Origin of the sequence: Micromonospora sp. CMU55-4, from assembly GCF_011602315.1 — a bacterium.
Classification (GTDB): domain Bacteria; phylum Actinomycetota; class Actinomycetes; order Mycobacteriales; family Micromonosporaceae; genus Micromonospora; species Micromonospora chalcea.
Genome location: NZ_JAAOLH010000019.1, coordinates 1 through 112805 on the forward strand (window position 1 = coordinate 1; position 112805 = coordinate 112805).

At 72.7% G+C, this 112805-nt stretch carries 105 protein-coding genes and 1 pseudogene (1 of these 106 running past the window's edge); 48 read left to right on the plus strand and 58 right to left on the minus strand.

Features of this window, described 5'->3' with window-relative positions; all coding sequences use genetic code 11:
- Nucleotides 1-247: 247 nt before the first annotated feature.
- Nucleotides 248-1294 (plus strand): zinc-dependent alcohol dehydrogenase family protein, encoded by a 1047-nt coding sequence (locus HA073_RS26235; protein WP_166457525.1) that lies wholly within the window; start codon nucleotides 248-250, stop codon nucleotides 1292-1294.
- A 64-nt stretch (nucleotides 1295-1358) separates the two neighbouring features.
- On the opposite strand, the gene HA073_RS26240 is transcribed toward HA073_RS26235, so the two are convergent.
- Together HA073_RS26240 and HA073_RS26245 are read right to left on the minus strand one after the other, a co-directional pair.
- Nucleotides 1359-4589, minus strand: coding sequence for an Ig-like domain-containing protein (locus HA073_RS26240; RefSeq protein ID WP_113973239.1), 3231 nt, complete (start codon nucleotides 4587-4589; stop codon nucleotides 1359-1361).
- Between the two features lie 209 nt (nucleotides 4590-4798).
- Complete coding sequence (locus HA073_RS26245) at nucleotides 4799-5353, minus strand: winged helix-turn-helix domain-containing protein (RefSeq protein ID WP_064447446.1); 555 nt, start codon at nucleotides 5351-5353, stop codon at nucleotides 4799-4801.
- Between the two features lie 261 nt (nucleotides 5354-5614).
- On the opposite strand from HA073_RS26245, the gene HA073_RS26250 reads away from it, so the two are divergent.
- Nucleotides 5615-10015: a S8 family serine peptidase gene (locus tag HA073_RS26250; protein WP_166457526.1), complete on the plus strand. Its 4401-nt coding sequence runs from the start codon at nucleotides 5615-5617 to the stop codon at nucleotides 10013-10015.
- Between the two features lie 192 nt (nucleotides 10016-10207).
- Here the strand turns inward: HA073_RS26250 and HA073_RS26255 are convergent, their stop codons facing one another.
- Nucleotides 10208-10726, minus strand: coding sequence for a winged helix-turn-helix domain-containing protein (locus HA073_RS26255; RefSeq protein WP_043330395.1), 519 nt, complete (start codon nucleotides 10724-10726; stop codon nucleotides 10208-10210).
- Between the two features lie 264 nt (nucleotides 10727-10990).
- Between HA073_RS26255 and HA073_RS30775 the strand changes: the two are divergent.
- Nucleotides 10991-11179, plus strand: a pseudogene (locus HA073_RS30775) (hypothetical protein); the annotation flags it as partial.
- A 30-nt stretch (nucleotides 11180-11209) separates the two neighbouring features.
- Here the strand turns inward: HA073_RS30775 and HA073_RS26265 are convergent.
- Nucleotides 11210-12244 (minus strand): sigma-70 family RNA polymerase sigma factor, encoded by a 1035-nt coding sequence (locus HA073_RS26265; protein WP_043325152.1) that lies wholly within the window; start codon nucleotides 12242-12244, stop codon nucleotides 11210-11212.
- Between the two features lie 95 nt (nucleotides 12245-12339).
- Between HA073_RS26265 and HA073_RS26270 the strand changes: the two genes are divergently transcribed.
- A complete protein-coding gene (locus HA073_RS26270) occupies nucleotides 12340-13167 on the plus strand; it encodes an alpha/beta fold hydrolase (protein ID WP_166457527.1) in 828 nt (275 codons plus the stop codon).
- Between the two features lie 68 nt (nucleotides 13168-13235).
- Nucleotides 13236-13463: a hypothetical protein gene (locus tag HA073_RS26275; RefSeq protein WP_043330397.1), complete on the plus strand. Its 228-nt coding sequence runs from the start codon at nucleotides 13236-13238 to the stop codon at nucleotides 13461-13463.
- Nucleotides 13464-13510: 47 nt separating this feature from the next.
- Here the strand turns inward: HA073_RS26275 and surE are convergent, their stop codons facing one another.
- The 3 genes from surE to HA073_RS26290 are packed head-to-tail and all read right to left on the minus strand — an operon-like array spanning nucleotide 13511 to nucleotide 15527.
- Entirely contained in the window at nucleotides 13511-14341 is an 831-nt protein-coding gene (gene surE, locus HA073_RS26280; protein WP_140946120.1) for a 5'/3'-nucleotidase SurE, read from the minus strand.
- Nucleotides 14331-15272, minus strand: coding sequence for a 1-phosphofructokinase family hexose kinase (locus HA073_RS26285; protein WP_231915565.1), 942 nt, complete (start codon nucleotides 15270-15272; stop codon nucleotides 14331-14333). The genes surE and HA073_RS26285 overlap by 11 nt, the downstream gene beginning before the upstream one ends.
- A 42-nt stretch (nucleotides 15273-15314) precedes the next feature.
- On the minus strand, nucleotides 15315-15527 hold the full coding sequence (locus HA073_RS26290) for a hypothetical protein (protein WP_043325155.1): 213 nt from the start codon (nucleotides 15525-15527) through the stop codon (nucleotides 15315-15317).
- A gap of 179 nt (nucleotides 15528-15706) precedes the next feature.
- Here HA073_RS26290 and HA073_RS26295 point away from each other — a divergent pair, with 179 nt between their 5' ends.
- The gene (locus HA073_RS26295; protein WP_064447441.1) at nucleotides 15707-16411 is read left to right on the plus strand and encodes a hypothetical protein; all 705 of its coding nucleotides are present in this window, start codon (nucleotides 15707-15709) and stop codon (nucleotides 16409-16411) included.
- 9 nt (nucleotides 16412-16420) lie between these two features.
- Here the strand turns inward: HA073_RS26295 and HA073_RS26300 are convergent, their stop codons facing one another.
- Nucleotides 16421-16609, minus strand: coding sequence for a hypothetical protein (locus HA073_RS26300; RefSeq protein ID WP_043325157.1), 189 nt, complete (start codon nucleotides 16607-16609; stop codon nucleotides 16421-16423).
- A 67-nt stretch (nucleotides 16610-16676) separates the two neighbouring features.
- On the opposite strand from HA073_RS26300, the gene HA073_RS26305 reads away from it, so the two are divergent.
- Nucleotides 16677-16958 (plus strand): hypothetical protein, encoded by a 282-nt coding sequence (locus HA073_RS26305; RefSeq protein WP_166457528.1) that lies wholly within the window; start codon nucleotides 16677-16679, stop codon nucleotides 16956-16958.
- A 9-nt stretch (nucleotides 16959-16967) separates the two neighbouring features.
- On the opposite strand, the gene HA073_RS26310 is transcribed toward HA073_RS26305, so the two are convergent.
- Together HA073_RS26310 and HA073_RS26315 are read right to left on the minus strand one after the other, a co-directional pair.
- Nucleotides 16968-17507 carry a hypothetical protein gene (locus HA073_RS26310; protein ID WP_166457529.1) on the minus strand — a complete coding sequence of 180 codons (540 nt, stop codon included), beginning with the start codon at nucleotides 17505-17507 and terminating at the stop codon, nucleotides 16968-16970.
- A 54-nt stretch (nucleotides 17508-17561) separates the two neighbouring features.
- A complete protein-coding gene (locus tag HA073_RS26315; protein WP_166457530.1) occupies nucleotides 17562-18506 on the minus strand; it encodes an FAD-dependent oxidoreductase in 945 nt (314 codons plus the stop codon).
- A 147-nt stretch (nucleotides 18507-18653) separates the two neighbouring features.
- On the opposite strand from HA073_RS26315, the gene HA073_RS26320 reads away from it, so the two are divergent.
- From HA073_RS26320 to HA073_RS26345, 6 genes are read left to right on the plus strand one after another with little or no spacing between them, the layout of a single operon-like run.
- Nucleotides 18654-19067 carry a YbaB/EbfC family nucleoid-associated protein gene (locus HA073_RS26320; RefSeq protein ID WP_043325160.1) on the plus strand — a complete coding sequence of 138 codons (414 nt, stop codon included), beginning with the start codon at nucleotides 18654-18656 and terminating at the stop codon, nucleotides 19065-19067.
- Nucleotides 19064-19393 carry a hypothetical protein gene (locus HA073_RS26325; RefSeq protein WP_043325161.1) on the plus strand — a complete coding sequence of 110 codons (330 nt, stop codon included), beginning with the start codon at nucleotides 19064-19066 and terminating at the stop codon, nucleotides 19391-19393. Before HA073_RS26320 ends, HA073_RS26325 begins: the two co-directional genes overlap by 4 nt.
- Before the next feature lie 3 nt (nucleotides 19394-19396).
- Nucleotides 19397-19891, plus strand: a complete 495-nt coding sequence (locus HA073_RS26330; protein ID WP_043325162.1) for a hypothetical protein — start codon at nucleotides 19397-19399, stop codon at nucleotides 19889-19891.
- Nucleotides 19884-20411, plus strand: a complete 528-nt coding sequence (locus HA073_RS26335) for a hypothetical protein (RefSeq protein ID WP_043325163.1) — start codon at nucleotides 19884-19886, stop codon at nucleotides 20409-20411. The genes HA073_RS26330 and HA073_RS26335 overlap by 8 nt, the downstream gene beginning before the upstream one ends.
- On the plus strand, nucleotides 20408-20953 hold the full coding sequence (locus HA073_RS26340; RefSeq protein WP_166457531.1) for an SUKH-4 family immunity protein: 546 nt from the start codon (nucleotides 20408-20410) through the stop codon (nucleotides 20951-20953). Before HA073_RS26335 ends, HA073_RS26340 begins: the two co-directional genes overlap by 4 nt.
- Nucleotides 20950-21486 (plus strand): SUKH-4 family immunity protein, encoded by a 537-nt coding sequence (locus HA073_RS26345; protein WP_030499656.1) that lies wholly within the window; start codon nucleotides 20950-20952, stop codon nucleotides 21484-21486. Before HA073_RS26340 ends, HA073_RS26345 begins: the two co-directional genes overlap by 4 nt.
- Before the next feature lie 30 nt (nucleotides 21487-21516).
- Here HA073_RS26345 and HA073_RS26350 read toward each other — a convergent pair whose 3' ends face one another.
- The gene (locus HA073_RS26350) at nucleotides 21517-22131 is read right to left on the minus strand and encodes a dihydrofolate reductase family protein (protein WP_043325165.1); all 615 of its coding nucleotides are present in this window, start codon (nucleotides 22129-22131) and stop codon (nucleotides 21517-21519) included.
- A gap of 158 nt (nucleotides 22132-22289) precedes the next feature.
- Here HA073_RS26350 and HA073_RS26355 point away from each other — a divergent pair, with 158 nt between their 5' ends.
- Entirely contained in the window at nucleotides 22290-22652 is a 363-nt protein-coding gene (locus HA073_RS26355; protein ID WP_166457532.1) for an ADP-ribosylation/crystallin J1, read from the plus strand.
- Nucleotides 22653-22700: 48 nt separating this feature from the next.
- Here the strand turns inward: HA073_RS26355 and HA073_RS26360 are convergent, their stop codons facing one another.
- The gene (locus HA073_RS26360; RefSeq protein WP_166457533.1) at nucleotides 22701-23438 is read right to left on the minus strand and encodes a VOC family protein; all 738 of its coding nucleotides are present in this window, start codon (nucleotides 23436-23438) and stop codon (nucleotides 22701-22703) included.
- A 144-nt stretch (nucleotides 23439-23582) separates the two neighbouring features.
- Here HA073_RS26360 and HA073_RS26365 point away from each other — a divergent pair, with 144 nt between their 5' ends.
- A complete protein-coding gene (locus tag HA073_RS26365) occupies nucleotides 23583-24008 on the plus strand; it encodes an iron chaperone (RefSeq protein ID WP_043325168.1) in 426 nt (141 codons plus the stop codon).
- Nucleotides 24009-24016: 8 nt separating this feature from the next.
- On the opposite strand, the gene HA073_RS26370 is transcribed toward HA073_RS26365, so the two are convergent.
- Nucleotides 24017-24970 (minus strand): FAD-dependent oxidoreductase, encoded by a 954-nt coding sequence (locus tag HA073_RS26370; RefSeq protein WP_069089986.1) that lies wholly within the window; start codon nucleotides 24968-24970, stop codon nucleotides 24017-24019.
- A 92-nt stretch (nucleotides 24971-25062) separates the two neighbouring features.
- Nucleotides 25063-25773, minus strand: coding sequence for a hypothetical protein (locus HA073_RS26375; RefSeq protein WP_104115274.1), 711 nt, complete (start codon nucleotides 25771-25773; stop codon nucleotides 25063-25065).
- A gap of 198 nt (nucleotides 25774-25971) precedes the next feature.
- On the opposite strand from HA073_RS26375, the gene HA073_RS26380 reads away from it, so the two are divergent.
- From HA073_RS26380 to HA073_RS26400, 5 genes are all read left to right on the plus strand, one after another.
- Nucleotides 25972-26421 (plus strand): MarR family winged helix-turn-helix transcriptional regulator, encoded by a 450-nt coding sequence (locus tag HA073_RS26380; RefSeq protein ID WP_113973251.1) that lies wholly within the window; start codon nucleotides 25972-25974, stop codon nucleotides 26419-26421.
- Nucleotides 26418-27233 carry an NAD(P)-dependent oxidoreductase gene (locus tag HA073_RS26385; protein WP_166457534.1) on the plus strand — a complete coding sequence of 272 codons (816 nt, stop codon included), beginning with the start codon at nucleotides 26418-26420 and terminating at the stop codon, nucleotides 27231-27233. The genes HA073_RS26380 and HA073_RS26385 overlap by 4 nt, the downstream gene beginning before the upstream one ends.
- Nucleotides 27234-27295: 62 nt before the next feature.
- Nucleotides 27296-27628 (plus strand): helix-turn-helix transcriptional regulator, encoded by a 333-nt coding sequence (locus HA073_RS26390; protein ID WP_064447430.1) that lies wholly within the window; start codon nucleotides 27296-27298, stop codon nucleotides 27626-27628.
- Nucleotides 27625-28101 (plus strand): SRPBCC domain-containing protein, encoded by a 477-nt coding sequence (locus HA073_RS26395; protein WP_166457535.1) that lies wholly within the window; start codon nucleotides 27625-27627, stop codon nucleotides 28099-28101. Before HA073_RS26390 ends, HA073_RS26395 begins: the two co-directional genes overlap by 4 nt.
- Entirely contained in the window at nucleotides 28079-28441 is a 363-nt protein-coding gene (locus tag HA073_RS26400; protein ID WP_043325175.1) for a nuclear transport factor 2 family protein, read from the plus strand. The genes HA073_RS26395 and HA073_RS26400 overlap by 23 nt, the downstream gene beginning before the upstream one ends.
- On the opposite strand, the gene ftrA is transcribed toward HA073_RS26400, so the two are convergent.
- On the minus strand, nucleotides 28414-29406 hold the full coding sequence (gene ftrA / locus HA073_RS26405) for a transcriptional regulator FtrA (protein WP_166457536.1): 993 nt from the start codon (nucleotides 29404-29406) through the stop codon (nucleotides 28414-28416). The genes HA073_RS26400 and ftrA overlap by 28 nt on opposite strands.
- A 62-nt stretch (nucleotides 29407-29468) precedes the next feature.
- Between ftrA and HA073_RS26410 the strand changes: the two genes are divergently transcribed.
- Nucleotides 29469-29933, plus strand: coding sequence for a rhodanese-like domain-containing protein (locus tag HA073_RS26410; RefSeq protein ID WP_166457537.1), 465 nt, complete (start codon nucleotides 29469-29471; stop codon nucleotides 29931-29933).
- Nucleotides 29934-29988: 55 nt separating this feature from the next.
- Nucleotides 29989-30567 carry a dihydrofolate reductase family protein gene (locus HA073_RS26415; protein ID WP_166457538.1) on the plus strand — a complete coding sequence of 193 codons (579 nt, stop codon included), beginning with the start codon at nucleotides 29989-29991 and terminating at the stop codon, nucleotides 30565-30567.
- Here HA073_RS26415 and HA073_RS26420 read toward each other — a convergent pair.
- The gene (locus HA073_RS26420; protein ID WP_166457539.1) at nucleotides 30549-31259 is read right to left on the minus strand and encodes a helix-turn-helix domain-containing protein; all 711 of its coding nucleotides are present in this window, start codon (nucleotides 31257-31259) and stop codon (nucleotides 30549-30551) included. The genes HA073_RS26415 and HA073_RS26420 overlap by 19 nt on opposite strands.
- 21 nt (nucleotides 31260-31280) lie before the next feature.
- Complete coding sequence (locus HA073_RS26425; protein WP_113973256.1) at nucleotides 31281-32156, minus strand: sulfotransferase domain-containing protein; 876 nt, start codon at nucleotides 32154-32156, stop codon at nucleotides 31281-31283.
- 321 nt (nucleotides 32157-32477) lie between these two features.
- Between HA073_RS26425 and HA073_RS30975 the strand changes: the two genes are divergently transcribed.
- Together HA073_RS30975 and HA073_RS26430 are read left to right on the plus strand one after the other, a co-directional pair.
- The gene (locus HA073_RS30975) at nucleotides 32478-32603 is read left to right on the plus strand and encodes a hypothetical protein (RefSeq protein WP_255358599.1); all 126 of its coding nucleotides are present in this window, start codon (nucleotides 32478-32480) and stop codon (nucleotides 32601-32603) included.
- A gap of 45 nt (nucleotides 32604-32648) precedes the next feature.
- Nucleotides 32649-33074, plus strand: coding sequence for a VOC family protein (locus HA073_RS26430; protein WP_166457565.1), 426 nt, complete (start codon nucleotides 32649-32651; stop codon nucleotides 33072-33074).
- 3 nt (nucleotides 33075-33077) lie between these two features.
- Here HA073_RS26430 and HA073_RS26435 read toward each other — a convergent pair whose 3' ends face one another.
- The 3 genes from HA073_RS26435 to HA073_RS26445 are packed head-to-tail and all read right to left on the minus strand — an operon-like array spanning nucleotide 33078 to nucleotide 35718.
- On the minus strand, nucleotides 33078-34052 hold the full coding sequence (locus tag HA073_RS26435; RefSeq protein WP_309228064.1) for a BtrH N-terminal domain-containing protein: 975 nt from the start codon (nucleotides 34050-34052) through the stop codon (nucleotides 33078-33080).
- 11 nt (nucleotides 34053-34063) lie between these two features.
- Nucleotides 34064-35092: a DUF3800 domain-containing protein gene (locus tag HA073_RS26440; RefSeq protein ID WP_166457541.1), complete on the minus strand. Its 1029-nt coding sequence runs from the start codon at nucleotides 35090-35092 to the stop codon at nucleotides 34064-34066.
- A gap of 56 nt (nucleotides 35093-35148) precedes the next feature.
- Complete coding sequence (locus HA073_RS26445) at nucleotides 35149-35718, minus strand: DUF4240 domain-containing protein (protein ID WP_166457542.1); 570 nt, start codon at nucleotides 35716-35718, stop codon at nucleotides 35149-35151.
- 93 nt (nucleotides 35719-35811) lie between these two features.
- On the opposite strand from HA073_RS26445, the gene HA073_RS26450 reads away from it, so the two are divergent.
- Together HA073_RS26450 and HA073_RS26455 are read left to right on the plus strand one after the other, a co-directional pair.
- Nucleotides 35812-36753 carry an ATP-binding cassette domain-containing protein gene (locus HA073_RS26450; protein WP_166457543.1) on the plus strand — a complete coding sequence of 314 codons (942 nt, stop codon included), beginning with the start codon at nucleotides 35812-35814 and terminating at the stop codon, nucleotides 36751-36753.
- A complete protein-coding gene (locus HA073_RS26455; protein WP_166457544.1) occupies nucleotides 36750-37496 on the plus strand; it encodes an ABC transporter permease in 747 nt (248 codons plus the stop codon). Before HA073_RS26450 ends, HA073_RS26455 begins: the two co-directional genes overlap by 4 nt.
- Here HA073_RS26455 and HA073_RS26460 read toward each other — a convergent pair.
- On the minus strand, nucleotides 37480-40605 hold the full coding sequence (locus HA073_RS26460) for a BTAD domain-containing putative transcriptional regulator (RefSeq protein WP_166457545.1): 3126 nt from the start codon (nucleotides 40603-40605) through the stop codon (nucleotides 37480-37482). The genes HA073_RS26455 and HA073_RS26460 overlap by 17 nt on opposite strands.
- A gap of 178 nt (nucleotides 40606-40783) precedes the next feature.
- Here HA073_RS26460 and HA073_RS26465 point away from each other — a divergent pair, with 178 nt between their 5' ends.
- A complete protein-coding gene (locus HA073_RS26465; protein WP_166457546.1) occupies nucleotides 40784-41767 on the plus strand; it encodes a hypothetical protein in 984 nt (327 codons plus the stop codon).
- A gap of 56 nt (nucleotides 41768-41823) precedes the next feature.
- Here HA073_RS26465 and HA073_RS26470 read toward each other — a convergent pair whose 3' ends face one another.
- Genes HA073_RS26470 through HA073_RS26490 form a run of 5 tightly spaced genes read right to left on the minus strand, consistent with a single transcriptional unit; the run spans nucleotide 41824 to nucleotide 47456 of the window.
- Nucleotides 41824-42960 carry an acyl-CoA dehydrogenase family protein gene (locus HA073_RS26470; RefSeq protein ID WP_375336245.1) on the minus strand — a complete coding sequence of 379 codons (1137 nt, stop codon included), beginning with the start codon at nucleotides 42958-42960 and terminating at the stop codon, nucleotides 41824-41826.
- A gap of 38 nt (nucleotides 42961-42998) precedes the next feature.
- A complete protein-coding gene (locus tag HA073_RS26475; protein WP_064447416.1) occupies nucleotides 42999-43946 on the minus strand; it encodes a hydroxyacid dehydrogenase in 948 nt (315 codons plus the stop codon).
- An 8-nt stretch (nucleotides 43947-43954) separates the two neighbouring features.
- Nucleotides 43955-45382 (minus strand): aldehyde dehydrogenase family protein, encoded by a 1428-nt coding sequence (locus tag HA073_RS26480; RefSeq protein WP_166457548.1) that lies wholly within the window; start codon nucleotides 45380-45382, stop codon nucleotides 43955-43957.
- 2 nt (nucleotides 45383-45384) lie between these two features.
- The gene (locus HA073_RS26485) at nucleotides 45385-46422 is read right to left on the minus strand and encodes an ABC transporter ATP-binding protein (protein ID WP_043325187.1); all 1038 of its coding nucleotides are present in this window, start codon (nucleotides 46420-46422) and stop codon (nucleotides 45385-45387) included.
- Complete coding sequence (locus tag HA073_RS26490; RefSeq protein ID WP_043325188.1) at nucleotides 46422-47456, minus strand: ABC transporter ATP-binding protein; 1035 nt, start codon at nucleotides 47454-47456, stop codon at nucleotides 46422-46424. Before HA073_RS26490 ends, HA073_RS26485 begins: the two co-directional genes overlap by 1 nt.
- 120 nt (nucleotides 47457-47576) lie before the next feature.
- On the opposite strand from HA073_RS26490, the gene HA073_RS26495 reads away from it, so the two are divergent.
- From HA073_RS26495 to HA073_RS26510, 4 genes are read left to right on the plus strand one after another with little or no spacing between them, the layout of a single operon-like run.
- On the plus strand, nucleotides 47577-48107 hold the full coding sequence (locus HA073_RS26495; RefSeq protein ID WP_030499629.1) for an Lrp/AsnC family transcriptional regulator: 531 nt from the start codon (nucleotides 47577-47579) through the stop codon (nucleotides 48105-48107).
- A gap of 19 nt (nucleotides 48108-48126) precedes the next feature.
- On the plus strand, nucleotides 48127-49074 hold the full coding sequence (nikB, locus tag HA073_RS26500) for a nickel ABC transporter permease (protein WP_030499628.1): 948 nt from the start codon (nucleotides 48127-48129) through the stop codon (nucleotides 49072-49074).
- A complete protein-coding gene (locus HA073_RS26505) occupies nucleotides 49064-49969 on the plus strand; it encodes an ABC transporter permease (RefSeq protein ID WP_274477921.1) in 906 nt (301 codons plus the stop codon). Before nikB ends, HA073_RS26505 begins: the two co-directional genes overlap by 11 nt.
- A gap of 36 nt (nucleotides 49970-50005) precedes the next feature.
- Complete coding sequence (locus HA073_RS26510) at nucleotides 50006-52192, plus strand: thiamine pyrophosphate-dependent enzyme (RefSeq protein ID WP_375336246.1); 2187 nt, start codon at nucleotides 50006-50008, stop codon at nucleotides 52190-52192.
- Nucleotides 52193-52255: 63 nt separating this feature from the next.
- Here HA073_RS26510 and HA073_RS31215 read toward each other — a convergent pair whose 3' ends face one another.
- From HA073_RS31215 to HA073_RS26535, 5 genes are all read right to left on the minus strand, one after another.
- Nucleotides 52256-53236, minus strand: a complete 981-nt coding sequence (locus HA073_RS31215; protein WP_166457550.1) for a D-2-hydroxyacid dehydrogenase — start codon at nucleotides 53234-53236, stop codon at nucleotides 52256-52258.
- Nucleotides 53233-53433, minus strand: a complete 201-nt coding sequence (locus tag HA073_RS26520) for a tautomerase family protein (RefSeq protein WP_018786431.1) — start codon at nucleotides 53431-53433, stop codon at nucleotides 53233-53235. Before HA073_RS26520 ends, HA073_RS31215 begins: the two co-directional genes overlap by 4 nt.
- A gap of 1 nt (nucleotide 53434) precedes the next feature.
- The gene (locus HA073_RS26525; RefSeq protein ID WP_043325191.1) at nucleotides 53435-54301 is read right to left on the minus strand and encodes a tetratricopeptide repeat protein; all 867 of its coding nucleotides are present in this window, start codon (nucleotides 54299-54301) and stop codon (nucleotides 53435-53437) included.
- A gap of 64 nt (nucleotides 54302-54365) precedes the next feature.
- On the minus strand, nucleotides 54366-55979 hold the full coding sequence (locus tag HA073_RS26530; protein ID WP_158559980.1) for an ABC transporter substrate-binding protein: 1614 nt from the start codon (nucleotides 55977-55979) through the stop codon (nucleotides 54366-54368).
- 31 nt (nucleotides 55980-56010) lie between these two features.
- Nucleotides 56011-57066, minus strand: a complete 1056-nt coding sequence (locus HA073_RS26535; protein WP_043325193.1) for a dipeptidase — start codon at nucleotides 57064-57066, stop codon at nucleotides 56011-56013.
- Nucleotides 57067-57501: 435 nt separating this feature from the next.
- Here HA073_RS26535 and HA073_RS26540 point away from each other — a divergent pair, with 435 nt between their 5' ends.
- Nucleotides 57502-58137, plus strand: a complete 636-nt coding sequence (locus tag HA073_RS26540; RefSeq protein WP_205798699.1) for a helix-turn-helix domain-containing protein — start codon at nucleotides 57502-57504, stop codon at nucleotides 58135-58137.
- A gap of 70 nt (nucleotides 58138-58207) precedes the next feature.
- Here the strand turns inward: HA073_RS26540 and HA073_RS26545 are convergent, their stop codons facing one another.
- The 19 genes from HA073_RS26545 to HA073_RS26635 form a co-directional block, all read right to left on the minus strand.
- A complete protein-coding gene (locus HA073_RS26545) occupies nucleotides 58208-59299 on the minus strand; it encodes an alpha/beta hydrolase (RefSeq protein ID WP_309228065.1) in 1092 nt (363 codons plus the stop codon).
- Between the two features lie 5 nt (nucleotides 59300-59304).
- Nucleotides 59305-60303 (minus strand): LLM class flavin-dependent oxidoreductase, encoded by a 999-nt coding sequence (locus HA073_RS26550; protein WP_043325196.1) that lies wholly within the window; start codon nucleotides 60301-60303, stop codon nucleotides 59305-59307.
- On the minus strand, nucleotides 60300-60629 hold the full coding sequence (locus HA073_RS26555) for a TIGR04076 family protein (RefSeq protein WP_043325197.1): 330 nt from the start codon (nucleotides 60627-60629) through the stop codon (nucleotides 60300-60302). The genes HA073_RS26550 and HA073_RS26555 overlap by 4 nt, the downstream gene beginning before the upstream one ends.
- Complete coding sequence (locus HA073_RS26560) at nucleotides 60626-61630, minus strand: zinc-binding dehydrogenase (protein WP_064447408.1); 1005 nt, start codon at nucleotides 61628-61630, stop codon at nucleotides 60626-60628. The genes HA073_RS26555 and HA073_RS26560 overlap by 4 nt, the downstream gene beginning before the upstream one ends.
- Nucleotides 61627-62040, minus strand: a complete 414-nt coding sequence (locus tag HA073_RS26565; protein WP_064447407.1) for a nuclear transport factor 2 family protein — start codon at nucleotides 62038-62040, stop codon at nucleotides 61627-61629. Before HA073_RS26565 ends, HA073_RS26560 begins: the two co-directional genes overlap by 4 nt.
- Entirely contained in the window at nucleotides 62037-63302 is a 1266-nt protein-coding gene (locus tag HA073_RS26570; protein ID WP_043325200.1) for an amidohydrolase family protein, read from the minus strand. Before HA073_RS26570 ends, HA073_RS26565 begins: the two co-directional genes overlap by 4 nt.
- Complete coding sequence (locus tag HA073_RS26575; protein ID WP_166457552.1) at nucleotides 63299-64969, minus strand: hydantoinase B/oxoprolinase family protein; 1671 nt, start codon at nucleotides 64967-64969, stop codon at nucleotides 63299-63301. Before HA073_RS26575 ends, HA073_RS26570 begins: the two co-directional genes overlap by 4 nt.
- Complete coding sequence (locus HA073_RS26580) at nucleotides 64962-66650, minus strand: hydantoinase B/oxoprolinase family protein (RefSeq protein ID WP_043325202.1); 1689 nt, start codon at nucleotides 66648-66650, stop codon at nucleotides 64962-64964. Before HA073_RS26580 ends, HA073_RS26575 begins: the two co-directional genes overlap by 8 nt.
- On the minus strand, nucleotides 66647-68698 hold the full coding sequence (locus tag HA073_RS26585) for a hydantoinase/oxoprolinase family protein (protein WP_064447405.1): 2052 nt from the start codon (nucleotides 68696-68698) through the stop codon (nucleotides 66647-66649). The genes HA073_RS26580 and HA073_RS26585 overlap by 4 nt, the downstream gene beginning before the upstream one ends.
- Nucleotides 68695-70728 (minus strand): dipeptide ABC transporter ATP-binding protein, encoded by a 2034-nt coding sequence (locus HA073_RS26590; protein ID WP_166457567.1) that lies wholly within the window; start codon nucleotides 70726-70728, stop codon nucleotides 68695-68697. Before HA073_RS26590 ends, HA073_RS26585 begins: the two co-directional genes overlap by 4 nt.
- 2 nt (nucleotides 70729-70730) lie before the next feature.
- Nucleotides 70731-71618, minus strand: a complete 888-nt coding sequence (locus HA073_RS26595) for an ABC transporter permease (RefSeq protein ID WP_064447403.1) — start codon at nucleotides 71616-71618, stop codon at nucleotides 70731-70733.
- Complete coding sequence (locus HA073_RS26600; RefSeq protein ID WP_043325205.1) at nucleotides 71618-72628, minus strand: ABC transporter permease; 1011 nt, start codon at nucleotides 72626-72628, stop codon at nucleotides 71618-71620. Before HA073_RS26600 ends, HA073_RS26595 begins: the two co-directional genes overlap by 1 nt.
- A gap of 15 nt (nucleotides 72629-72643) precedes the next feature.
- On the minus strand, nucleotides 72644-74299 hold the full coding sequence (locus HA073_RS26605; RefSeq protein WP_043325206.1) for an ABC transporter substrate-binding protein: 1656 nt from the start codon (nucleotides 74297-74299) through the stop codon (nucleotides 72644-72646).
- Between the two features lie 310 nt (nucleotides 74300-74609).
- Nucleotides 74610-75398, minus strand: a complete 789-nt coding sequence (locus tag HA073_RS26610; protein ID WP_043325207.1) for an ATP-binding cassette domain-containing protein — start codon at nucleotides 75396-75398, stop codon at nucleotides 74610-74612.
- Nucleotides 75398-76654: an alanine racemase gene (locus HA073_RS26615; RefSeq protein ID WP_064447401.1), complete on the minus strand. Its 1257-nt coding sequence runs from the start codon at nucleotides 76652-76654 to the stop codon at nucleotides 75398-75400. Before HA073_RS26615 ends, HA073_RS26610 begins: the two co-directional genes overlap by 1 nt.
- Nucleotides 76655-76673: 19 nt before the next feature.
- Nucleotides 76674-77654 (minus strand): ABC transporter permease, encoded by a 981-nt coding sequence (locus HA073_RS26620; RefSeq protein ID WP_030499606.1) that lies wholly within the window; start codon nucleotides 77652-77654, stop codon nucleotides 76674-76676.
- Nucleotides 77655-78620, minus strand: coding sequence for an ROK family protein (locus HA073_RS26625; RefSeq protein WP_113973284.1), 966 nt, complete (start codon nucleotides 78618-78620; stop codon nucleotides 77655-77657).
- On the minus strand, nucleotides 78620-79612 hold the full coding sequence (locus tag HA073_RS26630; RefSeq protein ID WP_043325210.1) for a phosphotriesterase: 993 nt from the start codon (nucleotides 79610-79612) through the stop codon (nucleotides 78620-78622). Before HA073_RS26630 ends, HA073_RS26625 begins: the two co-directional genes overlap by 1 nt.
- A 109-nt stretch (nucleotides 79613-79721) precedes the next feature.
- The gene (locus HA073_RS26635; RefSeq protein ID WP_043325211.1) at nucleotides 79722-80837 is read right to left on the minus strand and encodes a substrate-binding domain-containing protein; all 1116 of its coding nucleotides are present in this window, start codon (nucleotides 80835-80837) and stop codon (nucleotides 79722-79724) included.
- A 343-nt stretch (nucleotides 80838-81180) separates the two neighbouring features.
- On the opposite strand from HA073_RS26635, the gene HA073_RS26640 reads away from it, so the two are divergent.
- The 13 genes from HA073_RS26640 (at nucleotide 81181) to HA073_RS26700 (ending at nucleotide 98735) form a co-directional block, all read left to right on the plus strand.
- On the plus strand, nucleotides 81181-82368 hold the full coding sequence (locus HA073_RS26640) for an ROK family transcriptional regulator (RefSeq protein WP_064447530.1): 1188 nt from the start codon (nucleotides 81181-81183) through the stop codon (nucleotides 82366-82368).
- Between the two features lie 353 nt (nucleotides 82369-82721).
- Complete coding sequence (locus tag HA073_RS26645; protein ID WP_113973286.1) at nucleotides 82722-84053, plus strand: cellulose binding domain-containing protein; 1332 nt, start codon at nucleotides 82722-82724, stop codon at nucleotides 84051-84053.
- Between the two features lie 329 nt (nucleotides 84054-84382).
- Nucleotides 84383-85858, plus strand: coding sequence for an arabinofuranosidase catalytic domain-containing protein (locus HA073_RS26650; protein ID WP_043325214.1), 1476 nt, complete (start codon nucleotides 84383-84385; stop codon nucleotides 85856-85858).
- Nucleotides 85859-85908: 50 nt separating this feature from the next.
- The gene (locus tag HA073_RS26655) at nucleotides 85909-88317 is read left to right on the plus strand and encodes a ricin-type beta-trefoil lectin domain protein (protein WP_113973287.1); all 2409 of its coding nucleotides are present in this window, start codon (nucleotides 85909-85911) and stop codon (nucleotides 88315-88317) included.
- Between the two features lie 124 nt (nucleotides 88318-88441).
- The gene (locus HA073_RS26660) at nucleotides 88442-90181 is read left to right on the plus strand and encodes a family 43 glycosylhydrolase (protein WP_166457569.1); all 1740 of its coding nucleotides are present in this window, start codon (nucleotides 88442-88444) and stop codon (nucleotides 90179-90181) included.
- 11 nt (nucleotides 90182-90192) lie between these two features.
- Complete coding sequence (locus HA073_RS26665) at nucleotides 90193-91317, plus strand: RICIN domain-containing protein (protein WP_043325219.1); 1125 nt, start codon at nucleotides 90193-90195, stop codon at nucleotides 91315-91317.
- Nucleotides 91318-91421: 104 nt separating this feature from the next.
- Nucleotides 91422-91838 (plus strand): PPOX class F420-dependent oxidoreductase, encoded by a 417-nt coding sequence (locus tag HA073_RS26670; RefSeq protein ID WP_030499597.1) that lies wholly within the window; start codon nucleotides 91422-91424, stop codon nucleotides 91836-91838.
- Between the two features lie 43 nt (nucleotides 91839-91881).
- Nucleotides 91882-92472: a DinB family protein gene (locus HA073_RS26675; protein WP_166457553.1), complete on the plus strand. Its 591-nt coding sequence runs from the start codon at nucleotides 91882-91884 to the stop codon at nucleotides 92470-92472.
- An 87-nt stretch (nucleotides 92473-92559) separates the two neighbouring features.
- Entirely contained in the window at nucleotides 92560-94371 is a 1812-nt protein-coding gene (locus tag HA073_RS26680) for a hypothetical protein (RefSeq protein WP_166457554.1), read from the plus strand.
- Nucleotides 94372-94426: 55 nt separating this feature from the next.
- A complete protein-coding gene (locus HA073_RS26685; RefSeq protein ID WP_240925981.1) occupies nucleotides 94427-95503 on the plus strand; it encodes a glycosyltransferase family 2 protein in 1077 nt (358 codons plus the stop codon).
- Nucleotides 95504-95617: 114 nt separating this feature from the next.
- Entirely contained in the window at nucleotides 95618-96748 is a 1131-nt protein-coding gene (locus HA073_RS26690) for an SPFH domain-containing protein (protein WP_166457555.1), read from the plus strand.
- Between the two features lie 46 nt (nucleotides 96749-96794).
- Nucleotides 96795-97883, plus strand: a complete 1089-nt coding sequence (locus tag HA073_RS26695) for a hypothetical protein (RefSeq protein ID WP_043325226.1) — start codon at nucleotides 96795-96797, stop codon at nucleotides 97881-97883.
- A 159-nt stretch (nucleotides 97884-98042) separates the two neighbouring features.
- Nucleotides 98043-98735: a DUF4386 domain-containing protein gene (locus HA073_RS26700; RefSeq protein ID WP_069090016.1), complete on the plus strand. Its 693-nt coding sequence runs from the start codon at nucleotides 98043-98045 to the stop codon at nucleotides 98733-98735.
- A 5-nt stretch (nucleotides 98736-98740) separates the two neighbouring features.
- Here the strand turns inward: HA073_RS26700 and HA073_RS26705 are convergent, their stop codons facing one another.
- A complete protein-coding gene (locus tag HA073_RS26705; protein WP_104115323.1) occupies nucleotides 98741-99520 on the minus strand; it encodes an SDR family NAD(P)-dependent oxidoreductase in 780 nt (259 codons plus the stop codon).
- Between the two features lie 86 nt (nucleotides 99521-99606).
- Between HA073_RS26705 and HA073_RS26710 the strand changes: the two genes are divergently transcribed.
- A complete protein-coding gene (locus tag HA073_RS26710) occupies nucleotides 99607-100446 on the plus strand; it encodes a helix-turn-helix transcriptional regulator (protein WP_064447392.1) in 840 nt (279 codons plus the stop codon).
- Between the two features lie 21 nt (nucleotides 100447-100467).
- Here HA073_RS26710 and HA073_RS26715 read toward each other — a convergent pair whose 3' ends face one another.
- The gene (locus tag HA073_RS26715; protein ID WP_166457556.1) at nucleotides 100468-101739 is read right to left on the minus strand and encodes a cellulose-binding domain-containing protein; all 1272 of its coding nucleotides are present in this window, start codon (nucleotides 101737-101739) and stop codon (nucleotides 100468-100470) included.
- A gap of 413 nt (nucleotides 101740-102152) precedes the next feature.
- On the opposite strand from HA073_RS26715, the gene HA073_RS26720 reads away from it, so the two are divergent.
- Nucleotides 102153-103658: a TldD/PmbA family protein gene (locus HA073_RS26720; RefSeq protein WP_166457557.1), complete on the plus strand. Its 1506-nt coding sequence runs from the start codon at nucleotides 102153-102155 to the stop codon at nucleotides 103656-103658.
- A complete protein-coding gene (locus HA073_RS26725) occupies nucleotides 103655-105028 on the plus strand; it encodes a metallopeptidase TldD-related protein (protein WP_166457558.1) in 1374 nt (457 codons plus the stop codon). Before HA073_RS26720 ends, HA073_RS26725 begins: the two co-directional genes overlap by 4 nt.
- Here the strand turns inward: HA073_RS26725 and HA073_RS26730 are convergent.
- The 6 genes in view from HA073_RS26730 to HA073_RS26755 are tightly spaced (at most 11 nt apart) and all read right to left on the minus strand, a layout consistent with a single transcriptional unit that may run on beyond the window.
- A complete protein-coding gene (locus tag HA073_RS26730; RefSeq protein WP_166457559.1) occupies nucleotides 105012-105794 on the minus strand; it encodes a hypothetical protein in 783 nt (260 codons plus the stop codon). The two genes, HA073_RS26725 and HA073_RS26730, sit on opposite strands and share 17 nt — an antisense overlap.
- A gap of 11 nt (nucleotides 105795-105805) precedes the next feature.
- Nucleotides 105806-107533 (minus strand): ABC transporter substrate-binding protein, encoded by a 1728-nt coding sequence (locus HA073_RS26735; RefSeq protein WP_113973290.1) that lies wholly within the window; start codon nucleotides 107531-107533, stop codon nucleotides 105806-105808.
- Nucleotides 107530-109242 carry an ABC transporter substrate-binding protein gene (locus tag HA073_RS26740; RefSeq protein WP_166457560.1) on the minus strand — a complete coding sequence of 571 codons (1713 nt, stop codon included), beginning with the start codon at nucleotides 109240-109242 and terminating at the stop codon, nucleotides 107530-107532. The genes HA073_RS26735 and HA073_RS26740 overlap by 4 nt, the downstream gene beginning before the upstream one ends.
- The gene (locus HA073_RS26745) at nucleotides 109239-110471 is read right to left on the minus strand and encodes a DUF885 domain-containing protein (RefSeq protein ID WP_166457561.1); all 1233 of its coding nucleotides are present in this window, start codon (nucleotides 110469-110471) and stop codon (nucleotides 109239-109241) included. Before HA073_RS26745 ends, HA073_RS26740 begins: the two co-directional genes overlap by 4 nt.
- Complete coding sequence (locus tag HA073_RS26750) at nucleotides 110468-112168, minus strand: ABC transporter substrate-binding protein (RefSeq protein ID WP_166457562.1); 1701 nt, start codon at nucleotides 112166-112168, stop codon at nucleotides 110468-110470. The genes HA073_RS26745 and HA073_RS26750 overlap by 4 nt, the downstream gene beginning before the upstream one ends.
- Nucleotides 112165-112805 carry the 3' portion of an aminotransferase class V-fold PLP-dependent enzyme gene (locus HA073_RS26755; protein WP_064447385.1) on the minus strand. Its footprint extends 697 nt past the window's final position, so only the last 641 of its 1338 coding nucleotides appear in the window; its start codon lies beyond the right edge, outside the window; the stop codon is at nucleotides 112165-112167. The genes HA073_RS26750 and HA073_RS26755 overlap by 4 nt, the downstream gene beginning before the upstream one ends.

A 112805-nucleotide genomic window follows, 5' to 3' on the forward strand; every position in this document is an offset into this window, starting at 1 on the left:
CATGGGGGCGCTCTCGTACCAAGATCTACGACTGCTCCCGGGATACGGACCACGGATCTCGGGCCATGGGAGACCCGACGCGCCTGGGACGGGCAGGCGAGGCTGGCACCGGCCCTCGCCGGCGATCTTGCACTTTCCGCCCGGTCAGATGGGGCATTCAGGACATCTACCGGCCCGCAAGTGCAAGATCGCGGGAGCGGGGAGGGGGCGGGAGGGGGCGCGGGGTGGGGGTGTGAGGATCGGGGGCATGCGTGCTGTGGTGTTCGAGCGGTTCGGGGTGCGGCCGGAGGTTTGCCGGGTGGATGATCCGGTGCCGGCGGCGGACGGGGTGGTCGTCCGGGTCGGCGCTACCGGGTTGTGCCGCAGCGACTGGCACGGCTGGCAGGGCCACGACCCGGACATCCGCCTGCCGCACGTGCCGGGGCACGAGTTCGCCGGCGTCGTCGTGGCGGCCGGCGCGGACGTACGCGGCTGGCGGCCCGGCGACCGGGTCACCGCGCCGTTCGTCTGCGCGTGCGGGCGGTGCCCGTCGTGTCTCGCGGGCGACCAGCAGGTCTGCGAGCGGCAGACGCAGCCGGGCTTCACCGGCTGGGGCTCGTTCGCCGAGCTGGTCGCGGTACGGCACGCCGACGTGAACCTGGTCCGGCTGCCGGACGAGCTGGACGAGGCGGCCGCCGCCGCGCTCGGCTGCCGGTTCGCCACCGCGTTCCGGGCCGTGATCGCGCAGGGCCGGGTGGCCGCCGGTGAGTGGGTGGCGGTGCACGGCTGCGGCGGCGTCGGCCTGTCCGCCGTGATGATCGCGGCGGCGAGCGGGGCGCGGGTGGTGGCGGTGGACGTGTCGCCCGGCGCGCTGGAACTGGCCCGCCGCAGCGGCGCCGCTGTCTGCGTGGACGCGAGCACGCTGGGCGGTCCCGCCGAGGTGGCCGCCGCGATCCGGGACGCCACCGGCGGGGGCGCGCACCTGTCGCTGGACGCGCTGGGCGCTCACGCCACCTGCGTGGCGTCGATCGAGGGCCTGCGCCGGCGCGGCCGGCACGTGCAGGTCGGGCTGCTGCCCGCCGCGCAGGGACGCCCGGCGCTGCCGATGGACCTGGTGATCGCGTACGAGCTGGAGCTGCTCGGCAGCCACGGCATGCCGGCCCACGCGTACCCGGAGATGCTGCGGCTGGTCACCGCCGGGGTGCTGCGCCCGGCCGACCTGGTCACCCGCACCATCGACCTGGACGCCGCGCCGGACGCGCTGGCCACCATGGACCGGCCGGCCGTCGCCGGGATGTGCCTGATCCAGCCCTGAGAACGGGCACGGGCCGGCCCGGCGCCGGGAGACCCGGCGCGGACCGGCCCGCGAGGCCGTCCGGTCAGTCGGTGACGGTCACCGTGACGGTACGAGGCGGCTGCTGGTACTGCCCCCGGTTGTCCATGCCGCGGATCGTCACCGTGTACGTGCCGGCCGGGATCACCGGCGACGTGTACGCGAAGTTCGACCCCGGCGAGCCCGGGCTGGTGAGGAACGTGGCGATCCACGGCCAGCTGGTCGGCGCGCCCGCCCGGCCGAACGTGCCGGCCGAGTTCATGCCCTGCCCGGCGCTGTTGCCGATCTGCACCTCGACCTTCTGCATCCCGCCGTCGTCCACGGCCCGGCCGGTGATCACGATCCGGCCGCCGGTGTACGCCTGGCCCTCGACCGGCGTGATGCTCGGCTCCAGCGTCGGGTCGGTGTCACCCGGGTAGACCAGGTAGCGGGCGGTCGCGCCGCTTGTCGAGTTGTCCTGCTGACCGGCGGTGTCCACGGCCCACGCCTCGACGCTGTACGTGCCCCGGGTGGGCAGGTCGATCGAGAGCGTGAACGCGGTGCTGGTCGCGCCGGGCGAGGCGAGCGTCGCGTCGACAGTGGCGAACGCGGCGGCCATGGTGCCGTTTGGCTGCACGTACCGGCCGGTGTCCAGGTCGCGCAGCGCGATCCGGACCGCCCGTACGCCCTTGTCGTCGGTGGCGGTGCCGGCCAGGTCCAGGTGCAGCTGGTCGATGTCCTGGTTGGTGCCGGTGAAGCTGAGCAACCCGTTGGGGAAGGCGTCGCCGGGCACCTGAGCGGTGACGGTGAGCCGGCCCATGTTGTTGCTGGAGGTGGTCAGGCCGAGCTTGTCGGTGGCGCGTACCCGGAAGTCGTAGACGCCCGGGGTCAGCGGCACGGTGGTGAACGACCAGTCGAACGTCGCGGCGTCGAGGTTGGCCGGGGAGATCCGGTGGTAGCCGGCGACCGAGTCGGCGCCCCAGGTGCCGTCGCTGGCCAGCGCCTCGCGGGTGGTGTTGTTGCGCAGGTAGATCTCCACCGACTTGAGCGCGTCGTCGTCGTTCGCCGTGCCGGCGAACGTGATCGTGCCGCCGGGCGCGACGGTGAGCGGCGCCGGGTTGCCCGGCGGGGTCATCGCCACCGGCGAGGTGATCGCCACTGTGGGCGGTACGCCGTTGGCGGAGACGGTCCAGTCGCGGGTGTCGCCGCGCAGGTCGCTCTGCCCGGTGGTGTCGACGGCGGTGGCGGTCATCTTCCACTGCCCCTCGGTGGGCAGCGTGACCTCGTACTGCCAGGTGGTGGACGTCGCGCCGATCACGTCCGGCTCGCCGCGGAACGTGTTGTAGACGGCGGCGACGGTGCCGTCGTCCTGCAGGTACCTGTTGTCCGGCGTGCGGAACGAGTAGATCAGCGAGTTGACACCCTTGTCGTCGGTGGCGGTGCCGGAGGCCACGAACGTCTGCGTGGCGAGCAAGCCGGCCGACGGTGAGCTGATCCGGGTCGACGGCGGCAGGTCGTCGAAGCGGAACGTCTCGATCTTCTTGACCGCCTTTGTGGTGTCGCCGGCACCGTTGCGGTCGAACGTCTTGGCCTGCAACTGGTAGACGCCGGCCGGCAGCGTCACCGGCAGGCTCCACGTGGTGGAGGTGGCGTTCGGCGCGGCGAGCGTCGTGTTGATCGCCTTGAACGCGCCCCAGGTGGTCATGTCGGCCTGGAGGTACTTGCCGCTGTTGCGGTCCTGGATCTCCAGCTGGACGCGGGCCACTCCGGCGAGGGCGAGCGCCTGGCCGCTGATGGTGAACTCCTCGCCGGCCGGTTTCACCGCGCCCTCGATCGGCGTGGTGACTGTGGTGTCCAGCGGCGCGGGCGCGGGTTCCTTGGAGAGGTCGAAGAAGGCCACCCGGCCGGTGGTCTTGCCGCCCTTGACGTTGCCGTCACCGCCGACGAGCAGGCCGCGCGAGGTGGCGAGCATCGCCTTCTCGCCCTCGTACGAGTTGGAGCCCGGGTTCCACTCCAGCGCGGTGCCGGTGAGCGGGTCCAGCGCGCCGAGGTGGTCGCGGCGGACCACCTGGTCGCCGAGGCCGTAGCCGCTGAGTCCCTGGCCGGTGCCGTAGCCGACGTTGTCCAGGCCGGGCCACGGCACGTTCGACGTGGGCGACTCCTGCCAGCTGAAGTGCCCGCCGACGTAGACGGCGGTGTCGGTGATCGCGACCGAGTAGATGCTGTCGAAGTGCCGGGAGATCCAGAGCGGCTCGACGTGGTCGTTCCCGGTCAGCGGGTACGCGATGGCGGTGTCGTTGATCGGCGGCCGGTCGCCGCCGGAGCCGCTGGTGACCACGAAGTACGAGTCGTCCGGCGCGATGTCACCGGCGAAGACGCGCTGGATGCCGCCGACGAAGGAGAGGTTGTCCTCCCACAGCCGGGTACGCCAGGGCAGCAGCGCCTTGCTGGCCGTACCGATCAGGGCCACGCCGTAGCGGTCCTGGCCGGCGATCTGGCGGCCGGTGTGCACGACGAGCAGCTTGCTGCGGTCGTGGGTGAGCTTGAGCTGCTGCACGGTGAGCATGCCGCCGACGCCGATGCCGCCGGTGAGCGGCAGGTTGAAGCCGGTGTCGACGGCGCCCGTGGTGGGGTTGAGGGCGGCCAGGCCGCTGCGGCTGACCCCGTTGACGGTCGCGAACTGACCGCCGACGTAGACCGCGTTGCCGCTCACCGCGAGCGCGGTGGCCCGCGCGTTGGCGGTGGCGGTGAACGCGGCGATCGGCGCGCCGGTGGTCGGGTTCAGCCGGGCGATCTTGCGCTTGGTGACGCCGTTGATCGTGTTGAACGTGCCGGCGATGTAGAGCGACGAGCCGTCCGGTGACGCCTCCACCGCGGCGACCGCGCCGTCGATGACCGGCTTGAACGCGGTGTCCACCTTGCCGGTGTCCAGGTTGTACGACGCCAGGGACTTCTGCGCGATCGCGGACCCGCCGACGTTCGCGATCGAGGTGAACGTGCCGGCGATGAAGACCCGGTTGCCGATCACCTCGATGTCGGTGATCTCGCCGTTGGTGATCCGCGGCGTGTCGGTGCGGGGCGTGGTCGGCATCAGCCGGGTGTCCCCGGGGGTGACCAGCGCCCGGGTGGCGGTGGTACGCGCGGCGCCGAGCGCGGCGCTGCTCCCGGTCGCCTGGGCGCCGGTCCGGCCGGCCGCGCCGGCGTCCCGCACGACGACGGTGCCGGCGAGCGCCGGTACGCCCACCACCACGACCGCGCCGGCGGCGATGACCGCCACCGCGCGACTCCAAACTCGCATCGAGATGACTCTCCCTGTCCGCCGGGACGGCCCCCCTCGGGTGATTCCCGGGTCCCTCCGTCCGCGTGCCGGACGCCACCGTAGGAGGCAAAGACATTTCGCGATACGTGCCGCACCGGTAATCGACCGGTCGCCATCAATTCCGGCCACACCGGCAGGCCCGCTCCTCCGATCGGACCACGGGTTCCGCCGTCCGGCCGCCGCGGCGTTCAGTCGCCCCGCACCCGGGGGTGGCGGTGGTCGGTGAGCCGCAGGCCGACACCGCGTACCGCCGCGATGGTGACGCCGGTGCCCAGCTCGTCGAGCTTGCGTCGCAACCGCTTCACCAGGGACTGCACGTCGGCCCGGCCGTGCGTCGGCGCGTCGCGCCAGACCGCCCGGTGCAGCTCGGCGTAGCTCCACACCCGTACCGGCTCGGCGGTCAGGCAGGTCAGCAGGTCGCGCTCCAGCCGGGTCAGGGCGGTCTCGCGGTCGCCCCACCGGGCGGTGGAGCGCGCTGCGTCGATCACCAGCGCGCCGTCCGGCGCGGGCTTCGGCTCGGGTACGGGCGGACCCGGCGCGCCGGCCGGGTCCGGCGCGTCCGCTGTGATCAACTCGCGCAGCTCGTCCAGATCGGCGACCATCAACAGTGGCGCGACGCCGTCGAGCAGCTCGGTCAGCCGCAGCCGTTCGGCCGGGGACGACGTCACGCCGATGACGAGCGAGAAGGGCCGCTCCGGCGGCTCGGTGCCGGAGTTCGCCGCGTTCGTGCCGTCAGTCGTCACCGCGCCCCACCGTGACAAAAACTGTCAACAAGCCATCCGGTCCGGGGGCCTGTTGGTGACATGTTGCTCACGTACGGTCATTGATCGTTCCCTCATGTCGATCATAGTGTCCATTCAGGTGACCGGCGTAGACCCGCACGGACACCTAGGGGGCCTGGGGGGTTCTGGTAATACCGGTGCGACCAGTCGGGAGAGCGCGTCTCCTGGCCCTTCTGCCATGGCTCGATCATCAGCGGGTCATCGGAACAGGAGGCAGCACCGATGCTGAGACGTCCACACAGATGGGGCCCGGCCCGGCGGCTGGTGAGCGCGGGCGCCGCCCTGGTGCTCGCCGCGACCGCGCTGGCCGCCACCGGCACTGGAGCACAGGCCGGCACGGGTACCGGCGCGTCGGCCGGCGACAAGATCCGCCCCGAACTCACCCGGCAGCTGGAGGGCAAGAGCGAGGGCGACTTCTGGATTCACTTCTCGGGCAAGGCGGACCTGGGCAAGGCCACCGCGATCAAGGACTGGAACGAGCGCGGCGCCGCCGTCGCGGCGGCGCTGAAGAAGACCGCCGCGGAGAGCCAGGCCAAGATCCGCGCCGAGCTGGACCGCTCGGGCACGAAGTACCAGAGCTTCTGGGCCACCAACGCCATCAAGGTCACCGACGGCTCGCTGACCATGGCGCAGAACTTCGCCGCCCACTCCGAGGTGGACGGCCTGTACGCGCCGATCGAGTACAAGCTCCCCGAGACCATCCCGGGCACCGACGAGAAGTCGGCGAACGCGCTGGAGTGGGGCATCGCCAACATCAACGCCGACGACGTCTGGTCACAGTACGGCGTCAAGGGCGCCGGCATCACGGTGGCCAGCATCGACAGCGGCGTCCAGTTCGACCACCCGGCGCTGGTGAACTCGTACCGCGGCAACAACGGTGACGGCACCTTCGACCACAACTACAACTGGTTCGACGCGGCCGACGAGTGCGCCACCGCGCCGTGCGACTCCGACGGCCACGGCACGCACACCATGGGCACCATGGCCGGCGCCGACGGGGCCAACCAGATCGGTGTCGCCCCCGAGGTCAAGTGGATCGCCGCGAACGGGTGCTGCCCGTCCGACGCCGCGCTGGTCTCCTCCGGCCAGTGGATGCTGGAGCCCACCGATCTCAACGGGCAGAACCCGGACGCCAGCAAGCGGCCGAACATCATCAACAACTCGTGGGGCACCAGGACGCCGTCGAACGAGCCGTTCATGGAGGACGTCACGAACGCCTGGACCGCGTCCGGCATCTTCGGCGTCTGGTCCAACGGCAACAACGGCCCGTCCTGCCAGACCAGCGGCTCGCCGGGCAGCCTGGCCAGCAACTACTCGGCCGGCGCGTACGACGTCAACAACAACATCGCCAGCTTCTCGTCCCGGGGCACCGGGCAGAACGGCGAGATCAAGCCGAACATCTCGGCGCCCGGCGTCAACGTGCGCTCCAGCGTGCCGACCAACTCGTACGCCAGCATCAGCGGCACCTCGATGGCGGCGCCGCACCTGGCCGGCGCGATCGCGCTGCTCTGGTCGGCGGCGCCCACCCTGGTCGGCGACGTCCCGGCGACCCGCGCGCTGCTCGACGACGCGGCGATCGACAAGGGTGACACCCAGTGCGGCGGCACCACCGACGACAACAACGTCTACGGCGAGGGCCGGCTGGACGCGCTCGCACTGCTCGCCGCCGCCCCGATCGGGGACAACGGCACGCTGGCCGGCAAGGTCACCGACGCCGCCACCGGCGCGGGCATCGCCGGCGCCACCGTCACGCTGTCCGGCGCGGCGGACCGCACGCTGACCACCGGCGCCGACGGCACGTACTCCTCGCTGCTGCCGGCCGGCGACTACCAGGTCGTCGTCTCCACCTTCGGGTACGCCACGCGCACGCTGTCCGCGACCGTCACCGCGAACACGACCACCACGCTGGACGTCGCGCTCACCGCGGTGCCGAGCGTGACGGTCAGCGGGCAGGTCACCGACGGGTCCGGGCACGGCTGGCCGCTGTACGCGAAGGTGAGCGTCGAGGGCACGCCGATCTCCGACTACACCACGCCCACCACCGGCCGCTACAGCCTGTCGCTGCCGTCCGGGGCGACCTACCGGCTCACTGTCGAGCCGCAGTACGCCGGCTACCTGACCACCACCAAGGAGGTCACCGTCGGCTCGGGCAACGCTGTCGCCAACATCGCGGTGCAGGCGAACCCCGAGGCGTGCACCACCGCCCCCGGCTACACCGTCAGCTCCGACGGCGAGTACGAGACGTTCGACGGCACCGGCGTGCCGGACGGCTGGACCGTGGTGGACAACGCCGGCACCGGCCAGGTCTGGGAGTTCACCGACGCCGGTGAGCGCGGCAACCTGACCGGCGGCAGCGGCAACTTCGCCATCATCGACAGCGACAACTACGGCAGCGGCGGGCAGCAGGACACCTCGCTGGTCAGCCCGGTCGTCGACCTCACCGGCGTGACCACGCCGGTGATCCGGTTCAACCAGGACTACAACTGGCTCAACAGCGACCGCGCGGACGTCGACCTGAGCCTCGACGGCGGCACCACGTGGAGCAACGTGCTCCGGCAGGCCGCCGACGTGCGCGGCCCGCGGGTGACCGAGGTGCCGATCCCGCAGGCGGCCGGTCAGTCGCAGGTGCGGGTGCGCTTCCACTACTACGAGGCCAGCTGGGAATGGTGGTGGCAGGTCGACAACGTCCTCATCGGCAGCACGCTCGTCTGCAAGCCGGTGAACGGCGGCCTGGTGCTCGGCCACGTCCGCGACAAGAACGACAACAGCTACGTCAACGGCGCCACGGTGACCAGCAAGGACCGCCCGGCGGAGAAGGCCACCACGGTGGCCACGCCTGACGACACCGAACTGCCCGACGGCTTCTACTGGATGTTCTCGTCGCTGACCGGCAAGCACCCGTTCACCGCCGGCGCGGGCAACTACGTGAGCCAGACCAAGCAGGTCACGGTCGAGGAGGACTGGGCTACCGCGGCCAACTTCCAGCTCGCCGCCGGCCGGCTGTCGGTGAAGCCGGCCTCGATCACCGGCACGGTCCGGATGCCCAGCGGGAAGGTCAGCAAGACGTTCACCGTGACGAACACCGGCGGGGCGCCGGTCAACGCCGAGTTCAGCGAACGCGACGGCGGGTTCGTGCTGCAACGGGCCGACGGTTCCCAGTTGTCCCAGCAGGCGCTGCTCGGCTCGACCGGCGCGCCGGTCCAGCGGCTGACCGCCGCCACCTCGTTCGCGGCCCGCTCGTCCGGCAAGTCGTCCACCGGCATCGGCGCGGCGGCGGCCCCGCAGGCGGACCCGTGGACCACCATCCCTGGCTACCCGTCGAACGTGATGGACAACCGGGTCGTCAGCGTCGACGGCAAGATCTACTCCATCGCCGGTGGCGACGGCACCACGTCGAGCGCCAAGAACTACCGGTACGACCCGATCGCCCAGGCGTGGACCGGCATCGCCGACCTGCCCGGCGCGCGTAACGCCATGACGGTCGGGGTGATCGACGGGAAGATCGTCGCCACCGGTGGCTGGGGCGCCGCCGGACCGGACGCCGCCACCTTCTCGTACGACCCGGCGGCGAACACCTGGACCCGCAAGGCCGACAACCCGGCGCCGCGCTCGGCGGCTGGCCAGGCGGTCGCGGACGGCAAGTTGTACGCGATCGGCGGCTGCACCACCGCGAGCTGCACGCCGATGTCCAACTCGGTGGTCCGCTACGACCCGGGCGCGGACACCTGGGAGACGCTGCCCGCGTACCCGAAGTCGGTGGCGTTCCTGTCCTGCGGCGGGATCGACGGCATCGTCTACTGCACCGGCGGCAACGACGGCACCACGTCGCAGAAGGCCGGGTACGCCTTCGACCCGTCCGCGAACGCCTGGACCGCCATCCCGGACGCGCCGGCCGACAGCTGGGCCTCCTCGTACGCGGTGGCGAACGGCAAGCTGCTGGTCGTCGGCGGGTCGCAGGGCGGCGCCATCACCAACGCCGGCTTCGCCTTCGACCCGGCGACCAACTCGTGGGCGAACCTGCCCAACGCCAACACCCCCCGTTACCGGGGCGGCGCGGCCTGCGGGTTCTACAAGATCGGCGGCTCGTCGGGCAGCTTCACGGCCACCAAGGACAGCGAGGTCCTGCCCGGCTTCTCCGAGTGCTCGGAGGCCGCCGCCGACGTGAGCTGGCTGACCGTCGACAAGTCGAAGGTCACGCTGGCGCCCGGTGAGAAGGTCACCGTCACCCTCACGATGACGGCGAACGTCGACCAGCCGGGCACGTACTCGGCGTCGGTGGCGATCAAGGAGGACACCCCGTACACGGTGGAGCCGGTGGCGGTCACCATGATCGCGCAGCCGCCGACCACCTGGGGCAAGCTGTCCGGCACGGTCTCGGGCAAGAGCTGCCAGGGCGCGACGGCGCCGCTGGCGGGCGTGACCGTGCAGGTCGACTCCTGGGCGAACTCCTACACCTTCACGACCGACGCCGAGGGCCGGTACGCCTACTGGATGGACCGGCGCAACAACCCGCTCACGTTGATCGTCGCGAAGGACGGCTGGAAGCCCCAGACGCGCCAAACGAAGATCAACAGCAGCACGCCCACGGTGGAGGACTTCACCCTCTCCCCCACCCGCTGCTGACCCGAAACACACATGAGTCGGCCCGCCCGGTGCCCCGCACCGGGCGGGCCGCCCCACGCCACCCCCTCTCCCCCGCGATCTTGCACTTACCGCCCCGGCAAGGCGCACAAAAGCCCCACCCGAGAGGCCGCAAGTGCAAGATCAGCGGCGCGGGGCGCGGGCGGGGCGCGGGCAGGGTGGGGGAGGGCGGGGTCAGGGTGGGGTCAGGCGGAAGCCGACGCCTCGGACGGCGTGGATGGTGGCGGGGACGTTGAGGCGGGCGAGCTTGCGCCGGATGCGGCGTACCACCGAGTGCATGTCCGAGCCCCGCCCCAGGTGGTCGTTGCCCCAGACCGCGCGGTGCAGCCGGGCGTACGTCCACACCTGACCGGGCGTGCCGGCCAGGCAGACCAGCAGGTCGTGCTCCAGCGGCGTCAAGCCGACCTCGCGCTCCCGCCAGCGCAGCACCCGCCGGTCGGAGTCGACACCCAGCTCCAGCCCGGACGACGGGACGGAGGACGCGCCGGACGACGGAGCGGGCGGCTCACCGGCGGGTTGCGGCCGGGACGGCGGCGGGCCGGACGGACGACGGACCAGGTCGAGGAAGCGGCGGGCCTGGTGGACGCTGGAGACGATCAGGAACGCCTCGGTGCCGCCGAGCAGCTGGGCGAGCTGCCGTCGCTCGGCCGACGAGGACGCGACGCCGATGACCAAGGACGGCATCCCTGTCATCCGTTCCCACCTTTCCGGCAGGTTGAACCGCAACGCCGGGCGGTCGCCAGGCACGACGATGCGGGGCACCTGGCTTGCGGAGTTCGACCCGAGGGGTGCGGGGAGCTGCGGTTTCGTGAGGCTTCGGGGTGAACTACCGGGATCATATAGCCGAGCACCGATGATTGGTATAGCAGTTAACGTCGATGTAACTGCACGCGGTTCGGCACGCGCGTACCGATGAGAGCCGGGACGTACGCCGGTCCAATGCGTGTGATCACGCACATGCTCTCCCTGGCCGGCGGGACGCCGACCCGCGCGGACATCGCCGCCCGCTGCGCCGAACTGGCCGAGGCGCTGCGCGGCCGAGACCGGGGCGTGGTGGTGTGCGACGTGTCCGCTGTCGCCGCGCCCGACCTGGTCACGGTCGAGGTGCTGGCGCGGCTGCGCCTGACCGCGCGCCGCTTCGGCTGGGGGCTGGAGGTACGCGGGGCGGGCGACGACCTACGCGAGCTGGCCGGCCTGCTCGGGCTGGCCGGCGCCCTCCTCCAGCCGGTCGGGCAGCCCGAACAGCGGGAACAGGCGGTCGACGTCGAGGAAGTTGTTGAGCGACGTGATCCGGCCGCCGGAGACGCCGATGACGATCAGCGCCCACGGCACGTGTCCTGAGCCGTCGGGGTCACGCCGGTAGTGCCCGAACGCGGGCATTCCGTTGGCGGCCGTCGGCACCAGCCGGGACCCGCGGCAGCCGCTGCCGGTGCCGGCCATCCAGTCCGCGATGTGCGCGGGGCCGCGCAGCCACAGCGGCAGCGGCGGCATCGACAGCGTCGCGTCCTCGTGCAGCAGCGCGGTCAGCGCCGTCAGGTCGTACGCCTCGAACGCGCGCACGTAGCGGGCGAGCAGCGCCTGCTGCTCCTCGTCGAGCGGACGGCGCGCGTCGGCCTCGGTGTCGGCCGAGGCGATCGTGGCCCGCGCCCGCTGCAGCGCGCTGTTGACGCTCGCCACCGACGTGTCCAGCAGATCGGCGACCTCCTGGGCGGACCAGGCGAGCACCTCGCGCAGGATCAGCACGGCGCGCTGCTTGGGCGGCAGGTGCTGCAACGCCGCGACGAACGCCAGCCGCACCGACTCGCGGCCGGCGACCACCTCGGCCGGGTCGGCGACCTCGGGCAGCACCCGGTCGTCGGGCGCCGGGCCGACCCAGATCTGCTCCGGGCGCGGCTCGCCGGGATGGGTGGCCGTGCCGACGCCCGCCGGGCCGAGGTCCATCGGCCGGACCCGGCGCTGCGCGCTGGTGGCCATGCTGAGGCAGACGTTCGTGGCGATCCGGTAGAGCCAGGTCCGCAGCGCGGACCGCCCCTCGAACTTGTCGAAGTTGCGCCAGGCCCGGACGAAGGTGTCCTGCACCGCGTCCTCGGCTTCGAAGGCCGAACCCAGCATCCGGTAGCAGTAGCCGGTCAGCTCCGACCGGTACGCCTCTAGTTGTGCCTCGACGGGAACGCTTGCCACCTCGCTCACCCGGCTGAAACTAGCCCACATGCTGCATGAACGCGAGTACCCCGGGCGCGCGGCGATGAGTACGCCCCGTTCGCCCGGTCCACCGGTGGTCAGGTCAGCACACCCGAGGAGCACCGATGACCACCACGCAGCGCGACGAGACCCACGCCCCCGGGCGGTACGCCGACGTCAACGGCGTACGCCTCTACCACGAGACACACGGCAGCGGACGGCCGATGATCCTGCTGCACGGCGGCCTCACCTCGGGCGAGATGTTCGCGCCGATCCTGCCCGTGCTCACCGCGAAACACCAGGTCGTCGTGGTGGACCTGCAGGGGCACGGCCGCACCGCCGACGTGGACCGGCCGCTCGACATGGCGTTGATGGCCGACGACGTCGCCGCGCTGATCGACCACCTCGGGCTGGACCGGCCGGACGTGGTCGGCTTCTCCCTCGGCGGCGGCGTCGCCCTGCACGTCGGTTTCCGGCACCCGGAGAAGATCGGCCGGCTGGTCGCCGCGTCCGCGCACATCCGCCGCGAGGCCATCTACCCGGACATGCTGGCGCAGCAGGGTCAGGTCAACGCCGCGGCGGCCGAGTACCTGAAGGACACCCCGATGTACGAGCTGTACCAGCGGGTCGCGCCGCGTCCGGAGGACTTCCCCCGGCTGCTCGACAAGATCGGCGAGGCGATGCGGAAGGACTTCGACCTCGCCGACCAGGTGCGTGCCCTGCGGGTGCCGACGCTCGTGGTCGCCGCCGACGCCGACATGGCCCCGCCGAGCCACTTCGTGGAGGTGTTCGAGCTGCTCGACGGCGGCCGGCGCGACGGCGGCTGGACCGGCGAGGGCCGCCCGGCGGGCGGGCACGCGCTGGCGATCCTGCCCGGCCTGACCCACTACGACATCGACCAGTCGCCGCTGTTCGCCGCGGTCACCCTGGACTTCCTCGACCGGGGCCGCTGACCCGCGCGCGTGTGCCGCGTCCCGTACCGGGGTACCGCTTCCGGAGGAACACCGGTGAGGAGGACGAGATGACCGACCCCAGGTACGCACCGATCGGGCTGGCCACCGCCGGGCAACTGGTCCCCGACGACGGACAGACCGGCGGCGGTGAGGTCGTCGGCGCCGACGACGCGGCTGCCGACGCCGCCCGGGCCGGCGCCGACGTGGACCTGTCCGGGGCCGACCGCGACAGCGACGGCACCCCGGTGGGCGCCGCCGACGCCGAGGCCGACCGGCGGCGCGCCGCCGGCGAGTGACGCTCTCCGCCCCGCCGCCCGCACGAGGTGGCGGGGCGGAGCCGTCCTCACCGGTCGACCGGCAGTTCGACGTCGGGCAGGTGCCCGAGCGCCCGGATCGCGGTGACGGCGGCGTACCCGTCGGCCAGCCAGGCGATGTCGGTGCCGGGGACCGCGCGGACCGCGTTCTCCTCCACTGCCGTACGCACGAACCCCTCGCCACGCTCGGCGACGGACACCTGCACCTGACCGAACGGCGCGAGTGTCGCCTGCCGCAGCCCGGCCACCTGATCGGCCGGCAGGTCGGGCACGTTGAGGTTGAGCACCGTGCCCGGGTCCGCCTCGGCCAGCCAGGGCAGCAGCGTCGCGGCCAGCTCGGCGGCGGTCGCCCAGTGGCGGGACTCGTCGTCCACGCTGTCCAGCACCGCTATCGCCGCGCCACCGCTGCCCGCGCTCGCCGCCGCCGGGGTGAGCACGTCGAGTGACACGGCGAGCGCGCGGATGCCGTTGTTGCCCGCGGTCAGCGCCGCGCCGACGGTGCCGGAGTGCAGGACCGCGTGGCCCGCGTTCGCGCCCCGGTTGATGCCGGACAGCAGCAGATCCGGCACCGGCCCGAACACGCCGAGCCCGGCCAGCACCGCGATGTACGCGGGTGAGGCCGCCACCGCGTACGCGGGCACGTCGGGCAGGCCGTCCAGCTCGGTCTCGCCGAACACCAGCCGCCCGTCCTCGGTCACCGCGGACAGCGCCGCGCTCATCCCGCTCGCCTCGTGCTGCGGCGCGGCGACCACCACGTCCAACCCACGTTCGTACGCGGCCCGGGCCAGCGCGCGGATGCCGGGGGCGTGCACGCCGTCGTCGTTCGTCACCAGCACCCGGGGCGGCCGGTCAGCCGTCATCGTCGCCACCGTCCAGCGGGGTCAGCCGCACCCGGCCGGCCAGTTCCCGTACCGCCTCGGCCCGGCCGGTGCCCAGCCCGTGCCGGGTCACGTTCAGCGCCCCCGCGGCGGCGCCGACGTGCAGCGCCTCCCGCATGTCGCCGCCCCGGGCCAGCACCGCCGCCACCCCGGCGGTCATCGAGTCACCGGCGCCCCGGTGGTCGGCCAGCTCCAGCGGCGGGGCGTGCACCAGCAGCGCCTCGCCGTCCTCCGGCAGCGCCAGCGCGGGCTCCCCGGCCCGGCTGATCAGCACCGTCCGCGCGCCCCGATCCTGGCAGCGCCGGCCGGCGTCGCGCAGCGCCTCCACGCTGTCGTCCTTGGCCAGGCCGTCGTCGAGCAGTTCCTCGTGGCTGACCTTCAGCACGCTCACCCCGCCGTCGAGCACCGCCTCCAGGTACGGCCCGGACAGGTCGGCCACCACGGTTCCGCCGTTGGCGCTCAGGTCGGCGGCGAGCCGCCGGTAGATGTCCGGGTCCACCACACCCGGGTCGGCCGGTCCGCTGAGCACGCTCACCGGGGCACGCAGCCCTTCGGTGAGCGTCACCGTGTACAGCTCGTCGATGTCGTGCCGCACCATCGGCACGCCCGGGTTCTCGGCGATCTCGGTCCGCTCGCCGTCCCGCCGGTCGTGCACGTACCAGCCGGTGCCGGACTCGCGCCGCACCATCCGTACCGTGACGTCCTCGTCGTCGAGCAGCTTGCGGACCGCGTCGCCGACCTCGCCGCCGAGGCCCACGCACATGGTCACCGGCACGCCGAGCGCGGCGATCATCCGGCTCTGCCACACGCCCTGCCCGCCCGGGTGCAGATGCAGCTCGGTCGCTTCGCCCTGCTGCTCGATCGTCACCGTCAACAGCGGGGCCGGGGCGAACACCATCACCTTCTGCTCCATCCGCCAGTGTTGCCCGCTGACCGGCCCCGGTAATCCCCCAGGTCAGCGCGGGCGCGCGACGGCGCGGCGACGCCGCAGGTACGGCAGCGCGAACAGGTAGAGGCCGCTGATCAGGAGCAGGGCGAGCGGCAGCAGCGGCACGTAGGAGACCCACACGATCGGGTCCTTCTGCGCCAGCGCCACGAAGGTGATCACGACCGTCACGGTGAAGGCGACAGAGAGCCAGCGGTGCAGTTGGCGGATGCGCGTATCCATTGATGCCTACCTCCCGGCGGTGGCCTCCCCGGCGGGGAGGCCCGTGCCGGAAACGCTAGGTCGGGGCGCCCGCCCAGGGCTTCTCGATTCCTGACCGGTACGCGCCGCCGCGCGCACGGGACCCTTTGCCCGGCCGCCCTACCCTGCCGACAAGAGCAGCCGAGCCACGGGGGGCAGGCATGCAGATCATCGAACACAGCGTCATCGGCACCCGCTCCGCCGTGCTCCGGCTACGCCGGCCCGGCAGCCGGCTGGAGTTCCTGGTGTTCCCGATGCTCCACGTGGCGAGCCCGGCGTTCTACGCAGCGGTCACGAAGCGGCTCCGGGAATGCGACCTGCTCGTCGTCGAGGGCGTCAGCGGCCGGTCGGTGGTCGGCTCGGCGTTGACACTCACCTACCGGGCCATGCCGGCCAACCGGCGCTCCGGCCTGGTGACGGACCCCATCCCGTACGCGTCCCTCGGCGTCGAGGTGCTCAACCCGGACGTGTCGGCCGCGGAGTTCGCCGAGGGCTGGCGGGCGATGCCGCTGCGGTACCGCCTCCAGATGTGGCTGGTGATCCCGTTCGTGACGGTGATGCAGTTCTTCGGCGGCACCCGGCGTCTGCTCTCACCGGAGATCGAGGTGAACGACCTGCCGTCGGCCACCGACGAGCGGTACGCCGACCACGAGTTCACCGAGCACGCCGAGCGCGCGTTCGGCGGCGAACGCGACGAGCGGCTGCTCGCCGCGTTGTCCGAGCTGATCCGTACCCGGTCCTCCGAGCGCATCGACGTGGCGGTCGTGTACGGCGCCGGGCACGTGCCGGCGATCGTGCGCGGGCTCTTCGAGCTGCACGGATACCGGCCTCGCGCAGCCGAATGGCTCACCGTTCTGGAGCGGTGAGCCGGACGCTCAATCGGCGGCCAGCTCCGGCCGGTGCTCCTTGATCCACTCCTGGACGTCCGACTTCAACCAGACCTTGCCCTGCACGAGGTCGGCCACCGGCTCCGGGAAGTTGCGGTTACTGGTGATCACGTAGACCCGCTGCTTGCTGATGCCGCCCAGCATCACGCGAATCTCGGCTGCGCCCACCAGCTCCATACGCCGGACGCTAGACAGTTGACCTGGCTCCTTGACTCGGGTCAACGCCTCGGTCACCGTATGGGGTATGCCGACATCCTCGCCGCCGGGCCGCCCGCCCAGAACGATCCGGCCGCACGTGGCGATCCGGCCGCTGTGGCTCTGCCGGGTCTGCGCCGGCCCGTGGCCGTGCCAGCCCGCGCGCCTGTTGTTGCTGCTGGAATACCGGTGGGACCGGGTGGCGCTGTCGATCTACATGGCGACATGCCTGTTCGACTCCGCCGCCGACCTGCTGAGACTCAACCCCGATCCGGGCCCACGTCCCGACGAACTGTTCCAGCGGTTCGTCGCGTGGACGAGGCACACCTGAGCGGACAGGTCACTCTCGTCCCGCCGGGCCCGCTGACCAGTCGTCCACCCGCATCCGCGACGGCGGCCTCGCCGTCTCAGAGCGCCGCACGAACCCGGCGACGGCGAGCGCGCTCATCGTGGTGGCCACGGCAGCGGCCAGCACCAGGAGGGTGGTCTCCACCTGCACCGTACGCATGTACTCGCCGCCGTTCGCGGTGGCCGACGCGTAGCGCACGGCCGCGAGCGGGTTGAGCAGCACCGCGGCGATGCCGGCGGTCCAGGCCGCCCTCGGTAGCCGCTCGTCGCCGGGACGGACGGTCCGCCGGGCGACCCAGCAGCCGAGGGCCGCGAACGTGACGAGCAGCGTGACCGGCAGCAGCCAGAGCACGGCGGGCAGCAGGTCGCGGAGGGGCACCACGGCGTCGAGCAGCTCCACCGGGAAACTGGCGCCGTCGTGGGTCACCACGCCGATCCGGTGGCGGTAGGCCGCGAGCGCGACCAGCGTGCAGCCGATGTGGACGGCGATCAGGGCGACGAGGGCGGACAGTGCGGCGCGGCGGGCGGACACCGGGCCGAGGCTACCGCCCGCGCGCTCCGGCGGGGGGCCGCCCGCACCGCGCGGTCAGACACTCAGGGCGAGATCGGCGACCTCGGCCGCGCAGCCCCAGGACAGCGTCACCCCGGCGCCGCCGTGGCCGTACGCGTGCACCAGCCGCCCGTCCGCCGCGTCCGCCTCGACCCGGGGGCCGCCGTGCCGGGCCGGCCGCAGCCCGATCCGCTCCCCCAGCACCGGCGCGTCCGCGAGTTGCGGCACCAGCGCCACGCACCGGCGGCGGATCGCCGCCGCCTCCTCCGGGTCGGGACGGGTGTGCCACACCCCCGCCTCGTAGGTGCCGCCGAGCACCACGTCGTGGCGGCGCGGATGCACGTACGTGATGCCGGCCGGGTCGCCCTCGTCGCGAACCGAGACGGTCAGGCCGGGGTTCGCCACCAGCAGGACGTGCCCGCGCGCCGGGTACACGGCCGGGTCGGCGGCGAGCCGCCCGGCGGCCAGACCGGTCGCGTTCACCACGACCGGCGCGACCTCGTACGCCTCGGCGAGCGTGCCCAGCGCACGGCGGACGACCCGGCCGCCGCCCGACTCCAGGCGCTCCCGCAGCCAGGTGAGGTACGGGGTCATCTCCACCGACGGGGCGGTGAACCGCAGCAGCGCGGTGTACGGCGGCTCCGCCGGCTCGACCACCAGGTCGCCGCAGGCGTCGGCCCACCAGGGCGGCCCGGCGTAGCGGTGGCGCAACCACATCCGGGTGGGCCGGTCGACCACCCCCGGCACGCCGTCGGCCGCCTGGCGGCGCAGCTCGGCGTGGGTGTCCCGGGCCCAGCGCAGCACCCGTGGGTCCTCGTCGGTGTGGCTCGGGTACCAGACGGCGGCAGCCACGGTGGAGACCGTGTCGGCCGGGTCGTGGGCGGTCAGCACGGTGACCCGGGCGCCCCGCCCCTGGAGCGTGAGCGCTGTCGTCAGCCCGACGACGCCGCCGCCGACCACCACCACGTCCGCCTCGGTCATGTTCCGCTCCCGTCACCCGTACCCGTGTGTTCCTGCCGATGGTGGCCGCCCGGACGCCCGGTGTCCAAGACGGATCGGGCGGCGCACGGGACAAATCGCTTTGTCCGTCTCGGTTACGCTCGTGGCGTTTGACCTTGGGGAGGTCTCATGAGTGCGGATCCTTCGATGAGCGGCGACTTCACCCGCATGCTCGACGCGACGATGGCGGCACTTCGGACAGTGGGTCCGCCGCCGGCGGACGAGCCGGAGACACCGGCGGTCGGCGAGGCCGCCGACGGGCAGGTCCGCGCCGAGATGGGACGCGACGGCAAGCTCCACGCGCTGCACGTCGAGCCGCGGCTGATGCGGCTCGGCTCCGAGGAGCTGACCGCGCACATCGTCAGCGCGGTGAACGCGGCGATCGACGGGCTGCGTACCGGCGAGAATCCGCAGGTCGCGGACATGTCGCAGTTGCGGGAGCAGTTGCAGGAGGTACGGGACACCGCCGTTCCCCGGCTCGGGTCGTTCCTCGACGCGCTGACCGAGGCGCAGGAGCGGATGGCACGCGGCGGGCAGCGATGAGCGGCGGCGGCTTCGAGGTGCACCCGCCGCTGATCCGGGCCGCCGGGCGGGGCGTCACCGACGCGGCCAAGCGGTTCACCGGCGAGCTGGAGGCGTTCGAGGCACGGATGCAGGGCTACGGCGAGCCGTGGGGCGCCGACGACATCGGGTCGCTCATCGGCATCGCCTACACCGAGGTGGCGAACTACATCTTCGACTGCGTCGGCATGGCCGCCGACGAGTTCACCGCAGCCGGCGCCGACATCGCCGGGATGGCCGACTCGTACGAGCGGGTCGACGAGGACGGCGCGGGCGCCATGCGTTCGCTGGCCGGCGGGCTGGGCTGAGCCGTGGGACTGCAACTACCGGGTGAGCTGGTCACCGCGCTCGGCTGGATCGGCTACACCTGGCCGGCCGCCGACGAGGAGAAGCTCTTCGAGATGGGCCAGGCGTGGCTGGAGTTCGGCGGCCGGATCGGGGCGGCGGCCGGCGCGGCGGACGCGGCTGCCGCGCAGGTGTGGACGCAGAACGTCGGTCCGGCGATCGCGGCGTTCCAGAAGTGGTGGGGCGGCGAGCAGAACGGGCCGGTCGTGCTGCACGACAGCATGCCCGCGGCGATGCTGCTCGGCGCCGGGCTGATCATCTGCGCGGCGATCGTCCTGGCGCTGAAGATCGCGGTGATCGTGCAGCTCGCCATCCTCGCGTTCGAGGTCGCCCAGGCGATCGCCACCGCCGTGGTCACGTTCGGCGCCTCGCTGGCCGAGATCCCGATCTTCCAGATCATCACCCGGGAGATCGTCGGCGCGCTCATCGACCAGGTCATCGGAAGACTGCTCGATGCCTAGCCCGAGGCGCGGCCGGGGCGCCGCCGCGAAACCGGCGGCCGGCAAGATCGTCCGCAAGGCGGTCGAGAAGCTGGAGAAGCCGATCGTCCGGGTCACCGGGCCCAACCGGAGCCTGCCGACGAAGGTCGTCCGGGTGCAGCGCCGGGACTTCCACGCCACCGCCCAGTTCCGGCGCAAGATGGCCGCGCTGAAGAAGCTCAGCGACGACGGCAAGCTCTACAAGGCCACCAACCCGGTGGCCCGCGACAAGAACCTCACCGACGGGTACAAGGACCGGATCCGCCAGAAGATCTGGGACAAGTACTGGCCGCACGACAAGGACCTCGCCAACCGGCTCAGTCAACGGCTCAGCGACTACCACCCCGACCACGTGTGGGAACTACAGCTCGGCGGGCCGGACACCGTCGACAACCTCAAGCTGCTGCATGGTAGAACCAACACGGACATCGGCTCCCAGATCTGGGGGCAGATCCAGAATCTGCCGGACGGAACCCCGATCCGAATAGAGGTAGTGGATTGACTTCCGATCTCGCGCAGCTTCTCGCCGAACTCCGCGCCGACCTGGCCGCGGACGAGCCGGCCAGTCTCGCGTACGGGCAGATCGGCGACCCGGCCGACGAGGGCGACGTGCCGGCGGAGCTGCCGGACGGCGTCCGCGAGTTCCTGCTCGTGGCCGACGGGCTGCGGGCCGGCGCGTTCGAGCTGGCCTCGACCGGCCGGCTGCCCGGTGTCCAGTACTTCCTCGACTACGCGCCCGACTTCTCCCCCATCGGCCAGGACAAGGGCGGCTGGCTGGTCGTCGGCACACGCAGCGACGAGCCGATCTTCCTGGAGCGCGCCACCGGGGCGGTCTGGTACTTCCCGCCGACCGGCACCGAGTGGTTCATGGGCGACAGTTTCGAGGAACTGGCGCCCGACCTCGACTCGTTCGTGCACTACTACGTGCTCGGCCCCGGCTACGCCGAGCTGGTCACCGACGACGACGGGTGGTACGCGTTCCTCGACCGGCAGGGCCTGCTCGACGAGGCCGAAGCCGAGGACGAGGACGAGGCGCAGCCGTGACAGTCACCCGCGAGCAGCTCACCGCGCTGTGGGGTGAGCGGGGCGTCATCTACTTCCCCGACCAGCGTTTCGACGCGATCCTCGGGCCGCTCGGGCCGGAGGTGTTCCCGCCCGACGGCGCGCTTCCGGTCGAGGTGCCGATCCTGTTCACAGTGGACGTCTCGGTCCCCGACGTCGAGCTGTTCTCCACGCTGTCGATCGAGCTGGGCGACCAGGGCCCCCGCCCGTACGTCGTGCTCGGCTCCGCGCCGGAGGACCCGGCGCTGCTGTTCTGCCTGGACGCGGGCACCGGCGCGGTGATCCTGCTCGACCTGGAGACACCGAACCTGGAGACGGTGAACAGCACGTTCGCCGCGTTCGTGGAGTTCCTCTACCGGCTCGGCCAGCTCATCGCCACCGACCCCGGCGGGCGGGAACGGGCCGCCCGCGCGGCGGCGATCCGCGACGACCTGCGTCCGGTCGACCCGGTCGCGTTCGCCGAGCCGGAGTCGTGGTGGAACATGGCCTTCGACGAGCTGGAGTCGACCGCCTGAGGTCAACCGGCCGCCGCCGCCCCGTGATCGTCAGCTGCCGGCCGGCACCTGGTCCTTGATGTCGTCGTACCCGGCCGCGCCCGGCGCCGACGCCGGGGTGTAGATCACCCGGATCACGCCGGTCGGGTACGCCTCCGTCGCGGCCACCCGCAGGTGGTACGGCGCGTCGCCCTCGTCGAACAGCCGGCGGCCCTTGCGGGCGGCGACCGGGTGCACCAGCAGCCGCAGCTCGTCCACCAGGCCCGCGGCGAGCAGTTGCTGCACCACCGAGATCGAGCCGGGAATGAGGATGCCCTTGATGCCGGCGTCGGCCTTGAGCGCGCGCACGGCGTCGGTCAGGTCGCCCTGGATCAGCTCCGAGTTGCGCCAGGAGAACTCCAGCGGCTGGCGGGACACGACGACCTTGCGCATGTCGCCGAGCTGCTTGGCGAACGGCGCGTCCTCACCGCCGGCGGCCTCCCGGTCCGGCCAGGCGCCGGCGAAGCTGTCGTACGTCTCCCGGCCGATCAGCAGCACGTCGGAGGTGTCGTAGTCCTCGGTGACGGCGCGGCCCATGTTGTCGTCGAAGTACGGGAAGTGCCAGTCGGGGTCGATCTCGGCGACACCGTCGGCCGAGATGAACAGCGTGGAGATGACTTTGGCCATCGCGGTGCTCCCTACCTGTCTGTCTGGGATGTCGAAGGGTGGACCGCCGAGGCTTCGCGAACTCATCGCACCCGCTGTCGATTCTGCTGCCGAAACCCGATGGCCGGTCGCGGCGCGCCGCCGGTACGGTGCCATGACCGTGGCAGAAGGGGTGCGTGGTGACGGAGATGACGACGCTGTGGCGCCCGACCGGCCCACGGGAGCTCGACCTCGTCCGCGCCTCCGGCTGGCGGGCCTGGCCGCCGCGGCTGCCGGACCAGCCGATCTTCTACCCGGTGCTCAACGAGCAGTACGCCGTCATGATCGCCCGGGACTGGAACGTGCCGGCGTCCGGCGCCGGCTACGTGACGCGCTTCCACGTCGAGCGCGCGTTCGCCGCCCGCTACCCGGTCCGGCAGGTGGGTGGCCGGGACATCCTGGAGCTGTGGGTGCCGGCCGAGGAGCTCGACGAGTTCAACCGGCACATCGTCGGGCCGATCGAGGTGGTCCACGAGTTCCGGGCGGAGAACCGGCCGGCCTGACCGACGCCGGGCGGGCGGTCGTACCCGCCCGGCGCCGCGGTCCGCGGATCAGCCCGGGGTGAGGACGCAGAACTCGTTGCCCTCCGGGTCGACCAGCACCCGCCACGGGATGTCGGCCCCGCCCAGGTCCGCGTCGGTGGCGCCGAGCGTCCGCAGGCGGGCGACCTCGGCGTCCAGGTCGTCGCCCGCGTAGGGGCGGACGTCGAGGTGGACGCGGTTCCACCCGGTCTTCGCGTCGGCGCTGCGGGCGAACCGCAGGTAGGGCCCGACGCCCTGAGCGGAGCGCAACACCGCCTGCTGGTCGGTCACCTCGTGCACGGTCCAGTCGGTGGCCCGGCCCCAGAAGCCGGCCATGGCGCGCGGGTCGGCGCAGTCGACAACCACCTCGGCGATCGGCCCGGTGTCCGCGCGCCGCGGGTCCGGCTCCCGTACGCAGAACTCGTTGCCCTCCGGGTCCGCCAGGACCGTCCACGGCACGTCGCCCTGGCCCACGTCTGCGGGGGTGGCGCCGAGCGCGGTCAGGCGCGCGACCAGCTCCGTGTGGTGCGCGGGCGAGGTGGTCGCGAGGTCGACGTGGACGCGGTTCTTCGCCGTCTTGGGCTCGGTGGAGACGACGAGGTCGACGTAGAGGGCGCGGGGGTCCGGGTAGGTGAGGCCCGCGGGTTCGAGGTTGGTCACGCCGGGCCCCTCGCTGGACATCTCCCAGCCGAGCACCTCCGCCCAGAAGCCGCCGAGCGCCACCTCGTCGTGTGCCTTCATGTTGATCTGTACGAGCCGGGTTGCCATGGCCGCGATGGTAGGTGCCGCGCCGGGTCGCCGTGGTCCCGGCAGGTGGTCAGGAATCGAGAAGCGGGCGCCCACCGCCGGGCCATAGCGTTGCTGCCAGGCGGTCGGCACCACGCGGACCGCGAGTCACGAGGGGGGATCGAGATGTCCGACGGGTTCACTGCCGAGGAACGCGCCGCGATGAAGGAGCGCGCGGCCGAGCTGCGCGCCGAGGGCAGGAAGGGCGCGAAGAAGGCCGACGACCTGCAGGCGGTGCTCGACCGGATCGCGCAGATGGCGCCGGAGGACCGCGAGCTGGCCGAGCGCGTGCACATGACGATCATGTCCGCCGCGCCGGAGCTGGCGCCGAAGACCTGGTACGGCATGCCCGCGTACGCCAACGCCGCCGGCAAGATCGTCGTGTTCTTCCAGGACGCGGGGAAGTTCAAGTACCGCTACTCGACGGTGGGCTTCCAGGAGGCGGCGAACCTCGACGACGGCGACATGTGGCCGGCGTCGTTCGCGCTGGTGCGGTGGAGCCCGGAGGTGGAGAAGAAGCTCGCCGAGCTGGTGCGTACCGCCGTGTCCTGACCGTGCCGTCAGGCGGACGGCGCGGCGCCGAGGGCGAGCGCGGCGGCGTCGCGGGCGCAGCCCCAGGACAGCATCACGCCGTTGCCCGCGTGGCCGTAGTTGTGCACGACGAGCGCGTCGCCGCGCCGCTGCGCCGCCACGCGCGGCGCCGCCCGGCCGGGACGCAGCCCGACTGTGTGTTCGAGGACCTCGGCGGCGGCCAGGGCGGGTTCGATCGCGACGCACCGGGCGAGGACGTCGGCCTCCTCGGCCGGATCGGGGGTGGTGTCGTCGCTGCGTCGCTGGCCGCCGCCGAGCACCACGTGGTCGCCGTGCGGGAAGATCGACGCCCAGGCCGGCGCCATCGGCGCCTCCATGAAGAACCGTTCCAGGCCGGGGTTGCGCACCACGATCCGGGGGCCGCGCACCGGGTACAGGCCGGTGTCGCCGGTCAGGGCCCGCGCCGCCAGCCCGGCGCAGTTGACCACCACCGGGGCCAGCGTCGCCGCCTCGTCCAGCGAGCCGACCGGCTCCTGGCGCACCTCGCCGCCGCCGTCGCGGAGTCGCTCCAGGAGGTACGCGAGGTAGACCGGCATGTCGACCAGCGGCAGGCGGACGGTGAACGCGGTGCCGAAGCCGGCCGGCCGCTCGTCGTCGCCGAGCTGCCGGAAGCCCGGCGTCTGCTCGGCGTACGGGGGCGTCGCCCCGGCCGGCCGGGCGGCGAGCGTGCCGTCGCGCCACACCACGCCCGGCATGGGCTCGGCGCCGAGCACCCGCAGCGTCTCGTCGGTCCAGGCGCGTTGCGGGTCGCCGGGTGGCGACAGGTTCGGGCCGACGAGCGCCGACGCCAGCGCCGAGGTGGTGCGGGCGGGCGGCGCCGCCGTGCGGACGAGCACCCGGGCGCCGCTCTCGGCCAGCCGGATGCCGGTGCTGAGCCCGCTCACGCCGGCTCCGAGGACGACGACGTCCGGATGTGCGGTCATGGCGGGCCCCCATCGCGTCGCGGCTGCGGTCGCCCGCCCATTCTGCCCGGCGATCCCGCTCCCGTTTGCCCCGTCCGGCCGCCGTCAGTCGCTCAGCGCTGCCAGGAGTCGAGGCCGCGGACCGCGGCGGCGGCGATGTCGTCGGACAGGCCGGGGTCGTTGCTGGTGCCCTCCCAGCCCTGGTCGTGCACGACGGTGACCGCGTCGGCGACCCGGATCACGATGATCTGGCTGGTGGCCTGCCCTTCGGCCGGGCTGCCGTCGAGGCCGGTAGCCGGTCGCGTCACCGTCACCAGCAGGGCTTCGTCGCCGGTCCGGGCCATCGGCTCGGACCGGACGGTGACGGTGCCGCCCGACTCCTGGAACGACCGGCAGGACTCCATCGCCCCGCGGACCCGGCGCAGGTAGTCGGCGGCGCCGGTGCCCTCGAACGCGAAGACGGTCTGGTGCAGCGTGCCGAAGGGGACGTTCTCCGGCGGATCCGTCGGCTTCTTGTAGGCGCTCGTCATGGCGGCGCTCGCGGTGACCGACCGTCCGCCGCTGCGGAACTCCTGGTCGCACAACTCGGGCAGCGCGTCGGTGACCTCCATCGGCTGCGCCTCGGTCTTGCGCAGCTCCGGTGGCAGGTCGGCGAAGGCGGACGTCGGGATCGTCACGCGCCCGCCGGACGACTGCGACGTCTCCGGCGTCGCGGGGGCGGTGGCCGAGGTCGCGCTCGGGTCCGCGGCGCCGCCGTCGTCCCCACCGCCGTCGCCGCACGCGCCGGCCAGCAGCGCGGTGACGAGCAGGGGTACGCCAAGCATCCGCCTACGGCGACTCGGTGTCCTCATGTCGACCTCCGTCCCGTGCCCGTCCCGACGACGTTCCCGATGCCACGCCGCCCGAAACGGCGCGCCAGTCCCCTGCTCCCCCAACTGCCGGGCGCCCCGTGGCGTTCCGGCGCGCAGCCACCTCTTGACATGTCGTTAGGCACCTGACAATGTTGTCAGGTGCCTAACGACATGAACGCCTACGAGCTGGCCGCTCCGGGCGTCTGGGCGAAGAAATACTTCCTCGCCAGCCGGGCCCTGATGGAGTCCGTGCTGCGCCCCTACGATCTCGGGAACACCCAGTGGTACGTGTTGTACCGGCTGAGTGAGGGCCGGCCGGTCGGCCAGCGCACCCTCACCCGCGAACTGGAGGTCGAACGGGCGACCCTCAGCGCGGTGATCGCGGCGCTCGTCCGCAAAGGCCTGATCGAACAGGTGCCCGACCCGGACGACCAGCGTCAGAAACAGCTGCACATCACGCCGGCCGGCGTGAACCTGTGGCACTCGCTCCCCGATCCGATGGCGTTGATCGCGGAGGTCGCCTTCGGCGGGGTCGACCCCGCGGACATCGAGACCATGAATCGCGTCCTCAGCGGCGCGACCAGACGACTGATCGACTACCGGAAGGAGCACGGGTCATGACCGTTCTCGTGACCGGCGGAACGGGCCTGGTCGGCCCCCGCCTGCTCGGGCGACTCACCGCGGCGGGTGTCGAGTGCCGCGCCCTCGTCCGTCCCGGAAAAGCAGTGCCCGACGGCGTGCGGCGCGTCGAGGGTGACGTCCTCAGCCCCGAATCCCTGCCGGCAGCCGTGGAAGCCGTCACCGCGGTCATCCACCTGGCCGCCGTCTTCCGCACCCGCGACGACGAGCAGATCTGGGCCGTCAACCGTGACGGCACCCGCAACCTGATCGCCGCCGTCGAGAAGCACGCGCCGCAGGCCCGGTTCCTGCTGGCCAGCACCTCCCACGTCTACGGCGCCGACAGCACCCACCCCGGGCGTGAGGACGACCCCGTCGCGCCGACGCTGGCCTACCCCGCCAGCAAGATCGAAGCCGAGCAGCTGCTTCGCGCCAGCGGGCTCACCTGGGGCATCCTGCGCCTTCCCTTCATCTACGGCGACCGGGACGGGCACCTCGAATCGTTGCCCGAACTCGCGGCCGGCATGGGGTGGCACCCGGCACAGCGGCTGAGCGTCTGCCACCACGCCGACATCGCCACGGCGTTCGCACTGGCCCTCACGGGCGCGTTCGACAACCGCACCGTCAACATCGCCGACGAGTCGCCCCTGAGCATCTACGAGATGTCCCAGCTCGTCGGCTACTCCTACGGCTCCTCCGCCGAACCGCTCCGTCAGCCGTGGCGGGGGCAGATGGACATCAGCCTCGCCCGCAGCCTCGGCTTCACACCGACGATCAGCACCATCTACGAGGCCGTCCGCAGCGGCGCGCTCTGACCCGGCGCGAGCATAAACAAAGGGTTGTTTGCGCAAACCTGTGTTTGCGCTAGCGTGAGGGCATGCGCTCCGATCCGGACCTCGATCTCGCCTTCGCCGCGCTCGGCGACCCGGTCCGCCGCGCCCTGGTGACCCGCCTCGCGCGCGGGGAGGCCACCGTGGGCGAGCTGGGTGAGCCGTTCGACCTGACGCCGCAGGCGATCTCCCACCACGTCGGCGTGCTGCGCCGGTGCGGCCTGGTCGAGCAGCGGCGGGAGGGCACCCGGCGACCCTGCCGGCTGCGCGTCGACCAGCTCACCCGGCTCGGCTCGTGGATCGACGAGCAACGCCGCGCCTGGGACGACCGTCTCGACGCGCTGGAGACGCACCTCTCCGACCCGGAGGCGACCCGGTGAGGACGCGCGTCGAACGGCACGGCGACGAGCTGATCGCCCGGCGGCACCTGCCCGCCGTGCCGGACCGGGTCTGGGCGGCCTTCACCTCGCCGGCGAGCATCGCCGCGTTCTGGGGCGGGTCGCACGCCGACGTGCCGCCGGACTCGGTGACCGTCGACCTGCGGCCGGGCGGGGAGTTCGTCCTCGACACACGCGCGCCCGACGGCCGGACCGGGCGGCTCCGGTTCGTCTACGTCAGCGTGGACCCGCCACGGGAGCTGGTCTTCGACGAGCCGGTCACCGGCCTGCGTACGACCGTCACGCTCCGGCCCGCGCGCGACGGCACCGACCTGACGGTGCACCAGCGCAAGCTTCCGCCCGAGTTGCGTACCGACCAGGCCGCGGACGGGCTCGCCTCGATCCTCGACGCGCTCGCCGCCCACCTCCGACATCACGACGATGGAGACGACAGTGCCCCGAGCAACCCAGCGTGACCTGGTCGCGGAATACTTCGCCGGCTTCCGGGCGAGCGACCACGAGCGCATCCTCGCCACCCTCACCGACGACGTGGAGTGGGTCATCCACGGCCACCGCACCACCCGCGGCCGGGCCGAGTTCGACGGCGAGATCGAGAACCCCGCGTTCACCGGCAGTCCACGGCTCGACGTCGAGCGCGTGATCGAGGACGGGCCGGTCGTCGTGGTCACCGGCGAGGGCCGGGGCGCCACCGTCGCGCACGGGCCGTTCCGCTTCGCCTTCAACGACCTGTTCACGTTCCGGGACGGGCTCATCGCCCGCGTCGACTCCTACGTCGTACCGCTGCCCGGGGCGTGAGCGCCGCCTGACGCCCCGGTGAAGGCCCGCCGGTACGCCGACGGCGAGGTCCGCATCGCGGCGGTGAAGTGGCGCCGGAACGTCACCGCCGTCTCGAACCCCACAGTGGCGGCGACCTCCTCGATCGGCGCGCTCGTCGTCTCCAGCAGCGGCAGGCTGGCCTGGACGCGCCGGTCGATCAGCCAGCGGATCGGCGTGGTGCCGGTGGCCCGCGCGAAGTGCCGCAGGTACGTGCGGGGCGACATGTGCGCCTGCCGGGCCAGCCGGGCCACGGTGATCTCGGCGGTCAGGTTCGCCAGCGCCCACGACATGCTCGCGGCGAGCCGGTCGTCGCCGGGGTCGGCCGGGACCGGCGCCTCGACGAACTGCGCCTGGCCGCCGTCGCGGTGCGGCGGTACGACCAGCCGGCGGGCGACCGCGTTGGCGATCGTCGGCCCGTGGTCGCGGCGTACCAGGTGGACGCAGAGGTCGAGACCGGCCGCGCTGCCGGCGCCGGTGAGGACGTCCCCGTGGTCCACGTACAGCACGTCCGGGTCGACGCGTACCGCCGGGTGCCGCCGGGCGAGCAGGTCGGCGTACCGCCAGTGGGTGGTGGCCCGGCGGCCGTCGAGCAGGCCCGCGCCGGCCAGGGCGAACGCGCCCGAGCAGATCGACACGATCCGGGCGCCGCGCCGGTGCGCGGCACGCAACGCGGCGGTCAGCCGGGGCGACGGGTCGGCGTGCACGTCGGCGACGCCGGGCACGATCAGCGTGCCGGCGCCGGCGAACACGTCGAGGCCGTGGTCGGTGTGCAGCGTGGCGCCGCCGACCAGCCGCACCGCGCCGGGTGTCTCCGCGCAGACGGTCAGCTCGTACCAGGGCACGTCGAACTCCGGGCGGGGCAGGCCGAAGACCTCGGTGACGATCCCGGTCTCGAACACCGACATGCCCTCGTACGCCAGCACCGCCACAGTGGCACGGTTCATGGCGGGATGTTAGCGAAGGGCGGCGCTCACGCCACTGGGGCGGCCGGACGGCGGTCGGCACGATGGGTGCCATGTCGAACGTCCTGCGCATTCTCGCCGCCCGCCCCGCCGACGCCGTCGCCCACTACGCGGCCCGGCTCTCCTTCCAGGCCGACGTCAGCGACGTGCACGCCGATCTGGAAGCGGGCGTGACCGGCCTGGTCGTGGTCGACTCGCGCAGCCTCGCGGCGTGGCGGCAGGGGCACATCCCCGGCGCCGTCCACCTGCCCACCGCGCAGATCGCCGACCGGGCCGCCGAGCTGATCCCGGCGGACGCCACGGTGGTCACCTACTGCTGGGGACCGGGCTGCGACGGCGCCACCCGTGCGGCGCTGGAGTTCGCCCGGCTCGGCCGGCCGGTCAAGGAGATGATCGGCGGATACGAGTACTGGGTGCGGGAGGGCTTCCCGGTACGCACCGACGCGGGGCTCGTCCGCCGGCCCGCCGACGACCTCACCGCGCCGGCCGGGGCGTCGTGCGGCTGCTGAGGGCGTGTCGGTTCCGTACAAGACACCGGGTGGCGGGCGTTCCTAGCATTGCCGCATGCGTGATCTTGTCTACACCGGATTCATGTCGCTCGACGGCGTGGTGGACTCCCCCGGCGGCGGCCCGGGCGAGGACCACCGCAGCGGCGGCTGGGTCGTCAAGGACGTCGAGTTCCTGCCCGAGGCGTTCTCCCTCAAGGGCGAGGAGCTGGAGCAGACCACGGCGCTGATGTTCGGGCGGCGCAGCTACGAGGCGTTCGCGCCCACCTGGCGCGACTCCGAGGACCACGCCGCCTACCGGGACCTGCCGAAGTACGTGGTGTCGTCCAGCCTGCCCGACGACGCGCTGGTCGACGGCTGGGGACCGACGACGATCCTGCGCTCCACCGCCGACGTGGCCGCGCTCAAGCAGGGCGACGGCGGCGACATCTTCATCCACGGCAGCGCGGAACTCGCCCGCCGTCTCGCCGAGGCGGACCTGATCGAGCGGTACCACCTGCTCGTCTTCCCGGTGCTGCTCGGCGCCGGCAAGGGCCTGTTCACCCGGGCGGACCGGGACCGGCAGACGCTGCGGCTGCGCGACAGCGCCGCCTACCCCAACGGCGTCGTCAAGCTGATCTACGACGTGACCCGCTGAGCCGGGTCCAGCGCGATCGCGCCACCGGCGCCCGCGCGCAGCTCACCGGCCGTCCGTCCGACGTACCGGCGCAGCGCGCGGGCCAGGTGCGGCTCGTCCACGTACCCGAAGGTGGTGACCGCGTCGGCGGGCGGGCCGCCCGCGGCCAGCAGCACGGCGGCGCGGCGCGCGCGGTCGATCTGCCGCACCGCGCCCCGGGTCAGCCCGGTCGCGGCCCGGAAGCGGCGTTCGAGGGTACGCGGTGACGCCGGTGGACGGCCGCCGCGCAGGGTCTCGGTGACGAGCGGGTCGCGGACCACCACGCCGGCCCGGACCAGCCGCTCGACCAGGGCCTCGGCGTCGTCCGGGCCGGGTGTCTCCCACCAACCGCCGTCGAGGCGGAACGTCCGGCGGCTCACGTCGGGCAGCTCGGCGCCGCTGTCCACAAGCTCAGGCGTGGGTACGAGCCGCAGCGAGGTGCCGACCGCGAACTCGATACCGACGAAGCTCGCGCCCTCGGGCACCGGCGCGGCGCCGGTGGCGGTCTCGGGGCCGGAGACGGCCGCGTAGGAGTGCCCGTCGCGCTGCCAGAACACGAGCCCCCAGCACGGCGTCGCCACCGAGGTCATCTCGTCGACCCGGTCGCTGACGCAGGTCCACACGGTGTCGATCCAGGCCGAGTCGGACGCCCGTGTGGTGAACCGCAGCTCCACGGCAGGAGCATACGGCGACGGTCAGCGGGCCGGGGTCTCGTCCCGGGCGGGGTAGCCGAGGATCTCGGCGAGGTCACCGGCGGCGGCCGTGTACGCGGCGTAGATGTCGTCGTCGAAGTGGTTGCGCCAGTCGCCGGACGCGCCCTTGCGGTAGTGGGAGATCCGCCCGGGGGTCTCCTTCGACTTCTTCATCTTGGTGAAGCTGTAGCGGGCCAGCAGGGCCTCCAGCTCGGCCGGCGGCAGCGTGATCCCACAGTGCCGCAGAAGCTGGTCGACCTCTTCGGCCTGCCGCTCGCCGGTCAGGTCCTCGTAGCGGAACAGCCGGAACGTCTCGTCGCTCGGCGCGACCGCCCAGGACCGCATCTGCCCGAACTGCTTCTTGTCGCGCAGCCGGTCGATGACGTAGAGCATTCCCTCCTTCTTCGGCAGTTCCTGGAGGGCCTTGCGCGCCTGCGGGATGTCGCCCATCGGGGCGTGCGAGTTGCGCAGCGAGAAGTAGCTGGACACGACCACGTCGCGCGGGTCGCGGATCACGAAGAACGCGCGGTAGCTGCCGGCCTTGGGCACCGCCTCGAACCGCTTGTGGGAGAGGAAGATGGCCAGGCCGATGCGGCCGGCGGGCACCGGCGCGGTCGCGCCGCCGGAGTAGAAGCGCGGGTCGTAGGGCAGCAGCCCGCAGTGGCGGTAGACAGCCGGGTCACTGAACAACGCCTTGATCCACTGGCTGCCGGTCTTGCGGACGGTGCAGTGGAAGATGTTGGCGAACTCGCTGCGGGCCGCCACCGGAACGGTGAGTCGCATACGGGCGTTGCGCGCTTCCATCTGCGCCCGCCGGGCCTTGACGCGCAGAGAATTCGGCGAATTGTGCTTGGCGAATTCAACGGCCCGATTAATCATTTCCCAACCTCATCCGGACCCCGCGGAGCAGGGGCAGCACGAACACCCTTCCGCACGCCACGCAGGTGAAATCCGCAGACCTCGCCTGCTCCGCCCCGCGCCCCGACGCGCCGCTAGGAATATCCCCGACGGTCCGATTAATGTCAATCCCGGTCACCTGGGAGAACGCTGAAAATCTACAATTTCTCTAGGAATTGCGGAATAAGGGCGAGGGTCAGGTCGCGGCGCGCAACACGTCCGCCATCGTCTGCTCATCGCGACGGCGGCCCGACCCGGCGGCCCTCGCCGGGCGCGGCGACCTGGCCGGGCGGGCTGTTCGCGGTGACGCTCGTGGCGCACGGGTCGGAGTTCGGCTGGAGGACGCCGTGGCGGGACCTGCTGATCGGGTTGCGCCGCCATCCGGACGCGGACGTGCGGGAAGCGGCGTACACGCTCGACATGAGCTGACCAGGCCGGACGTCGCCCTATGCTCGGGGCGTGACGCTTCAGCGGATGGACCACGTCAGCGTCGTGGTGGACGACCTGCCGGCCGCGATCGCCTTCTTCACCGAACTCGGGATGGAGGTCGAGGGCGAGATGCCGGTCGAGGGGGCCTGGGTGGACCGGGTCAACGGCATCGACGGCGTGCGTGTCGACATCGCGATGATGCGGACGCCGGACGGCCACGGCAAGCTCGAACTGACGCGGTTCCGGGCGCCGGCACTCGTCGCCGCCGAACCGCCGGCCGCGCCGCCGAACACGCTCGGGCTGCGGTCGGTCATGTTCGCCGTCGACGACGTCGACGACACGGTGGCCCGGCTGCGGGCCCACGGCGGTGAGCTGATCGGTGAGGTGGCGGACTACGGGGACGTCTACCGGCTGTGCTACCTGCGCGGCCCGGCGGGCGTCATCGTGGCGCTGGCCGAGCAGCTGAGCTGACGCCTACCGCGCGTCGACCGCGGCCAGCACTGTCATCGCCTCGCGTTCGCGTACGGCCAGGTCGGCCAGGACCGCCGACGCGCGGGCCAGGTGGACCGCGTCGCCGGTCCGCCCGGCGGTGGCGATGTGGTCGGCGACGGCGGTCCACAGCGGCGCGATGTCGGCGTACATCAGCTGCGCCCGGCGCAGGTGGGCGTCGCCGGTGACGGTGGCGGCCTCGGCGAGGAAGTCCCGGTACATGGCGCGGAACAGCGCGCCGCCGGTGCCGCCGCGTTCCATCAGCGTCGCGGCGAGCGGCAGGTCACGTGCCGGGTCGGCGGCGCGGTCCAGCCAGCGGGTCACCCGGGCGGCGGCGGTGGCGATCCCCCGGTGGCCGAGGTTGGCGATCGGCGGGTCGAGGAACGCTGCGGCGTTGGCGCGTACCGCCGCGCGGATCGCCGTGCCCAGGTCCGGCGGGCCGCCGGGCGCGGTGAGCGTGTACGACAGGTGGCGCGCGGTCATCGGCCCCCGCGCGGCACGGGCCCGGGCCAGGCTGTCCAGCGTGGTGGTCACCGCGCCGCCCTGCTGGGCGGTGTCGACCAGGTGGGCGTGGGTGTCGTCGTAGCCGTAGATGGCGACGGTGTGCCCGCCGAAGTGGACCCGGGTGGTGAAGTAGTCCAGGTGGTACGAGTCCAGTTGCAGGCCGACCGGCTGCCCCGCGTCCAGCGCCTCGGTGACGTTGCGCCACGCCCTGGCCGCCGACGTCGTCTCCCGTACCCGAAGGTCCAGGCCGAGGCGGTGGGCGGCGGCGCGGGTCACGCACAGCGGCTTGGTGCGCCCGCCGAGGAACGGCACGTCCATGCTCTTGGCGTCCCAGTAGACGAAGCCGAGCCCCTCGCCGAGGCCGAACAGCATGGGCTCGGAGAGGTCCAGGCCCGCGTGCCGGGTCAGCACGCCGAGCGTGGTGGTCTCGCAGTGCAGTCCGGGGCGAGGCGTCACGCCACTCAGGATCACGTAGCCTCCTGTTCCGCCGGCTCGGCTGCGGCGTTCGGGGCGGGTGGGGACAGCAGCGGGCGCAACGGCCCGTCGCCGGGGGCGCCGGGCATCCGGCGGGCCACCCCGGCGAGCAGGTCGGCGGCCTGGACGCGCGGGTCGTCGCGCGAGTCGGTCATCACCAGCCCGGCCAGCGGCGACGGGCCGGCCGGGTCGCTGGCGGCCAGCGCCGCCTGGAGTCGGCGGAGCCGGTCCTCGGTGAGCGCGCTCTGCTCGTCGTGGATCACCAGCACCCGCCGCCGGCCGGCGCTCCAGTGCAGGACGGTCTCGGCCAGCGCCGGCAGCAGCGGTTCCAGCGGTGGCGGAATCGTCCGGTCACCCGCGTACAACCGGGCCTGCACCGCTGCCACGCGGGCCGGGTCGAGCGCGTCGAGGACCGTGCCGGCCCGCGTGTCGCCGACGTGGCGCCGCAGCACGTCGCGCGCGGCGAAGAACCGCTCGACGCTACGGTCGTCCGCGCGGTCCCGCCGCTTGGTGCGCAGCATCTCGACCACTGCGGCGAGGAAGGCCGCCCAGTCGGGCCCGGCCGCCCGCCCGGCCCGGTGCAGCGCCGCCGCGGCCGGACGCCGGTCACCGGCGAGGCGGGTGCCCGCCGCGTAGGACGGCTCGGCCAGCAGCAGGTCGACGACCCGGGTGGCGAGGAAGAACTCCTTGTCGACGAGGTGCACGTGGGCCCGGCCGCGTAGCGCCGCCAGGAACCACTGCACCGCCTCGGCGGCTTCGCGACGGCGCAGGAACTGCCGGGACTTGACCTCGTCGGGCGAGAACCGGAACCCGGACCGCAGCGTACGGATCAGCTCGGCGGCTTCGTCGCGGCCCAGGTCGACGCTGGCGTGGACGATCACCGGGGTGGCCGGGTCGAGCAGGTTGGTGCCGGAGAAGCCGGACTCGTCGCAGGCGATCTCCACGACCGGTCCGGTCACCGCGCCGGGCGGCGGCAGCCCGCCCTGAAGCGGCAACCTGGTGGTGGACGTGCCCCCGGCCATGCCGACATGTTCACCCGCCGGGCGCGCCGGGGCCAGCAGATTCGGCCACGCCGGCGTCATTCCAGCGGCCGGTAGATCGCCGCGAGTCGCGGCAGACGGGCGCGCATCTGCTCGTCGTCGTCGAAGTCGAAGTCCTCCCCGGCCGGGTCGGCCGGCGATGGGCCGGGAGCTGCCCGGTCGGCGGCGTCGAGCGCCTCCCAGAACGCGTCCGTGCCACCGCCGGTCGCCGCCGCGTACGCGTCGCCCGCCGCGCCCAGCACCGCCTCGCAGTCGAGCGCGTCGTCGTCCGGGTCGACACCGGCGTCGGCGAGGGAGTCGGGATCGGCGACGGCCCGCTCCCAGACCGCCCGTCCCTGCGCCACCAGCCAGCCGCGGAAGTAGTCGAACCCGTCGTCCGAGCAGCCGCCGCGCATCAGGTAGGCGGCCGCCCACAGATCCCAGCGCCACCCCTCCGACGTCACGTCGTCGTATGCCTGCTCGAAGCCCACGATCGCCGCCGGACTCATCGCCGATAGCTCCGCCACCAGGTGCCGGGCCACCGCGTCGGCGCCCTCGGCGGTGACCGTCTCGCGGCCTGCGGCGCGGCGCGCCCGCTCCACGATTTCCCAGAACGTCTCCCGATCCACGGCGGGACCGTACGCTGGCCCACCGACAAGCTGTCAGCGGCCGTGTCAGCGCCGTGTCAGGGCGGTGGCGGTACGGCCGCCCATGGTGGTCGCATGACGAGTTCAGCGATAGCGGCCTCCGGGCTGCGCAAGGCGTACAAGGACCGGGTGGTGCTCGACGGCATCGACCTGGACGTCCCCGCCGGCACGATCTTCTCCCTCCTCGGCCCGAACGGTGCCGGCAAGACCACGACCGTGAACATCCTGACCACGCTGATCCGCGCCGACGGCGGATCGGTGCGGGTGGCCGGGCACGACGTGGCCACCGAGGCCAGGGCGGTCCGCGCGGCGATCGGCGTGACCGGGCAGTTCGCGGCGGTGGACGAACTGCTCACCGGGCGGGAGAACCTGCAACTGATGGTCGACCTCGGGCCGCGCAACCGGGTGACCGGCAAGCGGGTCGTCGCCGAACTGCTGGAACGGTTCGACCTGGTCGAGGCCGCCGACAAGCTGGTGTCGACGTACTCCGGGGGCATGCGCCGCAAACTGGACCTCGCGATGACGCTGGTCGGCGAGCCGCGGATCATCTTCCTGGACGAGCCGACGACCGGGCTGGACCCGCGCAGCCGCCGGACCATGTGGTCGATCATCAGGGAGCTGGTCGCCGGCGGCGTGACAGTCTTCCTCACCACCCAGTACCTCGACGAGGCCGACCGCCTCGCCGACCGGATCGCGGTGCTCGACCAGGGCCGGCTGGTCGCCCAGGGCACGCCGGAGGAGCTGAAGCGCCGGATCCCCGGCACGCACGTGCGGTTGCGGTTCGGCACCGGCGCCGAACTGGACGCGGCGGCGCTGGTGCTGCCCGAGGCGGTACGCGACGAGGAGGCGCTGGCCCTGCGCGTGCCCACCGACGGCGGAACCGCCTCGTTGCGCGCCCTGCTCGACCGGCTCGACGCGCACGCGATCAGCGCCGACGACCTGTCCGTGCAGACCCCCGACCTCGACGACGTCTTTCTGGCCCTGACCGGCCGTACCCCGGAGGTGGCCGCCAAATGAGCCGCAACCATTCGGTCGTCATGCTGCGCCGCAACCTGACGCACCTGCGCCGCAACCCGACCTCGGTGTTCAACGCCGTGCTGATGCCGATCATCGTGATGCTGATGTTCGTGTACATGCTCGGCGACGCGTTCTCCGTCGGCGTCGACTACGTCGACTACGCGACGCCGGGCCTGATGCTGCTGGCGGTCTGCTACGGCCTCGGCGGCACCGCGACGTCGGTGAACTCCGACATGACGAAGGGCATCATCAACCGGTTCAAGGTCATGCACGTGTCCCGGGGCGCGGTGCTGACCGGCCACGTCGTGGCCACCGTGCTGACGAACGTCCTCGCGGTCGCGGCCCTGGTCGGGGTGGCGTTCCTGCTGGGCTTCCGCCCGGCCGCCGAGCCGCTGCACTGGCTCGGTGCGGCCGGCGTGGTGGTGCTGCTCAGCGTCGCGGTCAGCTGGTTCACCGTCGCGCTGGGCCTGTTCGCCAAGTCGCCGGAGTCGGCGGGCATGGCCTCCGTGCCGCTGGTCCTGCTGCCGTTCTTCAGCAGCGCGATCGTGCCCGCCGACAAGATGGGGCCGGGCCTGCGGCAGTTCGCCGAGTACCAGCCGTTCACGCCGATCATCGAGACGCTGCGCGGCCTGCTCGAGGGCGCGCCGTCGGCCGGTGACGTGATCCCCGCGCTCGCCTGGTGCGCCGGCATCGCGGTAATCGGCTACCTGTGGGCGCGGTCCACGTTCACGAAGCGAGCGTGACCTCGACCAAGTGCTCCCAGCCGGTCTCCCGGCCCTGTGCGACCGCCTCGGCGAACCCCGCGTCGCCGAGGCGGTCGCGCGCCGCCGCCTCGATCCGGGGCACGTCGGGGTGGGTGCGGTCGGGCTGGCCGCGTACCGCGGTGGCGGCGCCGAGCAGCCGCGCCGCCTGGTCCGGCCGGTCCAGCCGCACCGCCAGGTCCGCGACACCGACGAGCACCTGCGCGGTCAGCGGCGCGTAGCCCCCCTCGCGCGCCGCGCGGCACGCCGCCGCCCGATGGGTACGCGACAGCTCGACGTCCTCGGCCAGGTAACCCAGCAGATCCTGGGTGCCCGCCCGGACACTGGCCAGGTCCGCCTCGTCGCCGAGCAGCGCCGACACGGACCGCAGCTGCGCGTACGCCTCGTCCGCGTCACCGTCGTGGCGGGCCAGGTACGCCCGGACCAGCGCCAGTTCGGCCAGCGCCCCCGGCCAGGCGACCCCGGCGGCGAGCCGGTACGCCTCGGCCAGCGCGTCGGCGCTCGCCGCCTCGTCGCCGCCCAGCCGGTACAGCCAGGACAGCCGTGCCCGCATCCGGATCACGTCCTCGACGGCGCCGACCTCGGTGACCGCCGTGACCGCCTGCTCGTAGTAGTCGCAGGCGGCGGCGACGTCACCGCGCACGGCGATCAGCTCGGCCAGCTCACTGAGCGCGAACGAGATCCCGAAGCGTTCGCCCACCGCCCGGAACTCGGCGAGCGCCTGCCGCAGGCACGCCTCCGCCTGCGCCGCCTCCATGCCGAGGATGACCCGCAGCTTGCCCAGGTGCAGCCGGGCCAGCGCGCGTACCCACGGATCCTCGTGGTCGAGCAGCGACTCCCATGCGGGCAGCAGCGCGTCCGGTTCCCGCAGCATCCGCTCCATCGGCACGACCAGGGCCAGCTCCGGGTGGCCGCCGCGACCCTCCCCGCTCAGCCGGTACGCCTTGTGGATCCACTCGGCCGCGTGCTGCGCGTCGCCCGGCCCGGAACTGAGGAACAGCACCACCAGTCCGTACACCACGGCCTGGGTGTCGTCGGGCACCTCACCGGGCGCCTCGGTGGCCGCGATGATCAGTTCCATGCCCTCGGTGCGGTGTCCGCCGAGCCACCAGTACCAGCCGGCGCCGGCCGCGAGCCGCATCGCCTCGGGTCCCTCACCCGCGGCGAGCGCGCCACGCATCGCGGCGGTGATGTTGTCGTGTTCGGCGTCCAGCCGGGCGAGCCAGGTGAGCTGGTCGGCGCGGCGCAGCCGCGGCTCGGCGGTCTCGGCCAGCGCGGTGAAGTACGCCAGGTGCGCGCGTCGCGCGGTGTCCGCCTCCCCCGCCTCGGCGAGCCGCTGCGCGGCGTACTCCTTGATCGTGCCGAGCATCCGGTAGCGTGGCGCGACGTCGCCGGCGGCGACCAGCAGCGACTTCTCGGTCAGCGCGGTGAGCAGGTCGAGCACGTCGCCCGGCGCGACGGTGCCGCCGGCGCAGACCCGCTCGGCCGCGTCCAGGCCCGCCCCGCCGGAGAACACCGACAGCCGGCGCAGCACCGCGCGTTCGGCGTCGCTGAGCAGTTCCCAGCTCCAGTCGACCATTGCGCGCAGCGTCCGGTGCCGGGGCAGGGCGGTCCGGCTGCCGCCGGTGAGCAGCCGGAACCGGTCGTCGAGCCGGGTGGCGAGCTGGTCGACGGACATGGCGCGCAACCGTGCCGCCGCCAGCTCGATGGCCAGCGGCATGCCGTCGAGCGCGCGGCAGATCCGCGCCATGGTCGCCGACGTGTGGCCGTCGTACGCCAGGTCGCGGCGGACGGCGGCGGCCCGGTCCCGCAGCAGGCGCACGGCGGGCGACGACTCGACCTCGGCGGCAGTGGCGTCGCCGCCGGGCAGGCCCAGCGGCGCGACCGGCCACAACGCCTCCCCGGTGATGCCCAGCGGCTCCCGGCTGGTGGCCAGGATCCGCAGCCGCCGGCACTCGCCGAGCAGCCGGTACGCCAGCGCCGCCGCCGCCTCGACGACGTGTTCGCAGTTGTCCAGGATCAGCAGCATCTCCCGGTCCCGGATCGCCGCCACCAGCCGGTCGACCGGCTCCGCGCTGCCCGCGTCGCCGAGCAGCGCGTCCCGCAGGCCGAGCCCGGAGATCGTCGCCTGCACCACGTCCCCGTCGGCGCTGACGGCCGCGAACTCCACCAGCCACACGCCGTCCGGCAGGTCGCCGGTCAACCGGCGCCCGGTCTCGGTGGCCAGCCTGGTCTTCCCCGAGCCGCCCGGGCCGGTGAGCGTGGTGAGCCGGTGCTCGGCCACCAGCGCACCGACCGCGGCGAGGTCGGCGTCCCGGCCGACGAAGCTGGTCAGCTCGGCGCGCAGGTTGGTCCGGCGGGTGTCCTCCCGGCGTACCGTCTCGCCGCGCAGCAGCGCGACGTGCAGCGCCGACAGTTCCGGTGACGGGTCGGCGCCCAAGGCGTCGGCGAGCGCGTCGGCGGTGCGCCGGTAGACGAGCAGCGCCTCGGTGTCCCGGCCGGCGGCGACGAGCGCGCGCATCAGCGCCATGGCGAGCCGCTCGCGCACCGGATGGGCGGCCACCAGGTCGGTCAGCTCCGGGATCAGGTCGGGCCCGGTCTCCGCGTCGTACCGGTCCTCGGTTGCGGTCAGGCGCAGCCGTTCCAGCCGGGTGGCCGCCGCGTCGAGCGCCGGGCTGTCGGGCAGGCCGATGTCGCGCAGCGCGTCGCCGCGCCACAGCCCGAGCGCCTCGCGCAGCAGCCGTACCCGCTGCGGCCCGTCGCCGTCGCGGGCCCGCAGCAGCAGGCGTTCGAACCGTACGGCGTCGACGGCGTCGGGCTCGACGGCGAGCCGGTAGCCGTCGGGCAACCCGTCGACGACGCCCGCCGGCAGCGCCTTGCGCAGCCGGGAGACGAGGCGTTGCAGCGCGTTGGCGGCGTCGGCGGGCGGGTGTTCGCCCCAGATCCAGTCGACGAGCGTCGCCTTCGGGACCACCCGGCCGGGCTGGAGCGCGAGGGCGGCCAGCAGCCCGCGCAGCCGCGCGCCCGGCACGTCGGCCGGGACACCGGCGTCCGTGGTGACCTGGAACGGCCCGAGCAACCCGATCTGCACCCGGCCGATCCTGCCACGCCCTGCGATTCGATCCGGTCCGCCGGGCGCGGGGGTCAGGTGGCCAGGCGCAGGTGCCGGCGCTGCCGCACCGCGGCGGCCCTCACCTGGTACGGGGCATCCCCGGGCGGCGGATCCTGATAAGTTGCGCGCTCCGCACGGGTTCGACGGGGGAATGCGCATGTCCGACACGGGGGCCGGATCCGATCAGGGAGCGGCGGGGGACGCGGAACAGCGGGCCGAGACCGCCTGGATGCCGCCGGCCGGCGAGCCGTCGGCCGGCGAGCCGTCGGCCGATCCCGGCCCGCCAACGCCGCCCACTGCGGCTCCAGGTTACGAGCCGCCCACGGCCGCTGTGGGTTACGGGCCGCCCACTGCGGGCCCGTCGTACGGACCGGCCACGCCGTACGGGCCGTACCCGCCGCCCGGTCCGCCGTCGACCGGCCGCAACCGTGGTCTGGTCATTGCCGTCGCGGCGCTGAGCGTGTTGCTGCTGGTGGCGTGCTCGGGCCTGGTCGGCGGCGCGTTCCTGCTACGGTCCTCCGAGCGCCGGGCCGCCGAGCCGGAGCCGATCGCGCCGCCGGTGACGCCCTGGCGGTCGTCCGGCACGACGCCCACTCCGGGTGCGACAACGAGCGTGGAGCCCTCGACGCGCGGGCCGCAGCCCAGCGACTTCCCGGCGGCGCAGATCTCCGACTTCAACGACGTGTGCGACGGGGTCCTCTACTTTCCGCAGTCGCCGAAGCGCACCGGAGCGGCGCCGCACCCGGTGGCGCTGCTCGTCGGCACCGACGTGGGCACGCGGCGCCACGACCGGGTCTACTACTACGACGAGGGCCTGTCGAAGCGGGTGGAGCGGACCTGGGCGTCGGAGGACCCGAAGGCTGTGCAGATGGTCGCCTGCCTGGACCGCACCAGCACCGGCGCGACGATCCGCAAGTGCCGCTACGACGACCCGAAGCCGGACACGCTGACGCTGCTCAAGGCCACATACCGCCTGCGGGTGTACGAGGTGGCGACCGGCCGCAGGCTGCTGGACAAGACCATGGGCGGCGACGACCAGCAGTGCCCGTACGTGGTTCTGTACGGACCGGACAAGAAGATCTACGCCGAGGTCAGCCACCGGTCGCTGCTGTCCGCGCTGCGCAACCTGGTCAAGCGGTAGGCCGCGTGCCCGGCCCGATCACGGGCCGGGCACGCGGTCACCGGTGGCCCGGCCGGTCAGCGGAAGGCCGCGTGACCGGTGAGCGTCTGCCCGATGATGAGCTGGTGCACCTCGGAGGTGCCCTCGTAGGTGAGCACCGACTCCAGGTTGTTCGCGTGCCGCAGCACCGGGTAGTCGAGCGTGATGCCGGCCGCGCCGAGGATCGTCCGGCACTCGCGGGCGATGGCGATGGCCTCCCGCACGCTGTTGAGCTTGCCCAGGCTGATCTGCCGGTGGTCCAGCGTGCCGGCGTCCTTCAGCGTGCCGATCTGCATCGCCAGCAGCATGCCCTTGCCCAGTTCCAGCGCCATGTCGGCGAGCTTGAGCTGGGTGGCCTGGTACGCGGCGAGCGGCTTGTCGAAGATCTGCCGGCTGCGGGCGTACGCCACTGTGGTCTGCAGGCAGTCGTGCGCGGCGCCGAGCGCGCCGAAGACGATGCCGAAGCGGGCCTCGTTGAGGCAGGTCAGCGGCCCGGACAGGCCGGCCGCGCCGGGCAGCATCGCGTCGGCGGGCAGCCGGACGTCGTCGAGGACCAGCTCTGAGGTCACCGACGCGCGCAGGGAGAGTTTGCGGGTGATCTCCGGCGCGGTGAACCCGGGCGTGCCGGCCGGTACGACGAAGCCGCGGATGCCCTCGTCGGTACGCGCCCAGACGACGGCGACGTCCGCGACCGAACCGTTGGTGATCCACATCTTGGTGCCGTTGAGCACCCAGTCGCCGCCTTCGCGGCGGGCCCGGGTGAGCATGCCGGCCGGGTCCGAGCCGAAGTCCGGTTCGGTCAGCCCGAAACAGCCGATCGCCTCGCCGGCGGCCATCCGGGGCAGCCACTCGCGCTTCTGCTCCTCGGAGCCGAACCGCCAGATCGCGTACATGGCCAGCGAGCCCTGCACCGAGACCAGGGACCGCAGGCCCGAGTCGCCCGCCTCCAGTTCGAAACAGGCCAGGCCGTACGCGACGGCCGAGGTGCCGGCGCAGCCGTAGCCCTCCAGGTGCATCCCGAGCACGCCGAGTTCACCGAGTTCCCGGGCCAGTTCCCGTACCGGCAGCCGGCCCGCCTCATACCAGCCGGCGATCTCCGGCCGGATCCGCCGGTCCACGAAGCCGCGCACGGCGGCCTGGAGTTCCCGGGTGTCGTCGTCGACGAGCGTGTCCACACCGAAGTAGTCGAGGGCGGACGCGGGGACGGTCAGTGTCACGTACGGGTTCCTTCCAGGTGGGCGAGGACGCCGCGCGCCACGGCGACGGCCATCGCGTCGAGCGCGTCGGTGGTCATCGCCGCCATGTGCGGGGTGGCGAGGACGCGGGGGTGGTGCAGCATCGGGTCGTCGGCGGCGGGCGGTTCGGGCGCGAACACGTCGACCGCGTAGCCGCGCAGCCGGCCGGCGTCGAGCGCGGCGAGCACCGCCGCGCCGTCGACCACGCCGGCCCGCGCGGTGTTGACGAGCAGCGCGTGCGGCCGCATCCGGGCCAGCGCGGCGGCGCCGATCAGGCCGGTGGTCTGCGGCGTCTGGGGCACGTGCAGGCTGACCACGTCCGATTCGGCGAGGAGCCGGTCCAGGTCCACCAGGTGTACGCCGTCCGGCGGCTCGGTGACCGCCACGTCGTACCCGAGGACCGTCATGCCCATCCCGCGGGCGCGGGCGGCGACGCCCCGGCCGATCGCGCCGAGGCCGACGAGTCCCAGCGTGCGGCCGGTGAGCATGGTGCCGGTCAGTCCGGCGGCGACGACCGAGCCGGGCAGTGACCGGCCGGGCGGGAAGCCGCCGGCGGCAAGCGTGGTCACGGCGGGGGTGAGCTGCCGGGCGAGCGCGAGCGCGGCCAGCACGACGAACTCGGCCACCGACTCGGCGTTGGCGCCGGGCGTGCCGACGACGGGGACGCCGAGCCGTTGCGCGGCGGCCAGGTCGATGCCGTCCAGTCCGGCGCCGTGCCGGCCGACGACCTTGAGCCGGGGCGCGGCCTCCAGCATCGCGGCGGTCACCGGTGAGGAGCGCACCACGAGCGCGTCGGCGGTGGCGAGCGGCCCGGCGGCGAGCGCGGCGGGGTCGGTGAGGTGGGCGACGCGTACCTCACCGGCGGCGTGCAGCAGCCGCATCCCGGCCTCGGCGATGGGCTCGGTGAGCAGGATCTGAGGGGACATTGCCGTCCTTACCAGCCGGTGTAGCAGGTCACCGGCACGCTGTAGAAGTCGCGGGCGTAGCCGCCCTGCTCGCGGGGGCCGTGGTTGGACGCCCCGGTGCCGCCGAACGGCAGGTGCAGTTCGGTACCGGCGGTGGGCAGGTTGACGGTGACGATGCCGGCGCGGGCGTCGCGCTTGAACCGTTCGGCAGCAGACAGGGAGGTGGTGACGATCCCGGCGGACAGCCCGTAGTCGGTGTCGTTCGCCAGCTCGATCGCCTCGTCGAGGTTCTCGGCGCGGATCACGCAGGACACCGGGCCGAAGATCTCCTCCCGGGCCACCCGCATGTCGTTGTGCGCGCCGACGAGCAGGGTGGGCCGCATGAACTGCCCGTCGTGCGTACCGCCGGCCGCCACGGCCGCGCCTTCGTCGCGTCCGATCCGGACGTAGTCGAGGTTCTGGTCGAGCTGGCCGGCGCTGACCACCGGGCCGAGCTGGCTGTCCGGGTCGAGCGGGTCGCCGACCCGCAGCGCCTGCGTCGCCTCGGCCAGCGCCGCGACGAACCGGTCGTGGATGCCGGCCGTCACGATCAGCCGGCTGGACGCGGTGCAGCGCTGGCCGGTGCTGAAGAAGCTGCCGTCCAGCGCGCAGCGCACCGCCACGTCCAGGTCGGCGTCGTCGCAGATTACGAGCGGGTTCTTGCCGCCCATCTCCAGCTGGAACCGCTTGTTGCCGTGGGCGATGCAGCGCTGGGCGACGTGCGCGCCGGTGCGGGTGCCGCCGGTGAACGAGATGCCGTCGAGGCCGTCGCTGGTGAGCAGTTCCTCCCCGACCACCGAGCCGGCGCCGACGACCAGGTTGAACACGCCGGGCGGGACACCGGCGCCGGCGATGATCCGGGCGAGCTCCCCGGCGCTGGCGGGTACCAGCTCGGCGGGTTTGAGCACGACGGTGTTGCCGTACGCGAGCGCCGGTGCGACCTTCCACGCCGGAATCGCCAGCGGGTAGTTCCACGGCGTGATGATCCCGACCGCGCCCAGTGGACGGCGGCGGACCTCGGCGTGCACGTTCGGGCGGGTGGAGGCGTAGACCTCACCGGTGGGCTGGAGCAGCTGGTGGGCGTAGTAGCGGAACGTCTGGCCGGCGCGGACGACCTCGCCGCGGGCCTCGGCGAGCAGCTTGCCCTCCTCGCGGGCGAGCAGCGTGGCGAGGTCGTCGGCGCGGTCCAGGATGGTGGCGCCGATCCGGTCCAGCATCCGCATCCGGTCGCCGACGGGCAGCTTCGCCCATCCGGGACCGGCCCGGCGGGCCGCTTCGACCGCCGCGCGGGCGGTGTCCCGGTCGGCGACCGCGTACTCGCTGACGACCTCGCCGGGGCGGGCCGGGTTGAGGTTCGGCCGGCGTTCGCCGTCGACCCACTCGCCGTCGACCAGGTTGCGGTGGTACGGAACGGACACGTCTACCGCCCCGCGCCGGCGGCGGCGAGCGGCTCGCCCCGCGGGTCGGTGTTCTCCGGGAAGTGGCAGGCGACCTGGTGCCCGGCGCCGGTGAGCTTCGGCGTCTCGGTCGCGCAGATGTCCTGCGCCTTCCAGCAGCGGGTCCGGAAGCGGCAGCCGGACGGCGGGTTCAGCGGGCTGGGCACGTCACCGCTGAGGATCACCCGCCGGCGCTCGGTCTCGACCAGGGGGTCGGGGATCGGCACCGCCGAGAGCAGGGCCTGGGTGTACGGGTGGCGCGGCCGGTCGTACATGTCCTCGCACTCCCCCACCTCCACGACCGAGCCGAGGTACATCACCGCGATGCGGTCGCAGAGGTGCCGCACGACGGCCAGGTCGTGGGCGATGAACATCATGGTCAGGCCCAGTTCCTCCTGGAGTTCCTCCAGCAGGTTGACGATCTGCGCCTGCACCGAGACGTCGAGCGCGGAGACCGGCTCGTCGGCGACGATGAACTGCGGGTTGCTGACCAGGGCGCGCGCGATGCCCACGCGCTGGCGCTGGCCACCGGAGAACTCGTGCGGGTACCTGTCGTGCCACTTCTCGCTGAGCCCGACCATCTGCATGGTCTGCAGCGCCTTGGCCCGCCGCCCGGCCGCCGGCAGGTCGGAGTGCACGAGCAGCGGCTCCTCGATCAGCTCGCCGACGGTCATCCGGGGGTTCAGCGAGGCGAACGGGTCCTGGAAGATCATCTGCATCTGCCGGCGCATGGCCCGCATCCGCCGCCGGTCCAGCGTGGTCAGTTCGGTTCCGTCGAACGTGACGGTGCCCTGGCTGGGCTTGAGCAGCTGGAGAATGGCGCGGCCGGTGGTGGACTTGCCGCAGCCGGATTCACCGACCACGCCGATGATCTCGCCGCGCCGGACGTCGAGGTCCACGCCGGAGACCGCGCGCAGCCGGGCCGGCAGCATCGAGCCGCGTACCGGCACCTTGAAGTCGACGGCCAGGTCACGCACGCGCAGCAGCGGGTCCGGGGCGGTGTCGGGGGCAGGGGTCGTCATCAGCGCACCTCCGCGCTCTGGTCGGCGAAGCGGTCCTCGGTGGTCAGCCAGCCGCCCTGGTCCGCCGGGCGCATGCCCCAGCAGCGGGTGAGCTGGTCGCGGGCCGGGACGGTGGTCAGGCCGGGCGCCTTGTCCTGGCAGACGTCGCGGGCGTGGACGCAGCGCGGCGCGAAGCGGCAGCCGGGTGGGATCTCCGACAGCTCCGGCGGGCGGCCGGCGATCGGGCGCAGCTTGCCGCCGCGGGCCTGGTCGAGGCGGGGCACCGAGCCGAGCAGACCCCAGGTGTACGGCATCTGCGGCTGGTGGAACAGGTCGACGGTCCCGGCGCGCTCGACGATCTGGCCGGCGTACATGACGTTGACGCGCTCGGCCATGCCGGCGACCACGCCGAGGTCGTGCGTGATGAACAGGACCGCGGTGCGCGTCTCCAGGGCCAGTTCCCGCAGCAGGTCCAGCACCTGCGCCTGGATGGTGACGTCGAGCGCGGTGGTGATCTCGTCGGCGAGGATCAGCCGCGGCCGGCAGGAGAGCGCCATGGCGATCATGACGCGCTGGCGCATGCCGCCGGAGAGCTGGTGCGGGTACGAGCTGAGCCGGGTCTCCGCCGCCGGGATCCGCACCATGTCCAGCAGCTCGACCGCCCGCTTGCGCGCGGCCCGGCGGCTCATCCCGAGGTGCAGTTCCAGCGCCTCGGTCATCTGCCGGCCCACGGTCAGCACCGGGTTCAGCGAGGTCATCGGATCCTGGAAGATCATCGAGATGCCCTTGCCGCGCACCGCGCGCAGGTCCCGTGCGGACAGTTTCAGCAGGTCCCGCCCCTCGAAGAGCACCTGGCCACCGGTCACCTGGCCGGCCGGCGGCACGATCAGCCCCATGATGGACTGAGCGGTCGCCGACTTCCCGCAGCCGGACTCGCCGACGAGGGCGACCATCTCCCCTGCGTCGACAGTGAACGACACCCCGTCCACCGCCGTCACCGAGCCCCGCGCGCCGCGGAATTCGGTGCGCAGGTCCCGGACCTCCAACAAGGCCATCGATCCCCCTGAGTTAGACTCCCGAACGCCACCATTCGTCATCCGGGAGTGTTGCACAGACGATGTTCGTCGTCTAGGCTCCCGGCAGCGACGAATTCCGTCACTAAGAGTTGGAGCGAGATGGCATCCAAGAGCTCGATCGAGAAAGATCGCAGCATCATCCGGGAGCTCGTTCAGGATCCACGGCAGACGAACGTCGCGCTGGCGGCGAAGGTCGGCCTCTCCGAGGGATCCGTACGACGCCGGGTGGAACGGCTTGTCACCGAGGGTCAGCTGCAGTTCGCCGCGATTCCCAGCGCCGCCTTCATGGGGCGGCCGGTGCACACGCTGTTCGAGATCCAGAGCGCTCCGGGTGCCACAGAAAGGCTCATCGACAAGCTCGCCGGGATGCCGGAGATCGCGTACGTCTACCACGTGACCGGCCAGTTCGACATCATCGCCGTCGGCTACTTCGCCTCCAGCAACGCCATGCGGCGGTTCTGGACGGAGCGGCTGGGCAACCTCGACGGGGTGATGGAGAGCCGGTCGGTGATGGTGCTACGGGTCGCCAAGCGCGCGCACGAATGGGCGCGCGACATCGCCGTCACGGGGGACGAGGAAGCCGGCTGGGACGCGGAAGCCGACCCCGGCACACCCGGCGCTGACACCTGACCGACCGGAGAAACCCGCAATGCTGCGCATCACGTTGACCCGTCTCTTATCGGTTATTCCAGTCCTTTTCGGGATCTCGGTGATCTCATTCCTGGTCATCCGCATGATCCCCGGCGACGTGATCAGCTCGATCATGGGTCAGGACTTCGGCGACCCCGCGATCGAGGCGGAGATGCGCCGCTACTTCGGGCTCGACATGCCCGTGTACGAGCAGTTCCTGAGGTGGCTCGGCGCCCTGGTCCAGGGCGACTTCGGCACCTCGATGCGCACCGGTCAGCCGGTGCTCGAAGAGATCATGCAGCGCCTTCCGTCCACGCTGCTGCTGGCCGTGTCGGCGCTGCTGGTCTCGATCCTCATCTCCATCCCGCTCGGCGTGCTCAGCGCCACCAAGCGCAACGGGCTGCTGGACGCCACCACCCGGGTCGGCTCGCTGGTCGGGCTGTCGCTGCCGAACTTCTGGCTCGGCATCCTGCTGGTGTACGTCTTCTCGGTGTCGCTGGGCTGGCTGCCGTCCCAGGGCGCGGGTGAGGGTGAGGGCTTCTGGGGCACCCTGAAGCACCTCATCCTCCCCGCCGTGACGCTCGGCTCCAGCCTCGCCGCGATCAGCATGCGGATGACCCGCTCCAGCATGCTGGAGGTGCTCAACCAGGACTACGTACGCACCGCCCGGTCCAAGGGCCTCGGCGAGCGCGTGGTCATGACCCGGCACGCGCTGCGCAACTCGCTGATCCCGGTCGTGACGGTGCTGGGCATCCAGGCCGGCGCGCTGCTGGGCGGGACGGTCATCGTCGAGCAGGTGTTCGCCTGGCCGGGCCTGGGGACGATGGTCATCCGCGGCATCTCCCAGCGCGACTACCCGGTCGTCCAGGGCACCCTGCTCTTCCTGGCCTTCTTCTACGTCGTCGTCAACTTCCTCGTAGACCTCATCTACACCTACCTGGATCCGAGGTTGCGCAGTGGTCACTGACACCGCCCCCGACCGCCGCCCCGCCGAGGCGGCGTCCACTCGCCGGACCCCCCGCAGCCTGGAGTTGCTACGCCTGATCTGGCGCGACCGGGTGGGCGCCATCGGCCTGGTCATCGTGGTGCTGATGGTCGGCGCGGCGGCGCTGGCCCCGCTCATCGCCCCGTACGACCCGACCGCCATGTCCAACCAGCGGCTCGCCGCGCCCGGCGGCGACTTCCTGCTCGGCGCCGACGAGGCCGGCCGCGACCTGCTCAGCCGCGCCCTGTACGGCGCACGCACCTCGCTGACGGTCAGCCTGATCGTGGTGACCTGCGCGGGCGCGATCGGCGTCCTGCTCGGACTGCTCGCCGGCTTCTACCGGGGCTTCCTCGACGCGATCATCACCCCGGCCACCGACATCATGTTCGCCTTCCCCACGCTGCTGCTCGCGCTGGCGGTCGTCGCCGCCCGGGGCCCCGGCACCGAGAACCTGATCCTGGCCCTGATCCTCGTGTTCATCCCGAGCTTCGCCCGGGTCGTACGCGGCACGGCGATGTCGGTGCGCCGCGAGCCGTACGTGGAGTCCGGCCAGGCGGTCGGGCTCACCAACGCCCGGCTGATCTTCAAGTACATCCTGCCCAACTCGGTCGCCCCGATCGCGGTGCAGTTCACCACGAGCCTGGCCACCGCCATCCTGGTCGAGGCGTCCCTGGGCTACCTCGGGCTCGGCGTGCAGCCGCCCCAGCCGTCCTGGGGGTCGATGCTCTCCAGCGGCAAGGCGTTCATGGAGATGTCGATCTGGCCGTCGGTCGTCCCCGGCGTCTGCATCATGATCGCGGTGCTGGGCTTCAACCTGCTGGGCGACACCCTCCGCGACGTGCTCGACCCGCGACTGCGCGGCCGTTCCAGCCGCTGACCCCTCGCACCCCCGGCAAGGAGCAACGTGGAAACCATCGACGAACACCTGGTTCGTCAACTGTCGGAATGGTCGGCGGGCGCCGCGGCGCCCGCCGACCCGTCGCCGGACGTCGAGATCGACGCCGGCCTGCTGCTCGACTACTTCGACGCCCAGATCCAGAGCCGCCACCTCGACCTCGCGCTGCGCTGGCTGCAGTCGAAACGGGAGGGCTTCTACACGATCGGATCCAGCGGCCACGAGAGCAACGCCGCCGTCGCGCTGGCGCTGCGACCGACCGATCCGGCGCTGCTGCACTACCGGTCCGGCGGCTTCTACGCCGCCCGGGCCGGGCAGGTCCCCGGCTCCACCCCGATCACCGACGTGCTGCACTCCGCCGCCGCGTCCCGGCGGGACCCGATCTCCGGCGGCCGGCACAAAGTGTTCGGGCACCGGGCGCTGAACGTCATCCCGCAGACCTCGACGATCGCCTCGCACCTGCCCCGCGCGATGGGCATGGCGTTCGCGCTGGAGCGGGGCGTCGGCGACACCGGTTACCCGGCCGACGCGGTGGTGGTGTGCAGCTTCGGCGACGCCTCGGCCAACCACTCCACCGCGGCGGGCGCGCTGAACGCCGTCGGGTGGGCCGCCCACCAGGGGCTCGGGATGCCGGTGCTGTTCGTCTGCGAGGACAACGGCATCGGCATCAGCACCCGGTCCCCGCACGGCTGGGTGGACCGGATGCTGTCCGCGCTACCAGCCCTGGACTACACCGCCGTCGACGGCGCCGACCCCGCGCGGCTGCTCGCCGTCGCGGGCGAGGTGGCCGATCGGGTACGCGCCGGACGCCGCCCTGCCGTGCTGCACCTGCGCACGGTCCGGTTCATGGGCCACGCCGGTTCCGACGCCGAGCTGGCGTACCGGTCCCGGTCGGAGATCCTCGCCGACTACGCCCGCGATCCGCTGCTGGCCACGGCGGCGGTGCTGGCCCGGCGCGGCATCCTCGCCCCGGCCGAGAGCCTGGCCCGCTACGAGCAGACCCGCAAGCTGGTCATGGACCAGGCCGAGGCGATGCTCGGGCGGGTCGAGCGGCTGCCCGACGCGGCTGCGGTGACCGCTCCGCTGACCGAACGCCGGACCGACCGGGTCAGCGCGGCCGCCGGACGGGCCGGCGACGGACGGGACAAGGTGTTCGGCGGCAAGCTCCCCGAGTCGCGCGGACCGCTCACGCTCGCCCAGTCGGTAAACGCCGCGCTGCACGACGCGCTGCTCACCTGGCCGCAGGCGCAGGTCTTCGGCGAGGACGTGGCCCGCAAGGGCGGCGTCTACGGCGCCACCCGCGGGCTGCGCAAGGCGTTCGGCGCGAACCGCGTGTTCGACACGCTGCTGGACGAGCAGACCATCCTCGGGGTGGCGCTCGGCGGCGCGCTGGCCGGCACGCTGCCGATCCCGGAGATCCAGTACCTCGCCTACCTGCACAACGCCGAGGACCAGCTGCGCGGCGAGGCCGCCTCGCTGCGGTTCTTCTCCGACGGGCAGTACGGCAACGGCATGGTGGTCCGGATCGCCGGGCTGGCGTACCAGAAGGGGTTCGGCGGGCACTTCCACAACGACAACTCGGTGGCGGTGCTGCGGGACATCCCCGGCCTGGCGCTGGCTGTCGCCTCCCACCCGGCCACCGCGCCGGCGCTGCTGCGGCAGTGCCTCGCGCTGGCCGAGCAGGAGAAGCGGGTCTGCGTGTTCCTGGAGCCGATCGCGCTCTACCACACCCGTGACCTGCACAGCGACGGCGACGGCGGCTGGCTGGCCCGGTACGCCCCGCCGGACGAGTGGGCGGCCACCGAGACGCCGCTCGGACAGGTCCGGACCGTACGCGACGGCGACGACCTGGCGCTCGTCACGTTCGGCAACGGCGTGCCGATGAGCCTGCGGGTGGCCGAGACGCTGGCCGCCGAGCGGGGCGCCGGCACCCGCGTCGTGGACCTGCAGTGGCTCGCGCCGTTGCCGGCCGCGAGCATGCTCGCCGCGCTCGACGGCGTACCCCGGGTGCTGGTGGTGGACGAGACCCGGGCCGGCGGCGGCGTCTCCGAGGCGGTGGTGGCCGCCCTGGTCGACGCCGGTTACCCAGGGCGGATCTCCCGCGTCAACAGCGTCGACAGCTACGTCCCGCTGGGCCCGGCGGCCGACCACGTCCTGCTCGGTGAGCACGACGTGCTGACTGCGGCCCGCGCGCTGCTCGACTGACGTGCGGCACGACGAAGGCGGCCCACCGGATCGATCCGGTGGGCCGCCTCTCGTTCGGCCGCCTCAGTACCCCAGGTCGGGCTGCCGCTTCAGGCCGGCCAGCTGCTCGCCGGCCAGGTAACGCTCCAGGTTGACGCAGAAGTCGGCGTAGAGCCGCTGGAGGTTGCCGGTGCCGCGGAACGACGTGTGCGGGGTGATGGTGGTGTTCGGCAGGTCCCACAGCCGGTGGTCGGCCGGCAGCGGCTCCTCCTCGAACACGTCCAGCACCGCGCCGGCGATCCGGCCGGACCGCATCGCGTCGACCAGGGCGTCCTCCGCCACGAGAGCGCCCCGCCCGACGTTCACCAGCACCGCCGACTCCTTCATCGCCGCGAAGTGCTCGGCGTCGAAGAAGTAGCGGTTCTCGGTGGTCAGCGGCATGGCCAGGACCACCGAGTCGGCCTCCGGCAGCACGGCCATGTGCTCGGCGTACGGGATCACCCGGTCGAAGCCCTCGGCCGGAGTGCCGGAGCGGTTCACCCCGATCACGTCGACGCCGAGCGCGCGGGCCCGCCAGGCCACCTCGCCGCCGATGCCGCCGGTGCCGAAGACGAGCATCGTGCTGCCGATGAAGTCCCGGCCGGTGATCCGCACCCACTCCCGGCGCTCCTGCGCCTCCCGGTGCTCCGGGAACGCGCGGAAGCGCATCAGCACCGCGCCGATGGCGTACTCGGCGATCGGCACGTTGTAGGAGTTGGGCGACCGGGTGTAGAGCAGCCCCTCGGCGAGGCGGCGCTGCATCAGCTCGCCGCCCACCCAGTCGAACCCGGCCGCGGTGATCTGCACCCACCGCAGCCGGTCACACTTGGCCAGCAGCTCGTCGAAGGTGTCCTCGTTCATCGCGCTGCGCAGGATCACCTCGGCGTCGAGCCACTCGTCGCGTACCGGCTCACCGTCCGGTACCGGGCTGAACCGGCACTGCGGGAACCGCTCCCGCAGCTGCGGGAGCAGGTCCGACAGGTTGGGCGTGAGCAGGATGTGCGGTCCCGCGGCGGCGCCGGTCACGAGGACTCCTGCGCACGCTTCCGGTTGTTGTACGTCACGCCGCCCTTGGCCCAGTTGTCGTACGACACCTCGTAGAGCAGGACGTGGGTGTTCTCGCGCGGCGAGCCGTACTTGACCAGCACGTCGGTCAGGTCGGCGATCATCGCTTCCTTGGTGGCCTGGTCCCGCTTGCCGATCTCGGCACGGATGATTGCCATCTCAGTTCTCCTTGCTCGTGGTCGCGAAGTCCGGGTTGCGCTCGTACTCGGCCTTGACTGCGAGGTACGCGAAGGCGTGCGTGACGCGGGTCTTCAGCACCCCGTCGAACACCTCACGCGCCTTGTCGACGTCACCGTTGTAGTAGTGCCAGTTACCGAGGCCGTACCCCTGGGTGACGGTCTTGAGGCTGTTGCCATCGCACATCGCCCACAGCTCGTCCGGGCCGATCTCGCCGGTGTAGAGCTTCATCCGGCCCTCGTAGCCGACCAGGTGCGGCTCGTCGACCAGGTCGACAGTGCGGAACCGGTCGAGCACCTCCTCGGCCTCGGCGGTCCGGCCGAGGCGCCGCAGCGCCATGTACTGCCAGTCCTGCGACGCGACCAGGCCCTCCTGGTGCCGGGACGCCTTCTCCGACTCGGCGAAGCTGGGCAGGCAGCCCTCCAGGTCACCGGCGAGGTACTGGGCGACGCCCAGGTGGTACCAGACGGAGGCGTGCAGCGTGGTGTTGTAGCGGCCGAGGATCTCCGGGTTCGCGGCGGCGTCGGTGTCGCTGAGGTGCTGCGGGCGCACGTCCTCGGGCCGGCCGAGGATCAGGCTGACGACGTCCTTCTCCACCTCCGGCTGGTACATCTCGTACTCGTCCTCGACGCCGGCGAGCTGGTCGGCGGCGGCGCGCAGGTCCGCGATCGCGCCGGCGTAGTCACTGATGGAGATCCGCCGGTGGCCGCGGAAGCGCAGCAGGCGCGGGCTGTCCGGTTCCAGTTCGAGCGCCTCGGTGAGCAGCGCCACGGACTCCTCGTGCTTGCCGAGGTAGCCCTTCAGCCGGGCGGCGATGACGTAGCGATGGGTCAGGGGTACGGCCGTCATGGATTGCCTTTCGTCGCGGTGCGGCGGAGGGGACGCCGTGGGCCGGCGTCCCCTCCGCGACTCGTCAGCGGTCGAGCCAGAGGTGCCGGTAGAAGCGGTAGGTCGGCGTGGGGTCACCCCGGTAACCCATGACGTCCTTCTGCACGACGTCGAAGTCGGCGTTCAGGAAGGTCATGGCCACCGGGCCCCGCTCGGCCAGGATCTTCTCGGCCTGCTGGTAGAGCTGGGCGCGCTTGTCCTTGTCCAGCTCGGAGCGGGCCTTGACGATCAGGTCCTCGTACTCCGGGTCGGACCAGTTGCCGTAGTTCAGGCCGCCGCCCTTGAGGAAGCTGGCGGTGAACCGCTCGTCCGGGTCGTAGGTCAGGCCGAAGCCGGACTGGTACATGTCGAAGTCCCCGGACTTCGTCTTGGTGTCGGCGATGGTGGACTCGACCGACTCCAGCGTCACCTTGATGCCGATCTTGGCGAGCTGCTGCTGCTCCACCTCCGCCGAGCGCACCTGGAACGCCGAGGTGGCGATCACCATGAGCTTGGCGTCGAAGCCGTTCGGGTAACCCGCCTCGGCCAGCAGCGCCTTGGCCTTCTCGATGTCGGGCTTGCCGTACACCGGCTCCTTCAGCGCGCCGAAGCGGTCCGGCGGCAGGTAGCCGGCGTTGAGCGCGGTGCCGAAGCCGGAGTTGGCCACGTTCAGGATCTCCTGCCGGTCCAGCGCCAGGTAGATGGCCTGCCGGACCTTGACGTTGTCGTACGGCGCCTTCGAGGTGTTCAGCCGCAGGTGCAGCGACAGCGAGCCGGAGCCGCCGTACCACTTGAGCTTCTCGTCGCGCTTGAGCGCGTCGATGAACTCCGGCGCGGGCCGCCACAGGAAGTCCACGGTGCCGCTGCGCACGGCGGCGGCGCGGGCGTTGTCGTCCGGGTTGAACGTGAAGTCCAGCCCGTCCAGGTACGGAACCCCGGACTCCCAGTACTTGTCGTGCTTGTCCAGCTTGATGGCCTGGCCGGTGGTCCGGGCGGCGAGCTTGAACGGCCCGCTGCCGCCGTCGACGCTGCCGTTGAGGTCGCCCTGCTTCTCGACCACGGTCCGGTCGACGATCGACGACGCGGCGGTGGACAGCAGGGTCAGGATGGCGGCGTTGGGCTTGGCCAGCTTCATCACGACGGTGCGCTCGTCGGGCGCCTCGACCGAGGTGATGCCCTCGTAGCTACGGGCGCGCGGCGCCCGGGTGGCCGGGTCCTTGATCCGCTCGATCGAGTACTTCACGTCGGCGGCGGTCACCTTGCGGCCGCTGTGGAAGTACGCGTTGTCGCGCAGCTTGAACGTCACGGTCTGGCCGTCCGCGCTCAGCTCCCACGACTCGGCGATCGCCGGCTTGATCTCGCCTCGGTACGACTGCACGAGCGACTCGTAGATCTGCTCGTTGATGACGAAGGCCGAGGTCTCCGACATCCGGTGCGGGTCGAGTTCGTTGGCGTCCAGCCGGATCATGATCCGCAGGCGGCCACCGGACTTCGGCGTGCCGGCGGCCTGCGTCTCGTCCTCGAGCTTGACGTTGCTGGTGAGGCCGTCGCTGGCGTTGCCACCGGACTTGCCCGACGGCGGCTCGCCGCCTCCGCAGCCGGCCGCGAGCGTCGTCACGACGCCCACCGCCAGCGCTCTCATCAGAATTCGGGTACGCATCAGTCTCCTTGGCAGTGTCACGATTAGCGCTTCATCGCGCGGCCGGCTTCCATGCCTCCCCATAGACCCGAAGCCAGTTGCCGCCGAGGATCTTGATCACGTCCTCCGGCGAGAATCCGCCGGCCAGAAGCGCCTCGGTGATGTTGGGGAAGTCCGCGGCGTCGTCCATGCCGATCGCCCGGCGCTCCTCCCATCCGAAGTCACCGAGCAGGTTCTGGTGCTCCTTCGAGTTCGCCTGCGCGATGCTCTTGAGCTGCGCGATCCGCATCTCCTCGGTCCACGTCTCGTCGTAGTCGGTGGCGACGGCGACGTGGTCGACGCCGGCCACCTCCACCACACGGCAGACGTGCTCCACGAAGCGGGTCAGGTCCGGACGACGGGACGGGTCCTCCGGGTGGTACAGGAACCCCGACAGGGTGGTGATGCCCATGACGCCGCCCTGCTCGGCGAGGCGCCGCAGGTATCCGTCCGACTTGGCGCGGATGTGCGGCGACAGCGCGTCGCAGAAGGCGTGCGTGACGACGACCGGCTTGTCCGAGGCGTCCATCGCGTCCAGGCCGGTGCGCTCGCCGCTGTGCGAGACGTCGACCAGCACGCCCAGCTCGTTCATCGCCTTGACGAAGGCACGGCCCCGGTGCGTCAGCCCCGAGTCGGTGTCCTCGCCGCAGCCCGCGCCGAGCAGGTTCTGCCGCTGGTAGGTCAGCTGAAGGATGCGGACGCCCAGGTCGTGGAACGTGCCGAGCAGGTCGAGGTCACCCCCGATCATCTCGGTGTCCTGCGGGCCGAGGATGACGGCCTCCTTGCCCTCGGCCTTGGCCCGGTGGATGTCGTCCACGGTCAGGGCGAGCAGCACCTCGTCCGGGTGCGCGTCGATCCACCTGCGGCAGCGGTTGACCTCGCGCAGGGCGGTGACGGTGTCCGCGTACGGCCGGGTGACCGTGTGGTTGACCGCGGTGACGCCTCCTCGCCGGATCCGGTCGAGGTGGGCGTCGCTCAGCTCGATGACCGTGCTTCCGTCCACCACTGTTGCGGCGGCGTGCAGGTCGGCGGCGGAACGAACGGGTTGGGCGGTGGCGGCAGTCTTCACGTCATCTCCAGATCATCGGAAGATGCCGAGACTCTACGAGCCACGCCAGTTGTTGTCCATGAAATCTCAGCAACTCGTCGGTAGACAGCTTTGAGGCGACGAATTTCGTCGTTATAGCTCTAGCAAACCGATCGAGGGTGCCCGTCCGGCGCGAATCCACCAAAGCGCCAGAAGACCCTTATGGACGACAAGTAGGCACAGTCGCGACGGGCACTCGTGCCGGAGCGCGCACAGTGGACCGCAGCGGATGGCCGGCCGTACGACTGCGAACAGACGATCGCGCTGGACGCGACGGTGCCGGCACCACGGCTTCGCCGCCGCGGCGGACCGGAAATGCCGGCGCCCACCCCTCGCACAAGTGCAGGCATGTTCGATAGGATCGAACATCCCGGGCGGATCCCCCCGCCACCGCAACAGGAGGTCCCCGTGCGGTCCATGGACAGTCAGCCGCCGTCGGAGCAGGCCACCCCCGGCGGCCCCGCGGACGAGAGCACCCCGGCGGGGGTGGTCGGCGCCCGGATCCGGCGCTACCGCAAGGAGCGCGGGCTCACCCTGCGCGGCCTCGCCTCCCGCTCCGGCCTGTCGATCGGCTTCCTGTCCCAGGTCGAGCGCGGCATCTCCTCGATCGGCCTGACCGCGCTGGGCAGCGTCGCCAAGGCCCTCGACAAGTCGGTGGCCGACTTCTTCGACGCCGGCAACGGCACGTCCGACAGCAACGTCTCCCAGCTTCCCCGGCACTTCACGCTGACCAGGGCGGAGACGTCGGCAACGCAGTACGTGTCGGGGCAGCAGACCTACCGCATGCTCTCGGACCGGGGGCCGGACCTGGTGCTGGAGCCGATGCTCGTGCACATCGCGCCGGGCGGGCGGCGGGAGAACGCGTACGGCCACCGGGGCGAGGAGTTCGCCTACGTCATCTCCGGCGAGCTGCTCTACGAGGTCGAGGGCGTGGAGCACCGGCTGTGCCCGGGCGACAGCGTGCACCTGCGCTCGTCGGTGCCGCACCAGATGTACAACGACACCGACTCGGTCACCACAGTGGTCTCGGTGGTCACGCCCCGGCTGTTCTGACCGGCGCCACCAACCGCCCTCCGTGTTCACCTACGTGAACTCGGAGGGCGATTCGGTTGCGGGCGCGACGTCAGCGACCGAGGCGGTCATCCACCGCCGTCATGGTGTCCCGCCAGATGTCCGACGCCGGGTCGATGACGGCGAAGTGGTCCCCCGGCTGTTCCAGGTGGCGGATCTCGTCGCCCGCGGCTGCCGCCGCCGCGGCGTAACGCCGGTTGGCGTCGACGAGGTCGAGACTGTCCGCGGTCCCCTGCACGAGCAGCGTTGGCACCCCTGTCGGCAGCCGCAGCATCGGGTCGCTCTCGGCGTACCGGCGCGGGGCCGTGGCCGGTGAGCCGCCCAGCGCCGCGGCGATCGCGCCGTCACCGAGGAAGCGCCGCTCGCCCTCGGTGAGGTCGAGCACCCCGGCCAGCGACACCGCGAGCGCGACGCGCGGACCGCCCGTACGCGTGGCAAGGTCCGCCGCGGCGCGCAGCGCGAGCTGCCCGCCGGCCGAGTGGCCGAAGACGACGATCCGGTCCAGGTCCAGCGGCCGGTCGGCGGCGAGGTCCCGCAGCGCGGTGAGGCCGGCTTCGACGTCCTCCGTGGTGGCGTCCCAGCCGTGCCGGTCCGGACGCCGGTACTCCAGGTTCCAGGATGCCCAGCCGCGGGCGGCCAGGTCGACGGCGAGCGCGTCCATCAGGTCCGCGCCCCAGACCGACCGCCAGAATCCGCCGTGCAGCAGCACCGCGACCGGCGCCGGCCCGGTGTGCGGGTCCGACGGCAGCCGCAGGTCACCCCACTGCTCCGGGCCGGGACCGTAGGCGATCCGATCGGCCGGCGCGCGGAAGCGGTGCACGGCGTGCCGGATCGCCCAGGTCACGCCCCACAGTCCCCGGCCGGCCAGGTGGACCGCGCCGGGGACCGGCGTCTCGACGGTGAGGTCGTACCAGACCGCGTGCGGCGGCTGCGCGCCGATCAGGGCGCGGGCCGGTGTGGTGGGGCCGGGCAGCACCACAGTCGGGCCCTGCGCCGCGGCGAGCAGCGAGCGCAGCTCGTCGGTCGAGGCGGCGGTGACGACCGTGCCGGTGCTGTCCAGCTCGGCGCTGCTGGTGGCGACGAGCGACGCCAGCAGTTCGGTGTCGGCCACCAGGCCGGGGCCGACCACGACGGTGAGCCGCACCGCGCTCACCTGCGCAGCAGGGGCAGGACGGCGGAGCCGAGCAGGTCCACGCCGCGCTCGTCGGTGAGGCCGTGCGGCGTGCCGAACTCGACCCGGCGCACGCCGGCGTCGATGAGCGCCTGGGCCTGGGCGGCGACCTGCTCCGGGGTGCCGGAGAAGGCGAACCGGTCCAGCACGTCGTCCGGGATCAACCGGCCCGCCGCCTCGTCCTCGCCCGCGTCGACCAGGTCGCCGACGCGCTTCACCAGGTCGTCGGGGAGCACGACGGTCGGATCCAGCTCCGCCACCACGGCCAGGTACATGGCCACCTCGGTGCGGGCCTTGGCGCGGGCGGCCGCGCCGTCGGTGTCGACGACTGTCACCGCGCCGAGCACGATGCCGACGTCCGCGACGTCGCGCCCGGCCTTCTCCGCGCCGGTCCGCAGCCGCTCGCGGATCACCGGGACCATGTCCGGGTTGGCGCTGCCGCCCACCTTGATCTCGTCGGCGATCCGGCCGGCCAGCGCCGCGCCCTGCGGACCCCACGCGCCCAGCAGCAGCGGCGGGTCGGGCCGCTGCACGTCGTAACGCAGCGCGGTGCCGGCCTCCAGCGAGAAGACCTTTCCGGTGAAGCCGCTGCGGTCGCCGCGCAGCAGGCGGTAGACGACCTGGACGGCCTCCTCGATGGTGGTCAGCGGCCGCGGCTGCGGCAGGCCGACCGAACCCAGCCAGGTCCCCCGGGCCAGGCCGAGGTAGGCCCGCCCGTGCGAGGCCAGGTCCAGGGCGGCGAGCTGACCGGCGATCTCGTACGGCGCCATCGAGTACGGGTTCAGGCAGGCCGCGCCGAGGCGTACCCGCTCGGTCGCCTGAGCCATCTCCAGCAGCGGGAAGATCGGCGGCTGGTACATCAGGTCGCCGAAGACGGTGAGCACGTCGAAGCCGTGCGCCTCGGCGGCGCGGGCCAGCCGGGCGTACGCGCCGGCCGGCTTGTCGCTCTGCAGGCCGAGTCCGATCTCGACGGTCATGTCAGGTCCGCCGAGTTCATCGTGCGCCGGCAGGTCCGTTCCACCTTCATGACGAGCCGCTCCTCCGGGTCGGGGCAGATGAAGTGGGAGTCCTGGGCCAGCCAGTCCCCCGGCGCCAGGTCACGCTGCTTGGCGGCGAGGAAGGGCAGCACGGACGCGAGCGCGTACACGCAGAAGTGCTTGCCCTCGGGCAGCCGCAGGTGGGCGCTGTTGGTCAGCTCGAAGGAGTCGCCCACGGCCATGCCGCACACCGACCGGCCCTCGATCCGGTCGACTGTCACCTTCAGGTCGTAGATCTCCATGTCGCCGTCGGCGGTGTCGCTCACGGTCCCTCCCCTTCGTCGATCCGTACGATGATCTTGCCGGTGGTCCGGCGTTCGGCCAGCTCGGTGAGCGCCGCGGGCGTCTCGTCCAGCGACACGACGCGGCTGACCGGCGGCCGGACCGCGCCGGAGGCGCACATGTCGAACAGTTCCTGGTAGGCGGCCTCGACCGCGGACGGGCGCTGCCACGGGTACTGCGAGCCCCAGGACAGGCCCACCAGCGTCGCGTTCGCCGCCATCAGCCGCAGCGGATCGACGGGCGGCGGCGCGCCACCGGCAGCGCCCACCGCGACCAGGCGGCCCTCGAAGGCGAGGCACTCCCAGGAGCGGGCGAACACGTCGCCGCCCACCGGGTCCACCACGACGTCCACGCCCCGCCCGCCGGTGGCCTCCCGCACGGCGGCCACGAAGTCCTCCGCCGTGTAGTCGATCGCCACCTCGGCGCCCTGGTCACGGCAGATCGCCGTCTTGACCGGGCCGCCGGCGGTGGCGAGGACCCGGGCGCCGCGGGCGACCGCGAGCTGGATGACGGAGATGCCGACACCTCCCGCGCCGGCGTGCACCAGCACCGTCTGCCCGGCGGTGACGCCCGCCCGCTCCAGCGCGAACCACGCGGTCTGATAGGTGACCGGCAACGCCGCCGCGGTGACCGGGTCGACTGTGGACGGCCGCGGCACCACCACCGCGGCGTCCACTGTGACTGTCGTGCCGAGCGCGCCGCGCGGCAGCGCCGGGCAGGCCAGCACCTCCTGACCCAGCAGGTGCCCGGCCCCGTCGCCGGCGGCGACGACCCGCCCGGCCGCCTCCACCCCCGGCGTCATCGGCGGATCCGGCCGCACCGGGTACTCGCCCCGGCAGAGCATGACGTCCAGGAAGTTCAGCCCGACCGTACGGACGGCGAGCCGCACCTGGCCGGGGCCGGGCGGCGGGTCGTCGGGCAGCTCGGCGACCGACAGCACGTCCGCCGGTTCACCGGTCCGCCCGGCGACCAGCCGCCGGATCATGCCGCGCCCACCGGTTCCCGGACCAGCTCGGCGTGGTGGTGCACGATCACCCAGCGGCCGTCGACCCGGCGCACCACGTCGGTGACCCGGGTGATCTCCGGCTCGTCGTCCGGGCCGAGCTGCGCGACCAGCTCGTACCGGGCCACGCCGAAGTCGTCCCACACGTCGATGCGCTTGCCCCGCGCGGCGAGCACCGCCAGCCGGGGCCGCTGACCGGCGGCGTCCCGCTGGGCGCGGTACTCGTCCAGCTCGGCCCGGGTCCGCAGCGGTCCCGGCAGGTGCGTCTCCCAGGTGGTCACCTCGGGGTCCAGGTGCGTGTCGAACCGCTGCTGGTCCCCGGCGAGGAACGCGTCGTACATGTCGTCGATGCCGGCGGCGATCTCCGCCGCGCCTGCCTGCGCGAAGGTCATCGCGTCTCCTCCTGGTTGCGGTCGTCGCGGGCGATCTGCCCGCCCTTCATCACCCACCGCACGTCCCGGAAGGCCGAGGTGTCGGCCAGCGGGTCGGCGTCCGTCGCGATCAGGTCGGCCAGCTTGCCGACCTCGACGGTGCCGAGGTCGGACTCCGCGCCGAGCCACCGGATCGGGCCGAGCGTGCCGGCGTGGATGGCCCGGGCGGCGCCGATCCGCTCGGACATGTACTCCAGCTCCCGGATCGAGGCGGTGGTGCCCTCGAACTCCCAGAACGGGGGCATGTCGCTGCCGAGCAGGACCTCCACCCCGGCGGCGATCGCCATGTCGAAGCTCTCCAGGTGCCGGGGGCCGGCGCCGAGCGAGCGGCACTGCATCCACTCCGGCACGCCCAGCTCGTCGAAGAACTCCTTGCAGCGGGTCACCAGCAGCGTCGGCACGAGCGCCGTGCCGCGCTCGGCCATCCGCGCCGCGACCTGCGGGGTGAGCTGGTAGCCGTGCTCCACGCAGTCCAGTCCCAGCTCGACCGCCGCGCCGATCACGTCGGCGGGCCCGGCGTGCGCGGTCACCTTGCGGCCCCACGCGTGCGCCGTCTCGATCACCGCCGTCATCTCGTCGGCGAACAACTGGGGCGTGTGGATGCTCTCGTGCTCACCGGCGATGCCGCCCGAGATCATCACCTTGATCAGGTCCGCGCCGGCCTTGATCTGGCTGCGCACGCCGTGGCGGAAGCCCACCGGGCCGTCGCACTCGAGCGTGTCGTTGCTCTCGTGCCCGTGCCCGCCGGTGCACACCAGCGCCCGGCCCGCGGTGTAGATGCGCGGACCGGGGACCCGCCCGGCGTTGATCGCCCGCCGCAGCGCGAAGTCCGCGTGGTCCTTCTCCGCGACGCAGCGCACGGTGGTCACGCCGGAGTGCAGCGTGCGCCGCGCCCCGTCGGCCATGTAGTGGGCGAGGTCGTACGCGCCCATCCCCTTGACGCCCTCGCCGGCGGAGCCGGGCAGCGACAACGAGAAGTGGGTGTGCATGTTGACCAGGCCGGGCGTCACGTAGGCACCGTCGAGGTCCACCTCGGTCAGCCGGCCGGCGGCCCGCGCCTGCTCGGCCACCTCGGCGTACGGCCCGACGGCGGCGATCCGGTCACCCCGGACCCACACCCCGGCGCCGGTCACCGGCGCCATGCCGTCCACCACGCGGGCGTCGAGCACTGTGCAGTTGCCGAGCAGCGTGCTCGGCTGCTCGGGCGAATAGGCGGCACTCACGCGATCACTCCATAAACGTCTCGGGCGGCCCGCGCGGAGACGTAGCCCTCGGCCACGTCCCGTCGCACCGCCTCCGGATCCCGACTCCCCGGGTCGCCGTGCCCGCCGCCACCGGCGGTCAGCAACGTCACCCGATCCCCCACCGCCACCGCGGTACGCCGTGTGCTCACCCGGTGCTCCCGGTCCGTGCCCGGGAAGACGATCACCTGGTTCGGCTCCGGCTGTGCGCCGCCGGCCAGCGCCCACGGCGCGCTCTTCGTCTTCTTGATCACCGTCAGGAACTCGCCGGGCGTCACGAACCGGATGTCCCGCCGCAGGCCGCAGCCGCCCCGGAACCGGCCCGCGCCACCGGAGTCGGTACGGATCTCCACCCGCTCGAAGAACATTCCCGTCTTCGACTCCAGCACCTCGACGGGCGTGTTGCGCGCCTGGGTCTGGCACAGGTGGTTCGCCGGCCCGATCCCGTCGTGCCCGGGCGTGCCGCCCCAGCCGACCGGGTCGTTGTTGCTGACCGCGAACATGTCGCCGGTGTCCGGGTGCCGGCCGACCATCATGAACCCGGGCACGTCGCCGCCGGAGGAGGCGGCCAGCCGGTCCGGCATGCCCTGGGCCAGCGCCTTGAGGATCAGCTCCAGTGCGACGGTGCCGGTCCACTGGGTGAACGTGGCGGCCGGGTACTGCGCGTGGAACAGCGTGCCGGGCTCGGCGCGTACCCGAAGGGGCGCGAAGTGCCCGGCGTTCGTCTGCTCGTGCGGCGTGGTGACGCCCTTGAACGCGACCCGGCAGGTGGCGATGGTGGCGCCCAGCGGCAGGTTCACCGGCCCGGGCACCGCCGGCGACGAACCGGCGAAGTCCACTGTGAACTCGCCGTCGGCGACGGTGACGGTGACCCGCATGAGGATCGGGTCGTCGCTGACGCCGTCGTCGTCGAGCCAGTCCTCGGCGGTCCAGCTGCCCTGCGGCAGCGCGGCCACCGCCTCCCCGGCGCGCTGCGCGGCGACGTCGATCACCCGGTCGATCACCGCGTCGACCACTGCGGGGCCGTAGTCGCGGTACAGCTCGGTCACCCGCCGCTCGCCGGTACGCAGCGCGGCGATCTGCGCGTTGAGGTCACCGATGACCAGTTCCGGCATCCGCGAGTTGAAGCGGATCAGCTCGTGGATCTCGCGCACCGGCTCGCCCCTGTCGTACACCTTCGTGCCGGGGAAGATGATCCCCTCCTGGTGCATGTCCGTGGAGTCGAGCACGTACCCGGGGTCCTTGGCGCCCAGGTCCATCCAGTGCGCCCGGATGCACAGGAAACCGATCAGCTCCTCGCTGTCCGGCAGGACGACCGGCGCGAACATCGTCGCGTCGTACGTGTGCGCCGCGTTCCAGTACGGGTAGTTGAGCAGCACCACGTCGCCGCGGCGCAGGTTCTCCCGGCCGACGTACTCCACGCCCTTGCGCAGCGAGTAGTCGTTGGCGCCGAGGAAGCGGGACAGCCCCGTGGACTCCGCGACCAGCCGCAGCTGCCGGTCGTAGATGGAGATGCCGAAGTCGTACACCTCGTAGATCACCGGGTTGAACGCGGTGCGCACGAGCGCGGCCCGCATCTCCTCGGCGGCCGAGACGAGGTGGCTGCGGACGACCTCGACGGTTGCCCCGTCGACCGTCGGCTCACCCATCGACGTCCACTCCGTAGACGTCCCGGGCGGCCTCCCGGGAGACGTAGCCCTCGGCCACGTCCCGCCGTACCGCCTCCGGGTCGCGGCTGCGCGGGTCGCCGTGCCCGCCGCCACCGGCGGTCAGCAGCGTGACCCGGTCGCCCGCGGCCACCACGGTGCGCTTGGTGCTCACCCGGTGCTCGCGGTCGGTGCCCGGGAAGACGACCACCTGGTTCGGCTCCGGCTGCTCGCCGCCGGCCAGCGCCCACGGCGCGCTCTTCGTCTTCTTGATCACGGTGAGGAACTCGCCGGGCGTCACGAACCGGATGTCGCGGCGCAGGCCGCAGCCGCCCCGGAACCGGCCCGCGCCACCGGAGTCGGCGCGGATCTCCCAGCGCTCGAAGAACATCCCGGTCTTGGCCTCCATGACCTCGATCGGGGTGCCCCGGCCGGTGCTGCCGGAGACGTGCGTGGCGGCGTCCATGCCGTCGTGCGTCGCGGTGCCGCCCCAGCCCACCAGGTCGTTGTTGCTGACCGCGAACATCTTCCCGGTGTCCGGGTGCAGGCCGACCATCATGAAGCCGGGCACGTCGCCGCCGGAGGAGGCGGGCAGCAGGTCCGGCATGCCCTGGGCCAGCGCCTTGAGGATCAGCTCCACCGCGACGATGCCGGTCCAGAGCGTGAACGTGGGCTGCGGGTAGACGGCGTGGAACAGGCTGCCCGGCTCGGCCCGCACCTCCAGCGGAGCCACGGTGCCGGCGTTCGACGGCTCGTCCCGCGACGTCAGCGACTTCAGCACGACCTTGCAGATCGCCTCGGTCGCGCCGAACGGCATGTTGATCGGGCCGCGGGTGGCCGGGGCCGAGCCGGCGAAGTCGACGATGAAGCGCCCGTCGTCGATGGTGACGGTGACGCGCATCTTCACCGGGTCGTCGGTGATGCCGTCGTCGTCCACCCAGTCCTCGGCGGTCCAGGTGCCCTGCGGCAGCGTAGCCAGCGCCGCGCGGGCGCGGGCCTCACCGTCGGCGATGATCCGGTCGATCGCCTGGTCCACGGTGTCCCGGCCGAACTTCTCGATGATCTCCAGCATCCGGCGCTCGCCGGTGCGCAGCGCGGCGATCTGCGCGTGCAGGTCACCGAGCACCGCGTCGGGCATCCGCGAGTTGAAGCGGATCAGCTCGTGGATCTCGCGCACCGGCTCGCCCCGGGACACGACCTTGGTGCCCGGGAAGATCAGCCCCTCCTGGTGCATGTCGGTCGAGTCGAGCACGTAGCCCGGGTCCTTGGCGCCCAGGTCCATCCAGTGCGCGCGGACGCAGAGGAAGCCGACCAGGTCGCCGTCCGCGTCCGGGTCCGCCTCGTCCGGCCGGAACACCGGGGCGAACAGCGTCGCGTCGTACGCGTGCGCCGCGTTCCAGTACGGGTAGTTGAGCAGCACCACGTCGCCGCGGTGCAGGTTCTCCCGGCCCACGTACTCCACGCCCTTGCGCAGCGAGAAGTCGTTCGCGCCGAGGAAGAACGTCAATCCGGTGGCCTCGGCGACCAGCCGCAGGTCGGCGTCGTACATCGACAGGCCGAAGTCGTGCACCTCGTAGATGACCGGGTTGAACGAGGTACGGATGAGGGTGGCCCGCATCTCCTCCGCGGCCGACAGCAGATAGCTGCGGACGACCTCGACCTGGGCTCCGTCCAGCGTGGTCATGCGGCTTCCTCCAGGGTGACGAGCAGGTATCCGTGGTCGTCGACGGTGACCCGCTGGCCGCTGGGCACCACAGTGGTGGAGGTGCCCTCGTCGATCAACGCCGGTCCGTCGAAGGTGTCGCCCGGCTCCAGGCGGGCCCGGTCGTAGACCGCGAACGGCACCACCGCGTGCTGCCCGAAGTCGTAGGCGTCGCGGTGCGTCAGCAGCGCCTGCGACGGGTCGCCGTCGCCGCGCGGCAGGGTCTGCAGCTCGGGACGGTCGGTGCGCCCGATGCCGCGCACCCGCAGGTTGAGGATCTGCAGCGGGTTGCCCATGGTGTGGCCGTACCGGGCGCGGTGCGTCTCGTCGAACGCGGCGCGGATCGCGTCGCGGTCCAGCTCGCGCCCGACGGTGACCATCAGGCTGTGTTCCTGGCCCAGGTAGCGCAGCTCGAACTGCCGCTCCAGCACCGCCTCGCCGGCCGGCACGCCCTGCGCCACCAGCGACGCGACCGCCTCGGCCTCGACGGCCTTGAACAGCTGCTCCAGCTCCGCCAGGTCGGCGTCGTCGAGCGTGGCCATCACGGTACGGCTGAAGTCGTTGACGATGTCGGCGGAGAGCATGCCCCAGGCGGAGAAGCCGGACGGCGCGAACGGCACGATGACCTCGCCGATGCCCATCTCGCGGGCCAGCAGCGGGGCCAGCAGCGGCCCGGCGCCGCCGAACGCGAGCAGCGCGAACTGCCGGGGGTCGTGACCCCGCTCGACGGTGATCTGGCGGACCGCGCCGACGGTGCGGGCCAGCAGCACGTCGAACACGCCGGCGGCCGCGTTCTCCACGGTGAGGCCGAGCGGCTCGGCGAGTTGCTCCTGGATTGCGGCGCGCGCCTCGGCGTCGCGCAGGCCCATGGTGCCGGCGAGGAAGCGCTCCGGGTCCATGTAGCCGAGCACCACAGCGGCGTCGGTGACCGTCGGCTTGGTGCCGCCCCGGCCGTAGCAGACCGGGCCGGGGTCGGCGCCGGCGCTCTGCGGGCCGACCTTGAGCAGGCCGTGGTCGAGCCAGGCGATCGAGCCGCCGCCGGCGCCGATGGTGCGGATGTCGTACGTGGGGATGAGCAGCGGGAAGTGCTCCAGCTGGGCCTCGTACGCGGCGACCGGGTTGCCGCGCTCGATCACGCAGGCGTCCAGCGAGGTGCCGCCGATGTCGAACGTGAGCACGTTGTCCCGGCCCAGCTCGGAGGCGACGTACGCGGCGCCGACGATGCCGCCGGCCGGCCCGGACAGCACGGTGTGCGTGGGGGCGGTCTTGGCGACCGCGCTGGTCATCGAGCCGCCGCCGGAGCGCATGATCAGGAAGCGCCCGGCGAAGCCGCGCTCGGCCAGGCCGGACTCCAGCTCGTCGACGTACCGCTCGAAGATCGGCCGGATGTACGCCTCCAGCACCGTGGTGCTGGTCCGCTCGTACTCCCGGTACTCGCGCACGATGTCCGTCGACAGCGACAGGCTGACGTCGGGGAACTCCTCGTGGATGAGGCGCGCGGCCTCCCGCTCGTGGCTCGGGTCGAGGAACGAGTGCAGGAAGCAGATGGCGATCGAGGTGACCTGCTGGTCCACCACGAGCGTGCGCGCGGCCGCCCGGACGCTGTCCGGGTCCAGCGGCTCCACCACCCGGCCGCGGTAGTCGAGCCGGCCCCGCACCCCGGCGGTGAAGCGGCGCTGCACCAGGCTCTCCGGCCGCTGGTACTGGAAGTCGTACATGTGGTCGGAGGGCACGTTGCCGCGCCCGATCAGGAAGATGTCCCGGAAGCCCTCGTTGGTGATGATGCCGGTACGGCCACCGCGGCGCTCCAGCACCGCGTTGAGGCCGAGCGTGGTGCCGTGGATGAACAGCTCCACCTCGGACAGGTCGGTGCCGAGCGCGCTGATCGCGTTGAGGACACCGTCCGCGGGCCGGGCCGGGGTCGTCGCCGCCTTGCGGAAGCGGACCCGGTTGGTGCGCGTGTCGAGTTCCATGGCGTCCACGAAGGTCCCGCCGATGTCGACGGCGAGCCGGATGGGGCGACGGGTCATGGCGTGACAGCCTGCCTTCCGATGAGGGCGGGAAGCTCGGGAACGCGCCAGCAGGCGGCCCGGCTCTCGCCGTACGACTGAAGCTCCTGCTGCTCCGATCGGCACCGGTCGGTGACGAACGGGCACCGGGCGGCCAACGGGCACCCGGTTGCGGCGTCGGCTTCCTCCAGGTCCTTGACCAGCTCGACGGCCTCGCCGTCGGACCCGGCCGTCCCGCCGAGGCGGGGGGCGCTGCCCAGCAGCGCGCGGGTGTACGGGTGCCGGGGCGTGTCGAAGACGACGTCCACCGGACCCTCCTCGACCACCCGGCCGAGGTAGAGCACCACGACGCGGTCGGCGAAACCGCGCACCGTGGCCAGGTCGTGGGAGATGAACACCGAGGCGCGGTCGGCGTCGGCGGCCACGTCGGCGATCACGTCGAGGATCTGCGCCTGGACGGTGACGTCCAGGGCCGAGGTCGGCTCGTCGAAGACGATCAGGTCCGGCTCGCCGACCAGGGCGCGGGCGATGCCGATGCGCTGGGCCTGGCCGCCGGACAGCTCGTGCGGGTACCGCTGCAGGATCGAGCGGTCCAGCTCCATCCGGTCCAGCACGGCGGTGACGCGCTCCTCCCGCTGGGCCGGGGACAGGCCCGCGGCGCGCAGCGGCTCGGCGATGGAGTCGCCGACGGGACGGCGCGGGCTGAGTGAGCCGATCGGGTCCTGGAACACGAGCTGCGCCCGGGTGCGGGCCCGGCGCAGCGCCCGGCCGCGTGGGCGGGGCCGGCCCGGCTGCTTGACCAGGGCCTGTCCGGCGACTGTGACGGTGCCGGAGGTGGGCGCGACCAGGCCCATGACGAGCTTCGCGAGGGTGCTCTTGCCGCAGCCGCTCTCGCCCACCACGCCCAGCGTCTCACCCGGTGCGAGCCGCAGCGTGACGCCACGCAGCGCGTGGTGACCGCCGGAGCCGAACCGGCTGCGGTAGACGACGTGGGCGTCCTCGATTTCCAGCACGGCGGGCTTCGGGTCCGCAGCCACCGGCTGGGCGCCGCCCGCGTCCGGTGTGTGCGACGTGGACGGCAGGTCGGCGTCGAGCGGCCGGGTCTGCGGGTGGAAGCAGGCCAGCGACCATTCGCGGCCGCCGGGAATCGGCTGGGTGCCGGGCCGCCGGGACGAGCAGGTGCGGTCGGCGTGCGCGCAGCGGGCGACGAACGGGCAGTTCTCCGGCGCCTGGGTGAGCAGGGGCATGGCGCCGGGGGTGGCGACGACCGGCCGGCCGCCGACGTCCGGCACCGACCGCAGCAGCGCCCGGGTGTACGGGTGCGCGGGCTCCCGCAGCACCTGCGCGGCCGGGCCGCTCTCCACCACCGTGCCGGCGTAGAGCACCACCACCCGGTCGCAGACCTCGGCGATCGAGGCGAGGTCGTGGGAGATCAGCAGCACGCCCCGGCCGTCGGTGTCGGCGGCGTGCCGGAACTGGCGCAGGATCTCCCGGGTCAGTGTCACGTCCAGGCCGGTGGTCGGCTCGTCGGCGATCAGCAGGTCGGGCGCGCAGCCGGTGGCCAGCGAGATCATCACCCGCTGGGCCATGCCGCCGGACAGCTCGTGGGCGTACGCGTCGAGCCGCCGCTGCGGGCTGCGGATGCCGACCGCCTCGAACAGCTCGCGCGCCGCCTCCCGGGCCCGGTCGCCGGACATGTCCTGGTGCGTGGCGAGCCGGTCGACGAGCTGCTTGCCGATGGTGCGGGTGGGGCTGAGCGCGCCGCGCGGGTTCTGGAAGCAGATCGCCACGCCGCGTCCGCGGTGCGCGGCGAGCGCGGCGTCGTCCATGCGCAGCACGTCCGAGTCGCCGAAGCGCACCCGGCCGGTGGCGTGCGAGCCGCCGGGCAGCAGCCCGACGATGGCGCGGGCCACCATGCTCTTGCCGCCGCCGCTCTCCCCGACCAGGCCGACGACCTCACCGGGGCGTACGGCGAAGGTGACGCCGCTGAGCGCGGCCACCTGCCGGCCGGGTCGCCGGATGGTCACCGAGAGGTTCTCGATCGACAGCATGGTCACCGCCGCTTCGCGTTGGCGCGGTCCTGCAGGCCTTCGCCGAGCAGGCTGAACCCGAGGACGCAGACGAACAGGGCCAGGCCGGGTGGGACGGAGGTCCACCAGCGGCCACCGACCACGTCCGCGGCGCCCAGGCTGATCATGGCCCCCCACTCCGCCTCGGGGATGCTCACGCCCAGGCCGAGGAAGGAGAGCCCGGCCAGGGTGAGCATCGCCCAGCCGCAGTTCAGCGGCGCGATCACCCGTACCGGGGTGAGGCTGTTGGGCAGCAGGTGCCGCCAGAGCACGCCCACCGGCGACGCCCCGGAGGTGATGGCGGCGTCCACGAACGGCAGTTCCCGCAGCGACCGCACCTCGGCGCGGACCAGCCGGGCGTACGCCGGCGCGTTCACCGCCGCGATCGTGATGATCAGGTTGATCGTGCCGTTGCCGAGCAGGGCGGCGACCGCCAGCGCCAGGATGAACGTGGGGAACGACTGGAAGATGTCGACCACCCGCATCAGCACGTCGTCGAGCCAGCCGCCGAAGTAGCCGGCGACCAGGCCGAGCAGCGTGCCCACGACCACCGCGAGCGCCACCGCGGCCAGGGCGATGCCCAGGTCGAGCCGGGCGGCGTAGAGCACCCGGCTCCAGATGTCCATGCCGTTGCCGTCGGTGCCGAGCAGGTGGTTGCCGCCCGGCGCCACCAGGGTGTTCGCCGGGTCGATCTCGGTCTCGCCCCACGGGCTCAGCAGCGGCGCGAACACCGCCACCAGCGCCACCACCGACAGGATGGTCGCACCGACGATGATCATGCGGCGGGCGAACCGGCTGTCCCGGTCGCCGCCGGCGACGACAACCGGCGTCTGTGCGGAGTCGCCGCTGACGGCGGCGCGCAACTCGGCCATCAGAGCCTCACTCTCGGGTCGAGGATCGCGTGGACCACGTCGGCGATGAGGAACACCAGCACGTAGCACAACGCGATGACCAGCACCGACGCCTGAACCACCGGGTAGTCCCGGTAGAGCAGGCCGCGCAGGGCCCACTGGCCGAAGCCCTGCCACGAGTACACGTACTCGACGAGCACGGTGGAGCCGATAGCCGTGCCGAAGACCAGCGCCGCCAGTGACGGCAGCCGGACCAGCGTCGCCCGCAGCAGGTAGCCGTAGTGCAGCGTGCGGTCGCGCAGCCCGTGCGCCTTCGCCGCGGCGTACGACTCCGAGTGCAGCACCTCCAGCGCGGAGGCCCGGACGCTGCGCAGCAGCGGCGCGACCACGCCGACCACCAGGGTCAGCACGGGCAGCACCAGGTACGCCGCGGCGGAGGCGATCGCCGGGCCGTTGGCGGTGAGCACGGCGTCGACGAGATCGGCCCCGGTGAGCGGGGTCAGGTTCGTGTCCGGGTCGACCCGCCCGTTCGGCGCCGGGAACCAGCCGAGGATGCTGTAGCCGACCAGCACCAGCACCAGGCCGAGCCAGAACTCGGGGATCGAGTTGCCGACCAGGGCGAACATCCGCACGCTGTGGTCACCGACCCGGTTGGCCCGTTTGGCCGACCAGATGCCCAGGACCGTCGCCACGACGAGCGCGATGCTCACGGCGATGACGACGAGTTCCAGGGTGGGCCCCACCCGGAGCGCCATCTCCGATCCCACGGAGTTGCCGCTCTGGATGGAGGTCCCGAAGTCACCGGTGACCAGTCCCCTGAGGTAGTCGAGGAACTGCTGCCACAGCGACTGGTCCAGCCCGAAGCGGGCCCGGGCGGCGGCGGCGTCCTCCTCGGTGGCGTTCTGCCCGAGGATGCTGCGGACGGGATCGCCCGGCAGCACCCGGACCAGGAGGAACGCCAGGACGACCACTCCGAGCAGAACGGGGATCAGCTGGAGCAGTCGCCTGACGACGAAGCGGAAGATTCGCATGGGCGGTTGACGTTCCTAGGCCGACGCGCTCAGGTAGCGCAGGCGGGCGAGGCCGTCCATCGGCTGCACCCAGCCGGCGACGGACTCCCGGACGGGCAGGTTGAAGTTGGGCTGGCAGATGACCACCCACGGCACGTCGGCGGCGAGGATCTCCTGGACCCGCTTCCAGAGCGCGTTGCGGGCGGCCGTGTCGACGGTGGTGTGCGACTTCTCGTAGATCTGCTCGATCTCCGGGTTGCTGTAGTTGGAGTAGTTGAGGTTGGCACCCTTGACGAAGCTCGTCGCCAGCATGTACTCGACGTCGTCCACCCAGAGCTGCCCGGAGGTGATCTGCAGCGGGATGTTCTTCTTGGTCCGCCGCTCACCCAGGGTGGCCGGGTCCAGCGGGGTCAGCTTGAGCCGGATGCCCGCCTTCGCCGCCTCGCTCTGCACCTGGACGGCGATCTTCTGCTGCTCCTCGTTGTCGGCCTCGAAGACCAGCTCGGAGTCGAGCGACGACCGGCCGGCGGCGGCCATGGCGGCCTTCGCCTTGTCCAGGTCGTAGGTGAACGGGTAGCCGCTCTCGTCGTAGCCGGGCATGTCCAGCGGGACCGGGCTCTTGGCCGCGCGGGCGTCGCCGCCGTACACGTTGTTGATGATCTGCTCGTAGGGCACCGCGTACGCGAGCGCCTTGCGCACGTTCACGTCGTTGAACGGCGCGGCGGTCACCGACATCTGGATCGCGACCTGGCGGTTGCTGGCGGCCGAGATGACCTTGATGCCCGGGGCCTTCTTGAGGTCCTGGATGTCGCGCTGGCTGATGCCCAGCGCGATGTCGATGTCGCCGGCCTGCAGCTGCAGCCGCTGGTTGGACGCGGCCGGCACGACCGAGATCCGGATGGTCGGCGTCTTGGCCGGGTCCGGGCCCGGGTAGTCGGTGTTCGCGCTGAGTTCGATCTCCTGGCCCTGGGTGGCCTTGGCGACGTTGAAGTAGCCGCCGGTCGGCGGGTTCTTCGCGAACCACTCCTTGGCCCAGGGGTCGCTGGAGCTGGCGCGCTTCTTCGCCTCGACCGAGTCGAAGACGTACAGCGAGATCGCCTGGATCTGCCGGGTGAGCGCGCTGGGGAAGGCCTGGTGGAACTCCACCGTGTAGTCGTCGACGACCTTGACCTGGTCGGCGCTGGTCAGGCCGATGGTGCGGTAGACGCCGGCGACGTTGGCCTGGGCGGCGAACGCGCGGTCCTTCGACCACTTCACGTCCGCGGCCTTCATCTCGTTGCCGCTGGCGAACTTCACGCCGCGGCGCAGCTTGAGCGTCCACACCTTCTGTTCGGCGTCGGGCTCGAAGGACTCGGCGAACGTGGGGGTGATGTTCTGGGTGTCGAGGATCTGGCTGCCGCCGGCGTTGGTGACGCCGTAGTCGATCAGGTATGGGAAGACGTTCTTGTAGAGCATCAGCGCGGTCAGGTCGAAGCCGACGAAGTCCTGGTCCCAGCTCGACAGGTAGCTGGAGACGGCGATGCGCAACGTCTTGGCGGCGGCGCCGCCGGACTTGCCGTCGGTGGACTTGTTGCCGCTGTCCGCGGCGCAGGCGCTGGTGGCGAGCAGGAGCGCGACGCCACCCCCAAGCTGCAGGACGCCGCGGCGGGAGAGCGCGGGCGAGGAGGCGCCCGGACGGGGTGAACGAGCCATGAGAAGTCCTCCTAGAAGCACGAGGCAGATGGCCCGAGCAGCGGACCTATCAGGAGTTCTACCGGATTTAGCAGCAGTGAACAATAGGGTGAACGGCGTTCACTGAGCCCTCATGGACTCGGCTTGATAACGCTCCCGAACTGCGAGACAACGCACGAAGCCGCGTTCACACAAGTTCACACGACCGTTACGCACGAGCCGTCCGCCATCGGCGTTGATCATGGAGTGCCGCCCCGCGAACCGGACGCGGAACGCCGATGACCCCGGGAGGGACACCCGGGGTCATCGTGCGCGCGGTCGGCCGCGCGGTTCAGGGGCGGGCGGTCTCCTCGGAGGCGCCGGTGATCATCGAGACGATCTCGTTGCGGCTGGTCCCGGTGATGCCGCGGACGCCGACCTGGCGTCCCCGGCGCAGCACCGCCACCCGGTCCGCGATCCGGAACACCTGGTCCAGGTTGTGGCTGACGACGAGCACGGCGGCGCCCCGCTCCCGCAGCTTCAGGATCAGCTCCTCCACCTTGGCGGTCTCGGCCACGCCCAGCGCCGCTGTCGGCTCGTCCATCAGCACCAGGCCGCTGGCCCAGTGGGTGGCGCGGCAGATCGCCACCGCCTGCCGCTGGCCGCCGGACAGGTCCCGGATCGTCGCCTTCGCGCTGGGGATGCGTACGTCCAGCGCGTCCACCAGATCCTGGGTCTCCCGGGCCATCCGGCGCCGGTCGAGCAGGCGCAGCGGGCCACGGGTGAGTTCCCGGCCCAGGAACATGTTCATGTAGACCGGCTGCGAGTCGGCCAGGGCCAGGTCCTGGTAGACCACCTCGACCCCCTGCCGGCGGGCGTCGGAGGCGTCCCGGAACGTCACCGGCCGCCCGTGCATCTCCAGCTCACCCTCGGTCGGCTGGTACACGCCGGAGATGATCTTCACGAGGGTGGACTTGCCGGCGCCGTTGTCGCCGACCAGGGCGGTGATCTCCCCGGCGGCCAGTTCCAGGTCGAAACGCTCGATCGCGACGACGCCGCCGAACTGCTTGCGGATGCCGCGCAACCGCAGCGCCGGGGCGCCCGCCCGGGTCGCGTCGTCCTTGTGGGTGACGGTGCTCATCATGCCCTCCCTGTGCGGCGAGCCGCCTGGATGCCGGGGCCGTCGCCCGCGGCGGTGTCCTCCAACCCGATCGGCGCCGAGCCGTCGGCGGCGTACACCCCGGCCACGGCCGGCGCGCCGGACCGGATGCCGGTCACGCCGGCGGTCAGCGCCCGGGTGACGAACGCCTGCGGCCGGAAACCGAACAGGACCGTGTCACCCGGGGCGCACCCCGGCGCCGCGCTGACGTCGGCCATCGCGTAGTAGTCGATCGCCTCCGGCGCGGGCATCTCCACGTCGACCAGGTACGCGTCGTCGAGACCACCGCCCCGGGGCACGATCAGCGCCCGGGTGCCGCCCAGGCCGAGCACCGGGTCGACGTAGAGGCCGCCACCGAAGACGTACGCCCGACCGTCCCACAGGTGCGACACCTCGCTGACGTAGAGCACGGCGGGCTCCTCGACCAGGTCGGTCACCGCGTGCCAGGGCGTCGTGCCGGTGAGCCCGTGGCCGGGCTCGACCTGCGTCACGCCGGCCTCGGCCAGCGTGGCCAGGATCGCCGCCGACGTCGTACCCGGGGCGTTGATCTCGACGTGCGACCGCCCGGCGGCGCGCAGCGCGGCGGCGGCGCGTCGCAGGGTGCCGAGGTTGGGCGTCGGCACGACCCGTCCGGCGGCCGGGTCGAACAACTGGGTCGGGAAGCTGGTGACACCCGCGAACCGGGCGCCGGGAAGGGCGTCGAGCCGGTCGGCGACCGCGACGATCTCGTCGGCCGCCCAGCCGCCCTCATGGCCCCGGTAGAAGCGGTCGCCGGGCGCGGCGATCCGGGCGAGCAGCGCCTGCTCCCGCCCGGCCGCCGCGCTCGCGCCCGCCGCCTCGGCGGCCTTGGCGTCGTTGAAGACCGTCCAGTACGCGGGCGCGAGCGCGGCGGCGACCGCCGCCTCGTGCCGGGGGATCTGCACCAGGTGACCGAGGTGACCGATGCCGAGCCCGCCGTGCCGGTCGGCGAGCGCGCACTGGAGGTCGACGCCGACCGCCTCGGTGATGCCCGCGTCGCGGACCGTCCGGCAGAAGTCGGGGTTGCGCCCGACCTGCTTGGTCATCGCGTAGACCGACAGACCGAAGCGGTCGGCCTCGCGGCGGATGGCGGCGGCGTTCGCCGCGACCGTGTCGAGGTCCAGCGCGTAGGAGTTCGCCGGCAGGTCACCGCTGTCGTGCAGGTGCGCGGCGGCGGCGAGCAGGCCCGGATTGCGGCGTCGCAGCAGGTCCAGAAACATGCGGTTGCTTCCTTCCGGGTCAGCTTCGCCGCTCGCGCAGCGAGAGGGAGACGGCCACCAGGATGATCGCGCCGCGCGCCATCATCTGCTGGGACACGGACAGGCCGGCCAGGATCAGGCCGTTGTTGAGCATGCCCATCAGCAGGCTGCCCAGCACCGCGCCGACGATCGAGCCCTTGCCGCCGAAGAGGCTGGTGCCGCCCACGATCACGGCGGCGATCACGGACATCAGGTCGGCCTCGCCGAGGGTGTACCGGGCGCCCTGGAGGCGTCCGGCGTACAGCAGGCCGGCCAGGGCGGCGCACATCGCGCTGCCCATCAGCACCATGATCTTGACGCGGATCACCTTGATGCCGCTGACCCGGGCCGCTGCCACGTTGTCGCCGATGGCGAGCGTGTGCGCGCCGTACCGGGTCTGGCGCAGCACCAGGTACCCGACCACCGCCGCCGCCACCGACCAGAGCACCAGCCCGGGGATGCCGAGGATCTCGCCCTGGCCGAAGAAGGACAGGAACGCGTCGTTGCTGACCGGCACCGACTGCAGGCCGGTGACCTCGCGGGCCAGGCCCGCCACCGCGCCCATGGTGGCGAGCGTGACCAGGAAGGAGGGCAGCCGGACCAGGGTGACGAAGACGCCGTTCACCAGGCCGACCGCCGCGCCGGCGGCGAGACCGGCGGCCACCCCGAGCAGCATGCTGTCGGTCTCCCGCAGCGTCACCGCGCCGACCAGCGCGGAGAGCGCGACGACCGAGCCGATCGACAGGTCGATCTCGCCGGCGGCCAGCACGAAGACCAGCCCGACCGCCATGATCGTGATGGGCGCGGTCTGGATGACGATGTTTGTGAGGTTGCTCGTGGTCAGGAAGCCGTTGCTGCCCTGGGTGACGGCGAAGAACAGGAACACGACCGCGAAGCCGATGTAGACCACGTAGTCGCGCCAGTTGATCCGGCGCCAGGCCGGGGCGGCGCTGGTCTTCACCGCCGCATCGGTGTGGGTCATCTATCGTCCCTCCGCTGTCTGGAAAGAGGTGGTCGTGCCGTCGTGGACGCCGGCCTCCCGGCGGGCGACCGCGACGGCGCCGAGCAGGCCGGCCCGGTCGCCGAGCAGGCTGGTCTTGATCAACGGAACGCCCGTGCTCAGCGCGGCGACCCAGCGCCGGACCGGCTCGACGAGCTCGGTCCGGGAGCCGATGCCGCCGCCCAGGATCACCGCCTCCGGGTCCAGGACGGCGGTGACCGCGACGACCGCCAGGGCGATCAGCCGGGCCTCCTCGTCGATGGCCGCCAGCGCGACCGGATCGCCGGCGACGGCCCGGTCGAAGACGTCGGGCACGCTCGCCTGCTCGCCGGACACCGCCCGGTACCGGGCGGCGAGGGCGGCGCCGGCGACGGCCTCCTCCAGCGCGCCCTTCACCTGGTTGCCCGGGTCGAACGGGTCGGTGCCCAGCGGCAGGTAGGAGATCTCCCCCGCCGCGCCGCGCGCGCCCCGGACCAGCTCACCGTTCAGCACGATGCCCATGCCGACTCCGGTGCCGACCGCCACGAACACGAAGTGCCGGTGGGTACGCCCGCTGCCCAGCCACCGCTCCCCGGCGGCGGCCATGTTGACGTCGTTGTCCAGCACGACCGGGTGCCCCAGGCGGCGGGTCAGCTCGGCCCGCACGTCGAGCGCCTCGAGGTCGGAGACGTTCGGCGACAGCTCGATCGCGCCGGTCGCCGGGTCGGGCACGCCGGGCAGGCCGATCGCGCTGGCCCGCACGTCGGACCAGTCGACGCCGGCCCGGGCGGCCAGTTGGCGCAGCAGCGTGTCGATCTGCGCGGCCACCGCCGTGCCGCCCCGGGGGTCGGTCGGCTGCACCTGCTCGCTCACGACGAGACCGTCGAGGTCGGCCAGCGCGGCCCGCAGCTTGGTGCCGCCGAGGTCGACGCCGGCGACGTAGCCGGACGGACGCGGATGCGCGGCCATCAGCCGACCGTCAGGAGTCGGGCCGGGTTGGCCGCCAGCATCTGGTCGATCGCCTCCGGCGGCACACCGAGGCGGGTGAGACCCGGCACGATCTCCCGGCCGAGGTAGGAGTAGCCGAGCCGGCCGTGCGTACGCGGGTTCAGGTACGCCTCCGCGCCGGTCAGGTCCATCGAGAGCAGGATCCGGTCGGCGTAACCGTCGCGGACCAGACCGGCGAGCATGTCGAGCCGGGCGCGGTCGGGCCGGTGGTACGCCCGCTTGCCGAACTCGCCCTCCGGCGGGTTCTCCGGCAGCGGGGCGAGCACGAAGTCCCAGAACTGCTTGCCGAGCGTGTCGAAGGCGATGTTGACGCCGGTGGCCAGCACCGCCCGCAGGTAGTCCGGGTCGGGGTTGATGTCCAGGTGGCCGATGACGACGCGGGAGGGGTCCATCTTCTCCTCGCGCAGGATCTCGACCTGCTCCAGCGCCATGGTGCCGTGCGTGGTGTGCGTGTTCAGCGCCAGGCCGGTGGCGACGGCGGCGCGGGCGGCGGCACGCAGGCACTTCTCCTCGTGCGCGGTGATCTCGTTCAGCCCGGTGGCCTGCTCGCCGAAGATGCCGACCTTGATCCCGGTGTCCCCGACACCGACGGTGGCGTCGGCGACGAAGCGTTCCCGCATCTCGTCGACGCTCGCGCGCAGCGCCCAGCCGGGCGAGTACGGCTCCAGGTAGATCGCCGATCCGGCGACCACGTGCAGGCCGGTACGCAGTGCCACCTCGCGCAGCAGCGTCACGTCGTGACCGACCACCTCGTACGGGGACAGGTCCACGATCGTGCCGAAGCCCAGCTCGGGCAGGTCGCGTACCGCCCCGGCGGCGAGGTCCGCGCGGTCGTCGGCGACGCCGCCGGACAGCCACGGCCCGGGCACCAGCGCGCCGAGGTGCTCGTGACTCAGCACCCGGCCGAGCGACTCGGGAGGCACCGGTCCGAGGACTGTCTGGACGTACCCCATGTGCTTCTTCCTCTCGTCTCGCGGTGCTCGCGGACCCGGCGGTGGGCCGGACCGCGCCCGGCGAGGTCCGGGGCCCGTTCGGCCGGGCCCCGGACCTCGCCGCCCGGCGTCAGTTGCCGAGCACCTCGGCCGGGGGCTCCTGGCCGTAGTCGTCGCGCCAGGCGTCGGCGATGTTGTCCTTGGTCGCGGCCATCGGCGATCCGACGACCAGCTCCGGGGCCTTCTTGCCGAGCAGGCCGTACGCGGCGACGACGCCCAGGTTCTGGCCGAGCCGGGTCGAGCCGTTGGCGACGATGCCGGCGACGTTGCCGCCCTTGACCATGTCGGCGGCGAGGTTCGCCTCCAGGTCGTTCGTGACGATCTTGACGTCGGTGCGGCCCTGCTGCCGGGTCGCGGCGAGCACGCCCTCGGCGGCGGTGGCCCAGGCGACGTAGACGCCCTTGAGGTCGGCGTGGCGGGTCAGCATCGCGGTGGCGATGTCCTCGGTGCGCGCCGGGTCGGAGAACCCGGCCTCCTCGACGATCTCGATGTCCGGGTAGAGGTAGCCCAGCCAGTCCTTGAACGCCTTGTCCCGCTGGTTGGTGAACCAGAAGTCGGCGTCGTGGTAGACGTAGCCGACCTTGCCCTTGCCGCCGAGCGCCTTGCCGAGCATCTCCGCGTTGGCCTTGCCGAACGCGGTCAGGTCGGCGGTGACGATGCCGACGATCTGCTGCCCGGACTTGTAGTCCTTCGGCGGGGTGGTCATCACGACGAGCTTGACGCCGGCGTCCACGGCGGGCTTGAAGGCGGCGGCCGCAGCGGTCGGGTCGACGGCGATGGTGACGATCAGGTCGGGCTTGAGCGCCAGCACGGTCTGCACGTTGTTGGCCTGCCGGGCGGCGTCGAACTCGGCGCTGGTGCTGGCGAGCACCTTGATGCCGAGCTGGTCGAACTCCTTGCGAACGCCGGACTCGACGGCCTTGGTCAGCGCGGAGCCCTCGTGCCAGACGAAGGCGGCGGAGTAGTTGCCGTCCTTGACCTTCTGCCGCTCCTCGTCGGTCAGCGAGAGCTGGTCGGCGGCGGTCGGCGTCTCGCCGCCGGGGCCGACGAACGACAGGCTGGGTTCGGTACGCGGGCCGCTCGACGCGCCGCCGCTCCCGGAGGTCTCGTTCGAGCAGGCGCCGACCATGAGCGCCAGGGCGCAGAGCGCGCCGAGGGCGGCGCCACGTCTACGGCTGAGAATCATTGCTCTTCCCTTCACAGCAACGGGGTCCGGAACCGGGATTCCGGACTGACACGGGGGTCCGATGCGACCGGCACGGCGCGTACGGGGGCACGCGCCGCCTCCCTGGGGCCGGCAACCTCTATTTCCGTTCAGGGTGAAAGTATTATCGCGGTCATCACAGTCCGTCAAGAGCGCTGGTCAGAGATTCGACCCACTCGGTTCAACCGTCACCACCGGCCTCACCTCGGAATTCAGTGGGATCCGTCGCCCGGGTGCGGGCCGGAAGACGACATGGTCCGGATGGTTGCTCATCCAGCGGCGCGGCTTTAACATTCGGGCGGAAAGAAAATCGGCGGAGGTGGGCGTGGAATCTCGAGCACCACGGGCGGCGAACCGGTCCACAGTGCTGGCCCACGTGCTGACCCACGGCCCGGTGAGCCGCACGGCCATCGGCCACGAGACCGACCTCTCCCCCGCCACCGTGTCGCGGATCGTGGAACAGCTGCTCGACGAGGGGCTGCTGACCGAGACCGACGGCGCACCCACCACCAACCGGGGCCGCCGGGCGACCCAGGTCGCGATCGCCGCCGGACGCGGCGTGGTCTGCGGCGTCGACGTCGGCGGCTCCAACGTCCGGCTGGTGGTCGCCGATCTCGCCGCCCGGCCGCTGACCGGCCGGACCGTGCCCACACCCGCCGACTACGACGCGCCCCGGCTGGCCCAGTGGCTGGCCGACCTGATCATGCGGACCGTCGGCGCCGACCGGGAGCGGCTCGACTGCGTAGCGGTGGGCCTGCCCGGCGCCGTCCGGCAGGGAGACCGCGCCGTCTCCAACGCCCCGAACCTGCCCCAGGTGGAGGACCCGCTGTTCCTGCGGCTGCTGGAGAAGCACCTGGGCGCCGCGGTCGAGGTCGACAACGACTCCAACTACGCGCTGCTCGGGGAACTGCGCTTCGGCGCCGCCCGGGACGCGCAGACAGCGGTGATGCTCACCATCGGGGCCGGACTCGGCGCCGGCGTCGCCATCGACCGCCGGCTGTTCCGGGGCCGCAGCGGCCTGGTGGGCGAGTTCGGCCACCTGCCGGCCGGCCCGCTCGGCGCGCCGCTCGAACGGATCATCAGCGGGTCCGGCATCCTCGCCCGCGCCCGCGAACTCGGCCTGTCGTTCGACAACGCGGCCGACGTGTTCCGCTCGGCCGACCCGCGACTGGCGCCGGTCAGGCAGTACGTCGAGCAGGCGCTGCTGGTGGTCCTCACCGCGGCGGTGGTCGCCTACGAACCGGAGGTGATCGTCCTCGGCGGCGGCGTCTCCCACGCGCTCACACCCGACCTGGTCCGGCTACGCGGCCGGCTGCACGAGATCGTGCCGGCCGCCGAGGCGGCAGTGCACGGCGCGGAACTCGGTGACCTCTCCGGCGCGCTGGGCGCCGTGGTCGCGGCGCTGCACACCGCGTACCGGCGGCTCGGGCTCGCCGAGGCGGACCTCGCCCGCGTTCCCCAGCCGGACGCCCTCGCCGGCTGCGACCTGCCGGCCCTGGCCGACCACGCCTGAGCAGGCGGCAGCGTCCCCGCCGGGCGCTGCTGTGAGCGTTCACCCGGCGGCCGGCCCGCTCCTTCTCCGGAACCGACCGGTTGAACATGTTATCGATAACCTGCTATGTTCCGGCACGGGAGCGAAGGGCACGCTCCCCGTCACCCCCGCAATCGGCACGGCGCACGAGGGTCCCCTCGCCGTCCGGCCGATCGGTGACCAGTCCGGGCCGCTCCGCCGATGCACGCCGACGCAGGCGGCCACCGGACGACTTCGGCCCAGCCGCACGCACGGCTCCGCGCCCTCTTCGCAGGCGACGTCGGCATCGACGGACGGCCCGGCCTGCACCACCACCCAGGGCAAGGAGTCCAGCAATGGCGAAACGAACATCCCTTCTCACCTCCGTCGCCGCCGCGGCCGTGCTCCTCGCGGCGGCGGCCGGCGGCGCGCTCAGCGCCGACCTCGGCGAGACGGCGCAGGCGTCGACAAACGGCACGCTCGCGGCGACCGCCGGCTGCGGCAAGGCGCCGACGCTGTCCAGCGGCACGCGCACCATCTCCAGCGGCGGGCAGAACCGCAGCTACATCCTGCGCATCCCGGACGGGTACGACCGCAACCACCCGTACCGGCTGATCTTCGGGTTCCACTGGCTGAACGGCTCGGCCAACAACGTCGCCTCGGCCGGCTACTACGGCCTGCTGCCGCTGTCGAACAACAGCACGATCTTCGTCGCGCCGCAGGGCATCGACAACGGCTGGGCCAACACCAACGGCCGGGACCTGACGCTGTTCGACGACATCTCCCGGCAGATCGAGAACGACCTCTGCGTCGACACGTCCCAGCGGTTCGCGCTCGGCTGGAGCTACGGCGGGGCGATGAGCTACGCGGTGGCCTGCGCCCGGCCCAACGTCGTCCGCGCGGTCACCGTCATCTCCGGCGCGAACCTGAGCGGCTGCAACGGCGGCACCCAGCCGGTCGCCTACTTCGGCATCCACGGCATCTACGACAGCGTGCTGAACATCTCCATGGGCCGCTCGCTGCGCGACACGTTCGTCCGGAACAACGGCTGCACCGCGCAGAGTCCGCGCGAGCCGAGCCGGGGCAGCCTCACCCACATCACCACCACGTACTCCGGCTGCCGCGAGGGCTACCCGGTGCAGTGGGCCGCGTTCGACGGCGACCACACCCCCAGCCCGGTCGACGGGTCGTCCAGCCCGAACGACTCCCGGACCTGGACCTCGGGGGAGATCTGGCGGTTCTTCAGCCAGTTCGCGTCCACCACGCCGCCGACCACGGCGCCGCCGACCACGGCGCCGCCGACCTCCGTGCCGCCGACCACGCCGCCGGTCACCACCGCACCGCCCACGACTCCGCCGGTCACGACCCCGCCGCCGGGTGAGCCGGGCGCCTGCACCGCGACCTACCGGACCGTGAACACCTGGCCGGGCGGCTTCCAGGCCGAGGTCACCGTGGCCAACAACGGCGCCACCACGCTCAACGGCTGGACCGTACGCCTGACCCTGGCCTCCGGCCAGGCGATCAGCAGCCTCTGGAACGGCGTCAACACGGGCACCACCGGCTCGGTGTCGGTCCGCAACGCCGACTACAACGGCACGGTCGGCGCGAACGGCTCGACCACGTTCGGGTTCACCGCCACCGGAAACGGGGCCACCGCGCCCAGCGGAGTCAGCTGCACCAGTCCCTGATCTCCGTACCGCCGAACCCCCGCACGGGGAGCCGGGCCGTGGGTGGCACGCCGCCGCCCTCGGCCCGGCACCGCCGGGACAACTGAGGTCCCGCCGGACGCCGGGATGTGCTCTAATTAACTCTGGTCGATGTTCGCGCTAACATTTGTGACCCCACAGGCCACCACCACCGACATGTCGGGGCCGCCGCCACACCACTGTTAGCGCTTACACCGACGGCCATCCACAACTCGCGAGGCACCGTGCCGGACGGTCGGGTGCTCGCGCGTATCCGAGGAGCCGTCATGGTGATCCCCCGTCCCCGGTCCGTCCGATCCGGACCACCGCGTATGACCATCTCCGCCCTGGTGCTCGTCCTGGCCGTCGCCGGCGCCGCCGTGGCCGCGCAGACCCGAAGCGCCGTGGCCGCCCCCGGGCCCGGCTCCATCGTGGGCGTGCAGTCCGGCCGCTGCGTCGACGTCCCCAACGGCAGCACCACGAACGGCACCCAGGTCCAGCTGTACGACTGCACCGGCGGCACGCCGCAGAGCTGGACGTACACGTCGGCGAAGCAGCTCACGGTGTACGGCAACAAATGCCTGGACGCCAACGGCCAGGGCACCAGCCCGGGCACGACGGTGATCATCTGGGACTGCAACGGCCAGGCCAACCAGCAGTGGAACATCACCTCGGCCGGCACCGTCACCGGTCAGCAGTCCGGGCTGTGCCTGGACGCGACGAACGCGGGCACCGCCAACGGCACCAGGATCATCCTGTGGACCTGCAACGGACAGGCAAACCAGCGGTGGAACGTCTCGACCACACCGTCGTCACCGCCGCCCACCTCGACGCCGCCGCCCGGCGGCCGGCCGTGCGACATCTACGCCGCGGGCGGCACCCCGTGCGTCGCGGCGCACAGCACCACCCGGGCGCTGTTCTCGGCGTACGGCGGCAACCTCTACCAGGTCCGCCGCTCCTCGGACAACGCCACCCGCAACATCGGGCTGGTGAGCGCGGGCGGCTACGCCGACGCCGCTGCGCAGGACGCGTTCTGCTCCGGTACGAGCTGCGTGATCACCGCCGTGTTCGACCAGTCGGGACGCGGTAACGACCTGTGGTACCAGGGCTCCGCGCAGGTCCCCGGCTCCACCTCCAGCCGGCCCGCGAACGCGACGAGCGAGTCGCTGACGGTCGGCGGCGCCCGGGCGTATTCCCTCTACATCAACCCTGGGAACAGCTACTGGCGGGACGGCCACCTGACCGGCGTCCCCACCGGCTCCGCCCCCGAGGGCATGTACATGGTGACCAGCGGAACCCACGTCAACAGCGGCTGCTGCTTCGACTACGGCAACAGCGAGACCACCCGCAGCGCCGACGCGGCGGGGGCGATGGACGCGATCAACTTCAGCACCAGTTGCTGGTTCGGCGGCTGCTCCGGCAGCGGCCCCTGGGTGCAGGCCGACCTGGAGTGGGGTCTCTACCCGGGCGGCAGCCAGTCCTGGAACCCGAACCAGCGGGCGTTCACCAACCGGTTCGTCACCGCCACCCTGAAGAACAACGGCACCTCGCGGTTCGCCATCAAGGGCAGCAACGCCCAGTCCGGCGGCCTCTACACGCTCTACGACGGGTCGTTGCCGGCCGGTTACAGCCCGATGCGTAAGCAGGGCGCGATCATCCTGGGCAGCGGCGGCGACTGCTGCAAGCCCGGCGGCGGCGCGAACCTCAGCGCCGGCACCTTCTACGAGGGCGCCATGGTCGCGGGCTATCCGTCCGACGCGACCGAGAACGCCGTCCAGGCCGACATCGTCGCCGCCGGCTACCGCTGACCGGCGAGCCACTCGGCGACCACACTCCGCATCTCCCGAAAGGACTCGTCATGTCCGAGCCGAGATGGATACGCCGACTGCTGGCGGCGTTCGCCGTCACCGTCCTGGCCGCCGCCGGCGGCCTGATCCTCACCGCCGGCCCCGCACAGGCCGCCACCTCGATCACCGTCAACGGCGCCTCCGGCGGCCAGACGTTCGACGGGGTCGGCGCGGTCAGCGGCGGCGGCGGCAACAGCCGGCTGCTGATCGACTATCCGGAGCCGCAGCGCGGGCAGATCCTGGACTACCTGTTCAAGCCCGGTTACGGCGCCGCGCTGCAGATCCTCAAGGTCGAGATGGGCGGCGACACCAACTCCACCAGCGGGTCCGAGCCGAGTCACGAGCACGTCCGGGGCGATCTCAACTGCAACCGCGGCTACCAGTGGTGGATCATGGAGCAGGCCAAGGCCCGCAACCCCGCCATCAAGCTGGCAGCCCTGCCGTGGGGCGCTCCCGGGTGGATCGGCAACGGCAACTTCATGTCCCCGGACATGATCAACTACTTCGTGGACTGGCTGGGCTGCGCGCGGCAGCACAACCTGACCATGGACTACATCACCGCCGCCCAGAACGAGAAGCGGACGGACGCGAACTGGACCATCAGCCTGCGCCAGGCGCTGAACGCCAACGGCTACAGCGGCGTGAAGATCATCTACGGGGACGACTACCCCGGTAGCTGGGGCCCGGCCAACGCCGTCGCCGGCAACGCCACGCTGCGCAACAGCATCGACGTGCTCAGCGGCCACTACCCGTGCGGCTACCTCAGCGCGCAGACCACCTGCACCGTGTCCTCGACAGCCACCTCCACCGGCAAGACGCTGTGGAACAGCGAGGGCGGCTCGCAGGACTACAACGACGGCGCCAAGCCGCTGGCCCGCGGCATCAACCGCGGCTACATCGACGGCCGGATGGTCGCCTACCTCAACTGGGACCTGATCGCCGCCATCACGCCGAACCTGCCCTGGTCCACGGTCGGGCTGATCCTGGCCAACCAGCCCTGGTCCGGCTGGTACTCGGTCGGCAAGAACACCTGGGCGCTGGCCCACACCACCCAGTTCACCGCACCCGGCTGGCGCTACCTGGACTCGGCCTCGGGCTACCTGGGCGGCAACCGCAACAACGGCAGCTACGTGTCGCTGCGCTCGCCCACCACCGGCGACTACAGCACCGTCATCGAGACCATGGACGCCACCGCGGCCCAGCAGGTCACCATGACCGTCACCGGCGGGCTGTCCACCGGCCAGGCGCACATCTGGGCCACGAACCTGAACTCGACAAACCCGAACGACTTCTTCGTCCGCACCGCGGACGTCACCCCGTCGGGCGGGTCGTTCACGTTCACCGCCCAGCCCGGCCACCTCTACACCGTCACCACCACGACCGGGCAGGGCAAGGGCACCGCCACCAGCCCGGCGCAGGGCTCGCTGGGCCTGCCGTACCGCGACGACTTCGACAGCTACGCCAGCGGGCGGTTCCCGAAGTACCTCCAGGACATGCAGGGCGCGTTCGAGATCGTCGGCTGCGGCGGCGGCCGGTCCGGCATGTGCCTGCGCCAGATGTCCGCGCAGGCGCCCATCACCTGGAAGACCCTCGCCGACCCGGCGACCTACGGCGGGAACCTGAGCTGGGGCAACTACACGGTCTCCGCCGACGTCCTGCTCGAACAGTCCGGCTACGCCCAGATCCAGGGCCGCGTCGGCAGCACCAACCTGGACCCGATCGGCCGCTACAACGCCTACTTCCTGCGGGTCACCGACGCCGGCGCGTGGTCCATCCTGCGCAACAACACCGCCGGGCAGCTCACCACGCTGCGCAGCGGGAACGTGGCGGCGCTCGGCACCAACCGCTGGCACAGCCTCGCGCTGGGCTTCGCCGGCACCACCATCACCGCCACCATCGACGGCGCCACGGTCGGCACGGCCACCGACTCCACCTTCGGCTCCGGCCAGGTCGGCTTCGGCACCAGCCAGGGCGAGACCGCGCAGTTCGACAACCTGTCGGTGGTCGCCGGCCCGGGCGGCAACCCCGGCGGTACGAGCGGCGCGTGGCTCAACCCCAACTCCAGCCGCTGCCTCGACGTGCCGAACCAGTCCCAGACCAACGGCACCCAGGTGACGTTGTGGGAGTGCAACGGCGGGACCAACCAGCAGTGGACGGCGACGTCGAGCCGGCAACTCCAGGTGTACGGGAGCAAGTGCCTGGACGCCGAGGGGCAGGGCACCTCGTCCGGCACCCGGGTGATCATCTGGGACTGCAACGGCGGCGCCAACCAGCAGTGGAACGTCAACACCGACGGCACGATCACCGGCGTCCAGTCCGGACTGTGCCTGAGCCCGAACGGCGGCGGGACCGGCAACGGCACCTCGATCATCCTGTCCGCCTGCACCGGCGCGAACAGCCAGAAGTGGAGCCGGGCGTGACGGCCCGACCCTCGCCGACCACACCATCCGCCGCGGCGCGGCCTACCCCGGGAGATGACCTGTGACGTCAACGCTATGGAGAACCGACCGCCGGACCAGACGATGGCTCGCTCTGGCGGTGACCATGCTCGCCCTGCTCGGGCTGGCCCCGGCCATCGCCGGCGGGCTGAGCCCGACCGCCGCCCGGGCGGACAACCCGATCGTGCAGACCATCTACACGGCCGACCCGGCCCCGCTCGTGTACAACAACCGGGTCTACCTGTACACCGGCCACGACGAGGACAACTCGACCTGGTTCACCATGAAGGAGTGGCGGGTCTACTCGTCCGACGACATGGTGAACTGGACCGACCACGGATCGCCGCTCAGCCTCGCCACGTTCAGCTGGGCCAAGCAGGACGCGTGGGCCGGCCAGGCGGTCCACCGCAACGGCAAGTTCTACTGGTACGTGCCGATGGTCGTGCGGGCCACCGGCCAGATGGGCATCGGGGTGGCGGTGGCGGACAGCCCCACCGGGCCGTTCCGGGACGCCATCGGGCGCCCGCTGGTGAGCAACGGTGAGATCGACCCGACCGTGTTCATCGACGACGACGGCCAGGCGTACCTGTACTGGGGCAACCCCCGCCTGTGGTACGTCAAGCTGAACGCGGACATGATCTCGTACTCGGGCAGCCCGACCCAGATCCCGCTGACCGCGGCGGGTTTCGGCGCACGGACCGGTGACGCGAACCGGCCGACCCTCTACGAGGAGGGTCCGTGGGTGTACAAGCGCAACGGCCTCTACTACATGGTCTTCGCGGCCAAGTGCTGCTCGGAGTTCATCGCCTACTCCACCGCGCCCGGGCCGCTGGGGCCGTGGACGTACCGCGGTACCGTCATGCCCACCCAGGGCAGCAGCTTCACCAACCACCCCGGCATCACCGACTACAAGGGCGGCTCGTACTTCTTCTACCACAACGGCGCGCTGCCCGGCGGCGGCGGTTTCACCAGGTCGGTGGCGGTGGAGAAGTTCTCCTACGGCGCTGACGGCTCGATCCCGACGATCAACATGACCACCACCGGCGCGCCGCAGATCGGCACGCTCAACCCGTACATCCGGCAGGAGGCCGAGACGAGCGCCTGGGCGTCCGGCGTGGAGACCGAGCCGGCCAGCGGCGGCGGGATGAACGTCGGCTTCATCGACAACGGCGACTACCTCAAGATCAAGGGCGTCGCCTTCGGGACCGGCGCGACCTCGTACACCGCCCGGGTGGCCTCCGCGGGCAGCGGCGGCACCATCGAGCTGCGGCTGGACGGCACCAGCGGCCCGGTGGTGGGCACCTGCCGGGTGTCCGGCACCGGCGGCTGGCAGACCTGGGCCGACACGACCTGCGCGGTCAGCGGCGCCACCGGCACCCACGACCTCTACCTGCGGTTCACCGGCGGCAGCGGCTCGCTGTTCAACATCGACCACTGGCGGTTCACCCCCGCCGGGAGCACGCCGCCGCCCACCGACCCGCCGACCACCACGCCGCCGCCGATCGATCCCCCGCCGACCACTGCGCCGCCCACCACGCCGCCGCCGGGCGGTGGCGCCTGCACCGCCACCTACCGCACCACGAACTCCTGGTCGGGCGGCTTCCAGGCCGAGGTGACAGTCACGGCCGGCGCCGCGGCGCTCAACGGGTGGTCGGTGCGGTGGAACCTGGCCGGTGGCCAGAGCATCAGCCAGGTCTGGAGCGGCACGCTGAGCACCAGCGGCTCCACCGCGACAGTCAGCAACGCCGCGTACAACGGCTCCGTGCCCGCGTCCGGCTCCACCACGTTCGGCTTCATCGCCAACGGCTCGCCGACCACCCCGTCCCTGACCTGCACCACCCCGTGAAAGGAGCACACATGCGTACCACTGTGCGGAGATGGCTCACCGCGGGCGCCGCGCTCGCCGTGCTGGCCGCCGGTGTGCTGACGGCGACCGGACCGGCGGCCGCCGAGTCCAACGGCGGCACCCGCGTGATGCCGCTCGGTGACTCCATCACCGAGGGCACCCAGGTGCCGGGCGGCTACCGGATCGGCCTGTGGCAGCGGCTGGCCGGCGGCGGCTACCGGGTCGACCTGGTCGGCTCCCAGTTCAACGGGCCGGGCAACCTCGGCGACCACGACCACGAGGGCCACCCCGGCTGGCGCATCGACCAGATCGACGCCAACATCACCGGCTGGCTGAACGCCTACCAGCCGCGCACCGTGCTGCTGCACATCGGCACCAACGACATCCTGCAGAACTACAACGTCTCCACCGCGCCGAACCGGCTCTCCTCGCTCATCGACCGCATCACCAACACCGCGCCGAACGCGGACGTGTTCGTCGCGCAGATCATCCCGCTCGCCAACTCCGGCCAGGCGGCGGCGGTACGCACGTTCAACGCCGCGCTGCCCGGCATCGTGCAGTCGAAGGTGAACGCCGGCAAGCGCGTCCACCTGGTCGACCAGTACTCGGCGCTGACCACCGCCGACCTGATCGACGGCATCCACCCGACCGCCACCGGCTACGACAAGATGGCGGCGGTCTGGTACCGGGCGTTGCAGTCGGTGTCCGGCAGCATCGGCACCCCGGGCAGCGGCGGCGGCACGTACCAGAACGTGCAGCTCGTCGGCGCCGGCTCCGGCCGGTGCCTGGACGTGCCGAACGGCAGCACCACGAACGGCACCGCGGTGCAGCTGTACGACTGCTGGGGCGGCACCATGCAGCGCTGGACCTACACCTCGGACAAGCAGTTGCAGGTGCTCGGCAACAAGTGCCTCGACGCCAGCGGACGGGGCACCGCGAACGGCACCAGCGTGATCATCTGGGACTGCAACGGCCAGCCCAACCAGCAGTGGAACCTCAACGCCAACGGCACGATCAGCGGCGTCCAGTCCGGGCGCTGCCTGGACGCGGCGGGCTACGGCACCGCCAACGGGACGAGGATCAACCTCTGGGACTGCCACGGCGGCACCAACCAGCAGTGGAGCGCGCGCGCCTGACCGGCGTGCGACGGGCTCCCCGGCGGACGCCGCCGGGGAGCCCGTCCGGGCGGCGCGGGCCGCATGACCAGCGGCGGGCCCGGCGGGTACGTAGAGTGAGTGCCATGTCGAAGCCGCCGCTGCCCGAGCCCGCCGTCGCCATGCTGGGCAAGCCGAATCCCGCTGTCATCGCCACGCTTCGCGACGGCCAGCCGGTGTCCGCGGCCACCTGGTACCTCTGGGAGGACGGCCGCGTCCTGGTGAACATGGACGAGGGCCGCCGCCGGCTGGCACACCTGCGCAGCGATCCCCGGGTCTCCCTGACCGTGCTGGACGAGGGGAACTGGTACACCCACGTCAGCCTGATCGGGCGGGTGGTCGAGCTGCGCGACGACGAGGGCCTGGCGGACATCGACCGGATCTCGCAGCACTACACCGGGCGGCCGTACCCCCGGCGGGACCGCAAGCGGGTCAGCGCGTGGATCGAGATCGAGCGCTGGCACGGGTGGGGCGCGCACAAGGACAACAGCCAGACCGGCTGACGGCGCCCCCACGATGTCCGACCCATGCGGAAGAGTGTCGGGCATGAGTGAGCCGTACGACCCGAAGGCAACGCTGCACCACTACCTGCGCGCGATCCGGGAGAATCTGATCTGGAAGCTCGACGGGCTGAGCGAACGCGAGGCCCGGCTTCCCCGCACCGCGACCGGCAACAACCTGCTGGGGGTGCTCAAGCACTGCCTGAACGTCGAGGCCGGCTACTTCGGGCCGACGTTCGGCCGCGAGTTCCCCACACCGGCGGAGCTGGTCGCCACCGAGACGTTCGACGCCGACCCGCAGGCCGACTGGTACGCCCGCGAGGACGAGACCAAGGACGGGCTGATCGACCTGTACCGCCGCGTCGCGGCGTTCGCGGACGAGACGATCGACACGCTGCCGCTGGACGCGCCGGGGCGGGTGCCGTGGTGGCTGCCCGGCCGGCAGGACGTGACGCTGCACCAGGTCCTCGTGCACGTCTGCGTCGACCTGGCCCGGCACGCGGGGCACGCCGACATCCTGCGCGAGCAGCACGACGCCGCGATCGGGCTGGGGCAGGAGAACCGGAACGTCCCCGAGGGCTACGACTGGCCGGCGTACGTCGACCGGCTGTCGGCGCTCGCCGACCGGTTCGCGTAGGCGGTTTCCGGTAATGCGGCCGGAAGTTTCAACCACATTTCGGACAGTGGATCGACAGGACCAGCAGCATCGTGAAGCATCTATCCCATGAAGATCCGGCCCGCCGTCGCCCCGCCGACCGCTGAGGACACCGGTCCCGAGCAGCCTCCCGCCGACCGGCCCTCGGACGACCGCCCCTCCGACGAACGGCCTGTGGACGGCAGACGCCGATGGCGGCCGAACCCGGAGTGGACGCTGGCGATCCTGGGCAGCCTGCTGCTGGCGGTGGTGCTGACCTGGCCGACGATGCGGCACCCGGCGACCACCATCCCCGGCGACCTGGGCGACCCCACGTTGCAGGCGTGGCAGGTCGCCTGGTCGGGGCACGCCCTGCTCAACGACCCGGCCAACCTCTGGCACTCGAACACGTTCTTCCCGGAGCGCTACACCTACGCCTACAGCGACACGCTGCTCGGCTACGCGCCGTTCGGGATGGTCGGCTCCGGCTTCGAGGCCGCCGTGATCCGCTACAACGTGCTCTACGTGCTGCTGCACGCGCTGGCGTTCCTCGGGGCGTACGCGCTGGCCCGGCAGCTCGGCGCGAACCGCTGGGGCGGCGCGGTCGCCGGGATCGCGTGGGCGTACGCGCCCTGGCGGCTGGCGCACTCCGGCCACCTGAACATCCTGTCCAGCGGCGGGATCGCGCTGGCCCTGGCGATGCTGGCCCGGGGTCACGGTTGGTCGCTACGCCACGGCTACCGGCCGGAGCGCCGCCGTCCCGGCTGGGCGGTGGCCGGGTGGCTCGTCGCCGCCTGGCAGGTCACGCTCGGCTTCGGCATCGGGCTGCCGCTCGTCTACTTCCTGCTGGCCGCCGTGCTGGTGGCGGCCGGCTGCTACGGCTGGTCCTGGTGGCGCAAGCGGGAGCGTCCGCCGTTCGGCCGCCGGCTGCTGATCGCGGACCTGGCCGGCGGCGCCGTGTTCGGCGCCGTGACGCTGCTGCTCGGCCTGGTCTACCTGCGCGTCGTCGACCTCAACCCGCAGGCCGTCCGCTCGCTGGACTGGACCAAGATGTTCTCCCCTCCGCTGATCGGGTTCATCACCGCGCCCGGCGACTCGTGGCTGTGGGGGGAACGGCACGCCGCCGCCCGGGAGCAGCTGACCTGGCCGCCGGAGATGGCGCTGCTGCCCGGGATGACGCTGATCGGGCTGGCCGCGGCGGGGCTGTTCGTCTCGTCGTTCCCGGTGCGGCACCGGGTCGCGCTGGGGCTCGGCGTGGTCGGCACCGTGCTGCTCGGCCTGGGCGCCACCCTCGGCGGGGACGGCGACCCCGGCTACCTGACGCTGTCCACGCTCCTGCCCGGCTGGGACGCGCTGCGCACGCCGGGCCGGATGATGCACTGGACCAGCCTGCTGCTGGCGGTGCTGGCCGCCGGGCTGGTCACCGCGCTCGCCGAGTCCTGGCACCGGCCCTCGGCCCACCGCTGGTCCCGGGCCGTGGCGCCGCTGGTCCTACTGGTGCCGCTCGCGCTGGTGACGCTGGAGGGCGTCAACCGCACGCCGCACCCGGTCGTGCCGACGCCGCCGGCCGCGATGCGTACCGCGCCGGAGCCGATGCTGGTGCTGCCCGCCGGCGGGATCGGCGACCTGAACTACATGCTCTGGTCCACCGACGGGTTCCCCCGGATCACCAACGGGCTCGGCGGTTTCGAGCCGGTCACCCAGGCGCAGACCCGGGTCGCCGTGGCGACGTTCCCCGACGCGGGCAGCGTGGCGTACCTGCGCGGCATCGGCGTCCGGTCGGTCGTCGCGGTGCCGAGCCGCGCGGCGGGCACGCCGTGGGAGGGCATCGAGAACCGGCCCGTCGACGGATTGGGCATCACCCGGGAGGATCTCGATGGCACGCTCGTCTACCGGCTCTGACGCCGCCGGCGCCGGAGGCCCGCGCCCGGGCGCCGGGCCGGGCGGGACGACGCCGATGCGGCTGTCGGTGGTGGTGCCCTGCTTCAACGAGGAAGAGTCGGTGGAGCGGCTGCACGAGATGCTCAGCACCGCGCTCGCCGAGCTGCCCGACGTGGACGTCGAGGTGGTGTACGTCGACGACGGCAGCGAGGACGGCACGCTCGCGGCGCTGCGCCGGCTCGCCGCCGCCGACCCGACGGTCTGCTACACGTCGCTGAGCCGCAACTTCGGCAAGGAGGCGGCCATGCTCGCCGGGCTGCACCGGGCCACCGGCGACGCGGTCGTCATCATGGACGCCGACCTGCAGCATCCGCCGCGCCTGCTGCCCGAGATGGTCGCGCTCTACCGCCAGGGCTTCGACCAGGTGATCGCCCGCCGCGACCGGCGCGGCGACCGGTTCATCCGGATGGTCGCCTCACGCTCGTTCTACCGCCTGGTCAACTGGTGGATAGACGTCCGCCTGCTGGACGGCGCGGGTGACTTCCGCCTGCTGTCCCGGCTCGCGGTGAACGCGATCCTGGCGATGCCCGAGTACAACCGCTTCTCCAAGGGCCTGTTCTCGTGGATCGGCTTCCGCACCGTGGTGGTGGCGCACCGCAACGAGAGCAGGCAGGCGGGGCGGAGCCGGTGGACGTTCGGCAAGCTGTTCAACTACGCGTTCGACGGTCTGCTGTCGTTCAACAACCGGCCGCTGCGCCTGGCGATCTACGGCGGGCTCTTCCTCACGCTCATCGCGGTGGGCTACATGGCGTGGGTGGTCGCCGACGCCGTGGAGAAGGGCATCGACGTGCCCGGTTACACCACCATCATCGTCAGCGTGATCGGCCTCGGCGGGATTCAGATGATGATCCTGGGCGTGATCGGCGAGTACATCGGCCGGATCTACTACGAGACCAAACGCCGGCCGCACTATCTGGTGCAGGAGACCGAACGGCCGGTCCCGGAGACCGGCGGCCCGCCCCGGCTGCCGAACCAGCGCGCCGCGTGGTCCACCGACCGGGGTCCACGTGCGGCGCCGGCTTGGGAGGATCCGTCCCGAGATGCCTCCCGGCGTCACGGGGGCGGGGAATCGATGAGCGGCGAAACCGGCTGAACGACGGCGATCGGTAGGTGCCGATCAGCGCACCATTGTTCTCTTTTCGCAGGTGGCGGGGGGTTGCTATCGTCGCCCGCGACGCCGGAGAACGGCGCCGAGGAAAGGGTTGCGATGGGGCTGATGGACAAGCTCCGGGGCGAGCTCATCGACATCGTCGAGTGGCTGGACGACAGCCGGGACACGATCGTCTGGCGGTTCCCCCGGTATCAGAACGAGATCAAGATGGGCGCCAAGCTGGTCGTCCGGGAGTCCCAGACGGCGGTGTTCGTCAACGAGGGGAAGATCGCCGACGTCTTCCCGCCGGGAACGTACACGCTGGAGACCCGCAACCTGCCGATCCTGTCCACCCTGAAGGGCTGGAAGTACGGCTTCAACTCGCCGTTCAAGGCCGAGGTGTACTTCGTCAACACCCGGCAGTTCACGGACATGAAGTGGGGCACCCAGAACCCGGTGATCCTGCGCGACGCCGAGTTCGGCGTGGTCCGGGTGCGGGCGTTCGGCGCCTTCGCGGCGCGGGTGGTCGACCCGGCGCAGCTGCTGCGTGAGCTGGTCGGCACCGACCCGCAGTTCCGCACCGAGGAGGTGCAGGAGTACCTGCGGCAGCTGATCGTGGGCCGGCTCGGCGGCGCGCTCGCCACGGCCGGCGTGCCGCTGCTGGACCTCGCCGCGCACCAGGACGCGATCGGCCGGAGGCTGGCCGCCGTGCTGACCGAGGAACTGGCCGAGGTCGGTATCGCGATCCCCAAGTTCGTCATCGAGAACGTGTCGGTGCCGCCGGAGGTCGAGCAGGCGCTGGACAAGCGGACCAGCATGGGCGCGGTCGGCGACCTGGACCGCTACACCCGCTTCCAGGCCGCGAACGCGATGGAGGCCGCGGCGAACAACCCGGGCGGTGAGGCGGGCGCGGGCATCGGCCTGGGCCTGGGCATGGCGATGGGCCAGCAGATGGCCCGGACGATGGGCGGCGGCGGGGCCACGCAGCCGGCGCAGCCGTCGGCCGCGCAGCCGGGCGCCGCCGAGCCGCCGCCGCTGCCGGGCCAGGCCCAGTGGTACGTCGGCGTCGGTGGCCAGCGGCAGGGCCCGTACGAACTCGGCGGGCTGGCCGAGCAGGCGGGCGCCGGCGCGCTCGGCCCGGACACGCTGGTCTGGCGTGCCGGGATGGCGCAGTGGCAGCCCGCCGGACAGGTGCCGGAGCTGGCGTCGGTGCTGGCCAGCGTCCCGCCGCCGCTGCCGCCGCAATGAACGCACGTCAGCGGGTGAGTCGTCCCCGCACCGGGCAGGTGCCGGCATGAGCGACACGACTGTCTCCCCGCCCTCGTACCGGTGCGGGGGTTGCGGGGCCCGGGTGGAGTTCGCGCCGGGCACGACGACGCTCAGTTGCCCGTACTGCGGGCACCGGCAGGAGATCGCCGGCGCGGGCCGCGAGGTGCGCGAGCACGCGTACGCGGATCTCGCGTCGTTGCCCCGCAAGCCGGTGGCGAGCGTCGGGGCGCACACGTTCGTCTGCCCGGGCTGCGGGGCCCGGACGGAGAGCGACGTGCTGGCGCAGCGCTGCCAGTTCTGCGCCACGCCGCTGGTGGCCGACGCCGCGGCGGGCGAGCTGATCGCGCCGGAGGCGGTGCTGCCGTTCGCGGTGGACCGCAACGGCGTACGGACGGCGCTGGGCCAGTGGTGCCGCAGCCGCTGGTTCGCGCCGGGGAGCCTGAAGAAGGTCAGCGAGGCGGAGACGCTGAAGGGCACGTACCTGCCGCACTGGACGTTCGACGCGCGGACCGTGTCGGACTACCGGGGTCAGCGGGGCGAGTACTACTACGTCACCGAGACGTACACGGTGACCGTCGACGGCAAGCAGGAGACGCGGACCCGGCAGGTGCGGCACACCCGGTGGCATCCGGCCGCCGGCACCGTCAGCCGGGACTTCGACGACGTGCTGGTGCCCGCCACCACCCACCTGCCCACCGAGCAGCTGGACAAGCTGGCGCCGTGGCCGCTGACCGAGGCGGCCGCGTACCACGGCGACTACCTGGCCGGATACCAGGCGCTGCGGTACGACACCGAGCCCGAGGCGGGCCTGACCGAGGCGAAGGCGCGGATGGCGCCGGTCATCGAGGGGGACTGCCGGTCGGACATCGGCGGTGACGAGCAACGGGTGTCCGCAGTGGACACCACGTACTCCGACGTGTCGTACAAGCTGATCCTGCTGCCGGTGTGGATCGCCGCGTACCTGCACGCCGGCCGCTCGTACCAGGTGCTGGTGAACGCGCGCACCGGCGAGGTGATCGGTGAGCGGCCCTACAGCGCCGCGAAGATCGCGGCGGCGGTGTTCGCCGCGCTGGTGCTCGTCGCCGTAGTGGTGGCGCTCATGATGAACCGTTAGCGTCGCCGCGCTGTCGTACGCCCACGGGCCACCGGTATCCGTTACCGGTGGCCCGTGCGCATCGCGCGAGGAGTCTGACCGAGCGGCCGATTCGCCGCCGCGCCGATCCGCCGCAGAGTGAGGGAACGACCACCGGCCGAGCGGCGGAGGGCAGCCCCGATGGACTCACTGCGCAAGACGTCGCTGGTCGCGGGCGGGTTCTACCTGCTCACCTTCGTCTCGATCCCGACCCTCACGCTGTACGCCCCGATACGCGAGGCGGACTACATCCTCGGCGGCACGCCGGACACCCCGGTCGTCGTCGGCGGCGTCCTGGAGGTGATCGTCGCCCTCGCCTGCATCGGCACCGCGATCGCGCTGCACCCGGTGCTCAAGCGGCAGGGTGAGGCGCGTGCGCTGGGCTTCGTCGCCGCCCGCGTGCTGGAGGCCGCCGGCATCTTCATCGGCGTCGCGAGCATCCTGACCCTGGTCGCCCTGCGGCGGGCCGGCGCCGAACCGGACGCGCTGGTCACCGGCCGGACACTCGTCGCCTTCTACGACTCGGTGTTCCTGCTCAGCCAGGCGCTCCTCCCGGCCGTGAACGCCCTGCTGCTGGGCTCCCTGCTCTACCAGTCCCGCCTGGTGCCGCGCATCCTGCCGGTGCTCGGGCTCGCCGGGGCGCCGCTGCTCGTCGCCTCCGATCTGGGCACGCTGTTCGGCGCCTGGGACCGGCTGTCCCCGGTGGCGGCGGTCGCCGCGCTGCCCATCGCGGTGTGGGAGTTCTCGCTCGGCGTCTACCTGGTCGTCAAGGGCTTCAAGCCGGTCACGGACGGCACGGTCGCGCCCCGGCCGGTCCAGGACGCCACCGTCTGAGCCGGTCAGGCCCGCGCGCCGCCGTCGACCCGCAGCACCGTACCGGTGACGAAGGAGGCGCGGTCGCTGAGCAGCCACGCGGCGGCCTGGGCGATCTCGTCGGGTTCGGCGGCCCGGCGCAACGGGCTGGCGGCGGCGAGCCGCTCGATGATCCCGGGTGACTCCGCGTCCCAGGCGCGCATCATCTCGGTGAGCGTGCTGCCCGGGGCGATCGCGTTGACCCGGATGCCCTCCGGGCCGTAGGTGATCGCCGCGGATTCGGTGAGGCTGTTCACCGCGCGCTTCATCGCGCCGTACGCGGGCAGCGCGGGGTTGCCCATCAGGCTGCCGACGCTGGAGTTGTTCACGATCGCGCCGGTGCCGGCGGTGGCCCGGATCGCGGCGACCTCGGCGACCATGGCGAGCCACGGTCCCTTGAGGTTGACGGTGTAGAGGTGGTCGAAGTCCTCTTCGCGCACCCGGTCCATCGGTCCGGGCGGCACGATCGTCGCGCCGTTGTTGAAGGCGACGTCGAGGCGGCCGTACACCTCGACGACGCGGTCCACGGCGGCGCGCACGCTCGCCGCGTCGGCCAGGTCGCAGACGACGTACTCGGCGGTGCCGCCGGCGGCCCGGACCTGTTCGGTGACCGCCTTCAACTGTTCCTCGGTCCGGGCGGCGAGCAGCACCCGGGCGCCCTCGGCGGCGAACAGCCGGGCCGCCGCGGCGCCGATGCCCCGCCCGGCGCCGGTGATGAACGCGACCTTGTCTGCGAGCAGGCCCTCAGTGGTTCGTGTGGTGTCCATGCGGCAAGCCTGCGGCCGGGCGCGGAGCCCATCCAGGCACCGGCGGTACCTGGCTACCAGCCGCCGTGCACGGGCACACTGGGGTCGTGGACCGACGTGAGCTGGCAGTGTTCCTGCGCAGCAGGCGGGAGCGGATCGCCCCGGCCGACGTGGGCCTGCCCGCCGGGCGGCGTCGCCGCACCCCGGGGCTGCGCCGCGAGGAGGCGGCGCGGCTGGCGTTCATCTCGACCGAGTACTACACCCGGCTGGAGCAGGGCCGGGCTCCGCGTCCGTCGCGGGAGGTGCTGGCCGGGCTGGCCCGCGCGCTGCGGCTGTCCGACGCCGAACGCGACCACCTCCACCACCTGGCCGGGGAGCCGCCCGCGCCGCCGCCCGGGCCACCCCGGGAGGTACGGCAGAGCGTGCTGGACCTGCTGCACCGGCTGCCGCAGGCGGCGGCGTTCGTGACCTCGGCGACGTTCGAGGTGATCGCCTGGAACGACCTCGCGGCGGCGCTCATGGAGGACTTCTCCGCGGTGTCCCGGCGGGATCGCAACCTGGTCCGTCGGGCGTTCCTCGGCCCGCACCTGATGTACGGCGTGTCGGACGCGAGCGAGTTCGCCCGCCACTCGGTCGGGCGGCTGCGCGCCGCCGCGGCCCGCTATCCGGACGACCCGGAGATGGCCGCGCTGATAGCGGACCTGCTCGCCGGCAGCGCGGAGTTCGCCCGCCTGTGGGCCTCCCACGACGTCGGCGGCGCGCGGACGCTGTGCAAGACGTTCCGGCACCCGCTGGTCGGGCCGGTGACTGTGAACTGCGATGTCCTCGACATCACCGACCGCGACCAGCAGGTGGTCATCTACACCGCCACGCCCGGCTCGCCCTCGGAGGAGGCGCTGCGACTGCTCTCCGTGATCGGCACCCAGCGCATGACCGCCGAGCGCTGACCCGGCCGCCCCGGCGGACCGTCAGCAGCCGATGCGGGTGGCGCCCATCGCCACGTCGTCGTACCAGAGGGTGTCGGCTCCGCCGCCGTAGCTCTCCCAGCCCAGCTTCAGGTCGGTGAGCTGCGGTCGCCAGGTGCGGTTGTACCACTGGCCGTCGATGTCGTGCGTCGGTACGCCGTCGGCGGTCAGCCCGGTGACTGCGACGCCGTCCAGCCAGGTGCGGAGCTGACCGGCCGAGCCGTCCACCATGAACTCCAGGCAGGCCCAGCGGTTGGTGGGCAGCGGCACGCTCTGCGCCACCCCGGCCGGGCTCTGCTCGGGCAGCGTGGCGTCGTCGGAGGCGCGGTTCCACTGCAGGGCGCCGTTCTGGCCGCCCAGCCGCAGGTCGCGGTTGCCGTCGGCGGCGTCGGACATGGTGATCATCGTGGTGTGGTCGGTGGGCTGGGCGGTGGTGTGCCGCACCCAGATCCGGGCGTACCTGACGCTGCCCAGGGCGCTGAGGTTCTTCGTGGTCCGCACGAACACGTGGTTGCAGTAGCCGGCGGCGCCGTTGATCCGGATCGCGCGGCTGCCGCTGTGCGTGGTGGTGGTGTCCACCGTGGCCGTGCCGGCGCCGGAGCAGTCCGGGCTCACCACGCTCCAGTCGCCGGACGGCGTCGAGCCGGTCTGGTTCTCGAAGCCGTCGCAGAGCACCGCCCCGGCGCATCCGCTCGGCGGCGGGGTGGTCGGCGGCGCGCTGGTGGGCGGCGCCGTCGTGGGCGGAGCGGTGGTCGGGGGCGCGGTGGTCGGCGGGGCCGTGGTGGGTGGGGCGGTCGTCGGCGGGGCGGTGGTCGGAACCGCCGTGGTGGGCACCACTGTCGGCGACGGCGCGGCGCCGTTGCACGGCACGCCGTTGAGCGTGAACCCGCCCGGCGCGCCGCCGGCGGCGCTGAACGTGCCCTGCACGCCGAACTCGGTGGAACCGCCCGCCGGGATGCCGCCGTTGTACGACATGTTGCGGGCGGTGACCGTCGCGCCGGACTGGCTGACGGTGGCGTTCCAGCCGTTCGTGACGCGCTCGTCGCCGGCGTACGTCCAGGTGACCGTCCACCCGGAGACGGCGGTGTCGCCGGGTGAGACCTTGACGCTCGCGGTGAACCCGCCGGGCCACTGGTTGGGTGTGTAGTCGACCCGGCAGCCCTGCGCCGCCGTGGCCGGGCCGGCGAGCAGGGCCGTCGCGGTGGCGGCCACGACGGCGGCCAGCGCGGTCACCGCCGCCAGGGCCGGGCCGGAACGGGTACGGAGAATCGTCATGGGAAGTCCTTCTGCGTCGGGCGGCGCGACGCGACGACGCGCGTCCGGACGGACGGCGGCGCGGCGACGCGCTCGGGTGGCGGCGCGTCGATGCGCCACTGTGAGAAGTCGGTGCGTACGACCGACGTGCCCGGCTCGGGACAAACCTGTCAGCCGCCGGCGGCCCGGTCGTGCGGACCTCGGCGGCGCCCGCCCTCAATCTATTGAGCGACGCCAATCAATTCAAGCGCGCCCCGGCGCGGCAGCAGTCTTCTTCCCGATTGCTCTGTTGCGCGGCGACGGCGCTGGTCGGCCGCCCGGCCGCCACGCGGGCCCTGTGCCGGGGCGGCACGCGGCACTAGTCTCCTCACCGCAACCCCCGGGCCGCCGCGCCACCGGCGCGGACGGCGGCACCCCGGCGACCGGAGGCGCGTGTGCCCGACGAGATCGACGACTCCTTCCTCGCTCTTCCGCTGGCCCGCCTCGCCGACGCCGCCCTGTCCCGGGCCCGGCAGCGGGGCGCGCGATACGCCGCGCTGCGGGTGCAGCGGGTCCGCTCCGGGCGCACCGTCGTACACGACGGGGCGCTGCGGGCGAGCGAGGAGGAGACCGAGACCGGCCTGGCGGTACGGGTGCTGCACCGGGGCGCGTGGGGCTTCGCCGCCACGCCCGAGCTGACGCCGGAGGCGGCGGTACGCGCCTGCGACGACGCGCTGGCGCTGGCCCGGGCCTGCGCCGACGTCGGCGGCGCGCCCGTCGCGCTCGCGCCCGAGCCCGCGTACCCGGCGGCGACCTGGCGCTCGCCGTACCGGATCAACCCGTTCGAGGTGCCGGAGAGCGAACGGGTGGAGCTGCTGAGCCACTGGTGCGCCGGGCTGCAGGCACACGAGTCGGTGGCGCACGTGCTGGCCCGCGCCACCGCCGCCCAGGAGAACACGTACTACGCCGACCTGGACGGCACCCGCGTCACCCAGCAGCGCGTCCGGGTGCACCCGCAGGTGCTGGCGGTGGGCCGGCGCCCGCGCGACGGCGGCGTCCAGACGCTGCGCACCGTCGGCCCGCCGGTGGCCCGCGGCTGGGAGTACCTGCACGGCGAGGGCTGGGACTGGGCCGGCGAGCTGGCCGAACTGCCGGCGCTGCTGGCCGAGAAGACGCAGGCGCCGGCGGTGCGGCCGGGCCGGTACGACCTGGTGATCGACCCGTCGCAGCTCTGGCTCACCATCCACGAGTCGGTCGGGCACGCCACCGAGTACGACCGGGCCCTGGGCCACGAGATGTCGTACGCGGGCGGCACCTTCGCCACGCCCGACGCCGCCGGGCGGCTCCGGTACGGCTCGGCGCTGATGAGCGTGGACGCCGACCGGTCGGCCCCGCACGGGCTGGCCACGGTCGGGTTCGACGACGAGGGGGTGGCCGCGCAGTCCTGGCCGCTGATCGAGGCGGGTGTGCTCGTCGGGTTCCAGCACGACCGGGCCTCGGCCGCGCGGGCCGGCCTGCCGCGCTCCGCCGGCTGCGCGTACGCCGAGTCGTACCGGCACACGCCGATGGCCCGGATGCCGAACGTGTCGCTGCGCCCGGCGGTGGACGGGCCGGACACCGCGGCCCTGATCGCGGGCGTGACGGACGGCTTCTACCTGGCCGGCTCGGACAGCTGGTCGATCGACATGCGGCGGCGGCAGTTCCAGTTCACCGCCCAGCGCTGGCACCGCATCCGCAACGGGCGGCTGGCCGGGCAGGTGTCCGGCGCCGCGTACCAGGCGGAGACCACCGCGTTCTGGTCCGCGCTGTGCGGGCTGGGCGGGGAGGGCACGTGGCTGCTCTCCGGCGCCGACATGTGCGGCAAGGGTCAGCCGGTGCAGGCGGCAGCGGCCAGCCACGGCTGCCCGTCCGCGGTGTTCCGTGGCATCGACGTCGTCGACACCGGAGGGCGGGACGGGTGAGCGGGATCCAGGACGCCCTGGAAGCGGCGCTGCGGCACCGGCGTGACGCCGACGAGCTGCTGCTGATCGCGGACGAGACGGCCGCCGCGCACCTGCGCTGGGCGGGCGACGCGCTGACCACGAACGGCAGCGTCCGGTCCCGCCGGGTGACAGCGGTGGCGGTACGCGACGGCGCGGCCGGCGTACACGTGGGGCTGGTCGGGCACGGCGGCGCGCTCGGCGACGCGCTGCCCGGCCTGGTCCGCGCGGCCGAGCGGGCCGCCCGCGACGCGCCGCCCGCCGCCGACGCGGCGCGGCTGCCCGAGCCGTGGCGGACGCCGTCCTGGGCGGAACCGCCCGGCGGCACCTCGGTCGACGCGTTCGGAGACGTGCTGCCCGGCCTGGCCGACGCGTTCGCGGCGGCCGGGCAGCGGCGGCTCTACGGCTACACCGAGCACCGGGTGGTCACCACCTACCTCGCCGCGTCGACCGGCGCCCGCCTGCGGCACGCGCAGTCCACCGGCCTGTTCGACCTGAGCGTGCGCGACGGCGACGACTCGGCGTGGGCCGGTGTGACGGCGCCCGACCTGACCGGACTGGACGTGCCGGCGCTCGCCGCCGAGCTGTCCGCCACGCTGGCGCGGCCCGGCCGCCGGGTCGAGCTGCCGCCGGGACGGTACGAGGTGCTGCTCACCCCGAACTGCGTGGCCGACCTGATGCTCCACCTCTACCTGGCCGCCGGGGCGCGCGGCGCGCTGGACGGGCGTACCGCGTTCAGCCGCCCGGACGGCCGGCTGCCGCTCGGCGAGCGCCTCACCGCGTTGCCGCTGACGCTGCGCAGCGACCCGGACCATCCGCTGCTGCCCTGCGCCCCGTTCACGGTCAGCCGGGGCACCGACGACCTGACCGCAGTGGTCGACAACGGGCTGCCGCTGCGGCCGACCCGCTGGATCGACGAGGGTGTGCTGACCGCGCTCGTGCAGACCCGGCACACCGCCGAGCAGACCGGCGCGCCGCTCACCCCGATGGTGGACAACCTGGTGCTGGAGGGCGGGCCGGACGCGCCGACGCTGCCCGAGATGGTGCGCTCCACCCGGCGCGGCCTGCTGCTCACCTCGCTGTGGTACCTGCGCGACGTCGACCCGGCGTCGCTGCTGCTGACCGGCCTCACCCGCGACGGCGTGCGGCTGGTCGAGGACGGCGAGATCGTCGGCACTGTGCACAACTTCCGGTTCAACGAGAGCCCGCTGTCGCTGCTGGCCCGGGCCACCGAGTCCGGGCGGCCGGTGCCGGCGCTGCCCCGGGAGTGGGGCGACTACTTCACCCGGATGGTGATGCCGCCGCTGCGGGTGCCCGACTTCCTGATGTCGGCGGTCAGCCCGGCGACGTGAACAGCGCGGCGAACCGGTCCAGGGTGCGCCGGTCGTACACGAGCTGTTTCTGCGGCGGGTACGGACGCCGTGGCGGCGGCACGTACCCGGGCTCGCCGCGCCGGGGCAGCGTCCCGTCCGGGCGGCGCAGGTGCGGCCCGTGGAAGAACCAGCAGAGCTGGCCGACCAGCTCGGCGAAGACCAGCGGGTGCAGGTCGGGCGGGTACATCGCGAGGTGGCAGCGGGTGGCCCGGAACTCGCCGCGCGGCCCGAACGTGTTGCCGAACAGGACGTGTCCGAAGACGTCGTGCACCGCCCGGAAGATGTCGTTGTGCAGCAGTTCCTCCCCGCCGGCCCGGACTCCGGCGGGGGCGCGCAGCGGATGGTCGCCGTCCGCGCCGGCCGGTCCGTGCCCGTGGCGGGTGAGGAAGACGTGCAGCAGGCCGGTGGCGCGGACCCGCGCGACCAGGTCCCGCGAGTCCCGGTACGGCTGCCCCGGCCCGGTCCACGGCAGCACCCGGATGCCCGCCTCGCCGATCAGCCGGAACTGCCGCAGGTTCTCCGCGGCCAGCCGGGCGTACCCGCGGGCCGTGCCGGCGGTGACCATCGGCGCGGCGTCGTAGCGGTCGGCCACCTCCCGGCAGAAGTCCTCGTCCAGGCGCAGCGGCTCGGCGGCCAGCCGCTCCAGCCGGACGGCGGGCACGCCCGCGCGCGCCGCCGCCCGGTCGGCGTGGGCCTGGGCCAGCTCGCCGAGACGTACGGTGAGTCGGTGGTCGTCGCCGCTCATCGGCCCGGGCGTCAGTCCTCCCCCAGCCACAGGTTGGTCAGGTCGCCGTTGAGCACCGGGTACGGCAGCCAGTTGCGCACCCGGTGCCCGCGCAGCCAGTACTGGTGGGCGAAGAGGATCGGCACCACCGCGCAGTCGCGCAGCACCTCCCGCTCGGCGGCCCGCCAGTGCTCGTTCGCGGCCCTCTCGTCGGCGCAGCTCAGCGCCGCGTCGATGTGCTCGTTGACGACCTCGTTGTGGTAGTGGCCGAAGTTCGACCCCCAGTCGTCGTTGCCGGAGACGCCGGAGCTGTCGAAGAGGGCCTGGAGATAGACGCGGGCGTTGTTGCCGTGCCAGTCCGGCTCCCAGCCGGACAGCGCCACGTCCCAGCGGCCCTCGCGGGCGCCGTCGGCCCGGCCCAGGTATGTGCCGAACAGCTCGGTGATGCCGGCCGGGACGAGGTCGAGGGTGATGCCGGCCCGGGCGGCGGCGGACCGGACCACCCGCGCGGTCTCCGGGTGGATGTCCCGGTCCCGGTAGACCAGCTTCAACGTGAGCCCGTCGGGGTAGCCGGCGTCGGCGAGCAGCCGGCGGGCCAGCTCCGGGTCGCCGGCGCCGTCGTTCGCCGCGTACGGCGCGAACGGCCGGTGCGCGCGGCACAGCGGCGGCAGGATCTGCTCGGCGATGTCGTTGAGGCGACGCCCGCCCCAGACCTCGGCCACGGCGGTCTTGTCGATCGCGTACTGCAACGCCTCCCGGACCTCCCGGCGGCCCAGCGCACCGCCCTCGTTCGGGCTGAGCACGTTGATCACCAGGTACGGGCTGAACAGACCGGCCGGGCAGACCTCCAGCCGGGGGTCCCCGGCGGCGAACATCTCCGGCAGCCGCTCGGTCAGCGGCTGGATGTCCCACAACATGTCGGCGTCACCGAGGATCACCATGTCGTGGCAGGTCTTCTCGTCCAGCCCCTGCCGCACCTCGATGCGGTCCACGTGGGCGGCACGGACCGGGTCGGTGGCCGGGTCCCAGGTGCGGCTGCGCTCCAGCGTGATCAGCCGGTCCGGCTCGTAGGCGGTGATCCGGTACGGCCCGATCGAGCCGAGTCGCTGGTCCAGCTCGGGGCTGCCGGGCACGAACCAGAGGTACTCCTCCGGCGCCGGGGAGGCGAACGGCAACGCCAGGAGGTTGAGGAAGTCGGAGGTGGGGCGGCGGGTGGTCAGCTCCACCGTCCGGTCGTCGAGCACCCGCAGCCCGGGCACCTCGGCGGCCTCCAGGTAGGGCGCCACCACGTTGAGGTCGCGGGGCAGGGTGAGCAGGTCGTCGCGGAACTCGGCGAGCCCTTCGACGGTGCTCAGGTAGTAGGGCAGGCCAGGGCTGGGCGCCATCGGGTGGGCCAGCCGCTTGATGCCGCGTACCACGTCGGCGGCGGTCAACGGCCGGGGTCCGTTGGGCAGGTCCCAGCGCAGCCCGTCGCGCAGCGTGAACCGGTAGCGGCGGCCCTCGGCGTCGTACGGCCCGTCCGCCGCCACCGCCAGGTCCGGCACCAGGTCCCCGGCCCGCCGGTGGTCGCGGGTCGACGGGTAGGTGACCAGCTGCCGGGTGTACGCGCGGACGATCCCCCGGGTGACCGTGTGGTACGCCAGCGCCGGGTCGAGGTGGTCGACGTCGCCTGCGCCGACCAGGGTGAGCGTGCCGCCGCGGCGCGGGCCGTCCGCGCCGGGGATCAGTCCGAGGTCCGTCGATGCGTCTGCCGTGGTCATGCGGACTCCTCCAGCCAGAGGTTGGACAGGTCGAACCAGCGGTCCACCGTGGGCATGGCGATCGCGTTGCGGACCCGCCGGCCCTTGCGGTGCGGGATGGTCGGGGCGTGCACGAGGATCGGCACGATCGCGGCGTCCCGCATGACGCACAGGTCGACCTGGTGCCACAGTTCGGTGGCGCGGGCCCGGTCGGTGGCGCCGAGCGCCTCCTCGATCAGCCGGTCGACCTCCGGGTTGCTGTAACCGCCGTAGTTGCTGGTGCCGCGGGACGTGTTGGTCTGGAACATCGGCTGGACGTAGGTGCGCCCGTTCGGGCCGAACCAGTCGGGCGTCCAGGACGGGGCGGAGATGTCCCAGGCGCCGGCGCGGGCGTTGGCCGGGTCGCGCAGGAACTGGTAGTACTCGGCGTGGCCGAGCGAGACCAGACGGACGCTGATGCCGCCCTTCTCCAGGTCGGCGGCGTAGGAGCGGGCCACCTCCGGGTTGGCGTCCACGTCCCGGTGCACGGCGGTGAGGGTGAGCCCGTCCGGGTAGCCCGCCTCGGCCAGCAGCGCCCGGCAGCGCTCCGGGTCGCCCCGGTCCCCCGGTGTCGGGTACAGGTTGAAGTCGACGTGCCCGTCGTTGCCGGGCGGGATCGCCGTGTGCCCGGACAACATCACCGTCCCGGCCTCCAGGCCGTGGTAGATCTCGGCGATCGCCGCCTTGTTTATCGCGTACGCGATGGCCTGGCGCACCTTGAGCTTGCTCATCGCCCGGTCGGCGTTCGGGCTGAGCAGGTTGAACACCAGGTACGGGTTGAGCGCGTAGCCGAGGTCGTTGCCCGGGTCGGTGGGCGCCACGTCGTACGGCTCGGTGATCGGTGACGCCCAGGACAGGTCGGCGCGGCCACTGTCGATCACCTCCCCCACCTGCTGCGGGCTGGCGATCTCCATGGTCACCTCGACCCCGTCCAGGTACTGCTGGCGCACGGGGTCGGACGCCTTGCGCCACACCGGGTTGCGGTCCAGCCGCACCGACTCGCCGTGGGCGTAGTGGGTGATCCGGTACGGCCCGTTGGAGCGCACCCGCCGCCGGAACTCCGCGCTGTCGGGCAGCACCTCGTCGTACTCGACCGGGGCGGCGGAGGCGCACTGCAGCGCCAGGATGTGCAGGAAGTCCACCGCCGGGCGGATCAGGTCGAAGACGATCGTCCGGTCGTCGACGGCGCGGACGCCGGCGATCTCGTGGTTGTTCTGGAACGCGGCCAGCTCGGCGGCGGCCGGCTCGGCCGAGGTGATCGCGGCGGCGTACGCGTCGCAGTACTCGGCCATCCCCCTGATGGTGCTGGTGAAGTAGCCGATCCCGCCGGCCTGCAACACCGGGTTGGCCATCCGCTTGAAGCCGCGCACGAAGTCCCCGGCGGTCACCTCGCGGGGCGGGTCGGTGTCCCAGTACACGCCGGGGCGCAGCCGGATCGTGTAGCGGGTGTGGTCGGCGCTGATGCCGCCGTTGTCCACTGTCGGCACCGCCTCGGCCACGTCGGGCACGGGCGTGACGGCCGACGGGTCGCGCAGGTCGGCGACCGGCCGGTAGGTGAACAGCTGGCGGGCGAAGAGCCGGATGATCTGCCCGCCGAGCATGTAGTAGGCGCAGGCCGGATCGAGATGGTCCATGCTGCCGGGCCCGTAGAGGCGCAGGATTCCCCCGTACCGGGGCTGGCCGCCGTTCATCGGCACACACCTTTCGTTGTCTCTGCGGTCCCCGCCACGTCGGCGCGCAGCTGCGACGGCAGCAGCGGCTCCCGCAGCAGCGTGTCGAAGCGGTCGGCGAGGCTGGTGTCCGGCTCGCGGGCGGCCAGCCAGGCGTCGACCAGCCGGCCGCCCTCGGAGTAGGTGACGGAGTACGCGCGCCACAGCGGGTCGGCGGCGAACGTGACCATCTGCTCGGCCCGGTCGGGTGGCAGCAGCATCCACCGCCGCAGGTAGGCAAGTGCCTCCGCCCGGTCGCCGCCCTCGTCGTGCAGGAGCAGGGCGGCGTCGATGCGGGCCGGCAGCAGGCGCACGATCAGGCCGCGCATCCGCTCGACCCGCTCGCCCTCGACGTGGACGCCCTCCCCGGCCAGGATGCCGGCGGTCCACTCGCCCCAGCCGGGGCCGAGCACCGCGTCGACCGCCGCCTCGGCCAGGCCCTCGGTGACCAGGCACCGGGGTGTGTCGACCAGGGCGATGGTGTGCTCGTCCTGGCCGCCGTCGCGGACCAGGCCGGCCTCCTTCAGGCAGTGCTCGGTGTGGTGGCCGGGGTACGACTCGTGCGCCACGATGATCGGCAGCGCGGCCACCGACCGGCCGCTCGCCGCGTTCAGCGCCACGGCGGAGCGGAAGCCGCCCAGGTAGCTGTTGTACGCGTTCCACGGCGCGTCCCGGACCACCGTGTACTCGACACGCTCGGTCCCGGGCAGGCCGAACCGGTCCCGGGTCCGCTCGCGCAGCGCGTCGGAGACCGCCTGCACGCAGCGGTGCAGCCGTTCCGGCGGGACGGTGTTGCGCCGGTAGAACTCCTCCACCCGGTCCACGAGCGGTCCCGGCCCGGGCAGCAGCGCGTCGATCTCGTCGTGCACCGCCGCGTACCGCTCCGGCGGGGTGCGGGTCACGTCGACGTCGTAACAGGCGCGCACCTCGTCCCGGAACGACATCGGCGTGCCGGCGAGCCGGTCGGCGACCGCGCGCAGCGCGGCGAGCTGGGCGGTGAGGTACCGGCGGCGGGCCGGTTCGAGGTCGCTGTCGTCGAGGGCGGCGCGCGTCCGGCCGGCCTGGCGGGACAGCTCGCGGGGGTCGGGCGGCGGTTCGGCGGCGACCTGGTCGCGCAGCGCCGGGTCACCGTAGTAGCAGTCGACGAGCCCGTCGACCAGCCGGCCGAGGCGCAGGCCGAGCAGCAGGTAGTCGCGGACCAGCGGGTTCACTCGTCCACCCCCGGGCGTGCGGCGGTCAGGTCCACCGCGTACCCCTGCGGGGGCAGCGGCGCGATCCCGTCGACCCGGTCCGGTCGCCTCGGCGCAGCCACCGGCGCCCGGTGCAGGATCGGCACCACCGCCACGTCGGCGACCGCGCGCTCCGCGGCGGCCCGCCAGGCGGCGTCGGCCCGCCACGGCTCCGGCGCGTCGAGCGCCCTCTCGATCAGCGCGTCCACCTCGGGTGCGGCGTAGCCGCCGTGGTTGGCGCCGCCGGGCACCGGGGTCGCCTGGAGCATCGCCTGCGCGAAGACCCGCCCGTTGTGCTCCAGCCAGTCGGGTACGCGCGCCGCCACCGCGAGCTGCCAGCCGCCAGCGGTGGCGGGGGCGCGCAGCGCCTCGGTGTACGCGGCGTCGGCGAGCCCGACCGCCCGGGTCGGCAGGCCGGCCCGGGTGAGGTCGCTCGCGCAGGCGTGCGCCACCTCGGGCCCGAGGCCGGAGTGCGGGTGGATCAGGACCAGCGGCGTGCCGTCGGCGTGGCCCGCCGAGGCGAGCAGTTCACGGGCCCGCGCCGGATCACCGGTGGGGTACGGATCGGCCGTGTCGTGCCCGGCGTTGCCCGGCGGGATCAGCGAGCCCGCGACCCGTACCGGCACGCCGGGGCGGTGCCGCCGGTACAGGTCGGCCACCGCGGCCTTGTCCACGGCGAGCGCCACGGCCTGCCGTACCCGGGGGTCGGCCCAGACCGGGTCGCGCAGGTTGAGCAGGAGGTACGGGTCGAGCGCCCAGCCGAGCGCGCCGTCGCCGTCGACCGGCTCGGCGGCCGGCAGCCCGCCGACTGCGGGCGCGACCGGCACCTCGGCCGGCGCGTCGGTGGGCTCCGCGTCGGCGCGGCCGGCGCCGTCGCTCAGGCGCAGCTCCACCCGGTCGGCCTCGGCCCGCCGGTACGGGTCGGCGGCGGGCTCCCAGGCCGGGTTGCGGACCAGTTCGACCCATTCGCCGGGCCGGTGCCGCCGCACCCGGTACGGCCCGTTGGCGCGCAGGTGGGCGGCGGCCTCGGGGCTGCCGGGGACGAACGCGTCGTGCTCGACGGGCACCGCCGACGCCGCGGGCAGCGCGAGCATGTGCACGAAGTCCAGCGCCGGCCGGGCCAGCTCGATGACGAGCGTCTCGTCGTCGAGCGCGAAGACGCCGGGGATCTCGTGCGCGTTCTGGTACGCGGCCAGCGTCGCCGCGTCCCCGGCCCGGTGGGTGGCCTCCGCCGCCCAGGCGGTGGCGAAGTCGGCGAGGCCGCGCACGGTGCTCGCGAAGTACGCGAGCGACGGTGAGGGCCGGACCGGGTTGCACATCCGTTTGAAGCCGCGGACCACGTCGTGCGCGGTGACCGGACGCCGGTCGGGGGTGTCCCAGCGGACGCCGGGGCGCATGTGGAACACGTAGCTGCGGTGGCTGGCGCCGAGCCCGGCGTTCCAGGTGGAGGGGACCTCCAGGGCGAGGTCGGGCACCGGCGTGACGGCCTGCCAGTCGCGGACGTCCCGGGCGGTCTGCCAGGTGACGAGTTGCCGGGTGTGCAGCCGGACGAACGGGGCCGCCGACGCGGGGGCGCAGCTGGGGTCCAGCGGTGCGGCGTCGGTGGGCGCGACCACCCGCAGCACGCCGCCGCGCCGCCGCGCGGTGGCCGGCTCCGGCCGGTACGGGGCGACGGTCATGACAGCTCCCGGACGAGGTCGGCGATGGCGTCGACGGCGAGGTCGACCTCCTCGGCGGTGTTGTAGAGGTGGGTGCAGATCCGGGCGGCGTAGTGCTGGTGCGGTGAGCCGGCGACGTCGAACTCGGTCCACCGGGTCCAGATCCGGTGCCGGCTCTCCAGCTCGTCGACGAGGCGGGCGAATTTGGTGATGTTCCAGCCGTCGGCCCGGTCGGGGAACGGGTTGAACGCCACCAGCGGCGCGGTCAGCCGGTCGTCGGTGAGCGGTGAGTACAGCGACTCGACGCCGAACCGCTCGACGATCCGGGCGCGGGTGTGCGCGCCGAGCGCCACCGCGTGCCGCTCGATCCGGTCCCGGCCGATGCGGTCCCACAGCTCGCACGCCTTCGCCAGGGCGGCGCCCCGGGCGATGCTGGCACTGCCGGCGCTCTGCAGGTAGTCGCCCATGTTGTAGCTCTCCACCCGGGTGGTGGTACGCGGTGGCGGGGCGCCCATCATCGGGTACCAGGTGGAGATGACCGGCCAGAACGTCGGCAGCGGCAGCGGGTTGTGCTCGGGGTGGACCTTGTTGCGGACGTAGAGCAGCCCGGTGCCGAGCGGCCCGCACTGGAACTTCGAGCCGGAGCAGGTGACGAAGT

What these genes read in the sequence shown, in the direction of transcription:
- HA073_RS26695 (WP_043325226.1), top strand. Translation starts at nt 96,795, where the DNA reads ATGAGCGACACGACTGTCTCCCCGCCCTCGTACCGGTGCGGGGGTTGC.
- HA073_RS26540 (WP_205798699.1), top strand. Translation starts at nt 57,502, where the DNA reads ATGGACAGTCAGCCGCCGTCGGAGCAGGCCACCCCCGGCGGCCCCGCG.
- HA073_RS26360 (WP_166457533.1), bottom strand. Translation starts at nt 23,438, where the DNA reads ATGGCAACCCGGCTCGTACAGATCAACATGAAGGCACACGACGAGGTG.
- HA073_RS26350 (WP_043325165.1), bottom strand. Translation starts at nt 22,131, where the DNA reads ATGGCCAAAGTCATCTCCACGCTGTTCATCTCGGCCGACGGTGTCGCC.
- HA073_RS26455 (WP_166457544.1), top strand. Translation starts at nt 36,750, where the DNA reads ATGAGCCGCAACCATTCGGTCGTCATGCTGCGCCGCAACCTGACGCAC.
- HA073_RS26735 (WP_113973290.1), bottom strand. Translation starts at nt 107,533, where the DNA reads ATGACCACGGCAGACGCATCGACGGACCTCGGACTGATCCCCGGCGCG.
- HA073_RS26290 (WP_043325155.1), bottom strand. Translation starts at nt 15,527, where the DNA reads ATGGATACGCGCATCCGCCAACTGCACCGCTGGCTCTCTGTCGCCTTC.
- HA073_RS26325 (WP_043325161.1), top strand. Translation starts at nt 19,064, where the DNA reads ATGAGCGGCGGCGGCTTCGAGGTGCACCCGCCGCTGATCCGGGCCGCC.
- HA073_RS26670 (WP_030499597.1), top strand. Translation starts at nt 91,422, where the DNA reads ATGTCGAAGCCGCCGCTGCCCGAGCCCGCCGTCGCCATGCTGGGCAAG.
- HA073_RS26520 (WP_018786431.1), bottom strand. Translation starts at nt 53,433, where the DNA reads ATGGCAATCATCCGTGCCGAGATCGGCAAGCGGGACCAGGCCACCAAG.
- HA073_RS26475 (WP_064447416.1), bottom strand. Translation starts at nt 43,946, where the DNA reads ATGTCCCCTCAGATCCTGCTCACCGAGCCCATCGCCGAGGCCGGGATG.
- HA073_RS26635 (WP_043325211.1), bottom strand. Translation starts at nt 80,837, where the DNA reads ATGATTCTCAGCCGTAGACGTGGCGCCGCCCTCGGCGCGCTCTGCGCC.
- HA073_RS26675 (WP_166457553.1), top strand. Translation starts at nt 91,882, where the DNA reads ATGAGTGAGCCGTACGACCCGAAGGCAACGCTGCACCACTACCTGCGC.
- HA073_RS26295 (WP_064447441.1), top strand. Translation starts at nt 15,707, where the DNA reads ATGCAGATCATCGAACACAGCGTCATCGGCACCCGCTCCGCCGTGCTC.
- HA073_RS26490 (WP_043325188.1), bottom strand. Translation starts at nt 47,456, where the DNA reads ATGGCCTTGTTGGAGGTCCGGGACCTGCGCACCGAATTCCGCGGCGCG.
- HA073_RS26730 (WP_166457559.1), bottom strand. Translation starts at nt 105,794, where the DNA reads ATGAGCGGCGACGACCACCGACTCACCGTACGTCTCGGCGAGCTGGCC.
- HA073_RS26315 (WP_166457530.1), bottom strand. Translation starts at nt 18,506, where the DNA reads ATGACCGAGGCGGACGTGGTGGTGGTCGGCGGCGGCGTCGTCGGGCTG.
- HA073_RS26305 (WP_166457528.1), top strand. Translation starts at nt 16,677, where the DNA reads ATGCCGACATCCTCGCCGCCGGGCCGCCCGCCCAGAACGATCCGGCCG.
- HA073_RS26410 (WP_166457537.1), top strand. Translation starts at nt 29,469, where the DNA reads ATGGGTGCCATGTCGAACGTCCTGCGCATTCTCGCCGCCCGCCCCGCC.
- HA073_RS26705 (WP_104115323.1), bottom strand. Translation starts at nt 99,520, where the DNA reads ATGGACACCACACGAACCACTGAGGGCCTGCTCGCAGACAAGGTCGCG.
- HA073_RS26655 (WP_113973287.1), top strand. Translation starts at nt 85,909, where the DNA reads ATGTCCGAGCCGAGATGGATACGCCGACTGCTGGCGGCGTTCGCCGTC.
- HA073_RS26590 (WP_166457567.1), bottom strand. Translation starts at nt 70,728, where the DNA reads ATGCTGTCGATCGAGAACCTCTCGGTGACCATCCGGCGACCCGGCCGG.
- HA073_RS26320 (WP_043325160.1), top strand. Translation starts at nt 18,654, where the DNA reads ATGAGTGCGGATCCTTCGATGAGCGGCGACTTCACCCGCATGCTCGAC.
- HA073_RS26575 (WP_166457552.1), bottom strand. Translation starts at nt 64,969, where the DNA reads ATGGGTGAGCCGACGGTCGACGGGGCAACCGTCGAGGTCGTCCGCAGC.
- HA073_RS26565 (WP_064447407.1), bottom strand. Translation starts at nt 62,040, where the DNA reads ATGACCTTCGCGCAGGCAGGCGCGGCGGAGATCGCCGCCGGCATCGAC.
- HA073_RS26605 (WP_043325206.1), bottom strand. Translation starts at nt 74,299, where the DNA reads ATGGCTCGTTCACCCCGTCCGGGCGCCTCCTCGCCCGCGCTCTCCCGC.
- HA073_RS26700 (WP_069090016.1), top strand. Translation starts at nt 98,043, where the DNA reads ATGGACTCACTGCGCAAGACGTCGCTGGTCGCGGGCGGGTTCTACCTG.
- HA073_RS26465 (WP_166457546.1), top strand. Translation starts at nt 40,784, where the DNA reads ATGTCCGACACGGGGGCCGGATCCGATCAGGGAGCGGCGGGGGACGCG.
- HA073_RS26450 (WP_166457543.1), top strand. Translation starts at nt 35,812, where the DNA reads ATGACGAGTTCAGCGATAGCGGCCTCCGGGCTGCGCAAGGCGTACAAG.
- HA073_RS26610 (WP_043325207.1), bottom strand. Translation starts at nt 75,398, where the DNA reads ATGAGCACCGTCACCCACAAGGACGACGCGACCCGGGCGGGCGCCCCG.
- HA073_RS26600 (WP_043325205.1), bottom strand. Translation starts at nt 72,628, where the DNA reads ATGCGAATCTTCCGCTTCGTCGTCAGGCGACTGCTCCAGCTGATCCCC.
- HA073_RS26580 (WP_043325202.1), bottom strand. Translation starts at nt 66,650, where the DNA reads ATGACCACGCTGGACGGAGCCCAGGTCGAGGTCGTCCGCAGCTATCTG.
- HA073_RS26255 (WP_043330395.1), bottom strand. Translation starts at nt 10,726, where the DNA reads ATGACAGGGATGCCGTCCTTGGTCATCGGCGTCGCGTCCTCGTCGGCC.
- HA073_RS26425 (WP_113973256.1), bottom strand. Translation starts at nt 32,156, where the DNA reads ATGATTAATCGGGCCGTTGAATTCGCCAAGCACAATTCGCCGAATTCT.
- HA073_RS26595 (WP_064447403.1), bottom strand. Translation starts at nt 71,618, where the DNA reads ATGGCCGAGTTGCGCGCCGCCGTCAGCGGCGACTCCGCACAGACGCCG.
- HA073_RS26740 (WP_166457560.1), bottom strand. Translation starts at nt 109,242, where the DNA reads ATGAACGGCGGCCAGCCCCGGTACGGGGGAATCCTGCGCCTCTACGGG.
- HA073_RS26680 (WP_166457554.1), top strand. Translation starts at nt 92,560, where the DNA reads ATGAAGATCCGGCCCGCCGTCGCCCCGCCGACCGCTGAGGACACCGGT.
- HA073_RS26665 (WP_043325219.1), top strand. Translation starts at nt 90,193, where the DNA reads ATGCGTACCACTGTGCGGAGATGGCTCACCGCGGGCGCCGCGCTCGCC.
- HA073_RS26525 (WP_043325191.1), bottom strand. Translation starts at nt 54,301, where the DNA reads ATGACGGCCGTACCCCTGACCCATCGCTACGTCATCGCCGCCCGGCTG.
- HA073_RS26235 (WP_166457525.1), top strand. Translation starts at nt 248, where the DNA reads ATGCGTGCTGTGGTGTTCGAGCGGTTCGGGGTGCGGCCGGAGGTTTGC.
- HA073_RS26385 (WP_166457534.1), top strand. Translation starts at nt 26,418, where the DNA reads ATGACCGTTCTCGTGACCGGCGGAACGGGCCTGGTCGGCCCCCGCCTG.
- HA073_RS26685 (WP_240925981.1), top strand. Translation starts at nt 94,427, where the DNA reads ATGCGGCTGTCGGTGGTGGTGCCCTGCTTCAACGAGGAAGAGTCGGTG.
- HA073_RS26560 (WP_064447408.1), bottom strand. Translation starts at nt 61,630, where the DNA reads ATGATCCGGCGGCTGGTCGCCGGGCGGACCGGTGAACCGGCGGACGTG.
- HA073_RS26530 (WP_158559980.1), bottom strand. Translation starts at nt 55,979, where the DNA reads ATGCGTACCCGAATTCTGATGAGAGCGCTGGCGGTGGGCGTCGTGACG.
- HA073_RS26365 (WP_043325168.1), top strand. Translation starts at nt 23,583, where the DNA reads ATGTCCGACGGGTTCACTGCCGAGGAACGCGCCGCGATGAAGGAGCGC.
- HA073_RS26625 (WP_113973284.1), bottom strand. Translation starts at nt 78,620, where the DNA reads ATGGCCGCGCATCCGCGTCCGTCCGGCTACGTCGCCGGCGTCGACCTC.
- HA073_RS26715 (WP_166457556.1), bottom strand. Translation starts at nt 101,739, where the DNA reads ATGACGATTCTCCGTACCCGTTCCGGCCCGGCCCTGGCGGCGGTGACC.
- HA073_RS26275 (WP_043330397.1), top strand. Translation starts at nt 13,236, where the DNA reads ATGACCGACCCCAGGTACGCACCGATCGGGCTGGCCACCGCCGGGCAA.
- HA073_RS26300 (WP_043325157.1), bottom strand. Translation starts at nt 16,609, where the DNA reads ATGGAGCTGGTGGGCGCAGCCGAGATTCGCGTGATGCTGGGCGGCATC.
- HA073_RS26485 (WP_043325187.1), bottom strand. Translation starts at nt 46,422, where the DNA reads ATGACGACCCCTGCCCCCGACACCGCCCCGGACCCGCTGCTGCGCGTG.
- HA073_RS26690 (WP_166457555.1), top strand. Translation starts at nt 95,618, where the DNA reads ATGGGGCTGATGGACAAGCTCCGGGGCGAGCTCATCGACATCGTCGAG.
- HA073_RS26585 (WP_064447405.1), bottom strand. Translation starts at nt 68,698, where the DNA reads ATGACCCGTCGCCCCATCCGGCTCGCCGTCGACATCGGCGGGACCTTC.
- HA073_RS26750 (WP_166457562.1), bottom strand. Translation starts at nt 112,168, where the DNA reads ATGACCGTCGCCCCGTACCGGCCGGAGCCGGCCACCGCGCGGCGGCGC.
- HA073_RS26550 (WP_043325196.1), bottom strand. Translation starts at nt 60,303, where the DNA reads ATGACCGTCGAGATCGGACTCGGCCTGCAGAGCGACAAGCCGGCCGGC.
- HA073_RS26265 (WP_043325152.1), bottom strand. Translation starts at nt 12,244, where the DNA reads ATGTGGGCTAGTTTCAGCCGGGTGAGCGAGGTGGCAAGCGTTCCCGTC.
- HA073_RS26380 (WP_113973251.1), top strand. Translation starts at nt 25,972, where the DNA reads ATGAACGCCTACGAGCTGGCCGCTCCGGGCGTCTGGGCGAAGAAATAC.
- HA073_RS26250 (WP_166457526.1), top strand. Translation starts at nt 5,615, where the DNA reads ATGCTGAGACGTCCACACAGATGGGGCCCGGCCCGGCGGCTGGTGAGC.
- HA073_RS26270 (WP_166457527.1), top strand. Translation starts at nt 12,340, where the DNA reads ATGACCACCACGCAGCGCGACGAGACCCACGCCCCCGGGCGGTACGCC.
- HA073_RS26335 (WP_043325163.1), top strand. Translation starts at nt 19,884, where the DNA reads ATGCCTAGCCCGAGGCGCGGCCGGGGCGCCGCCGCGAAACCGGCGGCC.
- HA073_RS26415 (WP_166457538.1), top strand. Translation starts at nt 29,989, where the DNA reads ATGCGTGATCTTGTCTACACCGGATTCATGTCGCTCGACGGCGTGGTG.
- HA073_RS26620 (WP_030499606.1), bottom strand. Translation starts at nt 77,654, where the DNA reads ATGACCCACACCGATGCGGCGGTGAAGACCAGCGCCGCCCCGGCCTGG.
- nikB (WP_030499628.1), top strand. Translation starts at nt 48,127, where the DNA reads ATGCTGCGCATCACGTTGACCCGTCTCTTATCGGTTATTCCAGTCCTT.
- HA073_RS26285 (WP_231915565.1), bottom strand. Translation starts at nt 15,272, where the DNA reads ATGGAGCAGAAGGTGATGGTGTTCGCCCCGGCCCCGCTGTTGACGGTG.
- HA073_RS26240 (WP_113973239.1), bottom strand. Translation starts at nt 4,589, where the DNA reads ATGCGAGTTTGGAGTCGCGCGGTGGCGGTCATCGCCGCCGGCGCGGTC.
- ftrA (WP_166457536.1), bottom strand. Translation starts at nt 29,406, where the DNA reads ATGAACCGTGCCACTGTGGCGGTGCTGGCGTACGAGGGCATGTCGGTG.
- HA073_RS26430 (WP_166457565.1), top strand. Translation starts at nt 32,649, where the DNA reads ATGGACCACGTCAGCGTCGTGGTGGACGACCTGCCGGCCGCGATCGCC.
- HA073_RS26615 (WP_064447401.1), bottom strand. Translation starts at nt 76,654, where the DNA reads ATGTTTCTGGACCTGCTGCGACGCCGCAATCCGGGCCTGCTCGCCGCC.
- HA073_RS26650 (WP_043325214.1), top strand. Translation starts at nt 84,383, where the DNA reads ATGACCATCTCCGCCCTGGTGCTCGTCCTGGCCGTCGCCGGCGCCGCC.
- HA073_RS26375 (WP_104115274.1), bottom strand. Translation starts at nt 25,773, where the DNA reads ATGCTTGGCGTACCCCTGCTCGTCACCGCGCTGCTGGCCGGCGCGTGC.
- HA073_RS26440 (WP_166457541.1), bottom strand. Translation starts at nt 35,092, where the DNA reads ATGGCCGGGGGCACGTCCACCACCAGGTTGCCGCTTCAGGGCGGGCTG.
- HA073_RS26495 (WP_030499629.1), top strand. Translation starts at nt 47,577, where the DNA reads ATGGCATCCAAGAGCTCGATCGAGAAAGATCGCAGCATCATCCGGGAG.
- HA073_RS26630 (WP_043325210.1), bottom strand. Translation starts at nt 79,612, where the DNA reads ATGGGGTACGTCCAGACAGTCCTCGGACCGGTGCCTCCCGAGTCGCTC.
- HA073_RS26660 (WP_166457569.1), top strand. Translation starts at nt 88,442, where the DNA reads ATGCTCGCCCTGCTCGGGCTGGCCCCGGCCATCGCCGGCGGGCTGAGC.
- surE (WP_140946120.1), bottom strand. Translation starts at nt 14,341, where the DNA reads ATGACGGCTGACCGGCCGCCCCGGGTGCTGGTGACGAACGACGACGGC.
- HA073_RS26645 (WP_113973286.1), top strand. Translation starts at nt 82,722, where the DNA reads ATGGCGAAACGAACATCCCTTCTCACCTCCGTCGCCGCCGCGGCCGTG.
- HA073_RS26390 (WP_064447430.1), top strand. Translation starts at nt 27,296, where the DNA reads ATGCGCTCCGATCCGGACCTCGATCTCGCCTTCGCCGCGCTCGGCGAC.
- HA073_RS26370 (WP_069089986.1), bottom strand. Translation starts at nt 24,970, where the DNA reads ATGACCGCACATCCGGACGTCGTCGTCCTCGGAGCCGGCGTGAGCGGG.